The sequence below is a fragment of the Pandoraea commovens genome, from assembly GCF_902459615.1.
GTDB classification, from domain to species: Bacteria; Pseudomonadota; Gammaproteobacteria; order Burkholderiales; family Burkholderiaceae; genus Pandoraea; species Pandoraea commovens.
In genome coordinates this window covers 57,672-173,014 of record NZ_CABPSA010000010.1, presented here as the reverse complement: position 1 = coordinate 173,014, position 115,343 = coordinate 57,672, and the positions used below count along the sequence as shown (strand labels likewise).

Sequence of the window (115,343 nt, the reverse complement as noted above, 5' to 3'; positions counted from 1 at the left end):
GATCACCTGCTTCGGGTAGAAAGCTGCCGCAATCGTGGCGATGCCTTCAGCCAGCTTGTCGACGTAGAACGCGCGCGGCGACGCATGACCGCGAGCCACCGATTCCACCGCCTTCTTCAGGTCGGCGTCGATATTCGGGTACTCGAGAATCGCACGCGGGTGCACGCCGATGTTGTTGTTGATGATGAATTCCAGACGCGCCAGACCCACACCGCTGTTCGGAAGTTGTGCGAAGTCGAAGGCCAACTGAGGATTGCCCACGTTCATGGTGATCTTCACCGGGATCTTCGGCATTTCGCCACGCTGGATCTCGGTCACTTCGGTCTCGAGCAGACCGTCGTAGATCTTGCCTTCGTCGCCTTCTGCACACGACACGGTCACGAGCGCGCCGTCCTTCAGCAGGTCGGTAGCGTCACCGCAGCCGACCACGGCAGGCACACCCAGCTCACGCGCGATGATGGCCGCGTGGCACGTACGGCCGCCGCGGTTCGTCACGATGGCCGAAGCGCGCTTCATCACCGGCTCCCAGTTCGGGTCGGTCATGTCGGCAACCAGCACGTCGCCCGGCTGCACGCGTTCCATCTCGCTCGGATCCATGATCACGCGCACCGGACCCGCGCCGATCTTCTGACCGATTGCGCGGCCCGTGGTCAGCACCGGGGCGTCGCCCTTGAGCTTGAAGCGTTGCTCAGCCTTGCCGACGGACTGGCTCTTCACCGTCTCCGGACGCGCCTGAAGAATGTAGATCTTGCCGTCCTTGCCGTCTTTGCCCCACTCGATGTCCATCGGACGACCGTAGTGCTTTTCGATGATCAGCGCGAACTTGGCCAGCTCGACGCAATCGTCGTCGGTGATCGAGTAGCGGTTACGCAATTCCATCGGCACGTCGATGGTCTTCACACGGCCCGGTTCGCCCGGTTGCGTGAATTCCATCTTGAGCAGCTTCGAGCCGAGCGTGCGACGGATGATCGGGTACTTGCCAGCGTTGAGCGTCGGCTTGAAGACGTAGAACTCGTCCGGATTCACCGCGCCCTGCACGACCGTCTCACCCAGGCCATAGCTGGACGTGATGAACACCACGTCCTGGAAGCCCGACTCGGTGTCGATCGTGAACATCACGCCCGACGCGCCGCAGTCCGAGCGCACCATGCGCTGCACACCCGCCGACAATGCCACTTCGGCGTGCGTGAAACCCTTGTGCACGCGGTACGAGATGGCACGGTCGTTATACAGCGACGCGAACACGTGCTTCATGCGATCCAGCACGTCTTCGATACCGACGACGTTCAGATAGCTTTCCTGCTGACCGGCGAACGAGGCGTCCGGCAGATCTTCGGCGGTTGCCGACGAACGCACGGCAAACGACGCGTCCGGCTGGTCGGCCGTGATACGTGCGAATTGTTCGCGGATGTCCTTCTCGAGCTGCGGTTGCAGAGGCGCGTCGACGATCCATTGACGGATTTCGGCACCGGCTTCTGCGAGCGCCTTGACGTTATCCACGTCGAGACCCTCGAGACGCTTGGCAACGCGCTCGGTCAGGTTGTTGTGCTGGAGGAACTCGCGGAATGCGAAAGACGTCGTGGCGAAGCCACCCGGCACGCGAACCCCTGCGTTGGCCAGCTGGCTGATCATTTCGCCAAGCGATGCATTCTTGCCGCCGACCGACTCAACGTCGGTCATGCGCAGATGCTCAAACGGCACCACGTAGGCGCCGTCGTGTGCTGCGTTAGTCATAAAAGCCCCTAAGGTAAGAAAAAAAATTCTCGGCGGACCGGCTGGGACTGACGTGGGCCGGTCGACCTGTTGGATAAGAAATCGCGCCTTGGCAGCGTCGGAGACCAGGGGCTAGCGCCCGACGTCCTGCATCGAACCACCGTCATTTCCCGGAGCGCCCCGTCAGACGGGGCTGACATGGAACCGAGCGCGATGGCCGCGCAATTGCTTATCCAACAAGTTGCCGCTATTCTACCGTGCAATGCACCATTTTGCGATTCTGCGCATGAGCGACGCCATCACTCCCGGAAATTCCCCTGCACCCGCCCCTGAGGCCCCCGCCGCGCCGGTCAAACCGGTTGCCGCACGGCCCGTCTTCATCGTCTCCGATGGCACAGGGATTACGGCCGAAACGTTTGCGCATTCGATCCTCGCGCAATTCGAGATGCGTTTCCGTCAGATTCGCGTTCCGTTCGTGGATTCCGTCGATAAAGCCTATGAAACCGCCCAACGCATCAATGAAATGTATCGGACCGAAAACGTTCGTCCGATCATTTTCAGCACGTTGGTGGACGCCAGGGCCAACGAGATCCTGCGCAATTGCCAGGGCGTGATTCTCGACATGTTCCAGACGTTTATCGAGCCGCTGGAGCAGGAACTCAATCTCAAGTCGATGCATGCCATCGGCCGCGTGCACCAGAACGCCGACAGCGAAGCGTACAAGAACCGGATCGAGGCGGTGAACTTCTCGCTCGCCCACGACGACGGTCAGTCCAACAAGAATCTGCAAAGCGCCGACGTGATTCTCGTGGGCGTGTCGCGCAGCGGCAAGACGCCGACGACGCTCTATCTCGCCATGCAGTACGGCGTGAAGGCGGCCAACTATCCGCTGATCCCGGACGATTTCGAGCGAGAGAAACTGCCCTCCACGCTCGACCAGTACAAAGAAAAGATTTTCGGACTTTCCATCGATCCGCAACGGCTTTCGGAAATCCGCAACGAGCGTCGTCCGGGCAGCAAGTATGCGTCGCTCGAAAACTGCCGCTACGAGGTCAACGAAGCCGAGGCGATGATGCGTCGCGAAGGGATCAAGTGGCTCTCGTCGACGCACAAGTCGATTGAAGAAATCGCGACGACGATCCTTCAGGAAATCAAGCTGGAGCGCGACGTTTATTAAACTCGACCGACGCCCGCCTGAGATCCATTCACGACGATGGCAACGCAAAAGGGACGCATAAGCGTCCCTTTTTTTTGCACCGGGTGACTACGACAACCGCTGTCGCACCGCTTCAAATAAGCAAATGGCGGCGCACGCTGCGACGTTCAACGACTCCATCCCGCCCGGCTGAGGAATGCGGATCGGCGTCTGCACACGTTCGAGCCAATGGGGCGACACGCCCGCCCCTTCGTTGCCGAACACCCACGCCACCGGACTACGCAAATCCTGTTCGTAAAGCGACGTACTTGCTTGCAGGCTTGTCGCCAGCAACGGCACCGACAGGCGCGGTGCCAGCGAATCCGGCGTGCAATGCTCGACGATGTTCAACGAAAAATGCGCCCCCATGCCCGAGCGCAACACCTTGCTGGACCACGTAAGCGCCGTGCCCGACATGCAGTAGACGTCGCGCACGCCTGCGGCCGCCGCGCTGCGCAGGATCGAACCTACGTTACCGGCGTCCTGCACGGCATCGAGAATCACGCAATCCGTCGTCTGCGACGCCGGCAGACGCCCCGAAGGCATCTCCACCACGAAGAGCAGCGACACCCCGTTGACCAGCGTCGACAACGGCTCGAACAACGCCTCGGGCAAACACACGCGCCGATCCGCCTCGACCCGCGCCCAAATCTGCGCGACTTCGTCGTTATCCAACGCCGATTCTGCCGCCACGCAAACGAGCGGTTGTCCCAGCGCACCGAGATAAGCATCGGCAAGATGCACGCCTTCGAGCAGCGTCTGCCCCAGCTTGCGGCGCTGCTGGTTCGACTGCGCGAGTAGCTTCAGGCGCTTATAGAAGGGATTGTCTTTGGAACTGATGAGCTTCATGACGTACGGACCACGCGTGACACTGTCAACGTGCCGAAAATTTCAAACGATTCGCGCACAGGCGCAAACGACTGGCGATGATGCGGACTCGGCCCATGCGTGCGTAGCGCTTCGAGGTGCTTAGGCGTACCGTATCCGACGTGCTCGTCGAAACCGTACTGCGGAAACTCTTCGTGAAGTGCCGCCAACTGACGGTCACGTGTGACTTTCGCCAGAATCGACGCCGCCGAAATCGCGGGCACCTTGTCGTCCCCCTTGATCACGGCTTCGGCACGCATCGGCAACACGGGGCACCGATTGCCATCGATAAGCGCCAATGCCGGCACACGCGAAAGACCATTCACCGCGCGCTGCATGGCAAGCATCGTCGCGTGAAGGATATTCAGGGAATCGATTTCCGCGACGCTCGCCTCGGCAATGCAAAATGCCAGCGAGCGCTCGACGATTTCCTCGTAAAGCGCCTCGCGACGAAGTGCCGTGAGCTTCTTCGAATCGGCCAGCCCTTTGATCGGACGCGACGGGTCGAGAATCACCGCCGCTGTCACGACCGGACCGGCCAGCGGTCCGCGACCGACCTCGTCCACACCGCAGGTCAGATCGGCGGCGATATCCGCGAACAGATCGAACGCCATCTGCGGAGGCGGAGCTTTCGCCGTACGCGTTCGCGGCTTCACGGCGGGTGACGTTACGCTATCGCTCACGGCAGTTTTGCGCGTCGTCCGACGCACTTTCACGTCGCCCGTCATAACCGCCCCTTTTCGCGTAGTACCCGCTCGATGACTTCCGCCGAACGCGCCGCCGTGTTCTGACGCAATTCCTCGTGAATCTTCGTAAAACGCGCTTGCAGCGATGCGCGCAGCGCCGGATCGGTCAATTGCTGCCAGACGGCATCGGCCAGCGCTTCGGGCGTTGCGAAATGCTGCAACAGCTCCGGCACGACGAACTCGCCGCAAAGAATGTTCGGCAAGCCGACGTAAGGCAAATAGCCCTGACGCTTCATGATCTGCGCCGTCAGCCAGGGCACCTTGTATGAGATCACCATCGGCTTTTTGTACAGCGCAGCCTCCAGCGTTGCTGTCCCGCTTGCAAGAAGCACGCTGTCTGCGGCTTCCAATGCCAGCGGCGCACGTCCGTCGATCACCGTCAGATTGAGGTCGCTGTGGGCATCGAAAATCGGCTGCATCAGCACGCGCAGACGGGGCGTTGCAACCGGCAGGACGAATCGAATCGACGGCTCTCGTTTGGCCAGCAGACGCATCGCCGCGAAAAACACCGGCGTGAGACGCTGCACTTCAGACGTACGGCTGCCCGGCAGAATCGCAACGACAGGCCCGTCGCCCTGAAGCCCCAATGTGGCGCGCGCCCCTGCGACGTCGGGCACCATCGGAATCTTGTCCGCCATCGGATGACCGACGAACGTGGCGTCGATTCCGGCGCGGTGATAGATCTCGGGCTCGAACGGAAACAGACACAGCATGTGGTCGACGGCGCGCTTGATCTTCTTGATACGTCCGCCACGCCACGCCCAGATCGACGGGCTCACGAAGTGAATCGTCGGAATGCCCGCTTCACGCAGCTTGATTTCGAGATCGAAGTTGAAGTCCGGTGCATCGAAGCCGACGAACGCGACCGGCTTTTCCGCCAGCCAGCGCTGGCGCAGTTGCTTTCGAATCGAGAGGATTTCGCGCAGATGCTTGATGACTTCGACATAGCCCATGACGGAGAGCTTGTCGATCGGCCAATAGGCGTCGAAGCCCTCTTCCGCCATATGCGGACCGCCGACACCCGCGTATGCGATGTCGGCCGGAAGACTCTGCTTGAGACCGGCAAGCACGTTGCCGGCAATGAGATCGCCTGACAGCTCCCCGGCCACCATCGCCAGGGTTCGCTGGCCGGCGCCGGGAAGGGTCGGCGACATAGGTCAGCGCACGATACCGCGCGTGCTTGCGTTGAGGAAATCGAGCAGTGCGCGCACCGCCTCGAAGACGTCCGGAGCGCCGGCATTGCCGAAGGCTTCGATCTGCACCTTGGCTTCGTCCAACGTCAACCCACTCTTGTAGAGCAGCTTGTACGCGTGGCGCAGTGCCGTGATTGCATCGGCGGAAAAACCGCGACGACGCAACCCTTCGACGTTGATGCCGTACGGCACCGCTCGGTCACCCGAAGCGATCACGAACGACGGCACGTCCTGCACCAGCACCGACGCACCGCCCACCATCGAGTGAGCACCGATACGCACGAACTGATGCACACCGGTCATACCGCCGATGATGGCCCAGTCGTCGACATGGACATGGCCCGCCAACTGCGCATTGCTCGAAAACACCGTGTGATTACCGACATGGCAATCGTGCGCGATATGCACGTAAGCCATGATCCAGTTGTCGTTGCCGACACTCGTCAGGCCACCATCTTGCACCGTACCGGTGTGGATGGTCGTGAATTCGCGAATCGTATTGCGGTCGCCGATGATGAGCTTGGTCGGCTCGCCCGCGTACTTCATATCCTGCGGACTGCCGCCGACCGATGCGAACGGGCCAATCTTGTTGCCCTCGCCCAGCGTCGTATGACCGTCGATCACCGTATGCGCAAGAATCTGCGTACCCGCGCCGACCGTCACGTTCGGGCCGACAATCGCGTACGGACCGACAACAACGTCGGCCGCCAGTTGCGCCTTCGGATCGACGACGGCAGTGGAATGAATGTTCGTCATGAGCGTCTCAGTTCCGGTTATTCGCCGTTCTTCTTGACCATGCACATGAACTCGGCTTCGGCAGCCAGCTTGCCGTCCACCGTTGCCTCACCCTTGAACTTATAAAAGCCGCGCTTGTGGCTGATGAAATCGACCGAGAGAATGAGCTGATCACCCGGTTCGACCGGACGCTTGAAGCGTACGTTCTCGATACCCACGAAATAATAGAGCGTGTTTTCGTCGTGCACCGCCTCTTCCGAGAAGGTGAGCAACGCTGCGGCCTGCGCCAACGCTTCAACGATCAGCACACCCGGCATCACCGGACGCTGCGGGTAATGACCGGTGAAGTACGGCTCATTGATCGTGACGTTCTTGATGACCTTGATGTTCTTGTGCGGCTCCAGTCCGATCACGCGATCCACCATCAGCATCGGATACCGATGTGGCAGCAGCTTCATGATCTTGTGGATGTCGATAGTAATAGTGGTCTCGCTCATTTGTCTTGCAGGTCCTTGACCTTCGCTTCAAGTTGACGCACGCGGTCGCGCATCTTGTCCAGATTGCGCATGATCGCCGCGTTTTTATTCCATTCGGCGTTCGGGATGGCCGGAAACGCGCTGGTGTAAGTGCCCGGCCCGGGAATCGATTTCGATACCCCCGACTTTGCGGTCACGATGACCTTGTCGCCAAGCGTCACATGGCCCGCGATGCCGACATTGCCGCCCAACATGCAGAATTTACCGATCGTGCTGCTTCCGGCAATACCGGTGCATGCCGCAATGACCGTAAAGGCGCCGACACGCACGTTGTGTGCGATCTGCACCTGATTGTCGATCTTGCAGCCGCGCTCAATGACGGTATCCGCCATGGCACCACGGTCGATGGTGGTCGACGCGCCGATCTCGACGTCATCTTCGATCACCGCACGCCCCACCTGCGGAATCTTCACCCATTCGCCGCCCGTCGCGGAGAAATCGGGCGCAAAACCGAAACCGTCCGACCCGATGACGGTGCCCGCGTGAATCACGCAACGCGCACCGATCACACTCGTGTGATACAGCGTGGCGTTCGGATAGACGAGCACATCGTCACCCAGCGTCGTGCCTCGGCCGACGAACACATTCGCCATCAGACGGACACGCTCGCCTAAACGCACGCCCGCTTCGATCACGACGTTCGGTCCGATCACGCATGAGGCCGGCACGACGGCAGTCGCATCGACGACGGCACTCGGATGGACGCCAGCAGGCGGTACCGGTGTCGCCGCGTCGGCGAACATCTGCGCCACGCGGGCGAAGTACGCATACGGATTCGGCGCGACGATCCACGCACGGCCTTCGTGCGAAGGCAGCTTGTCGAAGTCGGCTTTGGAGAGAATGACAGCAGCCGCACCCGAGTTGGGCACTTCTGCGAGATAAAGCGGATTGGACAGGAAGGCCAGTTGCTTTACACCCGCGCGATCAAGCGGCGCCAGGCCTTCCACGGCAACGTTGCCATCGCCCACCAGCTCGCCGCCAAAGCGTGCGACCAGTTGGGCTAGCGTGACGGATGGGGTGGACGACGATCCCGACATGGAATGCCCGCCCGTCACTTGCCGCTAGTGCCGCCACCCGAACTTGCGTTCAGCGTCTTGAGCACCTTGTCCGTAATGTCGATACGCGGGCTGACGTAGACCGCTTCTTGCACGATCAGATCGTACTTTTCCGTCTCGGCAATCTGCTTGATGACGCGGTTCGCGCGATCGAGCACAGCCGCAAGTTCTTCGTTACGACGCTGGTTAAGGTCTTCACGGAACTCGCGTTGCTTGCGCTGAAATTCGGTGTCGGCGGCGGCCAGATCACGCTGACGCTTGGCGCGCTCGGCGTCGCTCAACGTCGGATTGTCCTTGTCGAGCTTGTCCGACATCGCCTTGAGACGTTGGGCCATGTCTTGCAGCGCCTTGTCTCGCGTGGAGAACTCGGCCTCAAGTTTGGCTTGTGCGGCCTTGGCCGGCGTGGAATCGCGCAAAATGCGATCCGAATTCACAGCGGCGATGCGCGCATCCTGAGCCGTGGCAGCGAAAGCCGCACCGGCCAGCAACGCCGCGGCGACGCCGCGAAGGCAATGCTTACGGATACCGTTCAATGTATTACCCCTTACAACGATGAAACGATCGGAACCGGTCGATCTGCCGTTATTAGAACGACGTACCGACCTGGAACTGGAATTTCTGATACTGGTCGCCCGTCTTCTTGACGAGCGGGAAGCCCATCGAGAGCTTGAGCGGGCCAATCGGCGAAATCCACGACAGACCGAAACCGTAAGAATAGCGCAGGTTATTGAAGGTAATCGCCTGGCCGTTATCGAACACGTTACCGCCGTCGAAGAACGTAAAGATACGCAGCGTACGATCGTAACCCGTGCCCGGCAGCGGGAACGTCAGTTCGACGTTACCGATCAGCTTCGATGCACCCCCCAACGGTTCGCCGTTGGTATCCTTCGGACCCAGCGAGCTCGGCTCATAACCACGCACCGAACCGATACCGCCCGCGAAGTAGTTCTTGAAAATCGGGAACGGCTGACCGCCCATACCGTGGCCATAACCGACTTCGCCGTTCAGCGCCAGCGTGAAGCCGCGGCTCACCGGGTAGTAGTACTGGTGCTGGTAGTACGCGCGGAAGTACTTGGTCGTTCCGATCGGCGTACCGATTTCGATGTTCGCCTGTTGGTAGTGACCGCGGTTCGGGATCAGCGCGCTGTCACGCGAGTCGCGCGACCAGCCCACCGTCAGCGGATAGTTGTTGCTGACGTAACCGAACTGGTTCGCATAGTCGATGTAGCGTTGCGGCGTCGTGCCGTCGCTCGTCAGGTGCAGACGCGTCTGCTCGAAGCCCAGACCGAAGAAGACCGTGTCCACTTCCGAGAACGGCACGCCGAACTTCAGGTTGCCACCGAGCGTATTGATACGGAAATCCGAATCGCTCGTCAGCAGCAGCGGCTGATACGTACGGTAGTAGATGTCGGTAATCCGGCTCACACCGTCAACCGTGAAATACGGGTCGACTTGCGTGACGGCCAACGTACGGTACGTCTTACCGGTGTTCACGTTCACGGACAGCGACGTACCCGAGCCGAACACGTTGTCCTGACTGACACCCGCCTGCAACACCACCTTGTCGGTCGAGGAGAAACCGGCACCGACGTTGATCGTACCCGTCGGCTTTTCTTCCACCTTCACCTGGAGGTCGACCTGGTCGTTCGAACCGGCCACCGGCTCGGTCGTCACGTTCACGTCGGTGAAGTAACCCAGACGGTTGATACGGTCCTGCGACAGCTTCAGGCGGTCGGCGTCGTACCACGAGCTTTCGAGCTGACGCAGTTCGCGGCGAATCACTTCGTCACGCGTACGCGAGTTGCCCACGATGTTGATCTTGCGCACGTACACACGACGGCCCGGATCAATCGTCAGATTCAGCGCGACGGTGTGGTTGTTACGGTCGATGTTCGGCTGGGCGTTCACGTTCGCAAATGCGAAACCGTAGTTGCCCAACAGATCGGAGATAGCTTTCGTGCTGGCTTGCAGCTTGGCCGCCGAGAAGGTATCGCCAGCCTTGAGTTGAATGAGCTTCTGGATGTCGTCCTGCTTGCCGAGCATTTCGCCCGTCAGCTTGACGTCCGACACCTTGTAGGGCTCGCCCTCGTGGATGTTGATCGTGAGGAACATCTCGTCCTTGTCCGGCGTGATCGAGACGTCGGTGGAGTCGATGTTGAATTCCAGATAACCGCGATTCAGATAGAACGAACGCAGCTTTTCCAGATCGCCCGTGAGCTTGTCCTTCGAGTACAGGTCGTTCTTCGAGTACCACGACAGCCAGTTCGGCGTGCCCAGTTCCATCTCGGCCGTCAGGTCCGACGACGAGAAGGCCTTGTTGCCCACGAAGTTGATCTGCTGAATCGTCGCCTTGGGGCCTTCCGTCACGGCGAACTGGATGCCCACGCGATTGCGCTCGAGCGGCGTGATCGTCGTCTTGACCTCAGCAGCGTAGTAACCGCGCGTAAGGTATTGACGCTTGAGTTCTTGCTCAGACTTGTCGAGCAGGTTGCGGTCGAAGGTGCGACCTTCGGTCAGGCCGACCGAGCGCAATGCCTTCTTCAGACCGTCTTTGTCGAATTCCTTGATGCCGAGGAAGTCGATGGAAGCAATTGCGGGACGCTCGTTGACGTGCACCACCAGCACGCTGCCTTGCGCTTCGACGCTCACGTCCGAGAACAGGCCCGTGGCATAAAGGGCACGAATTGCTTCGGTGCCCTTATCATCGTTGAACTTGTCACCGGGTTTGACCGGGAGGTACGAGAAGACGGTACCGGGTTCAATACGCTGCAAGCCCTCCACTCGGATATCCTTGACCACAAACGGCTCGACGGCCCGTGCCAGGAAACTGTGTGCCGCCAGAACCGCAATCACCAGGGTCTTCGGAACAAGGTGGTATTTATTCGACAACTTGCTTCCCCAAGAAACAATTGAATCGTAAAAACTCGGATTTGCCTGCGACCGGCAGGCACGTGACGCTGTCCTAGTGCAACAACTTCGACAGGTCGTTGAAAAGTGCTACGGCAGAGAGCGCAAGGATGCAAACGATGCCCACTCGTTGCAGCGCGCCCTGCCACCGTTCGGAAACTGCCCGACCGGTAATCGCTTCGACCGCATAATATAACAGATAGCCACCGTCCAAAACCGGAATCGGCAATAGATTCAATACGCCGAGGCTAATGCTGACAAGCGCCAGAAAGGCGATGAAATAATCCAGACCGAGCCGAGCCGAACGCCCTGCGTAATCCGCAATCGTCACCGGACCGCTCAGATTCTTGAGCGACGCCTGCCCGGTGATCATCTTCCCAAACATGCGCACGCTGAATGCCGTCACGTCCCATGTGCGCTGCGCCCCGCGGCCAATCGCCTCGAACAGCCCGTAGCGGACAGTCACCGAATCGACCTGACTGGCCAGCGCGGCGCCGATCTTGCCCACGCGCTCACCTCCCGCCGTTGCCGAATCGACTTCCACATTAGGCGTCAGCGTGACGTTTCGAGGGCTGCCGTCCCGACGCACCGTCAGGGTCATCGGCTTGCCAGGGTGGGCGCGAACGGCATCGACAAGTGCCTTTGCCGAGGTCACGGGAGTGCCGTCCACCGCCGTAATCTCGTCGCCCACGCGTAACCCGGCAAGTCCCGCAGCACCGCCCGCGATGATCTGCCCTACCTTGACACGCGCCGAAGGCACCAGGCCCAGACGCTGCATGAAGTCCTGTTCGCCGTCCGCATCGAAATGCTGCCCGGCCGCATCCAGCGTGTATTCCGCACGGCCGTCGCGCGTGCGCGCCACCAGCGTGACTCGCTGTCCGTCTATCATCGGGTCGACCAGACGCCAGCGAAGATCTTCCCAGGAGCGCACAGCCGCTTCCTCGCCAACGGCCTCATCGGGACTTCTGCCGTTTTCCCGCACCCCGGTGATCAGTTCGCCGCCGGACAGCCCTGCACGGGCCGCGAGTGTGCCGGCCGCCGGCGGCGCGATTCGCGCGACAGGCTCCGTCACGCCAGCAAGATTCAGGCTCGCATAGAGGGCAATGGCTAGGAGGAAGTTGGCGACCGGACCGGCCGCCACAATGGCGAAACGCTTGTAGACAGACTTTTGATTGAACGCCCGCGCCCGGTCTTCCGGGGCGACGATCTGCGTTTCGTCGCGCTCGTCGAGCATGCGCACGTAACCGCCGAGCGGCAATGCGCAGACCGTCCATTCGGTGCGGTCACGCCCCATCGTCCATTTGAGGAGCGGCATCCCGAAGCCCACGGAGAAGCGCAGAACCTTCACGCCGCAAAGCCTTGCGACCGTGTAGTGGCCTAACTCATGGAACACCACCAGAACACCAATGGCGACGGCGAACGCTAGCAACGTGGTCAGCAGATTCATGAGCGAACGAGCCCCGGGGAAATTACGACATGGGCAGCGGCGTCAGGAACGCGCTGGTGCAGGCAAACCGGCAACAATCTCCGTCGCCAGTTCGCGGGCACGACGATCGGCTTCAAGCACGACCTCGAGCGAGGTAGCCTCACCGACGGCGACCGTGTCGAGTACGCGCTCGACCACCTGCGCAATCGCGGTGAAACGGATGCGTCCTTCCAGGAACGCCGCCACGGCCACTTCGTTGGATGCATTGAGCAAGGCACCCGCCGTACCGCCGCGATGCAGCGTGTCGAACGCCAGACGCAAACACGGGAAACGGCGCAGATCCGGCGCTTCGAACGTCAGCTTGCCGATGTCAGCCAGATTCAGCCCGGCAACACCAGACGTCACCCGGTCCGGAAATGCCAGCGCGTGAGCGATCGGCGTGCGCATATCGGGGTTGCCGAGCTGCGCCAGTGTCGAACCGTCGGTGTACGTGACCATCGAGTGAATCACGCTTTGCGGATGGATCAGTACCTCGATCTTCTCCGGCGGCATATTGAACAGCCAGTGCGCCTCGATGACTTCAAGACCCTTGTTCATCATGCTCGCCGAATCCACCGAGATCTTGCGCCCCATCACCCAGTTCGGATGTGCGCATGCCTCGTCCGGCGTCACGTTCTCGAGTGACGCCAGTTCGCGCTCGCGGAACGGGCCGCCCGAAGCGGTCAGCACCAGTTTCTCGACACCACGCGTCGAAATACGGCTCTCGCCTGCAACTTGCGGCAAGCATTGGAAAATGGCGTTGTGCTCGCTATCGAGCGGCAGCAACGTGGCGCCGGCGCGTTCGGCTGTCGCCATGAACAGCGCACCGGAAAGCACCAGCGACTCTTTGTTCGCCAACAGAATGCGCTTGCCTGCGCGTGCCGCAGCAAGCGTCGATTGCAGACCTGCAGCACCCACGATGGCCGCCACGACCATTGTGACTTCGCCGGCCTCGGCGATTTCGATCAGCGCTTGCGGACCGTACATCACGTCGATCTTCAGGCCTGCCTCGGCCAGACGCGCCGACAGCGCGCGTGCGCCATCCGCGTCGGCCACGACCGCCACTTGCGGACGATGGGCAACACACTGCTCAAAAAGACGATCGAGATTACGGTGCGCCGACAGCGCGTAGACCGAGAAGCGATCCGGATGACGCCCCACGACATCGAGCGTGCTAACGCCGATGGAGCCAGTGGAGCCGAGAATGGAAAGACGTTGCGACATGATCAGACGAAGAGCATAGCCAGCGGGAGCACCGGGAGCAGCGCATCGATTCGATCGAGCACACCGCCATGACCGGGCAGCAGCGCGCTGGAATCCTTCACGCCGGCTTGCCGCTTGAGTTGAGATTCGAACAGATCGCCCACGACCGAGAAAGCCACCAGCACGGTCAACGCCAATGCGCCGAGTGCGAGGCCCAACGTGCTGGCGAGATGAGAAACGATAGTCGGCGCCTGCAATCCGCTGGCGAGCACTGCCGCGGCAATCACGAGGACCAGCAGCCATCCGCCGATGGCACCCTCCCACGACTTTCCGGGGCTGATGGACGGTGCGAGCTTGCGTTTGCCGAAAGCACGCCCGGCGAAATAAGCGCCGGTGTCGGCGAGCCAGACAATCACAAGCACCGACAACAGGAAGGCGACGCCGCGCTCACGCGCGAGGCAAAGCGCCTGCCAGGCAGCAATCAGCAATACCGGCCCCGCCACCAGCAATAGACCACGCCACGCGCCTTGCGTCGCGGGCTTACGTGCAAGGGTATAGGGTCCAGCGAGAATCCAGAAGACGGCGGCCGGCTTGAGCCAGATCGACGACAGCGTCCAGCCACCCGCCCAGGTCAACCCGACACCCAGCAGAGCCAACGCGCCATAAAAAACGGCGCCCGTGCCGTTCAGGCCGACCAGGCGCCCCCACTCCCACCCGGCAGCCGCAACGATCGCGGCCGCGAGCAACGCGAACTGCGCCGGCGTACCGACGAAGATCACGGGCAAAAGGATGGCGAGAAGTACGACAGCGGTAATAACGCGTGTCTTGAGCATCAGGCGGATTGTCCCGAGGGGTTCTGGACTTGCGCGCTGGTACGGCCGAAACGGCGTTCGCGCTGCTGAAACTCGGCGACTGCCCGCTTAAGCGTATTGGCGTTGAAGTCCGGCCAGAATTCTTCGGTGAAATACAGTTCAGTGTACGCCAGTTGCCAAAGCAGAAAATTACTGACGCGCTGATCGCCACCGGTGCGGATAAAGAGATCCGGCTCCGGCGCATAGGCCATGCTCAGATAGGGCGCGAGATCGTCTTCCGAAAACGATGCATCGAGCGCGGCAGCCCCACCCTGCGCAACACGCACAGCGGCGAGCTTCTGAGCTGCCTGGAGAATATCCCACCGCCCACCGTAATTCGCGGCGATGGTCAACGTGAGACCTTTATTGTCCTGCGTACGCTCTTCCGCACGCCTGACGAGTTCCTGAATGCGCGGCTCGAACGCTTCGAGCGCACCAATGACGCGAAGACGGATGCCGTTGCTATGCAGCTTCCCCACCTCGCGCTCGAGCGCAAGAATGAAAAGCTGCATGAGCGTCGAGACTTCATCCTGCGGACGACGCCAGTTCTCGGAACTGAACGCGAACAGAGTCAGGTACTCGACGCCAAGCTCGGCACATGCCGTCACCGCTTCACGCACGGCGTCAACACCACGCTTGTGCCCCGCAACGCGAGGCAATTTACGACTGGTAGCCCAACGCCCGTTGCCGTCCATGACGATGGCAACGTGGCGCGGGATGCTCGCTGTCTCACGAGCAGAAAGCGTAGAGCTGAGAAAACCCATTGAGTTACGGCGCGGAGTCGGGCGCGGAAGTCTGCGGAGATTGAGCGGTAAGTGCCGTGAGCACTTAAACCGTCATGATCTCGGCGTCCTTCACCTTCACCAACTCGTCGATTTCGGCGACGAACTTGTCGGTGAACTTCTGGACATCGTCGCCACCACGGCGCTCGTCGTCTTCAGAAATCTCCTTGTCCTTCACCATCTTCTTGAGCTGCTCGTTCGCGTCGCGGCGCAGGTTACGCACGGCAACCTTGGCGTTTTCGCCTTCCGACTTGACCAGCTTCGTCATTTCACGACGACGCTCTTCGGTCAGTTGGGGCATCGGCACACGAATGATATCGCCCTGCGTGGCCGGGTTCAGACCCAGATCCGACTCGCGAATGGCCTTTTCGACCTTCTGGACCATGCTCTTTTCCCACGCTTGCACGCCGATCGTACGAGCATCGACGAGCGTCACGTTGGCCACTTGAGAGATGGGTACCATCGAACCGTAATAATCGACCTGGACGTGATCGAGCAGGCCAACGTGCGCGCGGCCGGTACGAATCTTCGCCAGGTTGTTCTTGAACGACTCGATCGAGCTCTTCATCTTCTGCTCGACATTCTTCTTGACGTCAGCAACGCTCATGGCAACCTCCAAACCTAAATTGTTACGCAAACATAAATGATACGGCGTCGACGCGCCAACGCGCGCGGACGCCGCAATTTGAACTCAAACGTGGACGAGCGTTCCCTCGTCTTCGCCGAGGATGACGTGCTTGAGCGCGCCCGGCTTCACGATCGAGAAAACGCGCACCGGCATCTTCTGATCGCGGCACAGCGCGAAAGCCGTCGCGTCCATGACCTGCAGGTTCTTCGAGATCGCCTCGTCGAAGCTGATGGTCGAGTACTTCACTGCGTCCGGAACCTTCTTCGGGTCGGCCGAGTACACGCCGTCGACCTTGGTCGCCTTGAGCACGACTTCGGCACCGACTTCCGAGCCACGCAGCGCAGCGGCCGTGTCGGTCGTGAAGAACGGGTTGCCCGTGCCAGCGGCGAAGATCACGACTTTACCCTCTTCGAGCTGACGAATCGCGCGGGGGCGGATATACGGCTCAACGACCTGGTCCATACGCAGCGCGGATTGCACACGCGCTTCGATGCCAGCGTGACGCATTGCGTCCTGCAGCGCCAGGGCGTTCATCATCGTGGCGAGCATGCCCATGTAGTCGGCCGTCGCGCGGTCCATACCTGCGGCACCGCCTGCCACACCCCGGAAAATATTGCCACCGCCGATCACGACGGCCAATTGCGTGCCCAGGCGAACGACTTCGGCAATGTCGCCAACCATCCGTTCGATGGTTGCGCGGTTGATGCCGAACGAATCGTCACCCATGAGGGCTTCACCAGAGAGCTTGAGAAGTACGCGTTTGTAAGGAGTAGACATGGCGGTCCTTAAGAAGTCTGGTCGGGCACTGTTGGGGTATTCTGGATGAAACAACGGGGACGACACCGCCGCCCCCGGATACTACGGTACTGCGCGAATTACGACTGCTTGGCAGCGGCCACTTGAGCAGCGACTTCAGCAGCGAAGTCGTCTTGCTTCTTCTCGATGCCTTCGCCGACCACGAACATGGTGAACCCCTTGACCGTGGTGTTGTTGGCCTTGAGCATCTGCTCGACGGTTGCCTTGTCGTCCTTCACGTACGTCTGGTTGAACAGCGAGACTTCCTTCAGGAACTTCTGCACGCTGCCTTCCACCATCTTGGCGACGATCTCGGCCGGCTTGCCCGATTCGGCGGCCTTCTCGGCGGCAACCTTGCGTTCCTTCTCGATCAGATCTGCCGCGACCTGATCGCCCGACACGGCGACCGGCTTCATGGCAGCGATGTGCATCGCGACGTTCTTGCCCACTTCTGCGTCAGCACCTTCGTACTCGACGATCACGCCGATACGCGTGCCGTGCAGGTACGATGCCAGCTTGCCCGACGTTTCGTAACGCTGGAAGCGACGAATCGTCATGTTTTCGCCGATCTTGCCGATCAGGTCGGTACGGATGCCATCAACGGTCTTGCCGTCGAGGGGCAGCGCCGACAGAGCAGCGACGTCGGCCGGGTTATTCTCGGCGACCAGCTTGGCGACGTCTTCTGCGAACTTCAGGAAGTCGTCGTTCTTCGAGACGAAGTCGGTTTCGCAGTTGATTTCAACCACGGCACCCTTGCCGCCATCGATGTAAGCCGAGATCACGCCTTCAGCCGTGATACGGCTTGCAGCCTTGCTGGCCTTGCTACCCAGCTTGACACGCAGGATTTCTTCAGCACGGACCATGTCGCCGTCGGCTTCGGTCAGCGCCTTCTTGCATTCCATCATCGGCGCATCGGTCTTGGCGCGCAGTTCGCCCACCATTGCTGCAGTAATTGCCGGCATATCGTTACTCCTGTATATCGAATCAGTCGGGAGAGGGTTTCACAAGAGCGGCCTCACTGCCCGCCCTTGGCGCCCCACTCACCCAACGCGGGGAAATCGGACTAAAAAAAAGGGGCGCCACAAGCAGCCCCTTTTGTTACGCAGCGGTGGCCGCTTACGCCTCTTCGTTCACTTCGACGAACTCGTCGCCTTCGCCGCGAACGGCTTCGACGACTTCCTTGACGGCGTTTGCACGGCCTTCGAGGATTGCGTCAGCAACGCCTTGCACGTACAGCTCGACAGCCTTGCTCGAGTCGTCGTTACCCGGGATCACGTAATCCACACCTTCCGGCGAGTGGTTCGTATCGACCACGGCGATCACCGGAATGCCCAGCTTGTTGGCTTCCGTGATGGCGATCTTGTGGTAGCCGACGTCGACGACGAAGATGGCGTCGGGCATGCCGCCCATTTCCTTCACGCCACCGATCGACTTTTGCAGCTTGGCCATTTCGCGATCGAACAGCAGCGCTTCCTTCTTGCTCATGCGCTCTTGCTCGCCGGCTTCCAGAGCCTGCTCCATGTCCTTGAGCTTCTTGATCGACGACTTCAGCGTCTTGAAGTTCGTCAGCATGCCGCCCAGCCAACGGTTGTTGACGTAAGGCATGCCGGCACGTGCTGCGGCTTCCGCCACGATGTCACGCGCCTGACGCTTCGTGCCCACGAACAGGATCGTGCCGCGGTTTGCTGCCAGTTGACGCACGTACTTCAGCGCGTCCTGGTACATCGGCAACGTCTTTTCGAGGTTGATGATGTGAATCTTGTTGCGATGGCCGAAGATATAGGGGGCCATCTTGGGGTTCCAGAAACGGGTTTGGTGACCAAAGTGGACGCCCGCTTCCAGCATCTGACGCATCGTGACAGACATGTGATTCTCCGTGAGGGTTAGGTCTTAGACCGGCTGCCGTACCCGTTTCGTCAGACTGCCATACAGCTTTGCATGACCCGCCTGCGAAGATCGGGCACCCTGGGTGCGCCGGCCCGCGATTTCAAAATTTCTAAGCCGAGAAGACAGATCGTTGCCCGGCGAATCACCGAATTCGGCGCTTTTAGGCACCAACTTGGGGCTAAACACCCCAAAACTCCGGCGAATCGCACAAAAAACCAAGGGGAAACCCTTGAGCATATTGACAACTCGTCCTCGACTTAGCCCGAGATTATAGCATTGCACCGGGCCATCACTCAAGAGGCTCGTGAACTTGCGATGACAGACCCCAAATGCCCGGTTTGCGCGGCATACCGGGCGGTTCGACATCGCCTCCGACGACGCCATCGGAACCGCGGAAATCCCTCGTCGGAATGCTCCGAAATCCACGCCGGACAAGGGCAAAACCCGGCCAAAACCCTCCATTGGTGCGATAATGCGTCACTGTTTCCGCAATTTGCCCGATTCCGCAATGGCCATCACTCTCAAAAATGCCCACGACATTGAAATGATGCGCGTCGCTTGCCGCCTGGCCAGCGAAGTGCTCGATTTCATTACGCCGCACGTGCGCGCCGGCGTCACCACCGGGGAGCTCGACCGCCTCTGCCACGAATTCATGATTAAGGAACAGGGCACCGTCCCTGCCCCGCTGAACTACCAGCCGCCCGGCTATCCGCCCTACCCCAAAGCCACCTGTATCTCGGTCAATGACGTGATCTGCCATGGCATTCCGGGTGACAAAGTGCTCAAAAACGGTGACGCGCTGAACATCGACATCACTGTCATCAAGGACGGCTACTTCGGCGACACGAGCCGCATGTTCATCGTCGGCGATGGCACGATCCTGGCCAAACGTCTGGCACAAGTCACCTATGAGTGCATGTGGCTTGGCATCAACCAGGTGCGTCCGGGCGCGCATCTTGGCGACATCGGTCAGGCGATCCAGACACACGCCGATGCGCAGGGCTACAGCGTCGTGCGCGAATATTGCGGGCACGGGATCGGTCAGGTGTTCCACGAAGATCCGCAAATCCTGCACTACGGACGCCAGGGCACTGGCCTGGAATTGCAGGTCGGCATGATCTTCACCATTGAACCGATGATCAACGCTGGCAAGCGCGAAATTCGGACGATGCCGGATCAATGGACCGTCAAAACGCGAGATCGTAGCCTGTCAGCCCAGTGGGAACACACCGTGCTTGTGACGGAGACGGGCCACGAGGTGCTGACGCATTCGGCCCAGACGCCCGCACCGCCGCCGGGCTCGTCGTACGTCACGTCGTTCGCAGCAGCAGCCTAACAACATAAGAACCGTCAGACTCCAACGAAGCAGTAACGTCCGGCCGTCGGCAACTCTGGCGGCCGCCCGGCCCGGCCTCGCAGCACTTCGCAACGCGTTGCCGGGCCTGACTCGTTTATCCACTCCCTGGAAGCCGCCATGCACGCACGTGCACACGCCCCTTCTCCGCTACGTCAGGCCCTCAAGGACCGCAAGGCCGAACTCGTCGAACGATTTGTCGCAAACGGCAAGATCGACGGGCTTCTGCATGGTTTATGCCACGCCGTCGATCAGGCCATGCGCGATGCGTGGGCCGAGTACCGGATGCCGGACGACTTCGCGCTCGTGGCGGTCGGCGGTTACGGACGCGGCGAGCTGTATCCGTATTCGGACGTGGACATTCTGTTGCTGCATTCGGGCACCGATGGCGAGGCGCTGACGTCGCACGTCGAGCCGTTCATCGGATTTCTCTGGGATATCGGGGTCGAGATCGGTTCATCGGTGCGCACCGTCGACGAGTGCATCTCGGAAGCACAGGCCGACATCACGGTGCAAACGAGCCTGCTGGAGGCGCGTCTGCTCACCGGCAATCAAGCGCTGTTTGACGAATTCCAAGCACGTTTCGCCGACGACCTCGATCCGCTCGCGTTCTTTCGCAGCAAGCAACTCGAGATCCGTCAGCGCCACGCGAAGTATCAGGACACGCCGTACAGCCTGGAGCCGAACTGCAAGGAAAGCCCGGGCGGCTTGCGCGACCTGCAAGTGATTCTGTGGATGACGAAGGCAGCTGGGCTCGGCAATAGCTGGGCTGAGCTGTCCACGCGCGATCTGCTGACGGATCGCGAACTCAAGGAGCTGCGCCGAAACGAGCAATTCCTGAAGGGTTTGCGAGCGCGACTCCATTTGCTGGCACGCCGTCGGCAGGACGTGCTGGTATTCGACCTTCAGACGGCCCTTGCGCAAAGTCTCGGCTTCGACGCCACAACGACGAAGCGCGCCAGTGAGCAACTCATGCGGCGCTATTACTGGGCTGCAAAGGCGGTCTCGCAGCTCAATACAGTGCTGCTGCTGAACGTTGAAGCCCGGCTGTTCCCGCAGACTAGCGGCGTCACTCGCGTGATCAACGAGCGCTTCGTCGAGAAGCAAGGGATGATCGAGATCGTCGACGACGAACTGTACACACGCCATCCGAATGCGATTCTCGAAACGTTCCTGCTTTACGAGCAGGTCGTCGGGGTAAAAGGATTGTCCGCCCGAACCCTGCGGGCGCTCTACAACGCGCGCGAACTCATGAACGGACAGTGGCGTGCGGACCCTGAGAACCGTCGTACTTTCCTCGATATTTTGCAGCAACCGCAGGGCATCACGCATGCATTGCGGCTGATGAACCAGACCAGTGTGCTGGGCCGGTACCTGATCAACTTCCGTCGCGTGGTCGGGCAGATGCAGCACGACCTGTATCACGTGTACACCGTCGATCAGCACATTCTGATGGTCGTGCGTAATATTCGCCGTTTCGCGGTCGCGGAGCACACGCACGAGTATCCGTTCTGCAGTCAGTTGATCGCGAACTTCGACCGTCCGTGGGTGCTGACGATCGCCGCCCTCTTCCACGATATTGCGAAAGGCCGCGGCGGTGACCACTCGACGCTCGGCATGGTCGACGCGCGCACCTTCTGCACACGTCACGGCATCTCGAAGGAAGACACCGATCTGATCGTCTGGCTGGTCGGCGAACATCTGACGATGAGCACCGTGGCGCAGAAGCAGGACACCACCGATCCCGAAGTCATCCGACGTTTTGCGGAAAAAGTGGAAAACGAGCGTCGCCTGACCGCGCTTTACCTACTCACCGTGGCAGACATTCGCGGCACCAGCCCGAAAGTCTGGAACGCATGGAAAGGCAAGCTGCTCGAAGACCTTTATCGTCTGACGTTGCAGGTGCTGGGCGGCGCCAATCCGGACCCGCACGCACAGCTGAAGACGCGCAAGGAAGAAGCGCTCGGATTGCTGCGCCTGTACACGGTGCCGGAGCGCGCACAGGAAGCGCTCTGGAACACGTTGGACGTCGCGTATTTTCTGCGCAACGATCCGGCGGACGTGGCGTGGCAAACGCGCCATCTGTGGCGACATGTCGACAGTGCATCGCCCATCGTCAAGGCGCGTCCGTCGCCCATCGGCGAAGGGTTGCAGGTGTTGGTCTATGTGCGCGATCAGGTCGATCTGTTCGCGCGTATTTGTGGCTACTTCGAGCGCAAGGGACTGTCGATTCTTGACGCAAAAGTGCACACCACCAGCCAGGGCTTCGCGCTCGACAGCTTCCTGCTGACCGACCCGGGCCTCGACACCAGTTATCGCGACATCATCAATCTGGTGGAAAGCGAGCTGGTGTCGTTGCTCACACGGGAAGAGCCTCTGGCAGAACCGAGCAAGGGGCGTCTGCCGCGCCGCTCGCGCAGCTTTCCGGTCACGCCTCGTGTCGATCTTTGGCCCGACGAACGTGGCCAGTACTACTTGCTATCGGTGTCGGCCAACGACCGCACCGGTTTGCTTTATGCGGTCGCTCGCGTGCTTGCGCGTCACGGCGTCAGCGTGCGAACCGCCCGCATCAATACCCTCGGCGAACGTGTCGAAGACACGTTCCTCCTCGACGGCAGCCGTTTGCAGGATAGTCGCCTGCAAATTGCCGTCGAGACCGAATTACTCGAAGCATTGGAACCATGAGCGATACCCCGCGCGCCAAACTGAGCGCCAAACACCCCCGCACCCTCGACAAGACGCGCTCCCCGGTGCGCTCGGCTGGCGCATTGCGCCGTCCGACCAAGTCAGTGCCCGCGTCGATGCTCGACGCCAGCGGCGCGAAGAAGCCTGCCGGGAAACCGGCTCGTCCGCGTCCGGTGGACGATAACGCGACGCCCGGTGGCGCTCGTCGCCCGGCCGGCAGCGGCACGGCGCCGCGCAAGCCCGCAGGTGGCGGCGCGCCCTACGAAAAGCGTCCGATGGGTGAACGCCCGCCGGCACGCGGTCAGCGCGAGCGCGTCGCCGGTGCACGCCCTGCCCGTTTCGACGACGAATCCCGCGCACGTCGTGACTTCGATGATCGCGCACCCCGTCGCTTCGATGAGGACCGTCCGCGTCGCAACTCCGAAGGTGGCGCACGTGGCGACTTCGCCCGTCCGGTGAAGCGCGACTTCGACAATCGTGCACCGCGTCGCTTTGACGAAGACCGCCCGCGTCGCAACACCGAAGGTGGTGCACGTGGCGGCTTCAATGATCGCGCGCCTCGCCGCCTTGACGAGGACCGTCCGCGTCGCAATACCGAAAGTGGTGCACGTGGTGACTTCGCACGTCCGAAGCGTGACTTCGATGATCGCGCCCCGCGTCGCTTTGACGAAGACCGCCCGCGTCGCAACACCGAAGGTGGCGCACGTGGTGACTTCGCACGTCCGAAGCGTGACTTCGATGACCGCGCCCCGCGTCGCTTTGACGAAGACCGCCCGCGTCGCAACACCGAAGGTGGTGCACGTGGCGATTTCGCTCGTCCGGTGAAGCGTGACTTCGATAATCGTGCGCCGCGTCGCGTTGACGAAGACCGCCCGCGTCGCAATACCGAAGGTGGCGCACGTGGCGATTTCGCCCGTCCGGTGAAGCGCGACTTCGACAATCGTGCACCGCGTCGCGTTGACGAAGACCGCCCGCGTCGCAACACCGAAGGTGGCGCACGTGGCGACTTCGCCCGTCCTGCCAAGCGTGACTTCGATGATCGTGCACCGCGTCGCTTCGATGAGGACCGTCCGCGTCGCACTAACGAAGGGGCACCGCGTGGCCGCTTCTCACGCGACGATCGCGACAATCAGGCGAACCGCGCCGCACGCCCCTCGCGTGCACCGCGAGTTGAGCGCGACGACGATGACGACGATATCAAGATCCACCACGATGCCGCTGGCTCGCTGCGTTTGTCCAAGCGGATGTCGGAACTCGGTCTGTGCTCGCGTCGCGAAGCGGACGAATGGATCGCCAAGGGCTGGGTCCGTGTCGACGGCAAGGTAGTGAAGGAGCTGGGCACGAAGATTCTGCCCACGCAGGAAATCACCGTCGTGCAGGCCGCACAGAAGGAGCAGGCCAATCGTGTCACGATCCTGCTGCACAAGCCGGTGGGTTACGTGTCGGGTCAGGCGGAAGACGGCTACGATCCCGCTGTCGTGCTGGTGACCAGCGAGCATCACTGGGCAGAAGACGACGCGGGTGTGCGCTTCTCGCCGTCGCATTTGCGCAGCCTGGCACCTGCCGGACGCCTCGACATCGACTCGACGGGTCTGCTCGTCCTCACACAGGATGGCCGCATTGCCAAGCAGTTGATCGGCGAGGATTCGGACATCGAGAAAGAGTATCTCGTGCGTGTCTCGTATAACGAGCACTCGCAAAACGTGCAGGCGCATTTCCCGGCCGATCGCCTGGCGCTGCTGCGTCATGGACTTGAGCTTGACGACCAACCGCTCAAGCCCGCACAGGTCGACTGGCAGAACCCGGAGCAACTTCGCTTCGTGCTCAAGGAAGGCAAGAAGCGTCAGATTCGCCGCATGTGCGAACTGGTCGGTTTGCACGTCACGGGCCTCAAGCGAGTCCGCATGGGACAAATCACCCTGGGTAACCTGCCCGTGGGCGAATGGCGTTACCTGCGCGCTGGCGAAGGGTTCTGATTCGGCGACGCTTCACCCATCGCACCCATGAAAAAGCCCGCCATCTCGGCGGGCTTTTTTTGTGTCGTCACCGGCAAGCGCCGGGTGGAGCGTCAATCGTAGATTGGCGACACACCAATTCCGGCGTCGCAATCAATCGTCACTATTCGGATCGAGCCCCGGGAAGAGGATTTCGGTAAAACCGAACTTGCTGAAGTCGGTAATCCGCATCGGATAGAGCTTGCCGATCAGATGGTCGCACTCGTGCTGAACGACACGCGCATGAAATCCTTCCGCCACGCGATCGATGGCGTGACCATGCTGGTCGAATCCTTCATAGCGCAACATCGAATAGCGGTTGACCATACCGCGCAGCCCCGGCACCGACAGGCAGCCTTCCCAGCCCTCTTCCATGTCCTGCGTCAACGGCGTAATGACCGGGTTGATCAGCACGGTTTCAGGCACTTCCGGGGCGTCCGGATAGCGTTCGTTATGCTCGAAGCCGAAGATCACCACCTGCAGATCTACGCCGATCTGCGGTGCGGCGAGCCCTGCGCCGTTCGCATGCTTCATGGTCTCGAACATGTCGGCAATAAGCTCGTCCAACTCGGGCGTGCCGAACTGTTCGACGGGTTTGGCGATACGCAGCAAGCGCGGATCGCCCATCTTCAGAATGTCGCGGATCATCGGTTCGGTCCTCACATCAAAGCGCAGCCAACATCGCGCGCATAGCGTCCTCGTCGAGCACGGGCACACCCAGTGCCTCGGCCTTTGCCAACTTGCTGCCCGCCTCTGCGCCCGCGACCACGTAGTCCGTTTTCGCAGACACCGAGCCAGCAACCTTTGCTCCTTGCGCTTCGAGCATCGCCTTCGCTTCGTCACGCGAGAGCGTCGGCAATGTTCCGGTCAACACAAAAGTCTTGCCTGCCAGCGGTAACGGTGCAACGGCCGCCGGTTCCGACTCCGGCCAGGTGACCCCGGCCGCCCGCAGTTGCTCGATCACTTCGACATTATGATCTTCGCAGAAGAAATTGTTGATCGACTCGGCCACAATCGGTCCGACGTCCGGAACGGCCAGCAGTTCCGTCAGATCGGAATCGCGTTTGCAGACGGCGATCAGGTTGTCGAGCTTGCCGAAGTGCCGCGCGAGATCCTTCGCCGTCGCTTCGCCGACGTGGCGAATGCCCAGTGCAAAGATAAAGCGCGCCAGCGTGGTATGACGCGCCGTCTCCAGCGCCGCGACGAGATTGGAGGCCGATTTGTCGGCCATCCGGTCGAGCGCGGCGAGCTTTGCCACACCCAGTTTGAACAGGTCGGCCGGGGTCCGAATGATCTGCTGATCGACCAGTTGTTCCACCAGCTTGTCGCCGAGCCCCTCGATATCGAGGGCGCGACGCTGCGCGAAGTGCAGCAGCGCCTGCTTGCGCTGTGCCGCGCAAATCAGCCCACCGGTGCATCGTGCGATCGCTTCGTCCGGGAGCTTCTCGATGGCGGAACCGCACACCGGGCACTCAGTGGGCATCACGAACGCGCGCGCGTCTTCCGGACGACGATCCAGCACCGATCCGACGACTTCGGGAATCACATCGCCCGCGCGACGCACAATCACCGTGTCGCCGATCATCACATCCTTGCGACGAATTTCGTCCTCGTTGTGCAGCGTGGCATTCGTCACCGTCGCGCCGCCGACGAACACCGGCGCGAGTCGCGCCACCGGCGTGATCGCCCCCGTACGCCCCACTTGCACTTCGATGTCGAGCAATGTCGTCAGCGCTTCCTGCGCCGGAAATTTGTGCGCCAATGCAAAGCGCGGGGCGCGCGAGACGAAGCCGAGACGATCCTGCTCGTCGCGACGGTTGACCTTGTAGACCACGCCGTCGATGTCGTAAGGCAACGAGGCGCGCGCCTCACCGACTTCCCGGTAGAACTTCAGCAGCCCTTGAGCGCCCTGCACGACTTCCCGCTTGTCGTTGACCGGGATGCCCAGCGTCACATACCAGTCGAGCAAGGCCGAGTGCGTCTCGGGCATCGGCACGCCAACCAGTTCTCCCACGCCATAGGCGAAGAACGACAACGGGCGCTTGGCCGTAATCTTCGAATCGAGCTGACGCAGACTTCCGGCAGCCGCATTGCGCGGGTTGACGAAAACCTTCTCGCCAGCCGCCCCCTGCGCCTCATTAAGTTTGTCGAAGTCGGCACGGAACATCAGCACTTCGCCCCGCACTTCGAGTACTTCAGGCGGATTCTCGCTCTCGAGTTTGAGGGGGATTTTCTTGATGGTGCGGATGTTGGCGGTGACATCCTCGCCCGTCGTGCCGTCGCCGCGTGTCGCGGCTTGCACGAGCACGCCCTGCTCGTAGCGCAACGCGATGGCCAGACCGTCGAACTTCAGCTCGGCGGCATACTCGACCGGCGCGCCAAACAGGTCGCCAGATGACGCATGCCCCGCCCCGACAGCACCCGCTGCATCGGGACGCAGACCGTCACTCACGCGTCGGTCGAACGCCTCCACGTCCTCATCGGCGAACCCGTTATTGAGCGAAAGCATCGGCACACGGTGCACCACCGGTGCGAATCCGTCGACCGGCTTACCTCCGACGCGCTGGGTGGGGGAATCGGCCCGTTGCAACTCGGGATGCGCGCTTTCCAGCGAGACGAGTTCGCCGAAGAGGCGGTCGTACTCGGCATCGGGAATAAGCGGCGCGTCGTCTTCGTAATACGCGCGGTTGTGGCGGGCTAGCTCGTTGCGCAACTCGGCGGCACGTTGTGCGGCGGCCGTAGCATCGACTGGCGTAGGGGCGTTCGCGCCCTGACCCGGAACGGAAGTTTGGGACATGCGTGCAAGACTCGGTATACGAGAAGTCAGAACATTATGCCTTCGACGTACGCCAATGCGCGTCGTCGATAGGTGCAATCAATCGGAACAAAAACGCCGCTCACCCGACGGTGAACGGCGTGCATCGAATGCGACGGCAGGCTGCGTAAAGCTGACCCTGCCCGAACGCAGCAAATCGCCCCGAACTTACTGGCTGAACAGACGGCGCGTAACAGGCGAACCCGCCGGCAGACCGCGCGCTTCAAGGCGTTCGTACAACTTGAGCAACTGCTTGTCGACGTTTTGCAGCGCAGCATCCGAGAGCGGACGGCGCTGATCGTCCACCACGCGGCCACCGATGCGCTGTCCGATCGAGCGGGCGTAATCGCACATCAGACGGAACGGCAGGAGGTCTTCGTCGGCCACCGGTACGTCGAGCAACATGGTGATCAGGTCGCCGCCCTTGTACGTCAGGTCGTCGCGCAGGAAGTTGGTGTCGCCGAATTGCAGCATGAACACCGGGTTCTGACGCGAATCGAGTTTGACGAAACGCATGCCATCACGCGAGAGCAGCAATCCGTCCTGCGTAGCGACAGCCTGCACATAGTTGGCCGACCACGGCGCACCGTCCGACAGCACGTTGACCGACAACTGAGCGTCGCATTGCGCGGCAAAGCTGTCGAGTTCACGGCCACGGGCGACCGTTTCCATCATATCGGGCAATTCAGGCAAGGCATCGACGGCATCCGCCAGCGTCTGCACGAGATTCGAGAACTCGGAGAACTCGACTTCGTTGAGAGCGCCCGCGCGATTGGCCAGTTGCACGGCCATGCGCAGTTGGTGATATCGGCCGCCCGTGCGAATCGGCTCCCATGCGGAAGCCTCATCGACACGGCCTTCCACGTTCACGGGCTTGCTGCCCGCGCGACGCATGCGCACCGTCAGCGGCATCAGTCGTTCGGCAGCCACCATGTTCGCCAGCGGCAACTCGACGATGCAGTCGATGCGTTCGTCGATGATCGGCGGCGGACCGCTCGGTACCGCCGGACGCGCGGCTGCAACCGGTGCTTCAGGCGCGGCCGGTGCAGGCACCGCCACGTCGGTGGATGTCGGGGCCGCATCGGCTTGCAATGCTTGCGCTTCGGCATCGGGCGCCGCTGCGGCGTTAGCGGCAGCGCCCGCCGTGGCAGCGTCTACCGTGTCGTCGGCAGCCAGTTCGGCGTCGACGCGTGCGACTGCACTAGCCGCCGCCGCGTCCTGCGCATCGCGGCGTTGCGCCTCATCGGTGTCATGCGACTGGACCGGCGCCGGGTCGGCAACCACGTCCGACTCGCCACCTTCCGCAGCCCGCGCCGCTGCTTCCTGTGCGGCACGCTTGCGCGCTGCCGGCGGGGCGTCCCAGGCATCTTCGTTAATGGCAAAGGCATCTTGCACCGACGTGCCGGCCGTGGCCGGTCCTAGCGTCGGCTCGCGACGCTCACCCGACTGTGCGGGCACGCGCGGCGGCGACAGCGTCGGTTCGATGAACGGGCGGTCGTCGTCGGCATCGGGCGTGCCGGCGGTCGCGTCGATACCCGCACCGTCGACCGGCATGCGACGCGGTATGCGCGCGCGTGCCTTGCTGCCTTGCCAGGCGTTATAGGCCACCACTCCCAGCAGTACCACTACCCCTGCGGCAATCAAGCTCAGCTGCAGTTCATTCATGCGCGGCGTTCCTCTCTCTTCTCCATCGTAGGCGCGGGGTCAGGCGATCTCGGCCAGATTGATCGCAGACTCCATGTCCACCGCCACGATCCGCGACACCCCTTGTTCCTGCATGGTGACGCCGATGAGCTGATTGGCCATTTCCATCGCGATTTTGTTATGCGAAATAAATACGAATTGGGTACGGTCCGACATGCGCGCCACCATCTTGGCGTAGCGCTCGGTGTTGGCGTCGTCGAGCGGCGCGTCCACCTCGTCAAGCAAACAGAACGGCGCAGGATTGAGCTGGAACATCCCGAACACCAGCGCAATGGCCGTGAGCGCCTTCTCTCCCCCTGACAGCAGATGGATCGTGGAGTTCTTCTTGCCCGGCGGTTGCGCCATGACCTGCACGCCGGCGTCGAGAATTTCGTCACCGGTCATGATGAGTTTCGCCTGGCCGCCGCCGAACAGCATCGGGAACAGTTCGCCGAAATGCTTGTTCACTTCGTCGAACGTGCCTTGCAGCAGCACGCGCGTCTCTTCGTCGATCTTGCGGATGGCACCTTCGAGGGTCTCGATGGCGTCGTTCAGGTCCGCCGATTGCGCATCGAGGAAGACCTTGCGCTCGCGGGCCGTCTCCAATTCTTCGAGCGCGGCCATGTTGACCGGTCCGAGCGCGTTGATCGCGTTGTTGATACGCGTGACTTCGCCTTGCAGATACGACGGCTTCATGTCCGCCGTGAGCTTCGCGGAGAGCGCCTCTTCGTCCACTTCGGCCGTCGTCAGTTGCTCGACGAACTGCTCGCGATTCAGGCGCGCCGCCTGCTCCTTCAACTGCAATTCCGTAATGCGATCGCGCAGGGGCTGCAAACCGCGCTCTGCGGCCAGCCGCTCTTCGTCGCTTTGACGCAGCTTTTGCGTCAGTGCGTCGAGTTCGATGCGGGCGGCGCCCAGAATCTCTTCCTTCTCGGCACGCAGTTCGAGTGCGTCCTGCAAACCGTTTTCGGCCGTCTGCTCGGTGATCAGCGCGAGTTCTGCCTGCGCCTGCTCAATCGAGACAACGAGGCGCTCAGCCTGTTCGAGCGCCGTCTGAATGCTGCGGCGATGCTCGTCGATCTTGCTGGAGATGCCCTTCTGGCCATACGACGCTTCCTGCGCCAGACGTTCCAGTTCACGGGCGCGATTACGCGCATCGGACAACTGACTGTCGAGCGATTCGAATTCGAGCTGACCGTCTTCGAACGTGGCCTGCAACTCGGCCAGACGCGCGTCGCTTTGCTCGAAGTTCGCCTCCGATTCAGCGCGCATCGCCAGTTGCTCTTCGATCTGTGCGGCGATTTCACGCAGTTCTTCATCGATCTGCGTACTGCGGGCGTTGTAGCGCTCGTAAGCCTGCGTGAGCTTGAGCACGTCCATCTGCAAGGCGTGCACGCGTTGCGTGGCGCGCTCGGCGCGTCCGCGCACTTCGCTCAGCGACTGCGCTGCCTGGCTGTAAGCCGCCTCGGCACGCACGGCAGCCGACTTGGCTTCGTCGGAAAGCAATGCCTGCGCACGCAGTTGCTTGCCCAGGTTCTCGATTTCTTGCTGACGGGCGAGCAAACCGGCCTGCTCGGAGTCAGCCGCATAAAGCTGGACGCCGACGCGCGTGACCTGATGGCCTGCCTTGACGACAATCGACGCCCCCTCCGGCAACTGCGCGCGGGCCACCATCGCCTGCGCGAGATCGTCGGCAACGAAGACGTGGCCGAGCCATTCTTGGAGCACGGCGCGCAGGCCCGGATCGTCAATGCGCAGCAACGACAACAGCGGACGCAGCGACGCCGGGGCTTCCACCGGACGCGCGGCCGGCGGCGGCGAATAGAACGCCAGCTTGGCCGGCGGCGCATCGCTCGCAAAGGCCTTCACCCAATCGAGATTGCTGATTTCGAGCGCAGCGAGACGTTCGCGCAGCACCGATTCGAGCGCCGGCTCCCAGCCCGGCTCGATATGCAGCTTCTTCCACAGACGCGGCAATTGCGCCAGCTCGTGCTTGTCGAGCCACGGCTGCACCTTGCCTTCCGTCTGAACACTTTCCTGGAGTTGCTTGAGGGCCGTCAGACGTGCCTCAAGCTGGGCGATCGTCGCCGCTTCCGACTGCACGCGCGCCTGCGCTTCGGCACGCTCGGCTTCGAGTCGCGGCAGACGTTCTTCGGCGTCCGCCAGTTCGGCCTGCGCATCTTCGAGCATCGCCTGATGTTCGGCGAGGTCGCCGCGCTGCAGCTCAAGCTCGGCTTCGTCGGGCTTATCGAGCCCGCGCGCCTCACCCTGCAAACGCTCCTGACGCTGCTGCAACTGCTGCAGCGCCTGATCGGCATTGCGCTGATGCGCCGCTTCCAGTTTCAGATTCTGCTCGACCTGCGCGATCTCGCTGCGTTGCTCGTTGAGCAGGTTCTGCGCATCGCGCCAGCCGGATTCGAGCGCGGGCAGCGCCTCGTTCTGATCGGCGGCCTGGTCCTGTGCAGTCGCCGCGCGTTCCTCGGCGATGATGAGTTCTTCTTCGGCGAGCGCGAGTTCTTCTTCCGACTGCGCCGAACGGGCCTGCCACTGCTCGCGCTGCGAGGTCAGCGCCGCCAACTGCGCCTGCACGCGGTTGCGCGACTCGACCACGTAACGAATTTCGGCTTCCAGACGGCTGACTTCCGAGTTCGCCTCGTACATGGCGCTTTGCGCGGCCTGTACGGCGTCGGTGGCCGTGTAGTGCGCGGCGCGCAGCGTCTCGAGATCGGACTCGGAGCCGCGCAAACGCGACGTCTGCGCTTCCAGATCGACCTGCGCCGACTCGATGGCACGCTGCTGGCGTTCTTGCTCGTTCTGCGCTTCGTTCTTACGAAGCAGCCAGAGCAACTGCTGCTTTTCTTCGCCGTCGCGTTGCAAATCCTTGAATCGATTGGCGACGACCGCCTGCGATTCAAGCTTTTCGAGGTTGGTGCCGAGTTCGCGAAGAATGTCTTCCACGCGCGTCAGGTTTTCGCGCGTGTCCTGCAAACGGTTCTCGGTCTCGCGACGGCGTTCCTTGTACTTGGAGACGCCCGCGGCCTCTTCGAGAAACACGCGCAGCTCTTCCGGCTTCGCCTCGATGATTCGCGAAATCATCCCCTGGCCAATGATGGCGTAGGCGCGCGGCCCAAGGCCCGTGCCGAGGAAGATGTCCTGAATATCGCGGCGGCGTGCCGGCAGGTTATTGATGTAGTAACTGGAGGTGCCGTCGCGCGTGAGCACGCGCTTGACGGCGATTTCGGCGTACTGGCTCCACTGCCCGGCAGCGCGCCCGGCGCTGTTGTCGAACACCAGTTCGACGCTTGCGCGGCTCGCTTGCTTGCGGGCGGTCGATCCGTTGAAAATCACGTCCTGCATCGATTCGCCGCGCAGCTCGGAAGCGCGCGACTCGCCGAGCACCCAGCGCACGGCATCGATGATGTTGGATTTGCCGCACCCGTTCGGGCCGACGATCCCGACCAGCTGGCCGGGCACCGCGAAGTTCGTCGGGTCGACGAAAGATTTGAAGCCAGCGAGTTTGATGGAAGTCAGACGCACGGCAGGTTCGCTTTATCGGTCATTGAATGATAGGAAAGACGCAGACGCGCTAGCTGGTCCTGTCGGGCCTGCGCACGCTGGCGTGCACGGGCCACTTTTCTTGCTGCTGTCTTGCCGCATTTTTGCCGCTTTAGGCGTGCTTACGACGTTACAACGACGGTACGCATCATACCATCGCATCCCCCGCCGTCGCGGATTTACAACGTCGTGAATCGGGCAATATTCCGGACAGCACGCCCGCCGCCACAATGCACAGTCCACCGGCGATTTCCCGCACCCCCAGGCCTTCGCTGGCCAGCCACCAGGACGATATCGCCGCCACCACGATTTCGAAGAGCATGATGAGCGCCGCCTGATTGGCCGGCACCCGCGCCAGACCGAATTGCACGATGACGTTGGTCACGGCGATGGTGCAACCGAGCGCCAGCGCGACCGCAGCCGTCGCCGCACCGGACGTGAGCGCCGAGACCGCCGCCTGCCCTGCCTGTACCCCGCCGTCGAACGGCAAGACCAGCAAACCGCCCACGACGCAGCCCAAATAGAGCGTCCAGCTGCGCATTTCGGCAGGAACGTCGGGCAACGCCTGACTGACACGCCGCAACAGCACGTTATTGAGTGCAAATGCCGCCCCGGCGATAGCACCGGCCCATTCGCCCGGATTGTTCGGAACAGGCCAACCCAGCTCGGGCGACCAGAGCATCAGGCCCGCTCCGCCCAGCGCCAGCGCAATCAGTCCCACACCGCGCAGGCCGACCCGCTCGCCGAGCAACCAGTGGGCAAACAACGCCGTCCAGACCGGGGTGAGATAAAAGAGCAACAACACGCGCATGACGTGGCCGTGCGTGGTGCCCCACACGAAGGCGACGTTGGTCGTGCCTCCGGCGAATGCCACCCCGACAAGCAGCCACGACCAGCGCAGCGTGCCGAGCGAGCGTCGGTAGACGAGCGAGAGCAGCAGGATGGCCACGGTGGCCGTGCAGATCTGGGCGGGCACCGCTGCAACGCCCCACTGAGCCAGAACGCGGTACGGGAACCAGGCCAGCCCCCAGACGGACGATCCGATAAGAATGGCCAGGGCGGGCGCTGCCCGGGTGCCGAAGGAAGTGCTGGAGGCGCCGGATGCGGATTCCGGGCCGCCCGCGCCGTTACCGGCTACGGTCATACTCTTAACTCCTGAAAAACCTGAGATACTCCGCAGACTTGCCCCATTGGCGCCTCGGAATATGCTGAATTACGCGCTGGCCGCGCTTTGTGGGCGCCGTGACGGTATAATTTTCGCTTTGCCGATCTTGCCATTCTTGAACGCGTCCGGGAACCCCTTGGCGTGATGAAGCGGATAAGCGCCAGCCTATGCCCGGCCTGCGATCCGTCGAATCTGAGGTAGGAAAGGCAGGGTGGCGCGCAGCGCCCCGGTGCGTCCGCCGGTGCGCCACCTGTCTCGCCCAGCCGCCCTGTGCGTTCCCGGGTGGCCCGAATCCGCTCGACAACGCCTCGACTGGCGTTGCGAACCCTAGCCCTGAGTCTGTTTGAATCCAAGTGAACCCATTACTCGACAAGCTCCAGCCCTATCCCTTTGAACGCCTGAAGACACTGGTGGCGGATGTCACGCCCGCCAATACTTACAAGGCCATCAGCTTCGGCATCGGTGAGCCCAAGCATCCGACGCCGCAGTTCATCAAGGAAGCCCTGATCGAAGGGCTGGGCGGTCTCTCGAACTATCCGGCCACGGCCGGTGGCGAGCCGCTGCGGGCGGCCATCGCCCAGTGGCTGGAACGCCGTTACGCGCTGCCTAACGTGAACCCGGCCACCGAAGTGCTGCCGGTCACGGGCTCGCGCGAAGCGCTCTTCTCGTTCGCCCAGGCTGTTGTCGATGGCAGCAAGCCCGGCGCGCGCGTGCTGTGCCCGAATCCGTTCTATCAGATCTACGAAGGCGCGACGTTGCTCGCGGGCGCCACGCCCTATTACGCTGACAGCGATCCGGAACGCAACTTCGCCCCCAACTACGATGCCGTGCCGGCCGACGTCTGGCGCGACGTTCAGCTCGTCTACCTTTGCTCGCCGGGCAACCCGACCGGGGCCGTGTTGAGTCTGGCCGACTGGAAGCGTTTGTTCGAGTTGTCGGACGAATACGGCTTCGTGATCGCGTCCGACGAGTGCTACTCCGAGATTTACTTCGACGAAGAACGCGCGCCGCTGGGCGGTCTGGCTGCCGCCCATCAGTTGGGCCGTGGCTTCGAGCGTCTGGTGGTCTTCTCTAGCCTCTCGAAGCGCTCGAACGTACCGGGCATGCGCTCGGGCTTCGTGGCGGGCGACGCCGCCATCCTTAAGAAATTCCTGCTGTACCGCACCTACCACGGCTGCGCCATGAGCCCGGCCGTGCAGGCCGCGAGCATCGCCGCATGGAACGACGAGGCCCACGTGCGCCTGAACCGCAGCAAGTACCTGAAGAAATTCCAGACGGTCACGCCGATGCTCGCCGAAGTGCTCGACGTACGCCTGCCCGACGCCGGTTTCTATCTGTGGGCCAAGGTCGACACGAAAACCGGCCTGTCGGACACGGAATTCACGCGCCAGTTGCTGGCGCAATACAATGTGGCCGTCCTGCCCGGATCCTATCTGGGACGCGCGGCGCACGGCGCCAATCCGGCGGAGAACTATGTCCGTATCGCCCTCGTGGCCGATGTGGACGAATGCACCGAAGGCGCCCAGCGCATCGTGCAGTTCTGCCAATCCCTTTAATTCCAACTGCAACTGATTCTCGCCATGTCGCAACAACTGCAAACCATCATCGACCAAGCCTGGGAAAACCGTGCCGAGATTTCGGCCAAGGCCGCGCCCGCCGACGTGCGTGAAGCCGTCTCCCACGTCATCGCCGAACTGGACAAGGGCGCGCTGCGCGTCGCCCAGAAGCAAGACGGTCAATGGATCGTCAACCAGTGGATCAAGAAGGCCGTGCTGCTGTCGTTCCGCCTGGAGGACAACGCCGTAATGCCCGCCGGCGGCTTCAGCCAGTTCTACGACAAGGTGCCGAGCAAGTTCGCCGACTACACCGCAGAAGATTTCGCACGTGGCGGCTTCCGCGTCGTGCCGCCGGCCGTCGCTCGCCGTGGTTCGTTCATCGGCAAGAACGTCGTGCTGATGCCGTCGTACACCAACATCGGCGCATACGTCGACGAAGGCACGATGGTCGACACGTGGGCCACCGTCGGCTCGTGCGCCCAGATCGGCAAGAACGTCCACCTGTCGGGCGGTGTCGGCATCGGCGGCGTGCTCGAGCCGCTGCAAGCCAACCCGGTCATCATCGAAGACAACTGCTTCATCGGTGCCCGCTCGGAAGTCGTGGAAGGCGTGATCGTCGAAGAGAACTCGGTGATCTCGATGGGCGTGTATCTGGGTCAGTCGACCAAGATCTACGACCGCGAAACGGGTGAAGTCCATTACGGCCGCGTGCCGGCCGGTTCGGTCGTCGTGCCGGGCAACCTGCCCTCGAAGGACGGCAAGTACAGCCTGTATTGCGCCGTGATCGTGAAGAAGGTCGACGCACAAACGCGCGCCAAGACGGCCATCAACGACCTGCTGCGCGGCGAGTAATTCCGCGCAAGCGCCAAGGAGCCAAAGAGCCAGCGTCGCAGCAGGTGCTGCGACGCTGGCTTTGACCTTCGCGCGATGATGTTCGCATCGACGTTGTTGTGCCTATTGTTTTGCAATCGCCATCTCAGGAGTACCGGCAATGACCGCTGTGCTGTACGGCATTCCCAACTGCGATACCGTGAAGAAGGCGCGCACGTGGCTCGACGAGCACGACGTGGCGTATGACTTCCACGACTTCAAGAAGGCGGGCGTGAACGACGCACTGCTGGGCACGTGGCTCGCACAAGTGCCGCTGTCCACGCTACTCAACCGCAAGGGCACGACGTGGCGCAAGCTCACGCCGGAGCAACAGGCGGCCGCCACCGACGAGTCCGTCGCCCGCACCCTGATGATCGAAAATCCCTCGCTCATCAAGCGCCCCGTGCTGGTGGCCGACGGCAAGGTTTCCGTGGGCTTCACGCCCGACAGTTACGCCTCACGATTCTGATTTCATGACTTCCTCCCAAGGCGCCACGCTGGCGCTTACCGAGCAACTGATCGCCCGTCATTCGGTGACGCCCGAAGACCGCGACTGCCAGGCTATTCTGGCGCGCCGCCTCTCGGCTATCGGCTTTGCCTGCGAAACCATCGCCTCGAACGGCGTGACCAACCTGTGGGCGGTCAAACGCGGCACGCGCGGCACCGACGGCAAGCTGCTCGTCTTTGCGGGCCACACCGACGTTGTGCCCACCGGCCCGGTCGAGCAGTGGCATTCCGATCCGTTTGCGCCCACGCATCGTGACGGCATGCTTTACGGTCGCGGCGCGGCCGATATGAAGACGTCGCTGGCCGCGTTCGTCGTCGCCTCGGAGGAATTCGTCGCGCAGCACCCCGATCACGCCGGCGCTATCGGCTTCCTGCTCACGAGCGACGAGGAAGGCCCCGCCACCGACGGCACGGTGAAAGTTGTCGAAGCCCTGACGGCACGTGGCGAGCGTCTGGATTACTGCGTGGTCGGTGAACCGACGTCCAGCCAGCGCCTCGGCGACATGGTGAAGAACGGCCGTCGCGGCTCGATGTCCGGCAAGCTCGTCGTCAAAGGCGTGCAAGGCCACATCGCTTACCCGCATCTCGCCAAGAACCCCACGCATTTGTTTGCCCCGGCGCTCGCCGAGTTGACGCAGACCGTGTGGGACAACGGCAACGAATACTTCCCGCCCACGACGTGGCAGATCTCGAACATTCACGCAGGCACCGGCGCGACCAACGTCATTCCGGGCGAACTGACGGTGATGTTCAACTTCCGCTTCTCGACCGCCAGCACGTCCGATGGCCTTCAGCAGCGCGTGCATGAGTTGCTTGACCGCCACGGCCTGACCTACACGCTCGACTGGTCGATCAGCGGTCAGCCGTTCCTCACACCGCGTGGCGATCTGTCGGACGCGCTGTCGAGTGCCATCCGTGAAGAGACCGGCCTCGAGACGGAACTGTCGACCACGGGCGGCACGTCCGACGGTCGCTTCATTGCACGCATCTGCCCGCAAGTCATCGAATTCGGGCCGTGCAATGCCAGCATCCACAAGATCGACGAGCACATCGCGGTTGCCGACATCGAACCGCTGAAGAACGTCTATCGCGGCGTGTTGAAGCGTCTGGTGGCATAAGACAAGACACACGAGGCGAATCCATCATGACGACTCAGAAGACCCACCCATTCCAGACGTTGCGCGATCTGCTGCGCTACGCGGTCTCGCGCTTCACCGAGGCCGAGCTGGCCTTCGGACACGGCACCGCCACAGCGTACGACGAAGCGGCGTACCTGCTCCTGCACACGCTGCACCTACCCATCGACACGCTCGATCCGTTCCTCGACGCCCGCTTGCTGCCAGAAGAAACCGAGCGAGCGCTGTCGGTCATCAACCGTCGCGCGGGCGAGCGCGTTCCCGCGTCGTACATCACGAACGAAGCGTGGATGCACGGCCATCGGTTCTATGTGGACGAACGGGTCATCGTGCCGCGCTCGTTCATCGGTGAATTGCTGGAAGACGCATTGCAGCCGTGGGTCAATCACCCCGACGACGTCGCCGACGTGCTCGAACTGTGCACCGGCTCCGGATGCCTGGCGATCCTCGCGGCCGAGACGTTCCCGGCCGCGCAGATCGACGCCGTCGATATTTCGCACGATGCGCTGGATGTGGCGAAGATCAACGTGGCCGACTATGGTCTCGACGACCGCGTCGCGCTGCATCTGGGCGACCTGTACGCCCCGCTGCCGGGCGGCAAGCGCTACGAAGTCATCATCACCAACCCGCCTTACGTCAACGAAGGCTCGATGCAGGCGCTGCCAGCGGAGTATCGCCACGAGCCGCGCCTGGCGCTCGCCGGTGGCGACGATGGCATGGACATCGTGCGACGGATCATCGCAGGGGCACGTGAACGCCTGACGGACGATGGTGTGCTGGTCGTGGAAATCGGTAACGAGCGTCACTTTGTCGAAGCGGCGTTCCCTGAATTGCCGATCACGTGGCTGGCCACCAGCGCCGGTGACGACATGGTCTTCCTGGTGCAAGCAGCGGATCTGCCGTAACGTCCATAACACCCTTAACGCTACGGCTACGTTTTGCCTCACGGGCTCGCGTGCCCTGACGTCAATGCCGATATTGTCGTCAGCGCCGCGAGCCCTCGCCTAAGTTGACGCACCCCGGTTACACTCAGGGTCCCGAGTCTGCGCGACTCACGGCATGGAGGTATTTGAACCGTCATGGTGCTCAACTGGCTCGACGTCGGCTTTGCCGTCGCCTGTCTCCATGCACTGGGGATCGCCGCCGCGATCCATGCCGTTCTGACGGTGCGCACTTCGCAAGGCGCCGTCGCCTGGGCCGTCTCGCTCGTGACGATGCCCTATCTCACGCTCATCCCCTATCTCTTTCTCGGACGCTCGAAGTTCATCGGCTACGTAGAAGCACGCCGCGCGCGCAATGAAGTGCTGCAATCCCGAATGGGTGAGACGCAGTGGAGCGGCGAGCCGCCTGTCGCGATGGAAGCGCACCCGGAGTTTGCTGCGCTCACGGCCATGACGGGGATGTCGTTCGTGGCAGGCAATCGCGTCCGGTTGCTCGTCAACGGACGGGCCACGTTCGACGCCATCTTCGCCGCGATCGACCGCGCACGCGATTACGTCATTGTTCAGTTCTTCATCATCAAGGACGACGCGCTCGGGCGCGCCCTGTCCGCTCACCTGCTGGCGCGTGCCGCCACGGGCGTGAAGGTCTACCTCCTCTACGACAGCATCGGCAGCCACGACCTGCCGCGCAGCTATTGCCAAAAGCTGCGCGAGGGGGGCGTGCAGGTGCATGAGTTCGCAGCAAAGAAACGCGGCATCTTCGTCAATCGTTTTCAACTGAATTTCCGCAATCACCGCAAGATCGTGGTGATCGACGGCAACGAAGCTTTCATCGGGGGGCACAATGTCGGGGTGGAATACCTCGGCGAGAAGCCGCCGCTCGCGCCGTGGCGTGACACGCATATTTCCGTGCGCGGACCGGCGGTGGTGGGTATTCAGCGCGCCTTTGCCGAGGACTGGCACTGGTCTACGGGCATGGTGCCGGAGCTCAATCGTCAACCCGTTGCGTCCGGCGAAGACATGCACTGTCAGGTGGTGCCGAGCGGCCCGGCGGATCGTCTGGAAACGTCCTCGCTCTTCTTCGTGACGGCGATCAATGCCGCGCAAAAGCGTATTTGGCTCACCACGCCCTACTTCGTCCCTGACGAGGCCGTATTCGCCGCGCTGCGCCTTGCGGTACTGCGCGGTGTCGATGTGCGCTTACTGATTCCGGACCGGGCGGACCATTATGTGGTGTTCGAGGCGACGACTTCGTATGCCTACGAGGCAGCGCGCAGTGGCATCAACGTCTATCGCTATCACCACGGCTTTATCCATCAGAAGGTCGTGCTGATCGACGACAACGCGGCGGCGGTCGGCAGCGCCAACCTTGACAACCGATCGTTCCGCCTGAACTTCGAGCTCATGCTACTCACAGTGGACCGCGGTTTCGCCGACGACGTCGCCTTCATGCTCACGCATGACTTCGAGCACGCCGAGCTCCTGAACAAAGACGACTTCCGGAAGATTCCGAGATGGCGTCAGATCGTGATGCGCGTTGCAAGGTTGTTTGCGCCGATTCTCTAGGCGGCCGGAGGGCCCGCCCCCTTACCCCGCCGTCGAGGTCGAAGCCCGTTATAGCCGCCCCAGAGCGCAAAACTGCGGAAGGATCCACGCTAGCCATAGCACCCGACGCACGGCACTGTAAAATGTGCGCTTTCGCCGTGCGCGTGCGCTGGCCTCGTTCCATTACGTTTTTCGTCTGCCCCCAATTCCCCTTTCGCTGTGATCCGATTCGAACACCTCAGCCTCGCCCGCGGCACCAAGTCGCTCTTCGAAGACACCTCCGTCACGCTGAACCCCGGCGAGCGTGTCGGCCTCGTCGGCGCGAATGGCGCAGGCAAATCCACGCTCTTCGCGCTGTTGCGCGGCCAGTTGCACGCTGATAGCGGCGACGCCTTCGTGCCCAGCAGCTGGCGCGTCGCGCACGTCATGCAGGAGACGCCTGCCGTCGATCGCACAGCGCTCGATTACGTGCTCGATGGCGACACCCGGTTGAGAGAGATCGAAGCGAAGCTCGCCGCCGCCGAAGCCGCCCACGATGGGCACGCTCAAGGCGAAGCGCACGCAGCTTTTGCCGACGCCGACGGCTACACCGCCCCCGCACGCGGCGAGGCCTTGCTCCTCGGCCTCGGCTTCACGCTCGCGCAAACGCAGTTGCCGGTGGCCAGCTTCTCCGGCGGTTGGCGCATGCGCCTGAATCTGGCGCAGGCGCTGATGTGCCCGTCCGATCTGCTGCTGCTCGACGAACCGACCAACCACCTGGATCTGGACGCTATCGTCTGGCTCGAAGACTGGCTCAAGCGCTACGCAGGCACGCTGATCGTGATTTCCCACGATCGCGAATTTCTGGACGAGGTCTGTAACGTCACCCTGCATCTCGAGAACCAGCAGATCAAGCGCTACGGCGGCAACTACAGCCAATTCGAGATCACGCGCGGCCAGCAACTGGCGCTGCAACAGAACGCCTTCGATAAGCAGCAAAAGACGATTGCTCACCTCGAATCGTTCATCACGCGCTTCAAAGCCAAGGCGACCAAGGCACGTCAGGCGCAGAGTCGCATGAAGGCGCTCGAAAAGATGGAGCGCATCGCGCCCGCACACGTCGCGTCGCCGTTCACGTTCGAATTCCGGCCGGCCGACAGCGCCCCGAACCCGATGCTCGTGCTCGAAGGCGTTCGCTGCGGCTATCACCTCGATGATGGCGGCGAAAAGGTGATCCTGCCGTATGTGACGATGTCTGTGCAGAACGAGCAACGCATCGGCCTGCTCGGCGCGAACGGGCAAGGGAAATCGACACTCATCAAGACGCTTGCCGGTACGCTTGCAGCACTTGCCGGAGACGTGAAGACCGGCAAGGGATTACAGATCGGCTACTTCGCGCAACATCAGGTCGAAACCTTGCGTCACGATGATTCGCCGTTGCAGCACCTGCAGCGTCTCGCGCCTGACACGCGCGAGCAGGAATTGCGCGACTTCCTCGGCGGATTCAACTTCCGGGGCGATATGGCGACGTCATCCATCGCGCCCTTCTCCGGCGGCGAAAAGGCGCGTCTGGCGCTCGCGCTGATCATCTGGCAAAAGCCTAACCTTCTGCTGCTCGACGAACCGACCAACCACCTGGATCTGGAAACGCGCCACGCGCTGACGATGGCGCTCGCACAGTTCGACGGCACGTTGATTCTCGTCTCGCACGACCGGCACTTGCTGCGTGCGACGACCGATCAGTTCCTGCTCGTCGCCGGTGGCGAAGTGAAGCCGTTCGACGGCGATCTCGACGATTACCGCGACTGGCTGCTGCAACACGCGGCCGATCAGCGCGCCGCCGCACGCGAAGCCAGCGGTGGCTCCGGCGATAGCGCGAGTGGCGACGATAGCGTCAATCGCCGCGATCAGAAGCGCGCCGAGGCGCAGGAACGCCAGCGTCTGTCGCAACTGCGCAAGCCGCTCCAGCGCAAGATCGAAAAACTGGAAGCGTCGATGAGCCAACTCTCGGACGAGAAGGCCCGGCTCGATGCCATCCTCGCGGACAGTGCCACGTACGAAGAAGCGAAGAAATCGCTCTTGACGGACAGCCTCAAGCAGCAGGCCGACGTAACCGCCAGGCTCGCCGACGTGGAAGCCGAATGGCTCGAAGCGCAGGAAGCCATGGAGCAGATCGTCTAGTGGACACAATCAACCACCGATGACCAGAACCCTGTTCGACTTCGACTACCACGTGATGCCCGGCGACGTGTTGCTGCTTCGTAGTTCGGGTTTCAAAGCCACGGCAAATCGCGTCGCGCAACGAACGTTAAGACCTCGAAAAGCGGCGAATTTCACGCATGTGGCGTTGGTCATCAGTCAGACCCACATTGCCGATGCCATGCCCGGCGCCGGCGTGCGCGTTCGCCCGTGGACCGACATTGCCGCAGGTTATGCGCACGAGGAATGTGTCGTCGCACGACACAAGGGCCTCGCGACACTGCTGTACGATCCGGCTCCGCTGCTCAAGAGCGTTCAATACTATTACGCCCAACGATACGCGCTGCAATCGCTCTCGAAGACCGAAGCAGCGCATGACGCAGGCATCGTCTGCTCGCAATTTGTCGCGCTCGTTCTCCAAAGAATGGGGGTACCCGCACCAGCAATCTTGGCGATGCGCTCACTCCCTTCCGACATTGACGCGATGACAGCGAATCAGGGCGGCTGGCGACAATTTCCGTACACCTCCTACGGACTGCACACCGGTTCGATCCGCCCTGCCGCTGGCGACGACTACTGGGACATACTGGAAGCACACTTGCACAAGTGCATCGACGTGAATGGCTTCGATCTGAACGAAATGTCGAAATCGCACATGGGAAAGTGCATGGACACTCTTGTCGAATCAATGGTTGCAACAGAGGAAGTCCTTAGAAAACTCGCCCAGACGGACCGCACGATACTCAAGCTCGCCAAAGCGGTGCTGAATGTAACCCGTCCTCTGAGCGATGCAGAACAGGCGGACCTGTCGGAACTCGCGGACGAGATGCGTTTTCTGACCACAGTCTCGATGGAAGACCTACTCGATGAATGGCGCCGTCTGTACGTGGAGCGCCCGACGGCGACACCCAAAGTACTCGCCGACGCCGACGCGCCACTACGGCTTGCCGATCATCAGGCGATTTTCCGAACGACGATCTCGCACCTGAAGGAACTGGCGAGTGTGAGGAATCGGGAAGCCGAAGCGTTCGAGACCCGCTTCGCGTCACTCGCCGACCTGATCGGGCAAAATGCCCCCGTCGGAAAAACGCTGATTTCCCAGATGCATGCCCTCGGTACACAGTTGCTGAACGATGCGATCTGGTTGACCGCTAGCACCGATGCCCGCATACCGGAACGAAGCGTGACCTATCAATCGCTTCAGCGCGGCGGCATGAACTCCAACGAGCAGGCAGCACAGCTCGTGGAGCTGATCGAGCTCGATTTGATGCGCTTGAAGTGGGTGAGCGAGTTCGAACCCGCCCTGAAGGCACAGACGGAGGCGCTTGCCTCCGCCAGCGCGGCACTCGGCGGCAGTTGATACCACGAGGCCGCTCGCTTCGGCACGCGATGTGCCGAGGCGTCGTTCGACACTAAGGCTAACTTGAACTACAGCCCGGCCACGACCGAGATAGCCTGTTCCAGACGGTCAACGGCGTGGACTTCCAGTCCGTCGATCGGCTGCTTCGGCGCATTCGCCTTCGGAATGATCGCAATCGAGAAGCCCAGCTTGGCCGCCTCCTTAAGACGATCCTGACCGCGCGGACTCGGCCGGATTTCCCCGGCAAGCCCCACTTCCCCGAACGCCACGATGCCGCGCGGTAGCGGTTTGTTGCGCAACGACGAATGGATCGCGAGCAACACCGCGAGGTCGGCAGCCGGTTCGGTAATCTTTACGCCGCCGACGGCGTTCAGAAACACATCCTGATCGAAACAGGCGATACCCGCATGACGGTGCATCACCGCCAGCAACATCGCCAGACGGTTCTGCTCCAGCCCTACAGCCAGACGTCGCGGATTCGGCACCTGCGCCGTATCGACCAGCGCCTGCACTTCAACGAGCAGCGGCCGTGTGCCCTCCTGCGTCACCAGTACGCACGAACCGGGCACGCTTTGCTCATGCTGCGAGAGAAATAGCGCCGACGGATTGGCCACGCCACGCAGGCCTTTTTCCGTCATTGCAAACACGCCCAGCTCGTTCACAGCGCCGAAGCGGTTCTTGAACGCACGCACCAGACGATACGAAGAATGCGTATCGCCTTCGAAGTACAGCACCGTGTCCACGATGTGTTCCAGCACGCGTGGCCCGGCAAGACTGCCTTCCTTCGTCACGTGGCCGACCATGATGACCGTCACGCCACTCTGCTTGGCGGTGCGCGTCAGTTGCGCCGCGCACTCCCGCACTTGCGCGACCGATCCCGGGGCCGACGTCAGCGCTTCGGAATAGATCGTCTGAATCGAGTCGATGACGACGACGTCGGGCTTCTCCGATTCGATCGCACCGAGAATCTTCTCAAGCTGGATTTCGGCGAGCAGATCGAGTTCGCCACCGCCCTCGCCCGCCGCGCCAAGACCGAGCCTCTGCGCACGCAACGCAATCTGCGCGCCGGACTCTTCGCCGCTCACATACAGCGCACGACGCTCACGCGCGAGATGCGCGAGCGATTGCAGCAGCAGCGTCGACTTGCCGATCCCCGGGTCGCCGCCGATCAGCACCACACCGCCCGCGACCAGGCCACCGCCCAGCACGCGATCGAATTCGCTCACACCACTGGAAAAACGCGGGACGTCCGAGGCTTCGATTTCCGCCAGCTTGCGAATCGGCGTGCTCTTGGCGAGCGATTGGTAGCGATGACCGGTAGACGCCTCCGCCACAGATTCGACGAGCGTATTCCAGCCGTTGCAATTGGGACACTGGCCAGCCCACTTGGGGGTCTGGCCACCGCATTCGGTACAGATGTAGACGGTCTTGGCTTTAGCCATGCAGGCAATCCTGTCGCGGGGTTCAGACGGCGTGGATCGGCACGCGACGCGCAACCGCACACATCAGTTCATAACCCAGCGTGCCGGCCGAAGCGGCGACCTCGTCGATGCACAGGCCGCGCCCCCACAAGGTGACGGACGCCCCTACGCGCGCCTGCGGCACCGGCGTGAGATCGACAGACAACATGTCCATCGATACGCGGCCGATGGTACGCGTGCGCACACCGTCCACCAGAATCGGCGTGCCCGTAGGCGCGACACGCGGATAGCCGTCGGCATAACCGCATGCCACGGTGCCTACGCGCATCGGCGTCTCTGCGACGAACGAACTGCCGTAGCCGACGGAACCACCGGCAGGCACATCCTGAATGCCGATGAGTTCGGCTTCGAGCGTCTGCGTCGGCTGGAGGTCGAGTTGCGCGGCCGTCACTTCCAGCCCCTTCGGAGACGAACCGTAGAGCATGATGCCGGGACGCACCCACGCACCATGCGCAGCCGGATGGAACAACGTGGCGGCCGAATTGGACAGGCTGCGCTCACCCGGCACATCGCAAGCACCGCGCTCGAAGGTCTCCATCTGATGCGCGATGCCCCGCTCGCCGTCGGCGTCGGAGAAGTGCGTCATCAGCACGATCTGGCTCACACCGGCGATAGCACGCGCGCGTTCCCACGCGGCGCGAAAGCGCTCCGGCGCGAAGCCGAGACGGTTCATGCCGGAGTTCATCTTGAGCTGAATATTGAGCGGCTTCGTCAGACGCGTGGTCTCGAGCATGCGCAACTGTTCGTCGCTATGCACCGTGGTCGTCAGGCCGTACTTGTCGACGATGGCGAGATCTTCGGGCTTGAAGAATCCTTCGAGTAGCAGGATGGGACCGGCCCAGCCCAGCTCGCGCAGGCGCACGGCCTCTTCGAGGTCGAGCAGGCCGAAACCATCGGCGTCACGCAATCCGGGGTATGCGTTTTCGATGCCATGCCCGTAGGCATTGGCCTTGACCACCGCCCAGACTTTGCTGTTGGGGGCGTGACGGCGGGCGACATCGAGATTATGGGCGAGTGCTGCGGTATGAATCGAGGCTTTGATTGGACGAGGCATGGCAGGATCGAATCTTAGGAGAAGCTGCGCCAGCATGGGCCGGCGGCATAACGCATCGGCATATTTTCGTGTTATAAAGCCGTGCGCACAACTTGTTTTGCCGAAATCTTTTTCCCGATAACAATATCGGTCTCAGACCGAGGGCGACCGGGCGCCCGGCACGGGGGCTTCAAGACCGAACATACGGTCCATTAGCGACTTTTGCATGGCCGATGAGCGCAGATACCCCTGTGTTTAAGCCCGGTTTCTTCCCGTATAGGTATCCCTGACGGGATACCGCGGATTCCGACAACCGAGACACGCAAGTTTTACGCCGCACGGGATCGACTCAAGTACCGATGAAGAAAGGCTTTTATACCATCATGGCCGCGCAGTTTTTTTCGTCGCTGGCCGACAATGCATTGCTGATTGCCGCAATCGCACTCCTGAAGGATCTGCATTCCCCGCAGTGGATGACACCGCTGCTCAAACTCTTCTTCGTTCTCTCGTACGTCATTCTCGCCGCCTATGTCGGTGCGTTCGCCGACTCGATGCCCAAGGGCAAGGTCATGTTCATCAGCAACACGATCAAGGTCGCGGGCTGTCTGATGATGCTGTTCGGCTCGCATCCGTTGATTGCGTACGGCGTGGTGGGCTTCGGCGCAGCGGCGTACTCGCCCGCGAAGTACGGCATTCTCACGGAGCTATTGCCCGCCGAGAAACTTGTCGCAGCGAATGGCTGGATCGAAGGATTGACCGTCAGTTCGATCATTCTCGGCACCGTACTCGGCGGTGCGCTCATCAGTCCGCACATATCCGCATGGGTGCTGCACCATACCCCTGAGGTGATCAGCTCGCCGGCGATGGCCGCGATGATCATCATCATGGGCATTTACGTGATTGCCGCACTGTTCAATCTGCGCATTCCCGATACCGGCGCACGCTATGCGCGCCAGGAACGCAATCCGATCAAGCTGATCTCCGACTTCGCCGATTGCTTCGTCACGCTGTGGCGCGACAAACTGGGCCAGATCTCCCTCGCCGTCACCACGCTGTTCTGGGGCGCCGGGGCGACGCTCCAGTTCATCGTGCTGCGCTGGGCCGAAAAGGCCCTCGGCATGACGCTGTCCGAAGGTGCAATCCTGCAAGCCGTGTCGGCGGTGGGCGTGGCCATCGGCGCGATCGTCGCCGCCTCGCGCATTCCGCTCAAGCGCTCGCTGTCGGTGCTGCCGGTCGGCATTGCGATGGGGATTGCCGTCATGGCGATGGCCTTCTTCTCGAAGGACTTGCTGCCCTGGGGCACCGAATGGAAGGTGCCGCTGTATCTGATCGTCTCGTATATCTTCCTGATCATCGTCGGCGCGCTCGCGGGTTTCTTCGTGGTGCCGATGAATGCCCTGCTCCAGCACCGTGGCCACGTGCTGCTCTCGGCCGGGCATTCCATTGCCGTGCAAAACTTCAACGAGAACCTGTCGGTGCTGATCATGCTGTGCCTCTACGCACTGCTGATCTGGTTCAATGTGCCGGTCGGGGTCGTGATCATTCTTTTCGGAGTGTTCGTGTCGGGCACGATGTGGCTCGTCATGAAGCGTCACCAGGCCAATCAGCGCGAATTCGATTCGGTCGCGCTCATTGGCGAAGTCAAGCATTGATATGAATTTGCGTCAGCCTTCCCAAGCACGTCAGTCGTCCATTCCCATCGCCCTCACCATCGCCGGTTCCGACTCCGGCGGTGGCGCAGGCATTCAGGCCGACCTCAAGACCTTCTCTGCCCTCGGCGCCTACGGTGCCAGCGTGATTACGGCGCTCACCGCGCAGAACACGCAGGGCGTGACGGGTATTCACACGCCGCCTGCGAGTTTTGTGACGGCACAGATGGACGCCGTCTTTCAGGATCTGGATGTCGACGCCGTCAAGCTCGGCATGCTCGCCAACGTGGATGTCGTGCGCGCCGTGGCCGCCGGGCTGCGTCAGTACAAGCCGCGCTTCGTCGTGCTCGACACGGTCATGATCTCGAAGAGCGGTCACGCGCTGCTGCAACCGGATGCGGTCGCAGCCTTGCGCGACGAACTGCTGCCGCTGGCCGATCTCATCACGCCGAATCTGCCGGAAGCGGCAGCATTGCTGGGGGTGGAAGCCGCGACGGACGAAGCCGAGATGGAGCGTCAGGCACAGGCACTGCGCGCGCTCGGCGCACGCAACGTGCTGGTCAAGGGCGGGCACCTGGCGGGAGATCTCAGCCCGGACTGGCTCGTGAGTGCGGCTGGCGTCGAGCGATTCAACGCACCGCGCATCGCTGCCCATAATACGCACGGCACAGGCTGCACCCTCTCCGCTGCACTCGCCGCACTCCGCCCGCGTCGCAACGACTGGTCGGACACCGTGCGCGATGCGAAGGCGTATCTCAACGGCGCGCTTGCCGCCAGCGACGAACTTCAGATCGGCAAAGGCATTGGGCCGGTTCACCACTTCCACGCCGTCTGGCCGAAAGACTGAGCGATAAATCAGGAAACGGATGGCGCGTCAGATCGAAGGCGCGTCGTCGGCACTGCGCGCCAGTGCGCGTCGCGCAGCAGCGTCTGCCCGCTCACTCAGCTCTTCGATGCGATGCCGCGCACGCGGCGCCCAGAAGTCGGGGACGATGAAACCCCGCTCGCATTCGAACCAGGCGCCGTCAGCTTCCTCGCCAGCGCCTCTTCTCAACGCAACGATCAGTAGCGGCTCCGCCACCCCACGCTCATGCCAGTGCGTCTCAATGCGGGCGCGCATGGCATCCAGCGAGAGCACCGCCGAAGCCTCGACGCGCGCGGGCGCAAGCCATCGCGCTCGCGGCAGCATGGCCCACGCCTGATGCGGCGACGCCGACTGTTCGTACGACCACCATGCATCGGGCGTCGCCCACCAGCCTCTGCCATGCCCCTCGGACACCAGTTGCGGCAGTTGCCCCTGCTGCCCGAGCGGATGAAATAGCCATCCCTTGAGATACACCTGAGGCAGCCACGGCCCCTCGGCAGGCAGCGCACTGCGCGCCGCCTCGAGCGTGGTCAGGCGTAATTGATGGCCGAGCAACCGCGCCACCTTGTCTGCGAGACTGTCGGCGAGATTAGGGCCGAGCCAACGGAACTGGAGGGCGCGCTCGTCGAGCGCACCCGCTGCCGCCGGTGACTCTGGTGGTACGAACAGATACAGCTTTACCGCCAGTTCCCAGTGCAACAACTGGCGATCGGCGAGACGCGTCAGAAGGAAGTCGCACTCGCCGAGCGTCATGTTGCCGCGACGGGCGTCGCGAACCTGCAAACCGGCAGCGTGTAGATCGAAGTGCGGGCTATGCAGCAACGCGAAATGCAGCAGTTGCTCTGCATAGCGCCCCAGACGGTGGCTTTCGCCGCGCGCAAGCATCTCATGCAACGGCGCGGGATCGGCGTCGCAGGCGAGCAGCCAGTCGTGAAGGATTTGAGAGGGGAAGACGGGTTCGGCGTTGAAGTGCGCCAGTGCCGCCGGGAATCGGGCGGCACTGAGCAGATCGGCGGACAGCAATAACCACGCGAGGTCGCGCACCGGCGCCTCGCGCAGCGTTTCGATCAGTTCGCCGTAGGCGTGTTGTGGTCCGGAGTCGTTTCGCACACGGCCTCATAGGTAGCCCGCGCCAGGCACCAATCCGTCCAGGCCTTGGCCTTGTCGGGCAGACTGCGCAACAGATAGGCCGGATGGTAAGTCACGATCACCGGCACCCCTTCGTACTCATGCACGCGTCCGCGCAAGCTGGCGATGCTCGCCTGCGTGCGCAAAATGCTCTGGGCAGCAAAGCGGCCCATCACCACGATCACGCGTGGTTTGAGCAACGCGACCTGACGCTTCAGATAAGGCTCGCAACTCGCCACTTCAGCCGGCTCCGGATCGCGGTTGTTCGGCGGACGGCACTTGAGCACGTTGGCGATGTACACGTTCTCGCCTCGCCGCAACGCCGACGCCCGCAGCATGTTATCAAGCAGCTTACCCGCCTGACCGACGAACGGCTCGCCCTGCAAGTCCTCCTGCTGCCCGGGCGCTTCGCCCACCAGCAGCCAGTCGGCCTCGCGGTCGCCAACGCCGAAAACCGTCTGCGTGCGCTTCTCGCACAAACCGCACAAACGGCAACCGGCAACGCGTTCCGTGAGCGCTTCCCAGTCCAGCGTCTCCACGCCCGGCAATGCGGGACGCGAAGGAGCATCCTCGCCCGCATCGCGCACGATCGACCACAGCGCGGCATCGGCGGCGGCATCGCCATCGCCATTGCCTTCGCTGTCCAGCCACATCGGGATGTCGTCGGGCGGCATGTCAGAGGAGGCGCGACGCGAAGTCTCCCGTGCCACCGGCGTCGGCGTGAAGTCGCGCGGCGCGGGAGGTGTGGGAGACGAAGGAAGCGCAGGCGCATCGTCTAATGCGGACGGACGGGCAACGGCAGGACGCGCAACACTCACCGGCGCGCCTGATGGCACCGCCGACGGCGCGACATCCCACGGCGGCAAGTCGTCGCTTTGTGCGGCACCCGGCGCATCGAGCGTCGCCACCTCGCCATGCCCGGCAGACGCCGCAGCCGCAACACCGGCGACCTGCGCCGCATGGGCAGCATTCGCCACAGCGTCGTTGGACATCCATACCGGCCACAGCCCGAACTCTTCCAGAATCGCTTTAGGCCACGGCACGATCGGTCTCCCACGACAGGCGCATCACAATGGCGTCTTCACGACGCCCACTCGCTGGATAGTATCCCTTGCGTCGGCCGATCTGCTCGAAACCGAAACGCTCGTATATGCGCAGCGCGCGCACATTGGACGGACGCACCTCCAGCAGCACCCCGCCCATGCCCTGCTCACGCGAGACGCGCACGATCTCCTGCAACAACTGCACGCCGAGCCCGTTGCCCTGCATTTCGGGCACGACACAGACGTTGAGCAGATGCGATTCGTCGACGACCGGCATCAGCAGGAAATAGCCGAGCAACGTACCGTCGACCGCCCGCAGGCAAACGCCCTGATGCCCGGCATCGAGCGAATCCGCGAAGTTCTGACGCGTCCACGGAAACGGGTACGCGCGCACTTCGACCGCGACGACTTCGTCGAGGTCTGCCGGTGTCATCGGCGAATAGTGGTTCGGTCCGGCCTGCCGCATCAGGACGCCCCCTTGCCGCTCGCCTGCGCCCCTGCCTGCTTGATGGCTTCGCGCTCGGCGGTCGTCTGCGCCACTTTGTTGCGGATGTAGACGGGCATGGCCTGATCGGCCGGAATGGCCTCGCCGCGAGCGAATGCACGGGCGGCGAGTTCGGCGACGTGGCGCGCGCGCGGCATGGCGTCGGCCAGCACGGCCTGCGCCTGCACGCTCGCCTGCAGACGTTCGCCGAAGGCTGTCACGGCATTGCCTGCGATGACAAATTCGGCGTCCGGTGCGCGCACCTGTTCGGCAGCATCCAGCGACGGGGCCTGCACTTCGCGCCAGTCGCCCGTTGCGTCGTCCCAGACGTAATCGGCCCAGTAGGCCTCATTCATGCGCGCGTCGAGCGCGACGAGCACGCGCTGCGTGCCCACACGCGATGCGCGCGCCGCTTCGGCGCAGGCGACGAGCGTGCCGACGGGTACGACCGGCAACCCGGCACCGAACGCCAGCCCCTGCGCTACGCCGCAGGCCGTACGCAGCCCGGTAAACGAGCCCGGCCCTGCGCCAAAGGCAATTGCGTCGCAATCGGCCAGCGTCAGGCCAGCCTCGCGCAAGACGTCGCGGGCAGCGGGAAGAATGTGCGTACTGGAAACCGGACCAGTGTCGAGATGGCGTTCAGCCACAAAGGCCGGTGCGCCGCTGGCGGGATCGTGACGATACACGGCGACCGAACAGAACTCGGTCGAGGTATCGAGGGCAAGAAGCGTAATCGATGACATGGCGCTATTGTAATCGGCGGCGCGGCGCGCGATCCAGCGCGATGAAGGGATTGCGCGCAAGGAATACCGGGGCATGCCCGCCAGGGCGCCGGGCGACGTCCCGGGCCGGTTTGCCGCACATTTGCCCTGCCGTTGAGCCCCTTCCACAGAGGCCTCACCACTCGGTGCAAATCCGAACGTGCATTTTTTCCGAAATGGGTATATAATCCGCGCTTCGCTTCGCGGGGCACCAAGTGTTACCCCGTCTGGCGACGAAAAACTGCGTTTTGCCCCAATCCTGTGATAAGCCGCTGTAGTTCTTGCCGGTACTGGCGTTCTTAGGAACGACCCGCCACCGTCCCCCGGCTTACGATACGGATTTCGATCCGCTTTCTGCCCCATCCGCGGTTTGCTTCCTGCTTGCGACGAATTGGGTTTGCCGATTGGCGCCAACGCCCCGACATAACCCTTAATCCGCAAGAGGATTCATGGAACAGCCTTCCAAGCTGTCTGCCATCGCGCAGACGTATTTCCCGTCGTCCGAAGAAAATGAAAACGGCGCTGCCGCATCCGTTGAAGTCGCAACTGCCGACAACAACGACGGTAAGCCTACGTTCGCCGAGCTCGGCCTGAACGAAGCCATTCTCTCGGCCCTGACCACCGCCGGTTACACCCACCCGACGCCTGTCCAGCAGCGTGCGATTCCCGCCGCGCTCGCCGGTCGCGATCTGCTGGTGTCGAGCCCCACGGGTTCGGGCAAGACGGCCGCCTTCATGTTGCCGGCCATCCACCGCTTCGCAGAAATGCAAGCGAGCGGCGAGCTGAGCGCTCGCACCGCACCGGCCGCGCATCCGCGCAACCAGCCGGCCGCCCCGGGCGAGAAGCCCCGCAAGGGCCAGCGCGTGCGTCGCGTCGCCGCGCAACCGCTGCTGCTCGTGCTCACGCCGACGCGTGAACTGGCACAACAGGTGTCGACCGCTGCCGATACGTACGGCAAGCAACTGCGCCGTCTGCGCACGGTGAGCATTCTGGGCGGCATGCCCTACCCGCGTCAGCTCGAAATGCTGGCGAAGCAGCCGGAGATCATCGTGGCGACGCCGGGCCGTCTGCTCGACCACATCTCCAGCGGCAAGATCGATCTGTCGCAACTGATGATGCTGGTGCTCGACGAAGCCGACCGCATGCTCGACATGGGCTTCATCGACGACATCCAGACCATCGTCGACGCCACGCCGGAAGCACGTCAGACGTTGCTGTTCTCGGCAACGATCGACGGCCGTATGGGTGAAATCACGCGTCGTCTGCTGCGCGATCCGGAAACCATCGAGATCACGCGCGGTAGCGACCAGCGCACCAACGAAAACATCGAGCAAACGCTGCACTATGTGGACGACCGCGCCCACAAGGATCGTCTGCTCACGCACCTGCTCGGCAACGACTCGCTCGACCAGGCCATCGTGTTTACGTCGACCAAGCGCGACGCCGACCTGCTGGCCGACCAGCTCGAACAAGCCGGTTTCGACAGCGCCGCACTGCACGGCGACATGCCGCAAGGCGTGCGTAACCGTACGCTGCGCGCCCTGCGCGAGCGTCGTGTTCGCGTGCTGGTAGCCACGGACGTCGCCGCTCGCGGCATCGACGTGCCGGGCATCACGCACGTATTCAATTACGATCTGCCGAAGTTCGCAGAAGACTACGTCCACCGTATCGGCCGTACGGGCCGTGCCGGCCGTCGTGGCGTGGCCGTGAGCCTCGCCGCACACGCCGAAATCGGTGCTGTGAAGCGCATTGAACGCTACACGCGTCAGCCGCTGCCGGTGAACGTTGTGGCCGGCTTCGAGCCGCGCCGCTCGCCACCGAAGGCTGGCGCTGGCGGCAAGCGTCCGGGTGGTCCGGGCCGTGGCGGTCCGCGTCATGGTCAGGGCAACGGTGGCGGCCGCTGGAGCAACAACGGCCCGCGTCAGGGTAATGGCGGCGGCTACGGTGGCGGCAACGGCGGCGGCTATCAGGGCGGTCAACGTTTCGGCGGCAACAAGCCGGCCGGCACGTTCGAGCGTCGTGAGAACAGCGGCTACCAAGGTGGCTATCAGCAAGCCGAAGGTGGCAACACGGGCGGCAACGGTTTCTCGAACGGCAGCGCAACGGATCGCTTCGAGCGTCGCTCGCCGCGCCCGTTCGACGGCAACCGTCAGGAACGCGCCCCGCGCTCGTTCGAAGGGGGTCGTTCGTCTGAAGGCGGCTATCGCCAGGACCGTGGCACCCGCAGCTTCGACGGCCAACGTCAGGATCGCGGCTTCGGCGGCAATCGTGGCAACGGCGGTAACGGCGGCTACGGTGGCAACGGCGGCGGCTACAACAAGCGTCGCGGCGACTAAGCCCATCGACGTCTGGCAGGACCGATAACTTTTCGGTCTCGCAAGCTTCGACACAAAACCCCGGCATTGACGGCTAACGTCTTTGCCGGGGTTTTGCTTTATCTGCCGGTGTGTCTGCCGAAGGCACCGTGACTTGCGCCACCGACATTTCTCCGGCCGCCTGCAGAATGTCCAGCACCAGTACGCCTTCAATGAAGTCATCGGCGCGCAGACCCCGGTACATCGTCGGGTGAAGCTGCCTTCCATGTGATTGAAGCAATTCGACGGCCTCACAACTGACGACGTCGAATATCGCGTCACGCCCTGACTCGCGTTCAGTCCTCACGAAGAGTCCCCATGCCCGGTTCTCGCGCGGATCGAAATCGTTGCACAAGTAACGATCCTGCATATTGTCGAACCGAATCGAGGACCGATGCAGTTTCAGGTCACCGGATTGCAATAGGGTGCACCACGCCCCGATCTCCGCGCGAATCTCATAATTGAGCCTGTCGCCTGCTACTAGCACGTCCGTGGTGACGCCACGCGCCTGACAGATCTCCCTCGCCACAGATCGCATGGCCTCCGCCGTTTCCTGACGATTCCACACATCGAATATCTGGTCGGCGAGTCGGCATCGTATCGCCGCAGCAAACAGCCGCAGCCGCCGGTCTTCGAACATCTTGATGAGCTGCGTCCCCACCGCTTGCGCCGCGTCGATACTGCCGAAGGCCCGCAAGCTGTCCAACGCAGCGTGACAATTGATCGCGGCCGCTCCCCAGGCATCTGCACGCAGCGCGGCCTCGCAACCGTTCCTGAACTCGTCGACGGCATATTCGTGACGACCGGCCGCAGCGTAACGCCCGCCCAACACCCAGGCCCAGTCCGCCATACTGCGAAGGTCCTCCGGTCCCGCACGCCCGGACGCATTCGCGATGCTCTGACGAATCGTCTCGCCGGGCGCCACAAAGGTCTGCTGCAATCGCTCCAGTTCCTCGGCGGTAACGCCCGCCTCGACGCCCCCGATACACGACGGCATCAGTGCGAACCGCCACCGGGTGCCGGGAATGGTGAGCGAGATCAAACCGTAGGCGAAGGCGAAGGTCGACTTTGGTGCCGTACGCGCCGCGTCCTGCGTTTGGATGAGCATCGCCGCTCTCGCCTCCGGCGTCAGACTCTGCAGGAGCCTCAGGCTGCGCTCCCCCGTCACGACAGGGAAATCCGGACCGCCGACCAAGCGATGCATCAAGCCCGGCGAGGACGTCCGCGCACGAAAATGACTGGCGATCGGGAAATTCCGCCCACCGTTGACCAGGTAGGCCTGCCCCACCGGAAACGAGGCAAGAAAACACTCGGCCAGCGCCACCCGGAAGTCGCCCACCTGAAAATTGCCAGCGAGCAGCGGCTTCAGGCCGCCCCAGCCACCGACACGGGTCACATCCGCGACGAATGCCTCGCAGGCATCCTCTGGCAGTGCGCCGCTGAGTAGTTTCTCGTCAAGACGATCGACACACGCGTGGAGCGACGACAGGTTGTCGTCCATGAACTGTTGTAACGCCGCGTTTCTCCATATCGCCGGTTGCACCACCACCTTTGTATCCCGCTTGGCGACGTTCAGGATGTCGAGCATGAGCCTTCCGACATAGAAGTCCCGTTTGCTCAACGTCTCATGGGTAAGCGGATGCAAACGATCCGCCTTCTGCCCGACGGACGCGTAAAACCGATTCACCGTTCGCGCCGTGACAAAATCCAATACGCCTTGCTGATCCGTGCCGCTCGGCAGACTCCGCATCAAACACCACTCGACATTGTGATCTGGATCGAAACGGTCTCGTGTCCAGCGATCTTCCATGTCGTCGAAGCGGATGTCGTATGACGCCAACGTCAGCCCGGATGCCGAGAACGCCGCCTTGTGTCCGGACAACACCTCTCGAATCACGCCTGCCGTTTGCTGCCTGTCGTTTCCTGTCGGGTCAGTCAACCCCGCAGCCTCGAAGCATTGCGTCGCCTGTTGACGATGACATGCGGCGCTTTGCGTGAGTCCCAGGGGATCCAGCACACGCTCCGCCAACGCCCACGCCACCTCGGCCCCCGATAGCGTAAAGCCGCGCGCGTCGAACGCCCGCTTCAGCCGGCTCCCCAACGGCATCGCCAGGCTTGCGTCTGCGCACGCTTTGAGGCCACGCAACGCCTCCTCGCAATACAGCACGGCCCCACCCCACTCATCGCCGCACATCGCTGCCTCGCACGCCGACACAAACTCGCTGGCCGACAGATCGTGTCGGTCAGCGCTCGCGTACTTTTGTCCTTTGAACGCGTGCCAGTGCGCGAGCATTCGCCAGTCGTCCAATGTCAGTTCAGCTCGCGAACTTTCGATCGTTTGCGCGACGGTCAATCCGTTGTCCAGCCGACATTGGAGCAGCCCCTGCATTTCGTGACGGGTCAGTGCACCGGCGGTGTCCGAGACGCATTCCGGCATCAGTGGCAAAAGCCAGCGAGACCCCGGCAACCTCACGATGACCGTGCCGTCGTAGTTCAGGCGGACGATAGCCCCCTTTGTTGCGTCGGAGGCGGGCGTCAGGAGCGCAAGTCGCGACGTCGGGTTTAAGTGCTGCAACACGTGAAGACATTGCTGGCCGATGTCGACGGGGAAGGTGTTTGGCACGGCAGCAAAATAATGCCGACCTTCAACGAACGACGCGACGTGGCAGTTCACCAACGCCCTGCGCAACTCGGCGGTATCTGCACCCTCGGAGAACAGACGGCCCGCTTGTCCCGAGTCGCCCCAATCGTCGATTTCCAGGAGGTCGTTGATGAAGTGCTCGATGGGTTGCGAGAACGAACTCTCGCAAGCGGCGAGTCCCGTTTCAAGCGCGTCGAAGCAGGACTCGAAGCGGGCAACGGCGCAGGCATCGTTTCGCGCATGCGTTTGCCTTTCGGCATCCAGGACGCTACCCGGAGCCGCCTGGGTGGGCACTTCGGTGATTGAATTCATGGCGCAGGCCGCTGCGCACCGATGCTCGTTTGCATGGCAGGCGTGTCGTCGATCAGTGATGACGGCTCCACCATCTCACCGCGTGCACGCCTGCGATTGCAAAAATTGACGATCGGGGCAAATTCGCATCTCGCCGCGCGGGCCATCGTGCGGCCCCATATCGTCACCCTCTCAGTTCGCTACCCTGCGGCGAACTGATCCGTCGCCTCGATCAGCCAATGCTGGATCGTCGGCTCGCTGAAGGCGTGTCCGGCATCCGGCGCCCAGTAGAAGTCAGCTTCAGGCCACGCCTTGTGAAGCTCCCAAGCGGTGCGGGCGGGCGTCGCCATATCGTAGCGTCCCTGCACGATCACACCGGGGACGTCGCGCAACGCATGCGCGCCCCCGATCAGTTGGTTCGGCTTCAGGAAACCGTCATGCACGAAGTAGTGATTTTCGATGCGCGCAAATGCAATCGCGTAGTGCGGATCGCCAAACGCTTCGGCCAACTGATCATCCGGCAGCAGCGTGATCGTGCTGCCCTCCCACATGCTCCATGCGCGCGCCGCTTCGATGCGCACCGACTCGTCGCGATGCGTGAGTCGCTTCTGATACGCGCGCATCAGATCCCCGCGCTCTTCAAGCGGAATCGGTGCGAGAAACTTTTCCCAACGGTCCGGGAACAGCCACGACGCGCCCTTCTGGTAGTACCAGTGCAACTCTTCGCGACGCACCGTGAAAATCCCGCGAATGACCAGTTCGCTCACACGGCTCACATGGGCCTGCGCGTAAGCCAACGCCAGCGTGCTGCCCCACGAACCACCGAAAACGAGCCATTGCGCGTAACCGAACTTCGTTCGCAACGCCTCGATGTCGTCGACCAGATCCCATGTCGTGTTGTGCTCGAGACTCGCGTGCGGCAACGAGCGTCCGCAGCCGCGCTGATCGAACAATGTGATGCAGTACTTCGAAGGATCGAACAAGCGTCGGTGCTCGGGCGAACAGCCGCCACCGGGGCCGCCGTGCAGGAACACCGCCGGCTTGCCCTTGGGATTGCCGCAGCGCTCCCAATAAATGTTGTGCCCGTTGCCGACGTCGAGCATGCCGGACTCGAAAGGCTCGATGTGGGGATACAAACGGCGTGGCGACGCGGGGATTTCCTCGACGATCCTGCCGGTTCCGCGAGGCGCGTGCATCGGCGCTGCAGCATCGGAAGTATCGGAAGCATTGACGGAAGTCTCCGGAACCTCTGGAATATCGGGCGACATCGGCATCCTCTCAAAACGTGGACGAGTAGGACGAGGACCAGCACCTCAAAGTTCAGTGTAGCGCGGCGACTCAAACAAGACAAAGCACGCGCAAAACAAAATGGGACGATGTCACCATCGTCCCATTGCGTTGCCCTGCTTCCGTTCCTGCGTCTGAGCGTCGTACCGCCATGCTGTGCGCGATCGGCTTAGCATGACGGCAGACGCGGCCGTCAGACCTCTTCGTAAAGCGGCAGCGTGAGGAAGTCGACGAAGTCCTCGCTCGTGCTCATTGTCTCGAAGATCACGGCCGCGCGGTCGTACGTCGGTGCGACCTGCCCCACGAGTTCCTTGACGTTGGCGAGTTCCTGCGGAATCAGTTCGCGCACCAGTTCGGCGGTGACCTTGCGGCCGTCGTCGAGCTTGCCCTTCGGCGAGCGAATCCACTGCCACACCTGCGAGCGCGAAATCTCGGCGGTAGCAGCGTCTTCCATCAGGTTGTGGATCGGCACGCAGCCGTTGCCCGCCAGCCAGGCGCCCAGATAGTGGATGCCGACGTTGATGTTGTTACGCAGCCCGGCTTCGGTGATCGGCGCTTCCGGCTTGAACTCCAGCAGGTCGCGGCCCTTCACGCTCACGTCATGACGTTGCTTGTCGATCTGGTTCGGACGATCGCCCAGCACCTTCACGAACTCTTCCATCGCGACCGGCACCAGCCCCGGGTGCGCGACCCAGCCGCCGTCGTAACCGTCGGTCGCATCGCGCGCCTTGTCGCTGCGAATACCCGCCATCGCCTTTTCGTTCGCTTCCGGGTCGCCCTTGATCGGGATCAGCGCGCTCATGCCGCCAATCGCAGGCGCATTGCGACGGTGACACGTCTTGAGCAGCAGCAACGCGTAAGCGCGCATGAACGGCACCGTCATGTTGATGCGGCTGCGGTCGGCGAGGCAGAAGTCGGCGTCGACCTTGAACTTCTTGATGCACGAAAAGATGTAGTCCCAACGGCCCGCGTTCAGGCCCGAGCTATGCTCGCGCAGCTCGTACAGGATTTCGTCCATCTCGAATGCGGCGAGCACGGTCTCGACCAGCACCGTCGCCTTGATGGTCCCTTGCGGCACGCCCAGCTCGTTCTGCGCAAGCACGAACACGTCGTTCCACAGACGTGCTTCGAGATGGCTCTCCAGCTTCGGCAGGTAGTAGTAAGGACCGAAACCACGCTCAAGCGACGTCTTCGCGTTGTGGAAGAAATGCAGGCCGAAGTCGAACAGGCTGCCCGACATACGCACGCCGTCTACGCTCACGTGCTTTTCGTCGAGATGCCAGCCGCGCGGGCGCACGATCAGCGTCGCGACCTTATCGTTGAGCTGGTAGTGCTTGCCGTTCTGCTCGAGGCTGATGGTGCCGCGCACGGCGTCGCGCACGTTGATCTGCCCTTGCAGCTGGTTATGCCAGTTCGGAGTGTTCGAGTCCTCGAAGTCGGTCATGTAGCTGTCCGCGCCCGAGTTCAGCGCGTTGATGATCATCTTGCGCTCGACCGGCCCGGTGATCTCCACGCGGCGGCATTGCAGCGCATCCGGCAGCGGCGCAATACGCCAGTCTGCGTCGCGGATGGCCTGCGTCTCAGGCAGAAAATCGGGCACTTCACCGGCATCCAGACGCGCCACGCGCGCTTCACGGGCGGCGAGCAACGTCTGACGTTGCGACTCGAATGCGCGGTGCAGCTTCGCGACGAACGCCAGCGCTTCGGGGGTCAGAATGGCTTCGTATTCGGGATGGATATCGGCGGCGTCGACATGCAGTTGCATGCCCGGGGGCAGACTCAAAGGCATCAGGGATCTCCAACAGCTTGTTTATGTTCGGAAGCACGCCGCAAGGAAGGGACTTCAGGGGCTTTGCACGAGGCCCTCACACCTCATTGGGCATGTAGGACGCGTACTTCCGTCAATGCCGGGGGATCGCGCGATCCGACAGCATTGCCCGCCGATTCTATTATTGATGCCGATCATCATAAAGATGCATAGAAATCACTTTATCTATGACTTTTTAGTACATAATCGGCGTCATGGATCGCTTCAAACAAATCGAAACGTTCGTTGCCGTGGCCGCCAGGGGCAGTCTGTCCGGGGCTGCGGCGTTGGAAGGCGTGGCCCCGGCCGTGATCGGGCGGCGCATCGACGCGCTCGAATTCCGGCTGGGCGTGAAGCTACTTGTACGCACTACCCGGCGCGTGACGCTGACCTTCGAAGGCTCCGCCTTTCTGGAAGACTGCCAGCGCATTCTCAACGAGATGCACAACGCCGAAGCGGCCGTGTCGGCGGGCGGCGTGAAGGCCAGCGGGCATTTGCGACTGTCGGCCCCCGCCGGGTTCGGGCGACGCCACGTCGCCCCGCTGCTGCCTGTGTTCATCACGTCGCATCCGGACGTCACCGTCACCCTCGATCTGTCGGACCGGCTTGTCGATCTGGTCAACGAGGGCTTCGACTGCGCTATCCGGCTTGGTGAGTTGCCCGACTCCAGCCTCGTCTCGCTGCGTCTCGGTGACAACCGACGCGTGTGCGTGGCGTCCCCCGACTATCTCGCTGCGCACGGCCATCCCGAATCGCTCGACGACCTCGCCCGTCACAATTGCCTGGCGTTCGGCTCGACGGCCAACCAGCAGCGCGGCTGGACCTTTGCGCAGGACGGCAAGGTCGTCACCATCCGCGTGAACGGGACGATGGAATGCACCGACGGCGCGGTGCTGCACGATTGGTGTCTGGAGGGCTACGGACTGGCGTGGCGCTCGTGGTGGGAGGTGGGCGACGACATTCGCGCCGGTCGGCTGACAACCGTGCTCGATGCATTCGCCGCGCCGCCCATCGGTATCCACGCCGTGTTTCCTCAGCGCCGTCACCTGCCGCTGCGCGTGCGCCTGTTCATCGACCATCTCAGGCATCACTACGGCAGTTCGGCATACTGGCAAGACGACGCGTCTCAAAATTTGCACGAAAGCGTGCATCAAAGTGCGTAGCCGTTCGCATTCACACGCGTCGATTTGACGCATGACGCGAGACGCCCGGCCAGCAGGGACGAGGGCCGCAGGCTGGTGCTCGACGAGATACGCGTGAGGAACGTTTGTTGCGGCTAGCCCCTCTCAATATCGGGTTTGCCCCCGTTGTTGCGTCGCGCCGAAGCCATAAAATCGAAGCGAAGGGTCCGCAGGCGATGCCGGACAGGCATCGAAAGCTGCAAGACAGCGGACTGGGTGCAAGACCGTGATACCTGCGCGAGCCTGTGAACGCGTGTTCAGCAACGCCAACTGCGGGAGGTCATATGTTGTTTACCCACATCCTCATTCCGACCGACGGCTCGGAGCTATCCCAAAAGGCTGTGACAGGCGGGCTCGAACTGGCCCGCGCCCTGAACGCCAGAGTCACCGGCTACTGCTGCCTCGCCGAGTATCCCTACTCCCCATTTAGCGAATACGTGCTCGAAGCACCGGCCACGTTCAGTGAACGCATTGCCGAAGAGGCCTGCGCGCATCTCGACGATCTCGCACAGGCGGCCGCCGCAGCGGGCGTGCCCTTCGACCGCGACAGCTCGACCTTCCCCGCCCCGTATCTGGGCATCATCGACGCAGCGGAGCGTCACGGGTGCGATGTCATTCTGATGGCCTCGCACGGGCGGCGTGGCCTCACCAGTCTGCTGCTCGGCAGCGAGACACAACGCGTGCTCGTGCACTCGAAGATTCCAGTCCTCGTCTATCGTTGATTGCGCTGATGAAGTGGATGGCCTCGATGCCATCGACATCGTCGGCACCATGAAAAAAGGCCCGTGAGCGGGATAAGCTCACGAGCCTCTTCTCGTTCAGGCGTGCAGCGCAGTCATGACGGCGACGGGAACGCCGCCCCAACTGCCCCGGCCGGATAAGCCGGACGCGCGGTCCTGACGCGATACTGTTCCGCCAGCGTACGACGTGCCCCCACGCGCATCGCCGCTGACGGGCGCATCGCGCCCTCCCTCAGCCCTGTCAGGCTGCCTTGACCTGCGCCTTCTTTTCGTCGAAGAACTGTTCGTCCTCCGTCGAACCCTTCAGGGCCGTGGTCGATGCGTCGCGCTCGATCGTTTGCGTGACGGCATCGAAGTAGCCCGTACCTACCTCGCGCTGGTGCTTGACCGCCGTGAAGCCCTTGTCGGCGGCGGCGAATTCGGCTTCCTGCAACTCCACGAAGGCGCTCATCTGACGACGGGCGTAGCCGTGCGCCAGGTTGAACATCGAGTAGTTCAGGCTGTGGAAGCCGGCCAGCGTGATGAACTGGAACTTGTAGCCCATCGCACCGAGTTCCTTCTGGAACTTGGCGATGGTCGCGTCGTCGAGATTCTTCTTCCAGTTGAACGACGGCGAGCAGTTATACGAGAGCATCTTGCCCGGGAAGTGCTTGTGGATGCCTTCCGCGAATTGCTTGGCGAATTCGAGATCCGGCTTGCCGGTTTCGCACCACACCAGATCGACGTACGGTGCGTAGGCCAGACCGCGAGCGATGGCCTGATCCAGACCGTTACGCGTGCGGTAGAAGCCTTCGACCGTGCGCTCGCCGGTGCAGAACGGCTGGTCGAGCGGGTCAACGTCGGCCGTGATCAGGTCGGCCGCTTCGGCATCGGTACGGGCGATGAGCACCGTCGGCACGCCGAGCACGTCAGCAGCAAGACGCGCCGCAACGAGCTTCGCGACAGCTTCACGCGTCGGCACGAGCACCTTGCCGCCCATGTGGCCGCACTTCTTGACCGAGGCAAGCTGGTCTTCGAAGTGAACGCCGCCGGCACCGGCTTCGATCATGGCCTTCATCAGTTCGAAGGCGTTGAGCACGCCGCCGAAGCCGGCTTCCGCGTCGGCCACGATCGGTGCGAAGTAATCGATGTAGCCTTCATCGCCCGGATTCTTGCCTTCCGACCATTGAATCTGATCGGCGCGCGTGAAGGTGTTGTTGATACGGCGCACGACTTGCGGCACCGAGTTGGCAGGGTACAGCGACTGGTCCGGGTACATTTCACCGGCGACGTTGGCGTCGCCAGCGACTTGCCAGCCCGACAGGTAGATGGCTTCGAGACCTGCCTTGACCTGCTGCATGGCCTGATTGCCCGTGAGCGCGCCGAGCGCGTTCACGAACGGCTTCTCGTTGATCATGCTCCACAGACGCTCGGCGCCACGGCGGGCCAGCGTTTGTTCCGGCTGGATCGAACCACGCAGGCGCACCACGTCTTCGGCCGAGTAGCCACGCTTGATGCCCTTCCAGCGCGGATTGTTCGCCCAGTCCTGTTCGAGTTGCTTCACTTGCTCTTGGCGCGTCGTCATGATGATCTCTCCTGGTTTCTCGATACAAATAAAAGAAGGTGACTCTTTGCTGCCCTGTGATCGCCGACCCTGCGGTTGACCGCACTCGGCGTCTCCAAATCGGCAGGTCTTGTATAAGAGTTTAGGGATTTCTCATGCAACGCAACAGAACGAATCAGCGTTCAATCACATATTTTTTATCAATAAAAATCAAATACATAACAAAATAATTTCTTGATGTGAAACGTTATTTTCCTTCCTGAAATCACCATGTTGTGCCAAGCAGCGCAAATTTTTACGCACCGCAAAGGCTTTTCACATCATGAAAAAGGCCGATGACGCAGGTCATCGGCCTTCGGGGAGCCTCGCGAGGGGCCCGCGCTATGAAGCCGCGCGGCTCGTCGACGGCACGGTCTTCGGCGGCTTGCACACCAGCCAGACGGCCAATGCAATGAAACATCCACCAAAGAAGTGAGCCATCGTGACGGCCTCGTTCAGGAACAATGCGCCCCAGAGCACGCCGAACGGCGGAATCAGGAAAGTGACGGTCAGCGAGCGCAACGGGCCGAGATCGGCGATCAGACGGAAGAACAACATATAGGCGACGGCGCTGCACAGGAAGCCGAGCGCCGCCATAGCAGCCCACACGCCGCTGGTGGCTGGCCCGGGAATGCCTTCCGTTGCGGAGATGTAGCCGAAGAACGGCAGCAGAACGATCGCCGCACCCAACTGGCTGCCGAACGCCACGAGCTTGGCGTCGAGACCGCCGCGTTCGGTGATCCAGCGCTTGGTCAGATAACCGGCAAGGCCGTAGCACGACGTGGCGACGAGACACGCCAGCGCGCCCATCACGACCGGGCCGGACATCGTAACCGGACCGGTGCGCGTGAGCACGGCCACGCCGATCAAGCCCAGCAGTACGCCCAGACTCTTAGCCCCCGTCAGACGCTCACGGAAAAACAGCGTGCCGATCACAACGCCCATCAGCGGCGTGGTGGCATTGAGAATCGCGGAGTATCCGGCGGGCAGCACGCGCGCGGCGAGGCAATACATGACGAACGGAATGCCCGAATTGATGACGCCGAGCACCATCGCGGCTCCGAGCAACCCTTTGAACTCCCAACGAACGCGCATCGCCAGCAGAATAACCGCGAGCCCGATAGCGCCGAGCGTCACGCGAAAGAACGCGGTCGGCAGCGGCCCAAGCGCAGGCACGATGATGCGCATGAAAAGAAAGCTAGCTCCCCAGATGGCGGAGAGCGTCAACAAACGGGCAATGTCGGATGAACGCATGGCAGGACAGACGGCGCGAGCGGCCGCCGCGAGAGGATCGGAATGCTTGAATCCTCCCACATCGGAACGGGGAGCGCTGGTCATAATCGGACATGGCGACGTCTGCCCGACGAAGGTGCTGCGATGCGCCGACACCATCAAATGGTGAATCGCCCCATCCGCTTTTCGGAATTCGCGTATTGAAAGGCCAAAACGTCGTGCGATATGGTCGTGAGTCGAACCTCCGGAGCTTCACACGATATGACTTATCGAAATTTGCAGGCGCATTCTCATCGAACGCCCCTCCACCCGATTCCCCGACCCCGTTTGCAATATCGCGGCCCCGCAAGCACGTACGTCCCGCGAGGATACGACCTGTGGAATCACTATGAAATCAGTTGGATGGATATGCACGAGCGACCCCAGATCGCCGTCGTGGAACTGGTGATCCCGTGCGACTCGCCTTACACATTGGAGATGGCAGACGCGCAGCGCTATTTCCTCGCACTTCGAGAGTGCCGTTTCGAATCGACGGAAGCACTGGAATCGCATATCGCGTCGGAATTGTCGCGATCGCTTCAGGCCTATGTCCTCGTGCGCAGCACGCCGGTGCGCCAGGCGGTGCGCATGACCGCCGCATATGGGCCGGTACCGCGATCGCTGGATACTGAGCCCGTTGGCGTGGTTCGAGGTGGCGTTGATGCCCATCTGTTGCGCTTCCATCGCGACGCCACTACCTTGCCAGCGCCACCGGCCCGCGAATGTCTAACCTCGGATCTGTTGAGCGTAAGGTGTCCTCTCAGCGGGGGCGTCGACTATGGCACGGTATGGTTTGACTATACAGGCCTGCCAATTTGCTCACGTTCGCTTATGGCGTACGTTCTCTCCTTTCGGGATAGCGAGATGTACATCGAGCAATGCGTGGAGACGCTCTTTGCCGATATCCTCACGCAATGCACGCCGTCACGCCTGTCCGTCGGCGCACGCTTTACCCGCCGTTATGGGCTCGACATCAATCCCGTACGCTCGACGCACGGCGTCGCCATCACCAATCAACGCACCGTTCGTCAATGACCGTATGACCGATCTTGCTCCGACGTTGTCTCCCGAGCGCCTCGTCCCCTTGCGGCAGGCGACACACATCACACCCGCCGTGATTGTGCTGGCCATCGGCTTCGTCAGTTTTCTCCTGATATCGAATGCGCTGGGCGCGCGCGTGTGTGAAGTCACGCTGCCATGGACCGTTGCAGGCGAGCCGTTCCGGCTCACGTTTTCCGCCGCGCTGATCAGCTTCCCGTTCGCCTATCTCTTCTCGTCGGTACTGACCGAGGTCTACGGTTATCGCATCAGCCGGGTTGTGATCTGGAGCGGCCTTGCCGCAAATCTCGTGATGCTTGTCTTTCTCTGGTTGACGGCTATGCTGCCAACCGACCCCACATGGGCCGCCCAAACCGGCTTCACTGACGAGGTGCAACGTCACTGGTTCGAGTCCATCGCACATATGTTCCTGGCGTCGGTGTCGGCGTGTCTCGTCGGAGAGTTCGCCAACGCAGCAACGCTGGCGCGCATGAAGATCGCGATGCACGGCAGGCTGGCGAGCCTTCGATTCATCGTCGGCAGCGCGTTGGCGGCATTGCTCGATTCCGCCGTCTTCGTGGTTGTGGCGTTCGCTTACGTACTCGACATCGACGCCATGACGCGCATGGCCGGGCTCGAATTCGTCTTCAAATGTGCCCTGCAATGGCTCGTTCTGCCGATGACGGTCGGCCTCGCCCGATGGCTCAAACGCACGGACGGTATCGATCATTACGACATCGGCACGTCGCTGAACCCGTTCGGCTTTCGCTTGTCACGTGCGAAAGCCTCGGGCAGTCGTCAATAGCGGCGGCGGGCCTCGCCAACTACGCTGCGTCGGCGTCCCGTGCCTGGCGATAGGCGATCCAGTCACCGTTCGGGATGCGGGGCAACTGGCTGACGGCTGCTGCGTCCACCGGATAGACGATGCACGCGTACGTGGCACCGGCGCACGCTACGTCAAGCATCTCTCGCACGAACAGGCCTGCCTCGCCCGGATAGACGGCTTCGATTTCGTCGAGCACCGGGATCAATGCCGCGTCTATCCGATAGACGTCACCGGTCACGCGCTCGTCCAGGCCTGCGCCCAACACCATACCCGGATAGCTACCAAAGTCGTAAAGCTGGCCGCCCAGCGTCGAAGTGCCAACGTACGTCGGTGCCGCAATACCGTGACGCTCCGCCGCGCGCATCATGTCGTTGATCTCTCCCGCGCGCAACGTGCCATAGACGAAGACGTGCACGGCATCGGTCCGCGCATCGACCGGGATGGATTCGACGGACACCGCTTGGTCAGCGGGTGCAGCGGGTGCAACGGGCGCGAGGCTAGGCATGACATGCATCCGGTTCGAAAGTGACAGGCAACGAGTTTACACTTACAAAATTCCAATTGTCCCCATCACACGTCATGCCGACGCTTATGTCTGCGCCAGCCGGTCCGACGGATGCCGAGCCGCCGGGCCTCGAACCCCTGCCCGCCACTCAGGCCGAGTTCGACAACTACGTCGTACCGGACACCTTCACGCCGACACCGTCGCGCCCGGTGCGCCTGCGCGCCCGGCCGTTGCGCGATGGCATCCGTGTTCCGAATCATCGCCACGCGTGGGCACAAGTCGCCTACACCCCACGAGGCGTCATCCAGATCGCCGTGGCCGACGCCGCGTGGATTGTGCCGCCTTCACGTGCAATCTGGATTCCACCTGACATCGAACACAGCCTGCTCGTCAACGAGCCGTCGTATTTGCGCACGCTGTATGTGCATCCCGACGTGATCCCCTCGGGTCTCGATCAATGTCGCGTGGTGGAGGTCTCCGCGCTGCTGCGGGAATTGATCGCCGCCATCGACGTGCCGGGCCCCGATCTCGACCCGCCGCGCGAGCAACTGCTCGGCGCATTGATTCTCGACGAACTGCGACGCGCCTCCCCGCTGCCACTGGAAGTCCCGCTTCCCCGCGACAAGCGCCTGCTCACGTTATGTACGGCCATGCTCGCCGATCCGGCCCGCGCCTGGACGCTCGATCAATGGGCGCGCTTCGCCGGTGCCAGCCCGCGCACGATCGGACGTCTGTTCCGTCAGGAATTGAATATGAGTTTCGTGCAATGGCGTCAGCAGGCGCTGCTCGCGCAGGCGATTCCGCTCGCGTCCAAGGGCTATCCGCTTTCGCGTATCGCGCGCGAACTCGGCTATCGGAGTCAGAGCGCGTTCTCCGCGATGTTCAAGCGCACCTTCGGACGTACGCCGACCGACTTCTTCGCCACCGCCCCCGACACTACATTTGTCGGAACAGATGAGCGTACTGACGACTGACCGCCACGCGGTCTTTGCGGCGTTTGAGTTTGAGTGTCAGACGTCCGAGCGGCGTATGCTGCGCGCTCACGACTTCCCCCACATTGACGACGGTGCTGCGATGCACCTGCCAGAATCGCGACGGATCGAGCTGCGGCAATAGCTCGCGCAGACTCGTGCGGATGAGCAGGTCGCCTTCGACCGTCGCCACCAGGACATACTTGTCCGCCGCTTCGAAAAAGCAAATCTCCTCGACGGGCACGATCCGAATCTCGTCGCGCACCGACGCACGCACGAACTGGAGATACTCGCGGGGATTCTGTCCGCTTTGACTCGCCTGACCCGCCTGTCCCGCCTGACTCACCTGTCCGGCAGGCGCGCTCCGGGCTGAATCAGACAGCCGCCCCTCTCCCGCGTCCAGATGGGTACGTAAGGTCGTCAACAACTTAGAGAGCGTATCGCCCGTCGGCGCGGCCAGCCGTTCGCGCACACGCGCGACCGTCCGGGCCAGACGCTCCGGCGCCACCGGCTTGAGCAGGTAATCGACGGCCGCCGCGTCGAAGGCGTCCAGCGCGAACCGGTCGAACGCCGTCACAAACACGATCTGAGGCGGACGGCTCAATCGCGCACACGCTTGCGCAACCTCGATGCCGGTCGCACCCGGCATTGAGATGTCGAGAAACACCACGTCCGGTTGCGACCGGGCGATGGCCGCAATCGCCGACGTGCCGTCAGGTGCGACGGGCAACATCTGCAACTCGGGCCATGCCTGCGCGAGCATGGCGCGCAACGCGTCGGCGAGCAACGGTTCGTCTTCGGCAATCAGGGCGACGGGGGATGTCATGCACTCCACTCTCTGCGACTAGAAACTTCTGCCATTTGCGCTGCCCGTTTCGGCTCCCTGCCCGGGCGATGCCACAGGCAAGCGCAATGTGGCAACGACGCCTCGCGGTACGCCCTCGGTGAGCGTGAGTCGTGCGCCGTCGCCGTAGAGCACCCGCAGGCGCTCCCGGATATTCGTCAGGCCGATGCCGAACGTACGTTCCGCCGCATCGCCGCCAGTATTCGTACCTTCAACGGGAAAGCCTGCACCGTCGTCCGTCACGCGCACCACGATCTGGTCCATGCCGGAGGCCGTCCGTTCGCACCACGCGCTCACCGCCACGCGCGCACCACCCGACAGCGGTTCGACGCCGTGCTTCACCGCGTTCTCCACCAGCGGCTGCACGAGCATGGGAGGCACACGCATAGCACGGCATTCGTCAGGCAAATCGAACGTGTAACGCAGACGCTCACCGAAGCGCACCTGCTGGATGGCCAGTAACGGTTCAAGCAACGCAAACTCGTCTGCGAGCGGCGTGGTCTGCGAGCGGGTCGCCGCCAGCGACGCACGCAAGAAGCGATTCAGGTGGCCGAGCAGTACACGCGCCCGGGCCGGGTCGCTCGCGATCAGCGAATCGAGATTTGCCAGCACGTTGAACAGGAAGTGCGGCTCCAATTGCGCCTGAAGTGTCTGCAGTTGCGCGTACACCAGTTGACGGTCGGCTGCGGCTTCGCGCAACGCCTGATGCGCCGTCTCCTCACTCAACTGTGCGATGCGCGCGCGCGACCAGCCGTGATAGCTGCCAATCGCCGTCGCAATCAGCGCGATCAGTAAAACGATGGGCATCGAATGGCCGTTGACTGGACGCCACATCGCGATCGGCAGACCCAGCAATATCGTCCCCATCGCAATGCCGAGCGCCAGACCAGCTGCGCAACCGAACGCGACGAGCAGCAGGAACCCCGCCATCGACGGTCGCGCATCGCGCCAGATCAACCGACGTCCGCCGTCGATAAACACCGTGATGGCAATGCCGATGCACTGCGCAAAGACCAGATTCTGAATGAACGAGCCGCCGAAGCCGATGAACCAGAGCGCCAGCGCGATGGCCGTGTTGAAAAGCAGCACACCCACGAGTTCACGCGCAAATCGAAGCCACAGGCCACGCGTCTCGATGACGCGGCCCGCCTGCGCGGCCTGAGCGGCCTGAGCGGATTGCGATGATTTCATGGTCGACGTCATTGTTGTGCGCCTCCGGCTTCGCTCCAGCCCGATCCTGCGATCATGGCGAGCAGGCCCTGCCCGGACTTCGGCCGCTTGGGTGCTTTATCAGCTGTCTCGTCGTGCGCTCGGGCTGGTGCATCGTTTTGCACCTGGTGAATCCCGTCACTGTGCCCGTCAGCCAGCGTCTCTCTATGCGTCTGTTCTAGTGTCCCTAACGGCCGTGCATCATGTTGCCACATCTGCGCGAACGCGTTGCTGAGCGTGCGCCCGGGCACCGCCACAGCCGCGACGCCCGCGATGACCAGCCCGGTAAACAGCCCCATCATCTGCCGCCGATGCGCCATCACGTCGCCGCGCCGAATCGCCAGTACCGCAAGCGCCAGCCCGACCAGCACGTACGCCGAAAGCGCATGCAGCCACGAAAAGTTGCCGCGACCCAACTCCCGGATGCCGAAGCTCGTCGCGGCCGTCGCCGTCATCGCCGACACCCACAGGCGTCCCGCCCACCGGTGCCGGGGCGTGCCGCGCCGCATGAGCAGAATGCCCGTGCCTAACAAGACGGCGGCCGTCGCTACCGCCACGTGGATCGATACTATCGTCGTCATGACGTCCTCACAGGGTTCGAATCATGACCTGACGATAAGCAAGCACCGCGCGCCTCGCAGCCCGCTTGCGACGAACGGTTTGCCGTCGACGCCAACCGCAGCCTCGCCAGCGCGAATGGTGGCGCGAATGGCGCGCGCATTGTCACGCCCCCCACGACCACCTACGAGACGACGCGGTGGTCGCGCATTTTCGCCGACGATTGTGACAGGACGACGCATCGCCTCACGCACGAAAAAAATCCCCGCGCCTCTTTCGAAACGCGGGGATGATTCGGACCGCCAGCCGGTGAGGCTTACTCGGCGGCGGCCTCGGTCGCCTTGTTCACCTGCGCGGCGGTCTCGCCATCGAAGGTGAAGCGGCCATTGCGCCAGTCGACTGGGATCGTGTCCTTCGGGCCAAACGTGCCTGCGAGAACCAGCTTGGCGACCGGGTTCTCGATCTCTTGCTGGATCGCACGCTTGAGCGGTCGTGCCCCGAACACCGGGTCGAAGCCTTCGCGCGCCACATGCGTGAGCGCCGCCTTGGTGACTTCGAGATTCATATCGAGCTTCGCCAGACGCTGACGCAGGATCTCGATCTGAATCGTCGCAATCGACTCGATATGCTTCTGGTCGAGTCCGTGGAACACGACGACTTCGTCGATCCGGTTCAGGAACTCCGGACGGAAGTGATCCTTGATCTCCGTCCACACAGCGTCCTTGATCCGCTCCTGCGGCTCGCCCACCATCGACTGAATCATCGACGAACCGAGGTTCGACGTCATCACGATCACCGTGTTCTTGAAGTCCACGGTACGTCCCTGACCGTCGGTCATGCGGCCATCGTCCAGCACTTGCAGCAGCACGTTGAAGACGTCCGGGTGCGCCTTCTCGACTTCGTCGAGCAAAATCACGCTGTACGGCTTACGACGCACGGCTTCCGTCAGATAACCGCCTTCCTCGTACCCGACGTAGCCCGGAGGCGCCCCGATCAGACGCGCCACACTGTGCTTCTCCATGAACTCGCTCATGTCGATACGGATGAGGTGATCCTCCGAATCGAACAGGAACATCGCGAGCGCCTTGCACAGCTCGGTCTTGCCCACACCGGTCGGCCCGAGGAACAGGAACGAACCGTACGGACGGTTCGGATCCGCCAACCCCGCACGCGAACGACGGATGGCGTCGGCCACAGCCGTAATGGCCTCGTCCTGTCCGATCACGCGCTCGTGAAGCTTGTCTTCCATCTTGAGCAGCTTCTCGCGCTCGCCCTGCATCATCTTCGACACCGGAATGCCCGTGGCGCGCGAGACGACGTCCGCAATCTCTTCCGTGCCCACTTGCGTGCGCAACAGACGCGGCTGCGACTGCTGACCTGCCGCTTCGGCGGCGTCGGCGTCCTTCAACTGCGCTTCGAGCTGCGGCAGCTTGCCGTATTGCAACTCGGCCACCTTGTCGAGCTTGCCTTCGCGTTGCAGCTTGGCGATATCGGCACGCACGCGGTCGATCTCTTCCTTGACCTGCGCGCTGCCCTGCACCGCCGCCTTCTCGGCCGTCCACACTTCTTCGAGGTCGGCGTACTCACGCTCCAGGCGCGAAATCTCTTCCTCGATCAGTGCCAGGCGCTTTTGCGAGGCTTCGTCCGTTTCCTTCTTGATGGCTTCGCGCTCGATCTTCAACTGGATGAGACGACGGTCGAGCTTGTCCATCACTTCCGGCTTCGAGTCGATTTCCATCTTGATCTTCGACGCAGCTTCGTCGATCAGATCGATGGCCTTGTCCGGCAGGAAGCGATCGGTGATGTAGCGCTGGCTGAGTTCAGCCGCCGCAACAATGGCCGGGTCGGTGATCTCCACACCGTGGTGCAGCTCGTACTTCTCCTGCAAACCGCGCAGGATCGCGATCGTCGCTTCGACGCTCGGCTCTTCGACCAGCACCTTCTGGAAGCGACGCTCCAATGCGGCGTCCTTCTCGATGTACTTGCGATACTCGTCGAGCGTGGTGGCCCCGATGCAATGCAACTCGCCGCGCGCAAGCGCAGGCTTGAGCATGTTGCCCGCATCCATCGCACCTTCGGCCTTGCCTGCGCCGACCATCGTGTGAATTTCGTCGATGAACAGGATCGTGCGGCCTTCGTCCTTGGCAATGTCGTTGAGCACGCTCTTCAGGCGCTCTTCGAACTCGCCGCGGAACTTCGCTCCGGCCAGCAGTCCGGCCATGTCGAGCGCAAGCACGCGCTTGTTCTTGAGCGACTCCGGCACTTCGCCGTTGACGATACGTTGTGCGAGCCCTTCCACAATGGCCGTCTTACCCACCCCCGGCTCACCGATGAGCACAGGGTTGTTCTTGGTACGGCGTTGCAGGATCTGGATCGTGCGACGAATTTCGTCGTCGCGGCCGATCACCGGATCGAGCTTGCCGGACGCGGCGCGCTCGGTCAGATCGAGCGTGTATTTCTTGAGGGCTTCACGCTGGTTTTCAGCATCCTGACTGTCGACGGATGCACCACCGCGCACGCCTTCGATGGCAGCTTCCAGCGATTTACGGGTGAGGCCACGGCCGCGCGCGAGCTTGCCCGTGTCGCCCTTGTCGTCGGCGAGCGCGAGCAGGAACATCTCGCTGGCGATGTAGCTGTCGCCATGCTTCTGCGCTTCTTTGTCGGCCTGGTTGAGCAGGCCCGCAAGTTCGCGGCTGACCTGCACGTTGCCGTCGGTGCCCTGCACCTGCGGCAACTTCGCAATGGCCGTTTCGATGTCGTGCGCCAGCGGCTGAACCTGCACGCCTGCGCGCTGCAACAACGAGCGCGCAGCGCCCTCGGGTTGTGCGATCAGCGCGGCGAGAAGGTGCAGCGGTTCGATGTATTGCTGGTCGCGACCGACTGCCATGCTTTGGGCATCAGCCAGCGCTTCCAGGAACTGCGTGGTGAATTTGTCTTGTCGCATCTAGTGCTCCGGTAAGAAATCTCTCTGGATCGGATGTGCGGACAAGCCCCTGTGGTTTCAAGGGGCATTACAGCGCGACGATTGACATTTCGCGCAACGCCGGACGAGACGCCGGCTTCAGGCTTGCCGGGCGGGGAAGACGACGGAATCGCCGCCCTGCGCCGGACGCGTGGTGCGTTGGGACAACCGCAGGACACGCCCGGGTTTGAAGCTCATAATAGCTACTTTCAGCACGCCGCACCATGCGTCATCCGGGCACCTGAACAGCCCGTATGACACCATTGTCGGCCCCTCCACCCGCCGAAATGTCCGCCGATTCCACGCTTCCGACGACCGTAAGATCTGCCGGCCAGCCCGCCATCGACCCACTGGAATGGCCGACGGCCCCGGCCGCCCGTATTGCCGATATCGACGAGGACGCCGTACGCCTGCTCGTCCACACGTTCTACGGACGCATTCGCGACGACGATCTGCTCGGCCCGGTATTCCGGCAGGCCCTCGAAGGCCGCTGGGACATGCATCTGGAAAAGATGGTCGCGTTCTGGTCGAGCATCGTGCTCGGTGCCAAACGTTACCGCGGCAATGTGACGCAGGCGCATCAGCCTTTCGGGCATCTCAGTGGCGAGCACTTCAGCTGCTGGCTTGCGCTCTTCTTCGATACGCTCGACAAGCTGTTCGAGCCGCAAGCGGCGTTCGCCTTCGCGGAACCGGCCATCCGCATCGCGGAGAGCCTTCAACTGAACCTGTTCGGATGGGAATACACGTTGCCGCCCGCGCAGCGCGCCTTGCTCGACAGCATCAAGCAACGACGGCCGACTCGGCAGCACGATTGATACGATCGACGAAAATCAGAGCATTTCGGCGACGTTATTTGACGTACGCGAGGAAATTGGAGGCTTGACGGCCTCCGAAGGTGAAATCAGGACTTCTCGCCGCTCGTCCAGCGCTCGCGGGCGGCCGTGTCGGTCTCGCGAGCGTCGACCCAGCGCTCGCCTTGCGGCGTGGATTCCTTCTTCCAGAACGGCGCTTCGGTCTTCAGATAGTCCATGATGAACTCGCAGGCGGCAAAGGCGTCGCCCCGGTGCGCCGACGTGACCGCCACCAGCACGATCTGATCGCCGGGCCCAAGGTCGCCGTAGCGGTGAATCACCAGCGCGTCGAACAAGCGCCAGCGCTCGCGCGCCTGCACGACAATCGCCTCCAGCGCCTTCTCCGTCATGCCCGGGTAGTGTTCGAGCGTCATGCGCGAGACGTCCTTCCCATCATTCAGATCGCGCACCGTTCCGACGAAGGTCGCCACCGCACCGACGCGCAGATCGTCGGCACGCAAGCGCCGGACTTCCTCCGACAGGTCGAAATCCTCGGTCTGCACTCGAATCGGCATGGAATGACGTCTCCTTAGCTATGTAGCGCGCGTGGCTCAGCCGCCCGTCACCGGCGGGAAGAACGCGACTTCGCAGCCTTCCGTCAGGCGGGTGGATGCGGGCACCATCGTATGATTCAGCGCCATGCGCAGCGAGCGCTGCGGGCCGAGCGTCTCGGCCCAGACCGGGCCGCGCGCACACAGCCATTCCCGCACGTCTCCCACCGTGGCAATCCCGGCAGGCAGCGCGTCCACGCGCTCCTCGGCGACGTTGAGCGCCTCACGGACACTGGCGAAAAAGCGAAGATCGATCTGCATAGTCTGTCCGATGCATGGCACGGGACGTCGTGCCACGCATCTGTCTCTCAATATAGAAGGTCGGAGAACGGCAGGAACGCCACCGTCTGCCCAGCTTCGATGCGGTGTTCCGGCGGGTTGTCGATGAGGCCGTCGCCCCATACGGTCGAGGTGAGGACTGCCGAGCTTTGGTTCGGGAAGGCGTCGAGACCGCCCTGATCGTTCAGGCGTGCCCGCACGAATTCGTTGCGGCGATCCGCCTTCTTCTGTGTGAAATCGGCGCGCATCGCGATGCGGCGCGGCGTCACGTCCGTCACTCCTTGCAAACGCAGAATGAACGGCCGCACAAATAGCAGGAACGTCACAAAACTCGACACCGGATTCCCCGGCAGGCCGATGAAGTGCGCCGTGCCGCCGCCCATGCGGTTGACCTCGCCGTACGCCAGCGGTTTACCCGGCTTGAGCGCGATCTGCCACAGGTTCAGGCGCCCCTCGGCTTCCACCGCTGGCTTCACGTGATCCTCCTCGCCCACCGACACACCGCCGGACGTGATGATCAGATCGTTGCCGCGAGCGGCGTCGCGCAGAATCGCGCGCGTGGCCGCCAGGTTGTCGGGCACGATGCCGTAATCGGTCATCTCGCAGCCCAGATTCTCCAGCAGGCTGCGCAGCACGAAGCGGTTGGAGTTATAGATGCTGCCCGCACGCAACGGCTCACCGGGCATCGTCAGCTCGTCGCCCGTGAAAAACACAGCGACGCGCAAACGCCTTGCCACCTGAAGCTTCGCGATGCCGACGGACGCCGCCAGTCCCAGCGATTGCGCGCGCAGCCGGGTACCGGCCGCCAGCACCACGCTGTCGCGACGAATGTCCGAACCCTGACGGTTCACGAACTCGCCTGCATCCGGGGTGTGACGAATCACGACTGCCCCGTCCTCACGCGTTTCGCACTGCTCCTGCATCACAACGGCGTCGGCGCCCGGAGGCACCGGCGCCCCCGTGAAGATGCGCGCCGCGGTGCCGCTGGCGAGCGGCTCGGGCGCGTGCCCGGCGGGAATACGCTGGGAGACGGGCAACACCGTGGCGTCGCCCGTCAGATCGGCAGCGCGGACGGCGTATCCGTCCATCGCGCTCGTGTCCATCGGCGGGACGTCGAGCGTGGCGACGACGTCGGCCGCCAGCACCCGGCCGTTGGCCGCAAGCGTGTCGACCGTCTCACGCTCGTTGAGCGGGCGCGCCGCCGCCAGCACGGCGTCGAGGGCTTCTTGTGTACTCAGCATGCGAATGGCCCGGGAGTCAGTCAATAAACGCAAAAGCGCGCAGAAGGCGAAGCACCGTCCTACAGGCCTGTGTGCTCGGCGATGTAGGCCTTCACGCGTTCCACGTCGTTCGGCACGGTCTCGAAGCGCTGCGGCAGCGATTCCAGCTGCTCGAAGGCCGCCGGACGCGGCGGCTCGCGATGCAACGCCTCGCGAATCGTTTCGGCGAACTTCGCCGGTTGCGCGGTTTCCAGCACGACCATCGGCACGCCGGGTTCGAGCGCTTCGCGCGCGACCTTCACGCCGTCGGCGGTGTGCGTATCGATGACCACGTCGTAACGCTTGGCCACGTCCTGAATCGTCGCCAGACGATCCGCGTGCGTGCTGCGACCCGACACGAAACCGAACTTCGCGACGCGCGCGAACGCCTCGCTGCCCGACAGATCGAAGCCGCCTTCGCGCTCGACCTTCTTGAGCAGATCGGCCGTTGCCGTGGCATCTCGGCCCAGCAGATCGAACAGGAAACGCTCGAAGTTCGAAGCCTTCGAGATGTCCATGCTCGGGCTGCTCGTGTGGAACGTCTCGGCCGACTTGCGCACGCGGTAACGGCCGGTGCGGAAGAACTCGTCGAGCACGTCGTTTTCGTTGGTCGCCACGACCAGCTTGCGGATCGGCAGACCCATCATGCGCGCGATGTGACCGGCGCAGACGTTGCCGAAGTTGCCCGACGGCACCGTGAACGACACTTCGTCATCCTGGCCGGACTTGCCGCCCGTGGCCGCGAAATAGCCCTTGAAGTAGTACACGACCTGCGCCACGACGCGCGCCCAGTTGATCGAATTGACCGTGCCGATCTTGTAGCGCGCCTTGTAGGCGTGATCGTTCGAGACGGCTTTGACGATGTCCTGCGCGTCGTCGAACACCCCTTCGACTGCGAGATTGAAGATGTTCGGGTCTTGCAGGCTGTACATCTGCGCCGTCTGGAACGCGCTCATCTTGCCCGCCGGCGAGAGCATGAAGACGCGAATGCCTTCCTTGCCGCGCATGGCGTATTCTGCCGCGCTGCCGGTGTCGCCGGAGGTCGCGCCGAGAATGTTGAGCGCGTCGCCATGCTGCGCCAGCGCGTATTCGAACAGGTTGCCAAGCAGTTGCATGGCCATGTCCTTGAACGCCAGCGTCGGGCCGTTCGAGAGCGCGAGCAGCGACAACTGCGTGTCACCCTCAACGCCTAACGGCAGCAACGGCGTGATGTCCGCGGCGTCTTCGCCTGAACGCACGTTGCGATACACCTCGGCGGTGTACGTACGCTTCGTCAGATCGACCAGGATCTCGGCCGGAATGTCGCCCGCGAACTTGGCCAGCACCTTGGCGGCCAGTTCGGCGTACGACAGCTGGCGCCAGGCGCGCAGCTCGTCGGCCGTCACCTGCGGGTACTCCGTCGGCAGATAAAGACCGCCGTCCGGAGCAAGGCCGCCGAGCAGAATGCTGGAGAACGACTGCGGTTCGCCAGAGGTCAGGCCCGCGCCGCGCGTGGAGATGTATTTCATTGGGATCGTGTCCTGTCGTATCGGTTACCTGTGCCGCTCAGCTCAGCGCTTCCATACGGATGCGCGTGACCTTGGAGAGCACCGTGTCCATCGCCTCGATCTTCGCGATGGCCGAGTTGATGTGCTTCTCCAGCGTCTGGTGCGTCAGGATGATGATGTCGGTCTGGTGCTCGCCTTCGCGCGATTCCTTTTGCAGCAGCGCGTCGATGGAGATGTCCAGGTCCGCCAGAATGCGCGTGAGTTCCGCCATCACACCGGCACGGTCCACCACGCGCAGACGCAGGTAGTAGCTCGTCGTGACTTCGTCGATCGGCAGCACCGGCGTGTCGGACAGCGAGTCGTGCTGGAACGCCAGATGCGGTACGCGATGCTCCGGGTCGGCCGTCTGCAGACGGGTCACGTCGACGATGTCGGCCACCACGGCCGACGCCGTCGGCTCAGCGCCTGCGCCCTTGCCGTAGTAGAGCGTGGCGCCTACGGCGTCGCCCTGCACCAGCACGGCGTTCATCGCGCCTTCCACATTGGCGATGAGGCGCTTGGACGGGATCAGCGTCGGGTGCACGCGCAGTTCGATGCCGTTTTCCGCGCGACGCGTAATGCCCAGTAGCTTGATACGGTAGCCGAGTTCCTCGGCGTACTTGATGTCGAGCGCCGACAGCTTGGTGATGCCTTCGACGTAGGCACGGTCGAACTGCACCGGCACGCCGAACGCAATGGCGCTCATCAGCGTGAGCTTGTGGGCGGCGTCGACGCCTTCGATGTCGAACGTCGGATCGGCTTCTGCGTAGCCCAGACGCTGTGCGTCGGCGAGCGCCACGTCGAAGTCGATGCCCTTGTCGCGCATCTCCGAGAGAATGAAGTTCGTGGTGCCGTTGATGATCCCGGCGATCCACTGAATGCGGTTGGCCGTCAGGCCTTCGCGCAGCGCCTTGATGATCGGAATCCCACCGGCGACAGCCGCTTCGAACGCCACCATCACGTTGGCTTTGCGGGCGGCGGCGAAGATCTCGTTACCGTACACGGCCAGCAACGCCTTGTTGGCGGTGACCACGTGCTTGCCGTTCTCGATCGCCTTGAGGACCAGTTCCTTCGTAAGATCGTAGCCGCCGATGGTTTCGACCACGACGTCGATGGCCGGATCGTTCACGACCTCGAACGGATCGCCCGTGACGACCGCCGCGTGGCCCACAAGCCCCTTGGCCCGTTCGACATTTCGCACCGCGACCTTCGTAATCTCGATACCCCGGCCGGCGCGACGTTGGATTTCTTCCTGGTTGCGAGCCAGTACCTGGAAGGCACCATAGCCTACGGTGCCCAGGCCCAGCAGGCCCAATTTGATCGGTTTCATGCAGTTTTACTCAAAAGTCGGAATCGGTTGGCGCGCATCACTTGCCGTGGCGACGGCGATAACCGTCCAGGAAGCGGGCAATGCGACTGATGGCGTCTTCCAGGTCGCCCTCGTGAGGCAGGAACACTACGCGGAAATGGTCGGGGTGCATCCAGTTGAAGCCGCTGCCCTGCACCAGCAGGACCTTTTCTTCGAGCAGCAACTGGAGAATGAAGTCCTGATCGTTGGCGATGGGGTACACCGCCGGATCCAGACGCGGGAACAAATACAGCGCCGCCTTCGGTTTCACGCAGGTCACACCGGGGATGTCGGTGAGCATGCGGTAGGCGATCTCGCGCTGCTCGTACAGGCGTCCGCCCGGCACGATCAGGTCCTTGATGCTTTGATAGCCGCCCAGTGCCGTCTGAATGGCGTACTGACCGGGCACGTTCGGGCACAGGCGCATCGAAGCGAGAATGTTCAACCCTTCGATATAGTCGCGCGCCGGACGCTTGTCGCCCGACACGACCATCCAGCCTGCGCGGTAGCCGCACGCGCGATAGCTCTTGGACAAGCCGTTGAAGGTGATCGTGAGCACGTCTTCGGAAAGCGAGGCGATAGACGTGTGCTCTTCGCCGTCATAGATGATCTTGTCGTAGATCTCGTCGGCGTAAATGATCAGCTTGTGTTCGCGGGCGAGCGAGACGATCTCCTTGAGGAGTTCGTCCGAATACAGTGCGCCGGTCGGATTGTTCGGGTTGATGATGACAATCGCGCGCGTGTTGGGCGTGATCTTCTTGCGGATGTCCGCGAGATCCGGCTGCCAGTCGGCCTGCTCGTCGCAGATGTAGTGCACCGGGGTGCCGCCCGAGAGGCTGACGGCGGCCGTCCACAGCGGATAGTCAGGCGCGGGCACGAGCACTTCGTCGCCGTCGTTGAGCAGCGCCTGCATGGCCATCACGATCAGTTCGGACGCCCCGTTGCCGAGGTAGATATCGTCGAGCTGAACGTCTTTGATGCGCTTTTGCTGGCAGTAGTGCATGATCGCCTTGCGCGCCGCGAACACCCCCCGCGAGTCCGAATATCCGGCCGAGTTCGGCAGATTGCGGATCATGTCCTGAACGATCTCGTCAGGCGGTTCGAAGCCGAACGGCGCCAGATTGCCGATGTTCAGCTTGATGATGCGATGACCTTCGTCTTCCATGCGCTTGGCATGTTCGAGCACGGGCCCACGAATGTCGTAGCAGACATTCTGCAATTTCTGCGATTTGAGGATCGGTTTCACGGCGGTTGTGGTCTTGACGGGCGGCGCAGGGATCCGGACGGGCCGGCAGCAGGCGGGAACGCACGGCGAACCCGCGGGAAATATCGAGCGCGTACGATCAATCGGTCGATCGGTGCGTCGGCGTGCGATAAATGCGCGCGCAAAACGCACATGACACCGCATTTTTCCCGGATTCGGCGTAACAAATGCCGCACTGCAACGGTTTTGCCGTGCTGCGTACGGCAAAAAGCTATAATTTAGCCAATTATGACAGACTTCGGCAATGCATCATTGACGGTTTGCGGCACGCAGGGCAAGATGCCCGCCCGTTACACGATCTGCCGATCGCTCAGCCACCACTGGGTAGGGAATCTCCGAAAGTGAAACTGCATCAAGATCCGTCACAAGCGGCATTGAACACGGTCACCGGCTACGGCCCCGGCTATGTCGAAGTCAACAAGGTTCGTTACGACCACAGCGTGATCATCGCCCCCGAGGGCGAAGTGACGCCGTGGGCAGTGTCGCGCTTCGATGCGCTCGACGCGTCCCACTTCGACAAGCTGCGCGCGCGCGAACCGGAAGTCGTTATCTTCGGCAGCGGCGAGCGCCTTCGCTTCGCCCACCCGCGTCTGACCACGGCCCTGACGAGCCAGCGGGTCGGCGTCGATTCCATGGACACGCAGGCTGCATGCCGCACGTACAACATTCTGATGACCGAGGGGCGTCGCGTCGTCCTCGCGGTGCTCATCGAAACCGAGGCGACTGAGTGAGCCGCCGCCCGCTCGCTCCCGGCCTGATGGCCGCAGACACGATCACGCCGCCTCCTCCGCCTCCTGTGCCCACGCTTTCCGCCTCCGGCACACCGTCCGCCGCCTACCCGCTGTCCCCGGCCGCCTTCTGGCTGCTGCTCCTGGCGTTTGCGCTTGTCTGGTTCGGCGTGCTCGACTATCGTCACCTGATTGCCAGCGACGAAGGCCGCTACGCCGAGATGGCGCGCGAAATGTGGACGACCGGCGACTGGATTACGCCGCGCTACAACGGCTACAAGTACTTCGAGAAGCCGCCGCTGCAAACCTGGATGAACGCGCTTACCTTCGCCGCCTTCGGGCTGGGCGAGTGGCAGGCCCGTCTCTGGACGGCACTGACCGGTTTTGCGGGCGTGCTGATGGTCGGCTTCACGGGTCGGCGCGTATTCAACGCCCGCGTGGGCCTGTTCGCCGCCGCTGCACTGGCCGCAGCCCCCCTGTGGTCGCTGCTCGGGCACTTCAACGTGCTCGACATGGGCCTGTCGTTCTTCATGGGGTTGTCCTTGTGTGCGCTGCTGCTCGCGCAACGCCCCGGACTCGAACGCTCCGCCGTACGCGGCTGGATGTGGCTGTGCTGGGCCGCCATGGCGCTGGCCGTACTGAGTAAAGGCCTCGTCGGCATTGTGCTGCCGGGGGCCGTTCTCGTCCTGTATACGCTCGTCACGCGCGACTGGGCCTTGTGGCGACGTCTTTATCTGGGCAGCGGCCTGATCGTCTTCTTTGCCGTTGCCGCACCGTGGTTCGTGCTCGTGCAGATGCGCAACCCCGAGTTCTTCGACTTCTTCTTCATCAACGAACACTTCCGCCGCTTCGCAATGGAGGGCCACAACCGCGACGGCGCGCCGTGGTATTTCGTGCCGGTCTTCATCGTCGGCTTCCTGCCGTGGCTGTCGATTCTGCCCGGCACCGTGCGCGCTACGCTACGCATGCCGCGCCAGCCCAACGGATTCGCCCCGACGGCCCTGCTGTGGGTGTGGTCGGTGTTCATCTTCGTGTTCTTCAGTGCGTCGCACTCGAAGCTGATTTCGTATTTGCTGCCGATCGCCCCGGCCATGGCGCTCCTGTTCGGGCTGTATCTGGCGCAATTGCGCCGCGATACGGTGCGCGTTCACATGGCGGGCTATGCCGTCTTTCTGATTGCCGCGCTCGTGATGGTTGCCATCTTTGCCGGACGCGCCGGCAGCGTGCGCAACCCCAACGAGCTGTACAAGGCCTTCCAGGTCTGGTTGTACTTCGCCGTGGGCGCCGGTCTCGTCGGCACGCTGGTTGCGTGGCGTCTCGCGCGCCACAGCGCCCGTCGCGCCTTGCTGGCGTTCTCCGCAGGCATGCTGCTGCTCGTGACCATCGGGGGGATGGGGCATGAAGTCTTCGGACGCCAGAGCACCGGCGTACTGCTCGTGCCCGCCGTCAAAGCCGAGATGCAGCGCCTCGGGCCGAACGTGCCGTTCTATTCGGTGAATGTGCTCGATCACACCATGCCTTACTACCTCGGGCACACGATGATCATGGTGCAACACCCGGACGAACTGGAATTCGGCGTGAAGCAGGAGCCACAGAAATGGGTGCCGACGCTCGACGACTTCTATGCACGCTGGCGCGCCGATCCGAAGGCGCTCGCGCTGGTCGATCCGGACACGTTCGCCAAGCTCGAAGCGGCGCATTTGCCGATGCGTATCGTCGCGCGCGACGCCCGCCGTGTCGTAATCTCGAAACCGCAGCCCGAAGACAACGTAAAATAGCGCGCTTGGGGTTTCCCGAGACTATTTGCGGTATCCATAATTATTCACAAACGTTCACAAACGTTCCATGAATCTCGCGACGTTTTCCCTTATTCTCACCGGCGTGCTGCTCAACGCGTGCGCCCAGCTGTTGCTCAAAGCGGGCGCCAATGCCATCGGCGCCCTGGAATTCACGCGCGCCAACATTGTGCCCATCGGTATCAAACTTGCCACGCAGGTACCGATCATGGGCGGGCTCGTCTGCTATGCCATCAGCGTGGTCGTCTGGATTCTGGCGCTCTCACGCGTCGAAGTCTCGATTGCCTACCCGATGCTCTCGCTGGGCTATGTCGTGAACGCGTTCGCCGCGTGGTATCTGTTCGGCGAAACGCTGTCGATGCAGCGCGTGGTGGCCATCGGCATCATTCTTGTGGGTGTTTATATTCTGGCGCGCAGCTAAGTCTGGCGTCCGAGGAAATCGCCGTACGCGCATCCCACAGGGCCTGCGCGTTTTCCATGCACATTCGAGCTATTTTGAGGCTTAGTCATACATCATGAGCGACTCGGCAACCTCCCAACCGAATCAACCGTTCATCCCGTTCACGCGGCCGAGCATCGACGAAGCAACGATCGCCGGCGTGACCGAAGTGCTGCGCTCGGGGTGGATCACCTCGGGGCCGCAAGTACAGGCCTTTGAAAAGGCGCTTTCCGAATATTTCGGTGGACGTCCGGTGCGCGTCTTCAATTCGGGCACGGCCACACTCGAAATCGGCCTGCGCATCGCCGGCGTGCAAAGCGGCGACGAAGTCATCACCACGCCGCTGTCGTGGGTCGCCACGTCCAACGTCATTCTCGAAGTGGGCGCCACGCCGGTCTTCGTCGACGTCGACCCCGCCACGCGCAATATCGACCTCGACCTGCTTGAGAAGGCGATCACGCCCAAGACCCGCGCGATCATCCCCGTCTACCTCGCTGGCCTGCCGGTCGACATGGACCGCCTGTACGACATCGCACGCCGCCACAAGCTGCGCGTGGTCGAAGACGCCGCTCAGGCCATGGGCGCGAGCTGGAACGGCAAACGCATCGGCTCGATTGGCGATCTCGTCTCGTTCAGCTTCCACCCGAACAAGAACCTCACCTCCATCGAAGGCGGCGCGCTGGTGTTCAACACCGACGACGAAGCGCGTCTTGCCGAGAAGTACCGTCTGCAGGGCGTGACTCGTTTCGGTCTCGACGGCATGGATGTCGACGTGCTGGGTGGCAAGTACAACCTGACGGATGTGGCCGCGCGTGTAGGCCTCGGCCAGATGCCGCATCTGGCAGCATTCAACAATCGCCGCACCGAACTGGCACGCCAGTATTTCGACAAGCTCGCGGGCGGTGCCGCCGTTGCGCTGGGTGTGGGCCTGCCGCGCGCCGATTTCACGAATTCGAACTGGCATATGTTCCAGATCGAACTGCCGCTGGCGCAGCTCACGATTGACCGTGCGGGCTTCATGGAACAGTTGAAGGCGCGCGGCATCGGCAGCGGTGTGCACTACCCCGCCATCCACCTGTTTACAATGTATCGTGCACTGGGTTTCAAGGAAGGCCAGTTCCCGCATACGGAACGTCTGGGCCGCGCCATCCTGACGCTCCCGCTATACCCCGCCATGACGGATGCCGACGTTGCGCGCGTCTGCGAAGCCGTAAACGCTATTTGCGCTGATTACAAAAAATGAATCGACCACAACTCTCCGTCGTCATCCCGGTATACAACGAAGAGGCTGGCCTCGCCGCCCTCTTCGCACGGCTTTACCCGGCGCTCGATAAGCTGGGTGTGACCTACGAAGTGGTGTTCGTCAACGATGGCAGCCGCGACCGTTCGGCGGCCATGCTTGCCGAACAATATCGCGCGCGCCCGGACGTGACGCGCGTGGTGCTGTTCAACGGCAACTACGGTCAGCACATGGCCATTCTGGCGGGCTTCGAGCACACACGCGGCGAATGGGTCGTTACGCTCGACGCCGACCTGCAGAACCCGCCGGAAGAAATCGGCAAGCTCGTGGCGCAACTCGCCGCAGGACACGACTACGTGGGCACGGTGCGTATGAACCGTCAGGACACGTGGTTCCGCCGTAACGCCTCGCGCGCCATGAACCGTCTGCGCGAGCGCATCACGCGCATTCGCATGACCGATCAGGGCTGCATGCTGCGCGGCTACAGCCGCCACATCGTCGATACGGTCAATCAGTGCCGCGAGATCAACACCTTCATTCCGGCGCTGGCTTATACGTTTGCCCAAAACCCGACGGAAGTGGACGTCGCCCACGAAGAGCGCTTTGCCGGAGAGTCGAAGTACTCGCTCTATGCGCTTATTCGCCTGAACTTCGATCTGGTCACCGGCTTCTCGGTCGTACCGCTGCAATGGCTCTCGGGCGTGGGTATCACGCTGTCGGCCGCCTCAGGCGTACTGTTTGTCGTGCTGATGGCACGACGTTTCCTGTTCGGCTCGGAAGTTCAGGGCGTGTTCACCCTGTTCGCCGTGACGTTCTGCCTGTTGGGCGTGATCCTGTTCGGCATGGGCCTGCTCGGCGAGTACATCGGTCGTATTTATCAACAGGTTCGCCAGCGTCCCCGCTATCTGGTGCAAGCAGTGTTGCAGGCCCACGAATCGCATGACGCTCACCCCGTTGCTCATGGCGACAAATCGGGCTCGCAGAGCGCCACCCTGAGCACCGGCGCTACCGAGCTGGGGTCGCACACGTCATGAGCAATACGTCTGTAACGTCGGCAACCAAAGCGGTTGTCTTCGCGTATCACAACGTCGGCGTTCGCTGCCTGCAAGTGCTGCTCGCGCGCGGCGTCGACGTCGCGCTCGTCGTCACGCACCAGGACAACCCGAACGAGAACATCTGGTTCGGCAGTGTCGCAGGCGTCGCCGCCGAGCACGGTATCCCGGTCGTCACCCCTGAGGATCCGACCGATCCCGCGCTCGCCGAGCGTATCCGCGCCATCGCGCCGGACTTTATTTTTTCGTTCTACTACCGCCACATGATCCCGGTGGCCGTGCTGGATATCGCCCCGCGCGGCGCGTTCAACATGCATGGCTCACTGCTGCCAAAGTATCGCGGGCGCGTGCCCGTCAATTGGGCGGTTTTGCGAGGCGAAACGGAAACAGGTGCCACGCTGCATGAAATGGCGCTGAAGCCGGACGCCGGGGCGATCATCGACCAGACGTCGGTGCCGATCCTGCCGGACGACACGGCGGGCGAAGTGTTCGAGAAGGTCACGGTTGCGGCCGAGCAGACGCTCTGGCGCTGCCTGCCGGGCCTGATCGCCGGGACCGCCCCTCGCCTGACCAACGATCTCGCCGCTGGCAGCTACTTCGGGGGGCGCAAGCCCGAAGACGGCCGAATCGACTGGACGCAGTCGGCGCAGAGCGTCTACAACCTGATCCGAGCCGTCGCACCTCCGTATCCGGGGGCCTTTACCGACGTTGGCGAGCGCCGTTTCGTGGTCAACCAGGCTCGTCTGTCCCGCTCGCCCGCCCCGGCCGGTTTGCCCTGCGGACTGCAAGTAGTGGATAATGCGCTCCTCGGCATTTGCGGCGACGGAAATGCCATCGTCATTCATGAACTAACGCTGGACGGCAAGCCTCTCGCGCCGGCACAGTTTTCCCAGCTCAATCACTGACCGTAATATGAAAAAAGTCCTGATTCTCGGTGTCAACGGGTTCATCGGCCACCATCTGTCGAAGCGCATCCTGGAGACGACCGACTGGGAAGTTTATGGCATGGACATGCTCACCGATCGCCTCGGCGATCTGGTCAACCACGAGCGCATGCACTTCTTCGAAGGCGACATCACGATCAACAAGGAATGGGTCGAGTACCACATTCGCAAGTGTGACGTGATCCTCCCGCTGGTCGCCATCGCAACGCCGGCCACCTATGTGAAGGCCCCGCTGCGCGTGTTCGAACTCGACTTCGAAGCGAACCTGCCGATCGTCCGCTCGGCCGTGAAGTACGGCAAGCATCTGGTGTTCCCGTCGACCTCCGAGGTCTACGGCATGTGCACCGACGGCGAATTCGATCCGGAAAACTCGCCGCTGATCTACGGCCCGATCAACAAGCCGCGCTGGATCTACGCTTGCTCGAAGCAGCTCATGGATCGTGTGATCTGGGGCTACGGCATGCAGGAAGGCCTGAACTTCTCGCTGTTCCGTCCGTTCAACTGGATCGGTGCCGGCCTCGACTCGATCTATACGCCGAAGGAAGGTTCGTCGCGCGTGGTCACGCAGTTCCTCGGCCACATCGCCCGTGGTGAGAACATCAGCCTGGTCGACGGCGGCAACCAGAAGCGCGCCTTTACCGACATCGACGACGGTATCGACGCACTGGTGCGCATCATCGACAACAAGGACAAGGTTGCGAGCGGCAAGATCTACAACATCGGCAATCCGACGAACAACTTCTCGGTGCGCGAACTCGCCAACATGATGCTCAAGCTGGCAAGCGAGTATCCGGAATACGCCGAGACGGCCAAGAAGGTTCAGCTCATCGAAACGACGTCGGGTGCTTACTACGGCAACGGCTATCAGGACGTGCAGAACCGCGTGCCGAAGATCGAGAACACGATGCAGGAACTCGACTGGAAGCCGACGACGTCGATGGAAGATGCCCTGCGCAAGATTTTCGAAGCGTATCGCGGTCACGTCGCCGAAGCTCGTCGTCTGGTCGAGGGCGAATAACGCCAGTGCCCTGCGCCAGTCTGCCGCCGCGACGCGCTCGCGACCTGGCGGCATGACCGGAACACCGCACGACACGCCCGGTGCGCCCTCGGCGCATCGGGCGTTTTTGACTCAGCAGTTTGACTGTGTAATTTGATTCGACATTCGAGACATCGCGCCCCTCGGCGGCGATGGCTTGGATGTACTACTCAAGGGCGGCTATGGCCAAGATTGTCCTGAAGATCGATGTCGACACGCTGCGCGGCACCCGCGAAGGCGTGCCCAATCTGCTCGCCGCGCTGGCCGAACACGAGGCGATGGCGACGTTCCTGTTCAGCCTCGGCCCCGATCACACGGGCTGGGCGCTCAAGCGTGTCTTCCGCCCCGGCTTTCTGAAGAAAGTCTCGCGCACGTCGGTGGTCGAGCATTACGGCTTCAAGACGCTCATGTACGGCACGCTGCTGCCCGGCCCGGATATCGGCAAGCGTGCGGCGGACGTCATGCGTACCGTGCAAAGCGCTGGCCACGAGACGGGCATCCACACCTGGGATCACACGTACTGGCAGGACAACGTGCGCACGCGCGACGCGGCATGGACGCAGCACCAGATGGCGCAAGCGCACGCACGATTCGCGCAGATCTTCGGTGCACCCCCGCTCACGCACGGCGCAGCCGGCTGGCAAATGAACAACCACGCGTTCCGTCAGATCGATGCCTGGGGCATGAAGTATTCGTCGGACGGGCGCGGTGACGCCCCGCACTACCCGATCGTCGACGGCGTGCGTCTGAACCACGTCCAGATGCCCACCACCCTGCCGACCGTAGACGAGTTGCTGGGCGTCGACGGCCGCGACATCAACGGTGTGGCCGAGCATCTGCTTGCCCTGACCCGCGATCCGGCGCAAGATCACGTGTTCACGCTTCACGCGGAACTCGAAGGTCAGAAGCTGGCACCGCTGTTCCGTCAGTTGCTTGCCGGTTGGCGTCGACAGGGCCACGATCTGGTCACGATGGGCGACTATTACGCAACGCTGGATCTGGCCGCACTGCCCGCACATCCGGTCGTGTGGGGCGAGATTCCGGGCCGCTCCGGCGATCTGATTCTGGAAGGCCAGGCCGCCTGAGCCATCCCCCATATTCGAAAGACTTTCCGAACCGGCCCTGCGAGGCCACCCAAGGAGACCATAGTGACGGTAGCCATCGACACTCCCGTGCCCGATTTCACCGCACCGGCCACCGGCGGCGATTTTTCGCTCAAGGCCCATCGAGGCCAGAAGGTGGTGATCTACTTTTACCCGAAGGACAACACGCCCGGCTGCACGACGGAAGGCATGAACTTCCGCGACAACTACGACCAGTTTCAGGCCGCCGGGGCACAGATCGTCGGCGTGTCTCGCGACAGCCTGCGTTCGCACGAGAACTTCAAGAACAAGCTGGAACTGCCGTTCCCGCTGATCTCCGATGGCGATGAAGCGGTCTGCAAACTGTTCGGTGTCATCAAGCTGAAAAAACTGTATGGCAAAGAACATCTTGGGATCGAACGCAGCACGTTTCTGATCGACGAGAAAGGGGTTCTGCGCAAGGAATGGCGTGGTGTGCGTGTGCCCGATCACGTGGCGGACGTGCTGGCCGCCGTGCAGGCGATCTGAACCGGCAAGCGTGCATGACACTCGCATGAAGCGGGTCGTCGGGCACGCTTGCGAGCGCTATTCGGGCCGGTGTTGCGCAGGGGCCGATAGCGACCGCCAGTGAGGGCATTCGACGCTATACAAGCACGGCAAGAGACGTTATAGTCGGCCGTAATGATCAAGCGCATTGAACGAGACTATTGCAGGCGTCGCCACGGCGGCGCCTTCAGCCAAGCCGCCTCTCCGGTGCGTCCGGGCAGGCGGCTTTTTTGTTGCCGGGACGTGATGTATTGCCGTTTGTCCCGGCCGAGTAGTGTTGTGTTTTCTTGAACGGGAAATCTATGCCATTGCCATCGGCGCCGACCAAACCGGGCTCGCTGCTTGCCCCGGAACAATTCCCCACTCGCCTCAAACCTTCGCGCACGGAGGCCAAGAAACCGATCCCCTCGTCTGAACAACAAGCACTGGGCGAAACGTCTGGTGCTGCGGGAGCCGCCAGCGCGACTGAGTTGAAGGTCGTCCCCAAAACCGCTCCGGCGACGCAGACTGCACCACAGCCGTCGCCCGCTGCACGTTCGCCCCAGTCGCCGCCTTCGGCAGACTCCAGCGGCGCCAGCCCGTCCCTCAAGGCCGTGAAGTCGACGGCGACGGGCCAGGGTTCGAAACGTACACGCGGTAAAGATCAGGAACCGGCGAAACTTTTCGTGCTCGACACCAACGTGCTCATGCACGATCCGAGCAGCCTGTTCCGCTTCGAAGAGCACGACGTCTATCTCCCGATGATGACGTTGGAAGAGCTCGACAATCACAAGAAGGGCATGTCGGAAGTGGCGCGCAATGCGCGTCAGGTGAGCCGCACGCTCGACGGGCTGGTCGCGGAAAGCGGCACGAAGTCGATGGCCGAAGGCATTCCACTCTCGCGACTCGGCAACAAGGATGCCACCGGGCGCCTGTACTTCCAGACCGATCTGCCCGACGTTCCGCCGCTCGAAGGTCTGCCGCAAGGCAAGGCCGACAACCAGATTCTCGGTGTCGTGCGCGCGCTGCAGGACAAGTTCCGCGATCGTCAGGTCGTGCTGGTGTCGAAGGACATCAACATGCGTGTCAAAGCGCATGCACTCGGCCTGCCCGCAGAAGATTACTTCAACGACAAGGTGCTCGAGGACAGCGATCTGCTCTACTCGGGTGTGATGGCTTTGCCGCCGGACTTCTGGACGAAGCACGGCAAGGGCATGGAAAGCTGGCAGGACAATCGGACAGGCACCACGTTCTATCGCATCACCGGGCCGCTTTGCGCGAATTTCCTCATCAACCAGTTCGTCTATCTGGAGACGAACAACGGTGAGGCACCCTTCTACGCGCAAGTGCGGGAGATCAACGGCAAGACAGCGTTGCTGCAAACGCTGCGTGACTATGGCCATCACAAGAACAATGTGTGGGGCATCACGGCACGCAACCGCGAGCAGAACTTCGCCCTGAACCTGCTGATGAATCCGGAAGTGGACTTCATCACCTTGCTGGGTCAGGCAGGCACCGGCAAGACGCTGCTGGCACTCGCCGCCGGTCTGGCGCAGACGCTCGACGAGAAGCGTTACAACGAGATCATCATCACGCGCGCGACCGTGCCCGTCGGTGAAGATATCGGCTTCCTGCCGGGCACTGAGGAAGAGAAGATGCAGCCTTGGATGGGTGCATTCGACGACAACCTCGAAGTGCTGCAAAAGACCGACGACTCCGCTGGCGAATGGGGCCGTGCGGCCACGCAGGAACTGATTCGCTCGCGACTCAAGGTCAAGAGCATGAACTTCATGCGCGGTCGTACGTTCGTGAACAAGTTCGTCATCATCGACGAGGCGCAGAACCTGACGCCGAAGCAGATGAAGACGCTCGTCACGCGCGCAGGTCCCGGCACCAAGCTGATCTGTCTGGGCAACATCGCACAGATCGACACGCCGTACCTGACCGAAGGCAGCTCGGGCCTCACGTATGTGGTGGATCGCTTCAAGGGCTGGGGTCACAGCGGACACGTCACGCTCGCGCGCGGCGAACGTTCGCGGCTGGCGGACTACGCGGCGGAAATTCTCTGACGTCGGTCCATGCCATCGAGCGCTTCTACGCTCAACACGACGGCGCCTTAGGGCGCCGTTTTTTATGGTCGGGACACCGCGTGCGACACCTCATAAGGCATCGGCCCACGATGGCAAAATCGTCCGGCAAGCGGCGAATTTGTGACGTCGATGCCACAGAACGCCCGGATTTGGGCACTTTTGCGATGCATTCGTGCGCTAAGCGTCGTAAACTCGGCGCATGCGAATCCAGCGCCCTCTGAGCATGTCTCGATCTCCGACTCGTCCGATGGCCCGATGCACGACGCAGCGCACAACGTCCCCCCAGATTTCATGGGTGCCGTGGCGCTCGGCTGGGGTACTGGCGCTCACGCTGCTCGTCGCCGCGTGCTCCTCGGGTCCGACGGTCCGGCAAGGCGGCAACGCGAACTTCGGGAATCGCACGGTCGGCCCCGAGCGCAGCGCAGGTCAGGAGGAGATCACGCTCGAAGCGATGAGCCTCGTTGGCATTCCTTACCGCTACGGCGGCAACACCCCCGACTCCGGATTCGATTGCAGCGGCCTCGTGCGCTATGTGGTGGCGCGCGCAGCTGGCGTCAATCTGCCGCGCACGACCGCCGACATGAGCGGCATCGGCACCGTGCTCGAACGCGACGACCTCGCCTCGGGTGATCTCATCTTCTTCAACACGACGGGACGCGCCCACTCGCATGTGGGCATCTACGTGGGACAGGGGAAATTCGTGCACGCGCCGAACTCGGGCGGCACGGTGCGGCTGGAGAGCATCTTCATTCCGTACTGGGCGAAGCGTATCGATGGTGTGCGACGCGTCGCGGCCAACAAGGCACCTGCGGGCAATACGACCTACGTCAATCGCTCGGCGCCCGATACGGTTGCGGCGGCGCCAGTGGCCGCCCCGGCAGCCACGGTTACGGCTGTACCCGTCAGCCCGGCACCGAACCGTCCGTTGACGGCGGCGACGCCCTCACCGCTCGGCACGCCGCAAACTGCATCGCCGAGCAGCACGGCCAATCTCACGGCATCGCCTTCGCAGGACGACGACCCGATCGCCCGCTTCGCCAACAGCGCGATGTAATCACTTTCGCCCGACGAGATACTGCACGCCTGCCGGACCATAACGTTCGGCATGCGGCTCTCCGGCGGCCAGATGGAAGACGTCTCCCTCGCCATATCGGCGCTCGACGTCGCCCACCCGAATCACGATTTCACCGGTCAGAATCAGCGCCTTCGCTTCGAACGGATGCGTATGCGTGTCGAGCCCGCCCGCTTCTCTCGTCACCGTGACGAACGCCGTGAAGCCTTCATTGGCGAGTTCTCGCTCGAACGCATCGCGTTGCATACACGCTCCGTTCTGGTGGCTGCGATGCGCCAGGGATCAGCGCAGATGGGCGAGCAGCGTTGCTGCACCACCGATATTGATGGCCGCGCCCATCAGCATGCTCAACGGACGGTGGCGCAGAGATTGAATCAATTTCGTCATAGTAGCCTCCGGTGTGATTGAATAAAACGCTATGACAAAATAGTAATCAATCACAATAATCTATTGAAATTGATTCTCCCGATGGCGTCGATTGGCGCCTTCAATCCCCCGGCCCAGCACTTAGCGCAGACGCAAAAAAAGCGGCCGAAGCCGCTTTTTCTATTCGGCAGCCCAATCCGTCAGAGGATCTGCTTGCCGACCCACCAGGCGATAGCGGCGATAAATGCCGATGCCGGGATCGTCAGCACCCAGGCCCAGACGATGTTGCCTGCCACGCCCCAGCGCACTGCCGACAGCTTGCGGGTCGCGCCCACGCCGACGATAGCACCCGTGATGGTGTGCGTCGTCGAGACCGGCACGCCGAGCCACGATGCGAAGAAGAGCGTGAACGCCCCGCCCGTCTCGGCACAGAAACCACCGACCGGCTTGAGTTTCGTGATCTTCTGACCCATCGTGCGCACGATCCGCCAGCCACCGAACATGGTGCCCAGACCGATCGCCAGATAGCAGCCGATGATCACCCACAGCGGCGGCTCGGCAGCTTCCTGCGGCCACATGCCCGCAGCGATCAGCAGCATCCAGATGATGCCGATGGTCTTCTGTGCATCGTTACCGCCGTGCCCGAGGCTGTACATACCGGCAGACACCAGTTGCAGACGACGGAACCAGCGGTCCACGCGTGCAGGTGGCGTGCGGAAGAACAGCCACGACACGAGCAGCATGAAGAACGAACCGAGCACGAAACCGAGCAGCGGCGAGACGAAAATGAATGCCACGGTTTGCAGCAGGCCGCTCGCTACGAGCGAGCCCGTGCCGGCCTTGGCCACCGCCGCGCCGACCAGACCACCGATCAGGGCGTGCGACGAACTCGACGGAATACCGTAGTACCAGGTGATGATGTTCCAGGCGATAGCGCCCACGAGCGCGCCAAAGATCACATAGTGATCGACGATCTCGGGGTGTACCGTGCCCTTGCCCACCGTCGCTGCGACTTTCAGGTGAAAGACGAACAGCGCGATGACGTTGAACATGGCGGCGAAAGCCACCGCCTGATGCGGTTTGAGCACGCCCGTCGAGACCACCGTAGCGATCGAGTTCGCGGCGTCGTGAAAACCGTTCATGAAGTCGAACAGGAGCGCCAGTGCGATCAATAGTCCGACCAGCCAAAGGCTGATGTGCAGCGTTGCCATCGAAAGTCTCCGCTCAGGCGTTTTCCAGCACAATGCCTTCGATGATGTTGGCAACGTCCTCGCATTTGTCGGTCACCGACTCGAGCAATTCGGACACAGCCTTCTGCTTGATCAGCTCTTTCACGTCAGCCTCTTCACGGAAGAGCTTCGACAGCGATGCGCGCAGCAGGCGGTCGGCTTCCGATTCGAGACCGTCGATCTCCTCGCAGAACTTCAAAATTTCGCGGGCGCGATCCATGTCGTTGAGCAGTGCAACGGTGCTTTGCACACGCTCGCAGCACTTCACGCAGATTTCGCCCAGCATGCGGGCCTCGGACGGCACGCTCTTGATGTCGTACATCCACACGGCCGTCGCCACGTCTTCCATCAGATCCAGGATGTCGTCCATCGTGCTGATCAGCTTATGGATCTCGTCGCGGTCGAAAGGCGTGATGAACGTCTTGTGCATCAAGTCGATGGTCTCGTGCGTGATGCGATCCGCTTTCTTCTCGTTGTTCTGCACGGCAACGGTACGTGCCTCGGCGTTTGGCAGGTCGTTGAGCATGGCGGACAGCTCACGGCTGCCTGCGACCATGCACGCCGCGTGCTGGTTGAACAGGTCAAAGAACTTGCCCTCGGTGGGCATGAAGCGACCGAACATTATGAGGAAACTCCGGGTATTAATAGGGGACGGGTCGACACAAAAACGTCACATTCTACCTCGTCGGAGGCATGCGATGCCGCATGCGCATCCGAACAGATGGAAATCGGTGCGTCAGTATTGCGGACCGGCCAGATTGTCGAACTTCGTGTAGGCACCGATGAACGCCAGACGGACGTGGCCGATAGGACCGTTACGCTGCTTCGCGATGATGATTTCGGCCGTGCCTTTGTCCGGGGTGTCGGGGTTGTAGACTTCGTCGCGGTAGATGAACAGGATGATGTCGGCGTCCTGTTCGATTGCACCCGATTCGCGCAAATCCGACATGACCGGACGCTTGTTCGGGCGTTGTTCGAGACTTCGGTTGAGCTGCGAGAGCGCAATCACCGGCACGTTCAACTCTTTGGCAAGGCCTTTGAGCGAACGCGAAATTTCGGAAATTTCGGTCGCACGGTTTTCGCCGCCGCCCGAGCCGCTCATCAGCTGCAAGTAATCGATGATGATCAGACCGAGCTTGCCGCACTGACGTGCCAGACGTCGCGCACGCGCACGCAGTTCCATCGGGTTGAGCGCAGGCGTTTCGTCGACGAACAGTTGCGTCTCGTTCATCTTCTGCATCGCGTGCGTGAGCTTCGGCCAGTCCTCGTCGACCAGCTTGCCGGTACGCAGACGATGCTGATCGAGGCGCCCCACCGAACCCAGCATACGCATGGCCAGCTGCGTCCCCGGCATTTCCATCGAGAACACGGCAACGGGCAAGCCCTCTTCCACCGCGATGTGTTCGCCGATGTTCATCGAGAACGTCGTCTTACCCATCGACGGACGACCGGCTACGATGATCAGATCGCCGCCGTTGAAACCGGACGTCATGCGATCCAGATCGACGAAGCCCGTCGGAATACCGGTAATGTCGCTGCCGCCTTCACGGTGGTACAGCTCATCGATACGCTCGACCACTTGCGTGAGCAGCGGTTGCAGTTCGAGGAAGCCGTTGGTGCTGCGCGAGCCCTCTTCCGCAATCGCGAAGACTTTCGCCTCCGCCTCGTCGAGCATCTGACGCACTTCCTTGCCCTGCGGATTGAAAGCATCCGAAGCAATTTCGTCGGCCACCGTCACGAGCTTACGCAGCACCGCACGGTCGCGCACGATTTCCGCGTAACGGCGAATGTTCGCCGCACTCGGGGTGTTCTGCGCGAGGGCGTTCAGGTAGGCCAGTCCACCCACGTCCTCGGCTTTGCCAGCGGAGGTGAGCGATTCAAAGACGGTGATCACGTCGGCAGGTCGGTCGCTGGAGATCAGACGGCCGATGTGCTGATAGATCTGACGATGGTCGTAGCGGTAGAAGTCCGACTCGGACAAGAAGTCGCCGATGCGATCCCAGGCGCTGTTATCGAGCAGCAGACCGCCGAGCACGGATTGTTCCGCCTCGATGGAGTGCGGTGGCACCTTGAGCGAATCGAGCTGGGGATCGGGCGCGTTCATGCCGGGCATTATACCGTCCCCGCGATCCCGGTCGGCCCCGCCAAAATCGCGCTTGCGCGACGACTTTTCAGGACGTTGTTTGTTCAGCAGTTTCCCTGGAGGCAGCATAAGGTGGCGCTATCGAACGATGACTTGGATGGAAGGGAGCGAGCAACCGGGAGGCGGTCGGCGTAAGGCAATGCGAGACCGGCGACCGGATATTCCGGCAGCCAACACAACGGAACGGACGGACATAAAAAAACGGAAGCCGGTACTCCGACTTCCGTCTTTTAATCGCGTCGGGAAGCTGACGCGGGTACGACTTAGGCGTGCTCGCCCAGCACCGACACGGTGACGTCGATCACGACGTCGGTGTGCAGCGCCACTTGAACCGGGAAATCACCCACGGTCTTGAGCGGGCCGTTCGGCAGACGCACTTGCATCTTCTCAACCTTGAAACCTTGGGTGCCCAGGGCTTCGGCGATGTCGAAGTTGGTGACCGAACCGAACAGACGGCCGTCAACACCAGCCTTCTGCGAGATTTGCACGGTCAGACCCGACAGCTTTTCGCCTTCGGTTTGAGCAGCAGCCAGCTTGTCGGCGGCAGCCTTTTCCAGTTCGGCGCGGCGAACTTCGAATTCGGCGATCGCGTCCTTGGTGGCGCGGCGAGCCTTCTTCGTCGGGATCAGGAAGTTACGTGCGAAACCATCCTTGACCTTCACGATGTCGCCCAGGTTACCCAGGTTGACGACCTTTTCCAGCAGAATCACTTGCATTATCTATTCTCCTTCGTCGACTGGCGATTAAGCACCGTGCAGATCGGTGTACGGCAGCAGCGCGAGGAAACGCGCACGCTTGATGGCCGTATCGAGCTGGCGCTGGTAGTGCGCCTTGGTGCCCGTCAGGCGAGCCGGGGTGATCTTGCCGTTGTCGCCGATGAAGTCCTTCAGCGTTTCGACATCCTTGTAATCGATCTGCTCGACACCAGCGACGGTGAAGCGGCAGAACTTCTTGCGCTTGAACAGCGGGTTTTGCTGTTGGCGGCGGCGATCAAACTTCTTGTTTTTACCGTTAGGACGCGGCATGTTCAACAATCCTTTTCAAATGCTTGCAATGCTGTGATGTGAAACACCAGGGTGCGGCTATTGCGATGCTTCTTAGCCAGAAACCCTGCCCACTGGGCCGGTTTCTCGAGTCCCAATGCCATGACTTTGGCACTGATGGGACCGATCGCAACTGCCGGTATCGAGAACTCGACCTGACGGGCCACGCCCGCCTCTTCGGCAGTTCCCTCGTGCGCCAGCGTGACATCGATCACGGGAAGCCCGGCCGGGGTATAGCGCAGCGTGCCGATTTCGACGATGCTGGCCTCGAGCCGTAAGCGATTCACGCGTTCAATGTTTCCGTTGGCACCCTGATGCGTTCCGGTGCGCTAATTACGAAGCAGCAGCTTCGGTCGCGGGCGTCGCGGCAGCCTTCTTGGCTTCTTCGCGGGCCACTTCCTTCATCATCGGCGACGGTGCGGTCTCAGCCTTCTTCATCTTGACGACGAGGTGGCGCAGAACGGCGTCGTTGAACTTGAATGCGTGTTCCAGCTCGTCCAGGGTTTCCTGGTCGCATTCGATGTTCATGCAAACGTAGTGAGCCTTAGCCAGCTTTTCGATCATGTAAGCCAGTTGACGACGGCCCCAGTCTTCGACGCGGTGGATCTTGCCCTGACGGGTTTCGACCGTGCCACGATAGCGCTCGATCATTGCAGGCACTTGCTCGCTCTGATCGGGGTGAACGATAAATACGATTTCATAATGACGCATAGGGTGCTCCTTATGGACAAAGCTGCCTGGGCGTCAGAACCAGTGCAGCAAGGTTGCAGAACCCGCGATTCTAGCGGATTTCATGTCGAGCATCAACTCCCACTCGATCAGCCGTTCTCCAGCCAGTAATTCGGACGCGCATAAATCTGCCGCAACTGTTCGATGAACAGCCGCACCCGCGCGGGCTGGAAGCGCTGCTGTGGGTATACGGCGAGGATGTCGTAATCGGGCAGCGCATATTCGTCCAGCACGGTCTCCAGCTCCCCGGACTGCAACTCGCGCTGGATTTCCCACGTCGAGCGCCAGCCGAGTCCCAGCCCTTCGAGGGCCCAGCGGTGCAGCAACTCGCCGTCGTTGCAGTCGAGACTACCGGCTACGCGAATCGTCACGAGCTTGCCCTGCCGCTTGAAGTACCAGCCGCGCTGTTGCCCGCCCTGAAGGTTGAACGCCAGACAATTGTGCTTCGCCAGATCCTCCAGCGTCTTGGGACGGCCGTGGCGCGCGAAGTACGCGGGTGTGCCGCACACCACGCGCCGGTTCTGCGCGAGTTTGACTGCAACGAAGTTCGGGTCGACGGAGCCGCCGATACGAATCCCCATGTCGTAGCCCTCGCGCACGATATCCACCACGCGATCCGTCAGATTGAAAGAGATCTGCACTTCGGGATGCAGGCGCAGGAACGCCGGCGCGTGCGGGGCGACGTGCTTGCGGCCGAACGCCGCTGGGGCCGAAACGATCAGGTGACCGGAGACGGCGTGCCGACCGGCACTGATTTCGTTCTCCGCCATCTCCCAGTCGCCGAGCAACTGCTTGCAGCGCTCCAGAAAAGCGCCGCCCTCTTCCGAGAGCGCCAGTCGGCGCGTCGAACGGTACATGAGCTTGATGCCGAGACGCTTTTCGAGCGCGTCGATGCGCCGCCCGAGGATCACCGGCGAGACCCCCTCCTTGAGCGCCGCCGCGGCCAGACTGCCGGCTTCGGCCACCTGCACGAAGGTTTCGATCTGTTTGTAGCGGTCCATCACGTCTCCATTCGATACTTTTTGTTCTTAAAAAAACGATCTTTTGTGATCTTATCAAACAAATCGTACCGGCTTAAAGTGACCTCCAACAAGATTCATCCCTATAAGTCCCGTATTCGTCATTACCCATTGGAGGAGTCACATGGCCAAGATGACCGCCGTAGAGGCCGCCGTCCGCGTGCTGGAGAAGGAAGGCATCACTACCGCATTCGGCGTGCCCGGCGCCGCCATTAACCCGTTCTACTCGGCCTTGCGCAAGGCTGGCAGCGTCGAGCACGTGCTCGCCCGCCACGTCGAAGGCGCATCGCACATGGCCGAAGGCTACACGCGTGCAGAAGCTGGCAACATCGGCGTTTGTATCGGAACGTCGGGCCCCGCAGGCACGGACATGATCACCGGCCTGTACTCGGCACAAGCCGACTCCATCCCGATTCTGTGCATTACGGGTCAGGCGCCGCGCGCCCGCCTGTACAAGGAAGATTTCCAGGCCGTCGACATCGAGTCGATCGCCAAGCCGGTCACGAAGTGGGCCGTGACGGTTCGTGAGCCGGCCCTTGTGCCGCGCGTGTTCCAGCAAGCGTTCCACCTGATGCGCTCGGGCCGTCCGGGTCCGGTGCTCATCGACCTGCCGTTCGACGTGCAGGTCGCCGAGATCGAATTCGATCCCGACACGTACGAACCGCTGCCGGTGTACAAGCCTGCTGCGACGCGTGCACAGGCCGAGAAGGCCATTCAGATGCTGGTCGCGTCGGAGCGTCCGCTCATCGTGTCGGGTGGCGGTGTGATCAACGCCGACGCCGCCGATCTGCTCGTCGAATTTGCCGAGACGGTGAACGTGCCGGTCGTGCCCACGCTCATGGGCTGGGGCACCATCGCCGACGACCATCCGCTCATGGCCGGCATGGTCGGCCTGCAAACGTCGCATCGCTTTGGCAATGCCACGATGCTCGCGTCCGACTTCGTGATGGGCATCGGCAACCGCTGGGCAAACCGTCACACCGGTAGCGTGGATGTCTTCACGCAGGGTCGCAAGTTCGTGCACGTCGATATCGAGCCGACGCAAATCGGCCGCGTGTTCGGCCCGGACTACGGCATCGTCTCCGACGCCAAGGCCGCCCTTACGCTGTTCGTCGAAGTCGCCAAGGAACTGAAGGCCGCCGGTCGTCTGCCGGACCGCTCGCAATGGGTTGCCGACTGCCAGAAGCGCAAGCGCACCATGCTGCGCCGCTCGGACTTCGATCAGGTGCCTATCAAGCCGCAACGCGTGTATCAGGAAATGAACGCCTTCTTCGGCCGCGACGTGCGCTACGTCTCGACGATCGGTCTGTCGCAGATCGCCGCCGCACAGTTCCTGCACGTGAACAAGCCGCGCCACTGGATCAACTGCGGTCAGGCAGGCCCGCTGGGCTGGACCGTGCCGGCCGCCATCGGTGCGAAGGTCGCATCGCCGTCGTCGGACGTCGTGGCCATCTCGGGCGACTACGACTTCCAGTTCATGATCGAAGAACTGGCCGTGGCCGCGCAGTTCAAGGTGCCGTACATCCACGTCGTGGTGAACAACTCGTACCTGGGTCTGATCCGTCAGGCACAGCGCAACTTCGACATGGACTACTGCGTGCAGCTCGCGTTCGAAAACGTGAACTCGCCGGAAGTGAACGGTTACGGCGTCGACCACGTGAAGGTGGCTGAAGGCCTCGGCGTGAAGGCGATCCGTGTGTTCCAGCCGAACGACATTCAGCCCGCGTTCGCTCAGGCACGCAAGCTGATGGCCGAGTTCTCCGTGCCGGTGATCGTGGAAGTGATTCTCGAGCGTGTGACCAACATCGCGATGGGCACCGAAATCAACAACATCAACGAGTTCGAAGAAATCGTCGACGTTGTGGAAGAAGACGACGCAGTGTCGGCATAAGCCCGCCAGCACTGCCAACGGTTTGCGGGGCGCATGCGTCCCCTCCGCTTTCGGCTAGACCCCGTGAAACGGCCAAAGCATGCGCTCCGCAACCTTGCAGTACTCCGCATTACCTTAGCTTCACCCAGCATTCACCCTTGCATCGAATCGTCGAAACCACCCCCTAAAAAAGAGAGAGAGGAGTCAGCGCAATGCCGAAATTTGCCGCCAACCTGACCATGCTGTTCAACGAGGTGCCGTTCCTCGACCGCTTCAAGGCGGCCGCCGCAGCGGGCTTTCGCGGCGTGGAGTTCCTGTTCCCGTACGCGTTTCATCGCGACCAGATCGCCGACAAGCTGAACCAGTATCAGCTCGACCTCGTGCTGCACAACCTGCCCGCCGGTAACTGGGATGCAGGCGAGCGCGGCATCGCCATCTTCCCCGATCGCGTGGCCGAATTCCGCGACGGCGTGGGCGAAGCCATCACCTATGCCAAGGCGCTGGGTGTGAAGCAACTGAACTGCCTCGTGGGCAAGCAAGGCGCCGATCTGTCGACGCAGGCCGCCACCGAAACGCTCGTGGGCAACCTGCGCTTCGCCGCCGACGCCCTCAAGGCCGAGGGCATCCGCCTGCTGGTCGAGCCGATCAACACGTACGACATTCCGGGCTTCTTCCTGAACCGTACGAAGCAGACGCTGGAAGTCTTCGACGCCGTCGGCTCGGACAACCTGTTCCTGCAGTACGACATCTATCACATGCAACGCATGGAAGGCGAGCTCGCCAAGACCATCGAGACGAATCTGGCGCGCATCGCTCACGTGCAGCTCGCCGACAACCCGGGCCGCAACGAGCCTGGCACGGGCGAGATCAACTACGCCTACCTGTTCGCGTTCCTCGACCGCATTGGCTACACGGGCTGGATCGGCTGCGAGTACAAGCCCGCAACGACCACCACCGACGGCCTCGGCTGGTTCAAGGCCGCAGGCCTGCGCGAAGCCGCATAAGCCGACGTCAGCGAACTTAAGTCAGCGTAACCCTCGCAATAACCGACCGGGTTTCGACGAGGAAGGGCCCCGCCGGCCGCATGCAGGGGGCATGCGGCCGGAGCACGGGGGATGTGTGAACGCTCATTGCCTGTAGCACTCACGCACCCAAGCCCCACCCGTCCAACGGTCGGCAACAACAACTTCAAACTTTGGCAACAAGGAGTCTCGAAATGGCACAACTCGGTTTTATTGGTCTGGGCATCATGGGCGCGCCGATGGCGAAGCATCTGCAAAACGCCGGTCACAAGCTGTTCCTGTACGAGCGTCGCACGCCCCCGCAAGACCTGATCGACGGTCAGGCCACCGTTTGCACGTCGGCCAAGGAAGTGGCCAAGCGCGCCGATATCGTGTTCGTGATGGTGCCGGACACCCCTGACGTCGGCGCAGTGCTGTTCGGCCAGGACGGTCTGGCAGAAGGTCTGACGGCTGGCAAGATCGTCGTCGACATGAGCTCGATCTCGCCGATCGAAACGAAGGAATACGCCAAGAAGATCAAGGCACTCGGCTGTGAATACCTCGACGCCCCGGTCTCGGGTGGCGAAGTCGGCGCGAAGGCCGCGTCGCTGTCGATCATGGTCGGTGGCTCGCAAGCCGCGTTCGACGACGTGAAGCCGTTCTTCGAACTGATGGGCAAGAACATCACGCTCGTGGGCGACAGCGGTGCCGGTCAGACCTGCAAGGTCGCCAACCAGATCGTGGTCGCACTGACGATCGAAGCCGTGGGCGAAGCCCTGCTGTTCGCGTCGAAGGCCGGTGCAGATCCCGCGAAGGTGCGTGCAGCCCTGATGGGTGGCTTCGCTTCGTCGCGCATTCTGGAAGTGCACGGCGAGCGCATGGTCAAGCGCAACTTCGAACCGGGCTTCCGCATCGCACTGCACCAGAAGGATCTGAACCTGGCGCTGCAAACGGCGAAGACCCTCGGTGTGTCGCTGCCGAACACGGCCACGGCGCAAGAACTGTTCAATGCCTGCGCAGCCAACGGCGGCGCAGCATGGGATCACTCGGGCATGGTGCGCGCGCTGGAAATGCTCGCGAACCACACCGTCGCCTGAGACTGAAAGACAGGCCCCGCCGCGATGTCGTGTCGCGGCGCGAAGCCGCACCGCGTATTTCGCGAGAAGACGAAGAAAGCGGCCTCAAGAAAAGCCGCAAGCAATAGCAGGGAGAGGTGGGAAATGGGGCGAGCGCGTCGACAGACGCCACGCCGAGCGTCACGGCGCCAGTCGAGCGAAAGCGCGACTCGCGCCGTATTTTTTTGCTTCGACTAAATACGCGTCAATACTCGTCGAACAGACTCTGCATACGCTCGCGCGGCACGCCCGCTTGCAGCGCCAGCATCAGCAGCACGCGCGCCTTGTACGGATGCAGGTTGCCGGTACTCACGAAGCCGTACTGATCGTCCGGCGCAGCGCCGTTATGCATGACGTGACCGCTCCCCACGCGCGACGCACGCACCACCGTCACACCGCGTTGCACCGCTTCGGCCAGCGCCTGTTGCAACAGCGAGTGCAGCGAGCCGTTGCCGGTCCCGGCGACCACAATGCCCTGCACGCCCGCTTCCACCAGCGCGTCGACCGCAATGCGCGACACGCCCGCATAACTCGATACCACTTCCACCGCAGGCAACTCGCCGGATAGCCCGACGAATTCGCTCTCGACGGTGTGATATTGGAGCGGTTCGCGCTGAAACGCCACGCGCTCGTCCTGCACCCAGCCGATCACGCCGATTTCCGGCGAATGGAAGGCGTCGACCTTGTAGGTGCTCGTCTTGACGACGTCGCGTGCGCAGTGGATCTGGTTGTTGATGGCGACCATCACACCGCGTCCGGCCGAAATCGGGTCGGTCGCCACGCGCACGGCGTTGAGCAGATTGAGCGGGCCGTCTGCCGAGAGTGCCGTCGCGGGCCGCATGGCTGCGGTCATGACGACCGGCTTGCGGCTGTTGATCGTAAGGTGCAGGTAATACGCCGTCTCTTCGAGCGTATCGGTGCCATGCGTAATCACGGCACCGGCCACATCGGGCTGCGCCAGCAAGGCGTTCACGCGAGCGGCCAGCTTCTGCCAGAGCGACACACTCATGTCCTTGCTGTCAATCTGCGCGACCTGTTCGGCGTGAATGTGGGCCACGTTACCCAGCGCGGGCACGGCGGCGAGGAGATCCTGAACACCGAGCGCTCCGGCCTGATAACCGGCGGTACGCGTGGCGTCGGCCGCGCTGCCCGCAATCGTCCCGCCCGCGGCGAGCAGCGCAATGCGCGGCAATTCGCCCGAGGACACGGTGTAATGAGGAATCGGGTTGAATGAGGTCAATGTCATGCCAGCGATTGTATCCAATACTGCCCCGCTTCCCAATCCTTGCAATCGCTGAAAACATCGATCCCGCCACCAGGGCGGGATCGGGCTCAGCAGCACGCCAACATCCGGCGGGAAACGTCAGGCCGCAAACTCCAGCGCCTCGCGCAACTGCGTCGAGATTTCCTGCTCCTTGAGCGCAGGGGCGAGCATTTCGATGAAACGATACGCGTACGAGCGCAGGAACGCGCCGCGTCGCAGACCGATGCGCGTCGTGCTCGGCTCGAACGCATTCTCGAGTTCCAGCACGGCCAGATCCTGATCCTTGCGCGGATCGACCGCCATCGCCGCCACAATGCCGATGCCCAGCCCCAGTTCGACGTACGTCTTGATGACGTCCGTATCGAGCGCGGTGAGCACGATATCCGGCACCAGCCCCTGATCGGTGAACGCTTTGTCCACGTGTGAGCGGCCCGTGAAATCGCCGTCATACGTGATGATCGGGTATTCGGCGATGTCGGCGAGCGTCAGGTTCTCGCGGCCGACCAGCGGGTGCTCCTTCGGCACGACAGCCACGTGATGCCATGAATAGCACGGGAACGTGACGATGTCGGGAAAGCGATCAAGCGCCTCGGTCGTAATGCCGATATCCGCTTCGCCGTCGATGACCATCTGCGCGATCTGGCGCGGGCTGCCCTGGCGCAACGCCAGATGTACCTTCGGGAAGACGCTCGTGAACTGCTTGATCACCTGCGGAAGCGCATAGCGCGCCTGCGTGTGTGTGGTGGCGACCACAAGGTGCCCGCTGTCCTGATCGGCGAACTGACGCGCCACACGGCGCAGGTTCTCAGCGTCGAGCAGCATGCGCTCGATCAGTTGCAGCACCGCCTTGCCCGGCTCAGTCAGGCCCGTGAGGCGTTTGCCGCGACGCACAAAGACGTCCACGCCGAGCTCATCCTCCAGATCCTTGATCTGCTTGCTCACGCCCGATTGCGACGTGTACAGCGCACTGGCCGCTTCCGTCAGATTGAGGTTCTGCCGAACCGCTTCGCGCACGTAGCGCAATTGCTGGAAATTCATGATCTAACTCCGCCCTGTTGCTTGTCTGTCCGTGACGTCTATGGATGAAGTACCGCTTGTAGTTTTGACGTGTACCGCTCGTACAGCTCCCACCGCTGCTACCGCTCGTTATGCCTGCGCCGAAAACACGCGCAACTGACGCGGCACCGCGCGCAGCGTCGTCCCCGTGTCCGCGCCGAGGGACTTCCAGCCCGAGCGCGTGAGTTCGGCTTCCCACACGGCGTCGCCGGGTGCAGCAAGCTCCACACGCACCGTACCGCCCAGCGGAATCGCGCGGCGCACCGCCACGTCGATACCGGGGCCGCAGTCGCCCGCAGGCACCAATGCCAGATCATGCGGACGCACATACGCAATCGCGCGCCCGTCCTGCGGCACGGCAGGCAGATCGTCCTTGTGCACGGTGACGCGATACTTGCCCGCGTCCGCAATAAAGTCGTGCGTCTGCAACTCGCCCGACAGACGGTTCGCCGCGCCGAGAAACTCGTACACGAACGCACTCTCCGGGGTGTCGTAGACGTCCTGCGGTGCGCCGATCTGTTCAACCTTGCCCCGATTCATCAGCACGATGCGATCGGCCACTTCGAGCGCTTCTTCCTGATCGTGCGTGACGAAAATCGTCGTGATGTGAAGCTCGTCGTGCAAACGGCGCAGCCAGCTGCGCAATTCCTTGCGCACCTTGGCATCGAGCGCGCCGAACGGCTCATCGAGCAACAGCACCTTCGGCTCGACAGCCAGTGCACGTGCGAGCGCGATTCGTTGGCGCTGCCCGCCCGACAGCTCTGCCGGATAGTGATCGGCCAGCCAGTCCAGTTGCACGAGGCCCAGCAGCTCATGCACCTTGTTGCGAATCTGTGCGTCCGAGAGGCGATCGCGGCGCGACTTCACGCGCAGGCCGAACGCCACGTTCTCGAACACCGTCATGTGACGGAACAAGGCGTAGTGCTGAAACACGAAGCCGACCTGACGCTCGCGCGTGCCCACCGAAGCGACGTCCTCGCCGTTGAGGACCACGCGCCCCGCGTCGGCAAACTCCAGCCCGGCGACGATTCGCAGCAGCGTCGTCTTGCCGCAGCCCGACGGCCCGAGCAGCGCGACCAGTTCCCCCGTGGGGAATTCGAGACTGACGTCGTCGAGCGCGGCGAAGTCGCCGAAGTGTTTGGAAACCTGTTGTACCTGGATGCTCATTTGTCTTGCTCCTCGATGCTGTTCGACGCGACTTGTCTGCTATGCGTGAATATCCGCTCAGGCCTGCACGGCGTCTTCGCGACGCGCGGCCTTGTCCTGCGCCAGCTTGCGTTCCGCCCAGAGCTTCAGCCCCAGCGTGGCCAGTGCGAGCAGCGCGAGAATCGACGCCGCCGCAAATGCGCCAACCGTGTGGTAGTCGTTGTATTCAATTTCCACGTGCAGCGGCAGCGTGTTCGTCTCACCGCGAATGTGCCCCGAGACGACCGACACCGCCCCGAACTCGCCCATAGCGCGTGCGTTACAGAGAATCACGCCGTACAGCAGGCCCCACTTGATCTTCGGCAGCGTCACGCGCGTGAACACCTGCCAGCCGCTTGCGCCCAGCACGCGCGCCGCTTCTTCTTCCTCGCTGCCCTGCGCCTGCATCAGCGGAATCAGTTCGCGCGCAACGAACGGGAACGTGACGAACACCGTTGCAAGCACCAGTCCCGGCAATGCGAACACGATCTTCAGGTTGTGCGCGTCGAGAAAGTCCCACAGCGGACCCTGACGGCCAAAGATCAGCAGGAATGTGAGACCTGCTACAACCGGCGAGACGGAAAACGGCAAGTCGATGAGCGTTGTCAACACGCTCTTGCCCTTGAAATCGAAGCGCGCAATCGCCCACGACGCCGCCACCCCGAACACCAGGTTAAGCGGCACGGCGATGACCGCGATGAGCAACGTTAGACGTATCGCGGAGAGTGCGTCATCGTTTGTCAGCCCCTCCCAATACGGCGCGAGCCCTTTGCCCAGCGCAGTCACGAAGACCGACGCGAGCGGCAGCACCAGAAACAACGCGAAAAACAGCAGCGCCACCGCAATCAGGACGGCTTTGACGTACGCGGGCTCGTCGGTCGGATCGGCTTTGCGAGCCTTCACCGTTTGCGACACAGCGTGCGAGAGTGCGAGTGAATCGGACATGATCGAAACGTTCTCTTCGAGGTTCTTACATCACACGCCACTGGCGCGACGACCCGAATGGCGGCGTTGCAGCCACCATTGCAGCGTATTGATAAGTAACAGCAGCACGAACGAGATCAGCAGCATGACCACGGCGAGCGCCGCCGCGCCAGCGAAATCGTATTGTTCGAGCTTGGTCACGATCAGCAGCGACGTGATTTCCGAAACCATCGGAATGTTGCCCGCGATGAAAATGACCGAGCCGTACTCACCGACCGCACGGGCGAACGCCAGCGCAAACCCTGTGAGCAAGGCGGGCAGCACCGCCGGGAGAATCACGTGACGCAGCGTCTGCCAGCGAGTCGCGCCGAGGCATGCTGCGGCCTCCTCCTGCTCGCGCTCGAACTCTTCGAGCACCGGTTGCAGGGTGCGCACCACGAACGGCAGGCCGATGAACGTGAGCGCCACGAAAATACCCAGCGGCGTGAAGGCGATCTTGATGCCGAGCGGCTCGAACCAGCGCCCGATCCAGCCGTTCGGCGCGTAGATGGCGGCCAGCACGATGCCCGCGACCGACGTCGGCAAGGCGAACGGCAGGTCGATCAGCGCATCAACGAAGCGCTTGCCCGGGAACGTGTAGCGCACCAGCACCCACGCCAGGATGAAACCGAAAAATGCGTTCAGCGTTGCCGCCGCAAGCGAGATCCCGAACGTGAGGCGGTACGACGCCAGCACGCGCGGCGAACTCACTGCGGCGACGAAGCTCGCCCAGTCGAGCGAACTTGCCTTGATGAAGACCATCAGCAACGGCACCAGCACCACAAGGCTCAGGTACGCGACGGTGTAGCCCATCGTCAGGCCAAAGCCCGGCAAGGCACTTGGCTTGCGCCACATTGGAAAGAGTGCGGTACTCATGCGATGGTCCTTGCCCTTACTTCTTGGTGTAGATCTGGTCGAAGATGCCGCCGTCGGCGAAGTGCTTCGCCTGCGTCTTCGTCCAGCCGCCCAGATCGGCGTCCACCGTATAGAGCTTGAGCTTCGGATACTGCGACTCGTACTTCTTGGCGATTTCCGGCGAGCGCGGACGATAGAAGTGCTTCGCGGCGATCTCCTGTCCCTGCGGCGAATACAGCCATTGCAGGTAGGCTTCGGCAGCCTTGCGCGTGCCGTGCTTGTCGACATTCTTGTCGACGATCGCCACCGGCGGCTCCGTCAGGATCGACGACGACGGCACCACGATGTCGAACTTGTCCGGACCGAGGTCCTTCACCGACAGCAGCGCTTCGTTTTCCCAGGCGATCAGCACGTCGCCGATGCCGCGTTCCACGAACGTCGTGGTCGCGCCGCGCGCGCCCGAATCCAGCACGCCGACGTTCTTGTAAATGGCCTTCACGAAATCCTGCGCCTTCTGCTCGTTACCGCCCGGTTGCTTGAGCGCATAGAGCCATGCGGCGAGGTAGTTCCAGCGAGCGCCAGCCGACGTCTTCGGGTTCGGCGTCACCACGCTGATGCCCGGCTTGGCGAGGTCGTTCCAGTCCTTGATGCCCTTGGGGTTGCCCTTGCGCACGAGCAACACAATGGTCGACGTGTACGGCGTGGCGTTATCCGGCAGACGCTTCTGCCAATCCTTGTTCACGAGACCGGCGGCGGCCAGTTCGTCGATGTCGGCCGAGATGCCGAGCGTGACGACGTCAGCCGGTGCGCCGTCGAGCACCGTACGGGCTTGCTTGCCCGAACCGCCGTGCGAGGCCTTCACCGTCACCGTGTCGCCAGCGACTTGCTTGTAGTGGGCCTCGAAGGCCTTGTTGTAGTCGGCGTAAAGCTCACGCGTCGGGTCGTACGACACGTTGAGCAGCGACAGGCTCGCAGCCTGCGCCTGAATCGTCATGCCGGCGGCCAGCGCCAGACCACCCAGCGCGACTGCCAGCTTCTTAGCTTTCCATCCCCGTGCTGCTTTGTTCATGACTTGCACTCCTTGTTTGCTTCTCGTGTGTAGGAGGCCAGTCTATGAGGGCGTCTAAATAATTAAAAATAATATTTTCGCTTTTGTTTATGCCGGAATAAGGATTAGAGAAATTGTGCTGACGGGGCCGTCATCAGACGTAAGGGGTGCCGTGCAGTGCGGCGGCAACGCCTGCACACCCCCTGTCTACAAGGCTCAGGAAGGATTTCTGAGCCTCAGCGGTGTCCCGCGACAGACCGAATGTGCGATGGGCGTTGAGGAAGGCGACCGTCCAGGCGGCGAGCATTAGCCCTGCGGCCAGTTGGGCTTCGACGTCCGGCGTCGGCCGGTCGACCGCTTCGGCGAGCGCCTGCGCCACAACGTCGGCCAGTTCGTCCCGGATCGCCCGGGCGCGCGCCTTGAGCGTCTCACTGCCTTCGATCGTTCGGATGAAGCCCTGGCTCTGGGCCGAAAAGTTCACGAAGGGGCTGTTTTGCGCCACCAGACGATGCGCCAGACACCGCAGCGCCTCGACGGGCGAGACACCCGCCTCCCGCTCATGGATGGCTTGCCGAAGTGCGTCGCGCCCCTCCTCGTCCCGGTCGAAGAACATGTCTTCCTTACGCGGGAAGTGGTTGAAGACGGTCATGCGCCCGACATCGGCGGCCGCCGCGATCTGGTCGACCGTCACATGATCGAAGCCGTGTTCGTGGAAAAGCCGTGTCGCGGCATTGGAAATGCCCTGCCGGGTGGCAAGGCGTTTTCTCGATCTCAAATCGGTTGGCGTTGACATGGGGTTCCTGATGGCCTAGTTTACATGTACTCAGTACATATTTATACGAAGTATATGACAAACTCCATTGATGTTGTAGTGGTCGGTGCCGGTCCCGTCGGGCTGCTCGCCGCCATCGAACTGACGCTCGGCGGGGCACGCGCGCTCGTGCTCGAACGGCTGGCGTCGCCTAGTCAGGCGATGAAGGCGTTGTCGTTCGGGCCGCTCGCGGGCGAAGCGCTGTTGCGTCGTGGCATGCGCACGGCCATCGACGACGCGCAGCAACGCAGCGCACAGGCCATGCAGGCCTTCACCCAACAGACGGGCGCGGATCTTAGTGCCCGTGCTTCGAAGTTTAATGGCCATTTCGCCGGGCTTTCCCTCATTCGGCGCGACGCGCAGGTCGACCCCGACCGGCGGCCCCGTCACGTCGATCAGCCTGCACTGGAAGCCATGCTGGGTGCACGAGCGCAGGCGCTTGGGATTGAGGTGCGTCGCGAGCATGAAGTGACGGGAATCGAGACCTCAGATGACGGTGTCGAGATCTCCTGGGTCTCGCCCGGCGGGCCGGGTCGCGTGCGTGCGGCTTTCCTCATCGGGTGCGACGGCGGGCGCAGCACCGTGCGCAAGTTGTGCGACTTCGCGTTCCCCGGCACCACGCCGACGCTCACCTTTTATCAGGCGACGGCCGACGTCGATCACCCCGAGCGCTTGTTGCCTATCGGATGGAATCGCACCGAGCGGGGGGTGTTTTGCTATGGCCCTGTGCCCGGACGCCTGTTCATGCTCGACTTTTCCGGGCCGCCTGAGGATCGGCAAGCGCCTGTCACGCGCGAAGAGATCGAAGCGGTCCTGCGTCGCACCAGTGGCCAGGAGGTGCGCGTGAATGTGCTGCATGCCGCCAGTCGCTGGGCAGACAACACGCGTCTCGTCGACAGCTACCAGCAGGGACGCGTTTTCCTCGCAGGCGACGCCGCACACGTTCACTCGCCCTTTGGCGGTCAGGGCTTGAGCCTTGGCCTGCTTGACGCTGCCAACCTTGGCTGGAAACTCGCTGCCGTCATTCGCAGCGATATGCCTGAAAGCTTGCTCGCGACGTACACCGCAGAGCGGCGTCCGGTGGCCAAAGCGGTACTGGCGAACACGCGCGCGCAAGTCGCGATCTTGCGTCCGGACCCGCAATCGGGCGCAATGCGCGACCTCATCGCCAAACTGATGGACTTCGACGACGTCAACCGCTTCATCGGAGAGATGATGACCTGTGTGTCGACGCGATACGACCTGGTGGCTTCTGAGGTCTCCCATCCTGATATCGGCCGCCTGGCAGGCGACTGGACGCTCTCGGATGGCTCACATCTCTACGATGCGATGCTCGACGGACGCGGGGTGTTGCTCGATGCGACGCAAGGGCAGCAGGCATCGCAGCGGGTAGCCTCTATGACGCCCGGCGTGCGCTGTGTGAAGGTCGGCGACGGCCCCTCGTTCCTGCTGCGCCCCGATGCGTGCATCGCGTGGCGCGGCGATGGAAACAACATCGACGGGCTGGATAGCGCGTTGCGTCGCTGGTTTGTGTCGTAGCGGGGGCATGGGGTGACATCGGATGATGCCGGGCCGATACGAACGCATGAAACCCGAGGAAGTGGCATCGAGACGGGCACGGTGGACGGAAACTTCACGCAGTACATGAAGTTTTCCCTTGCGTTTTTGCAAACACTGTACAAAAATACAGCCACCTGTGCTTCCATACAGTGATGCCATGATCAAACTTACCGCCCGTCAACAGCAGGTCTACGAACTGGTTCAGCAAGCGATCGAGCGCACCGGCTTTCCGCCGACGCGCGCGGAGATTGCCGCAGAACTGGGCTTCTCCTCCGCCAACGCCGCCGAGGAGCACCTGCGGGCACTGGCGCGCAAAGGTGTCATCGAGCTTGCCGCCGGTCAATCGCGTGGCATTCGTCTCAAGCGTCTGGACGACGCGGGCGGCACGCATCAGTTCACGCTGCCGCACATGGGCCTCATGCAGTTGTCGCTGCCGCTCGTCGGCCGCGTCGCTGCGGGTAGCCCGATCCTGGCGCAGGAACATATCGAACGCAACTTCCAGTGCGATCCGAACATGTTTGCGCGTCAGCCCGATTACCTGCTGAAGGTGCGCGGCATGTCGATGCGCGACGCGGGCATTCTCGACGGCGACCTGCTTGCCGTGCAGAAGGCTGCCGACGCACGCGAAGGTCAGATCGTCGTAGCACGCATCGGCGACGACGTGACCGTCAAACGTTTTCACCGCGTGAAGGGTGGCGTCGAACTGATCGCCGAGAACCCCGACTTCGAGAACATCAATGTCGACGAAGGCAGCGGTGATTTCGCGTTGGAAGGGATTGCGGTCGGTCTGATTCGCAACAACGATCTATGAACGATCAATGAGCGGCCGCTGACGGTCTCTCATCGCGAACCGGGGCAGCGCGACACAGCGACTTGCCCCGCTCCCTGAAGATTTGTATTTGATTGCGCCGGGCTGGGTCCGGCGCCCGTGCCCTGCTGCGCCTGCGATTTGTGAGATGAACGCCATTCGCAGCAAGACACGTCCCTCTGACCCGCTTTGAAAGAAGGATCGCATCATGGCTCGACTCTTTGGTTTGCTGCGTACGTCTCTCGGTCAATCGCCGGTTCGCGTGTCATCGCAGACGCGACTTTCTGCGGTGTACGGTCTCTCGGCACTGTCCGGACCGTTCGCTTCGGCACCCGCCATCGCCCGCTCCTACACCGTGCCCAACCGCACTCGCACGACCACGCTGCCGCGCACGATTGCAGCCGCCGTCGCGTCGGCGACCCGCCGGGGCTGCCCCGCCGGAAAAGCCGTGAAAGCGTCGCGCAACGTTCGGGAACAGCAGGCTCGCCGTGAAGCGCATGACACGCAGGAAGGTCACGATGTGCGCGTCTATCGAGACAGGTCGCACATCGTGATGGTCGGCACGTTTGCCGACATCTGCCGCAAACTCGATCAAGCCGTTGGCGAACAGTTCTGCCAGGCGGCGGTTTGATGTTTTGCGCTGGCCTCTCAGCGCGTTAGCGCGTTGCGCGAAGACGGGCTGAAGCCAGCGTAGCGCGCTGGTTCTTGCGGCTTATTCGCTCCGACCGGAGGACGGACTCACTTGCCGTGAGTCACTGCCCCAGCGCAAGCAACGGATTGTCGGCACCGTGACGCTCGCCGTCGAAGAATCGCGCAACGTCTTCCGGCTTTACGGCTTCGATGTTCGCGTGTTGCCAGCGCGGCTTGTGGTCCTTGTCGATCACCATCGCGCGAATGCCCTCGACGCCTTCGGCACCGGTGCGGCCGTCCAGATTGAAGACGCTGCGCATCATCAACCACTCTTCACGCAGTTCGTCCGCGAGAGACAACTTGCGGGCACGACGCACCTGCTCAAGCGCCACACATGTCATCAACGGCGACCGCTTGGTGCGCAGCAGATCTTCCGTTTCCTCCGCCCAGCCCGAGTATTCGCAACGCGCTTCGAGTTTGAGGCCCTTCAGAATCGCGGGCATGTCTGCGAGACCGAAGTGCTCATCGATCACGCTGCGCAGAGGTGCGAGCTTGCCGGGTGCAAGACCGGCAGGCGGCAGACTTTCGCGCGCGAACGTACGTGCCGCGTCGAGCACGGCATCGCTATCCTGCCAGTCTCCATTAACCAGCCGGTCGCACAACTCAGGCAACGACGCGCGCGGCACCACCACGTCCGCCAAACCGATTTCACACGCATCGACTGCGCCGAACACGATCCCCGTGGTGCCAAGGTACTCACCGAGATGCCCCGCAAGATTCGAAAGGAAGAACCCGCCGCCGACATCCGGGAACAGGCCGATAGCCGTCTCGGGCATCGCCATGCGCGTCGCCTCGGTAACGATACGCAACGTCGCCCCTTGCGAGATGCCCATGCCACCGCCCATGACTACACCGTCCATCAGGGCGATGTACGGCTTCGGGTACGACGCGATCGTGTAGTTGAGCCGATACTCGTCGGCGAAGAAGTCCATGATGTCGGTGCGGCCCGCACTGATGGCCTCATGGAAGTAGCGAATGTCACCACCCGCGCACAACCCCTTCTCACCCTCGCCTTGCAGCACGACACCCAGCACCTTGGGATCGTCGCGCCACTGATCGAGCGCGGCAGCCATCGCGCGAATCATGTCGTGC

Annotated in this window: 99 protein-coding genes (2 of these 99 cut by a window edge); 38 read left to right on the top strand and 61 right to left on the bottom strand. The window is 62.4% G+C overall.

From position 1 onward, the window contains the following. On the bottom strand, positions 1-1,734 hold the 5' portion of the coding sequence (ppsA, locus tag PCO31010_RS23705; RefSeq protein ID WP_150666412.1) for a phosphoenolpyruvate synthase. 657 nt of this gene lie to the left of the window's left edge; only the first 1,734 of its 2,391 coding nucleotides appear in the window; its start codon is at positions 1,732-1,734; its stop codon lies off the left edge, out of view. 265 nt (positions 1,735-1,999) lie between these two features. Between ppsA and ppsR the strand changes: the two genes are divergently transcribed. Beyond that, positions 2,000-2,890: a posphoenolpyruvate synthetase regulatory kinase/phosphorylase PpsR gene (gene ppsR, locus PCO31010_RS23700; protein WP_150666411.1), complete on the top strand. Its 891-nt coding sequence runs from the start codon at positions 2,000-2,002 to the stop codon at positions 2,888-2,890. A gap of 87 nt (positions 2,891-2,977) precedes the next feature. Here the strand turns inward: ppsR and PCO31010_RS23695 are convergent, their stop codons facing one another. The 16 genes from PCO31010_RS23695 to rpsB form a co-directional block, all read right to left on the bottom strand. Beyond that, the gene (locus PCO31010_RS23695) at positions 2,978-3,757 is read right to left on the bottom strand and encodes a TrmH family RNA methyltransferase (protein ID WP_150666410.1); all 780 of its coding nucleotides are present in this window, start codon (positions 3,755-3,757) and stop codon (positions 2,978-2,980) included. Next, the gene (rnhB, locus tag PCO31010_RS23690; RefSeq protein WP_246184754.1) at positions 3,754-4,389 is read right to left on the bottom strand and encodes a ribonuclease HII; all 636 of its coding nucleotides are present in this window, start codon (positions 4,387-4,389) and stop codon (positions 3,754-3,756) included. Before rnhB ends, PCO31010_RS23695 begins: the two co-directional genes overlap by 4 nt. 110 nt (positions 4,390-4,499) lie before the next feature. Continuing rightward, positions 4,500-5,675 (bottom strand): lipid-A-disaccharide synthase, encoded by a 1,176-nt coding sequence (gene lpxB / locus PCO31010_RS23685; protein WP_174985100.1) that lies wholly within the window; start codon positions 5,673-5,675, stop codon positions 4,500-4,502. Positions 5,676-5,678: 3 nt separating this feature from the next. Next, entirely contained in the window at positions 5,679-6,470 is a 792-nt protein-coding gene (gene lpxA, locus PCO31010_RS23680; RefSeq protein WP_150666408.1) for an acyl-ACP--UDP-N-acetylglucosamine O-acyltransferase, read from the bottom strand. A gap of 17 nt (positions 6,471-6,487) precedes the next feature. Next, the gene (gene fabZ, locus PCO31010_RS23675) at positions 6,488-6,946 is read right to left on the bottom strand and encodes a 3-hydroxyacyl-ACP dehydratase FabZ (protein WP_039398720.1); all 459 of its coding nucleotides are present in this window, start codon (positions 6,944-6,946) and stop codon (positions 6,488-6,490) included. Then, a complete protein-coding gene (gene lpxD / locus PCO31010_RS23670; protein WP_150666407.1) occupies positions 6,943-8,022 on the bottom strand; it encodes a UDP-3-O-(3-hydroxymyristoyl)glucosamine N-acyltransferase in 1,080 nt (359 codons plus the stop codon). Before lpxD ends, fabZ begins: the two co-directional genes overlap by 4 nt. A gap of 14 nt (positions 8,023-8,036) precedes the next feature. Then, positions 8,037-8,573 (bottom strand): OmpH/Skp family outer membrane protein, encoded by a 537-nt coding sequence (locus tag PCO31010_RS23665; RefSeq protein WP_373275379.1) that lies wholly within the window; start codon positions 8,571-8,573, stop codon positions 8,037-8,039. A gap of 52 nt (positions 8,574-8,625) precedes the next feature. Beyond that, complete coding sequence (gene bamA, locus PCO31010_RS23660) at positions 8,626-10,929, bottom strand: outer membrane protein assembly factor BamA (protein ID WP_174985097.1); 2,304 nt, start codon at positions 10,927-10,929, stop codon at positions 8,626-8,628. A 73-nt stretch (positions 10,930-11,002) separates the two neighbouring features. Beyond that, entirely contained in the window at positions 11,003-12,394 is a 1,392-nt protein-coding gene (gene rseP, locus PCO31010_RS23655; protein WP_150666405.1) for an RIP metalloprotease RseP, read from the bottom strand. Positions 12,395-12,436: 42 nt separating this feature from the next. Next, complete coding sequence (ispC, locus tag PCO31010_RS23650) at positions 12,437-13,636, bottom strand: 1-deoxy-D-xylulose-5-phosphate reductoisomerase (protein ID WP_150666404.1); 1,200 nt, start codon at positions 13,634-13,636, stop codon at positions 12,437-12,439. A gap of 2 nt (positions 13,637-13,638) precedes the next feature. Beyond that, positions 13,639-14,448 (bottom strand): phosphatidate cytidylyltransferase, encoded by an 810-nt coding sequence (locus tag PCO31010_RS23645; protein WP_150666403.1) that lies wholly within the window; start codon positions 14,446-14,448, stop codon positions 13,639-13,641. Further along, positions 14,448-15,230, bottom strand: a complete 783-nt coding sequence (gene uppS, locus PCO31010_RS23640; RefSeq protein ID WP_150666402.1) for a polyprenyl diphosphate synthase — start codon at positions 15,228-15,230, stop codon at positions 14,448-14,450. Before uppS ends, PCO31010_RS23645 begins: the two co-directional genes overlap by 1 nt. Before the next feature lie 64 nt (positions 15,231-15,294). Beyond that, complete coding sequence (gene frr / locus PCO31010_RS23635; protein WP_150666401.1) at positions 15,295-15,855, bottom strand: ribosome recycling factor; 561 nt, start codon at positions 15,853-15,855, stop codon at positions 15,295-15,297. 84 nt (positions 15,856-15,939) lie between these two features. Beyond that, the gene (pyrH, locus tag PCO31010_RS23630; RefSeq protein WP_039398734.1) at positions 15,940-16,653 is read right to left on the bottom strand and encodes a UMP kinase; all 714 of its coding nucleotides are present in this window, start codon (positions 16,651-16,653) and stop codon (positions 15,940-15,942) included. A gap of 98 nt (positions 16,654-16,751) precedes the next feature. Next, positions 16,752-17,633, bottom strand: coding sequence for a translation elongation factor Ts (gene tsf / locus PCO31010_RS23625; RefSeq protein WP_150666400.1), 882 nt, complete (start codon positions 17,631-17,633; stop codon positions 16,752-16,754). Positions 17,634-17,787: 154 nt separating this feature from the next. Beyond that, positions 17,788-18,537, bottom strand: a complete 750-nt coding sequence (gene rpsB, locus PCO31010_RS23620) for a 30S ribosomal protein S2 (protein ID WP_039398738.1) — start codon at positions 18,535-18,537, stop codon at positions 17,788-17,790. A gap of 529 nt (positions 18,538-19,066) precedes the next feature. Here rpsB and map point away from each other — a divergent pair. From map to PCO31010_RS23605, 3 genes are all read left to right on the top strand, one after another. Beyond that, positions 19,067-19,894, top strand: a complete 828-nt coding sequence (map, locus tag PCO31010_RS23615) for a type I methionyl aminopeptidase (protein ID WP_150666399.1) — start codon at positions 19,067-19,069, stop codon at positions 19,892-19,894. Positions 19,895-20,032: 138 nt separating this feature from the next. Beyond that, the gene (locus PCO31010_RS23610; RefSeq protein ID WP_150666398.1) at positions 20,033-22,597 is read left to right on the top strand and encodes a [protein-PII] uridylyltransferase; all 2,565 of its coding nucleotides are present in this window, start codon (positions 20,033-20,035) and stop codon (positions 22,595-22,597) included. Continuing rightward, positions 22,594-24,573: a pseudouridine synthase gene (locus PCO31010_RS23605; protein WP_150666397.1), complete on the top strand. Its 1,980-nt coding sequence runs from the start codon at positions 22,594-22,596 to the stop codon at positions 24,571-24,573. Before PCO31010_RS23610 ends, PCO31010_RS23605 begins: the two co-directional genes overlap by 4 nt. A 132-nt stretch (positions 24,574-24,705) precedes the next feature. Here PCO31010_RS23605 and def read toward each other — a convergent pair whose 3' ends face one another. The 5 genes from def to PCO31010_RS23580 all read right to left on the bottom strand — a co-directional run bounded on the left by def (position 24,706) and on the right by PCO31010_RS23580 (position 33,788). Then, a complete protein-coding gene (gene def, locus PCO31010_RS23600; RefSeq protein ID WP_039398748.1) occupies positions 24,706-25,239 on the bottom strand; it encodes a peptide deformylase in 534 nt (177 codons plus the stop codon). 16 nt (positions 25,240-25,255) lie between these two features. Continuing rightward, a complete protein-coding gene (gene ligA / locus PCO31010_RS23595) occupies positions 25,256-27,388 on the bottom strand; it encodes an NAD-dependent DNA ligase LigA (RefSeq protein WP_150666396.1) in 2,133 nt (710 codons plus the stop codon). 186 nt (positions 27,389-27,574) lie between these two features. Continuing rightward, positions 27,575-29,071, bottom strand: a complete 1,497-nt coding sequence (locus PCO31010_RS23590; protein ID WP_150666395.1) for a cell division protein ZipA C-terminal FtsZ-binding domain-containing protein — start codon at positions 29,069-29,071, stop codon at positions 27,575-27,577. 39 nt (positions 29,072-29,110) lie between these two features. Continuing rightward, positions 29,111-32,626, bottom strand: a complete 3,516-nt coding sequence (gene smc / locus PCO31010_RS23585) for a chromosome segregation protein SMC (RefSeq protein ID WP_150666394.1) — start codon at positions 32,624-32,626, stop codon at positions 29,111-29,113. Between the two features lie 166 nt (positions 32,627-32,792). Next, positions 32,793-33,788 carry a DMT family transporter gene (locus PCO31010_RS23580; protein WP_150666393.1) on the bottom strand — a complete coding sequence of 332 codons (996 nt, stop codon included), beginning with the start codon at positions 33,786-33,788 and terminating at the stop codon, positions 32,793-32,795. 374 nt (positions 33,789-34,162) lie between these two features. Between PCO31010_RS23580 and dapC the strand changes: the two genes are divergently transcribed. From dapC to PCO31010_RS23540, 8 genes are all read left to right on the top strand, one after another. Next, entirely contained in the window at positions 34,163-35,365 is a 1,203-nt protein-coding gene (gene dapC / locus PCO31010_RS23575; protein ID WP_150666392.1) for a succinyldiaminopimelate transaminase, read from the top strand. A 24-nt stretch (positions 35,366-35,389) separates the two neighbouring features. Continuing rightward, the gene (gene dapD, locus PCO31010_RS23570) at positions 35,390-36,217 is read left to right on the top strand and encodes a 2,3,4,5-tetrahydropyridine-2,6-dicarboxylate N-succinyltransferase (RefSeq protein ID WP_150577870.1); all 828 of its coding nucleotides are present in this window, start codon (positions 35,390-35,392) and stop codon (positions 36,215-36,217) included. A gap of 139 nt (positions 36,218-36,356) precedes the next feature. Then, a complete protein-coding gene (locus PCO31010_RS23565; protein WP_150666391.1) occupies positions 36,357-36,704 on the top strand; it encodes an ArsC family reductase in 348 nt (115 codons plus the stop codon). Positions 36,705-36,708: 4 nt separating this feature from the next. Further along, complete coding sequence (gene dapE, locus PCO31010_RS23560) at positions 36,709-37,860, top strand: succinyl-diaminopimelate desuccinylase (RefSeq protein ID WP_150577868.1); 1,152 nt, start codon at positions 36,709-36,711, stop codon at positions 37,858-37,860. Positions 37,861-37,886: 26 nt separating this feature from the next. Next, on the top strand, positions 37,887-38,783 hold the full coding sequence (gene prmB / locus PCO31010_RS23555) for a 50S ribosomal protein L3 N(5)-glutamine methyltransferase (RefSeq protein ID WP_150666390.1): 897 nt from the start codon (positions 37,887-37,889) through the stop codon (positions 38,781-38,783). A gap of 174 nt (positions 38,784-38,957) precedes the next feature. After that, entirely contained in the window at positions 38,958-40,385 is a 1,428-nt protein-coding gene (gene cls / locus PCO31010_RS23550) for a cardiolipin synthase (RefSeq protein ID WP_150666389.1), read from the top strand. 198 nt (positions 40,386-40,583) lie between these two features. Further along, entirely contained in the window at positions 40,584-42,524 is a 1,941-nt protein-coding gene (locus tag PCO31010_RS23545) for an ATP-binding cassette domain-containing protein (RefSeq protein ID WP_150666388.1), read from the top strand. Between the two features lie 19 nt (positions 42,525-42,543). Continuing rightward, positions 42,544-43,902: a hypothetical protein gene (locus PCO31010_RS23540; protein WP_150666387.1), complete on the top strand. Its 1,359-nt coding sequence runs from the start codon at positions 42,544-42,546 to the stop codon at positions 43,900-43,902. 68 nt (positions 43,903-43,970) lie between these two features. On the opposite strand, the gene radA is transcribed toward PCO31010_RS23540, so the two are convergent. Beyond that, positions 43,971-45,344: a DNA repair protein RadA gene (radA, locus tag PCO31010_RS23535; RefSeq protein ID WP_039398772.1), complete on the bottom strand. Its 1,374-nt coding sequence runs from the start codon at positions 45,342-45,344 to the stop codon at positions 43,971-43,973. A 22-nt stretch (positions 45,345-45,366) separates the two neighbouring features. Then, a complete protein-coding gene (alr, locus tag PCO31010_RS23530) occupies positions 45,367-46,437 on the bottom strand; it encodes an alanine racemase (RefSeq protein ID WP_150666386.1) in 1,071 nt (356 codons plus the stop codon). A gap of 338 nt (positions 46,438-46,775) precedes the next feature. On the opposite strand from alr, the gene lplT reads away from it, so the two are divergent. Next, positions 46,776-48,068 carry a lysophospholipid transporter LplT gene (gene lplT / locus PCO31010_RS23525; RefSeq protein ID WP_150666385.1) on the top strand — a complete coding sequence of 431 codons (1,293 nt, stop codon included), beginning with the start codon at positions 46,776-46,778 and terminating at the stop codon, positions 48,066-48,068. A 1-nt stretch (position 48,069) separates the two neighbouring features. Beyond that, positions 48,070-48,912 (top strand): bifunctional hydroxymethylpyrimidine kinase/phosphomethylpyrimidine kinase, encoded by an 843-nt coding sequence (gene thiD, locus PCO31010_RS23520; RefSeq protein ID WP_150666384.1) that lies wholly within the window; start codon positions 48,070-48,072, stop codon positions 48,910-48,912. 27 nt (positions 48,913-48,939) lie between these two features. Here thiD and PCO31010_RS23515 read toward each other — a convergent pair whose 3' ends face one another. Genes PCO31010_RS23515 through tsaB form a run of 4 tightly spaced genes read right to left on the bottom strand, consistent with a single transcriptional unit; the run spans position 48,940 to position 52,328 of the window. Beyond that, a complete protein-coding gene (locus PCO31010_RS23515) occupies positions 48,940-50,040 on the bottom strand; it encodes a DUF1853 family protein (RefSeq protein WP_150666383.1) in 1,101 nt (366 codons plus the stop codon). After that, entirely contained in the window at positions 49,998-51,050 is a 1,053-nt protein-coding gene (locus tag PCO31010_RS23510) for a uracil-DNA glycosylase (protein WP_425495031.1), read from the bottom strand. Before PCO31010_RS23510 ends, PCO31010_RS23515 begins: the two co-directional genes overlap by 43 nt. Before the next feature lie 37 nt (positions 51,051-51,087). Next, entirely contained in the window at positions 51,088-51,567 is a 480-nt protein-coding gene (rimI, locus tag PCO31010_RS23505) for a ribosomal protein S18-alanine N-acetyltransferase (RefSeq protein ID WP_150577857.1), read from the bottom strand. Beyond that, a complete protein-coding gene (tsaB, locus tag PCO31010_RS23500; protein WP_150666381.1) occupies positions 51,567-52,328 on the bottom strand; it encodes a tRNA (adenosine(37)-N6)-threonylcarbamoyltransferase complex dimerization subunit type 1 TsaB in 762 nt (253 codons plus the stop codon). The genes rimI and tsaB overlap by 1 nt, the downstream gene beginning before the upstream one ends. A 467-nt stretch (positions 52,329-52,795) precedes the next feature. Between tsaB and PCO31010_RS23495 the strand changes: the two genes are divergently transcribed. Then, positions 52,796-54,682 carry a DEAD/DEAH box helicase gene (locus PCO31010_RS23495; protein ID WP_150666380.1) on the top strand — a complete coding sequence of 629 codons (1,887 nt, stop codon included), beginning with the start codon at positions 52,796-52,798 and terminating at the stop codon, positions 54,680-54,682. Positions 54,683-54,755: 73 nt separating this feature from the next. Here the strand turns inward: PCO31010_RS23495 and PCO31010_RS23490 are convergent, their stop codons facing one another. The 3 genes from PCO31010_RS23490 to aceB all read right to left on the bottom strand — a co-directional run bounded on the left by PCO31010_RS23490 (position 54,756) and on the right by aceB (position 60,708). Then, positions 54,756-57,653: a hypothetical protein gene (locus PCO31010_RS23490; RefSeq protein ID WP_150666379.1), complete on the bottom strand. Its 2,898-nt coding sequence runs from the start codon at positions 57,651-57,653 to the stop codon at positions 54,756-54,758. Positions 57,654-57,832: 179 nt separating this feature from the next. Next, positions 57,833-58,768 (bottom strand): prolyl aminopeptidase, encoded by a 936-nt coding sequence (gene pip / locus PCO31010_RS23485; protein ID WP_150666437.1) that lies wholly within the window; start codon positions 58,766-58,768, stop codon positions 57,833-57,835. Positions 58,769-59,112: 344 nt separating this feature from the next. Beyond that, positions 59,113-60,708, bottom strand: coding sequence for a malate synthase A (gene aceB / locus PCO31010_RS23480; protein ID WP_150666378.1), 1,596 nt, complete (start codon positions 60,706-60,708; stop codon positions 59,113-59,115). A gap of 233 nt (positions 60,709-60,941) precedes the next feature. Between aceB and PCO31010_RS23475 the strand changes: the two genes are divergently transcribed. Continuing rightward, positions 60,942-61,889: a LysR family transcriptional regulator gene (locus PCO31010_RS23475; RefSeq protein WP_150666377.1), complete on the top strand. Its 948-nt coding sequence runs from the start codon at positions 60,942-60,944 to the stop codon at positions 61,887-61,889. Between the two features lie 305 nt (positions 61,890-62,194). Continuing rightward, positions 62,195-62,629: a universal stress protein gene (locus PCO31010_RS23470; RefSeq protein ID WP_174985109.1), complete on the top strand. Its 435-nt coding sequence runs from the start codon at positions 62,195-62,197 to the stop codon at positions 62,627-62,629. Positions 62,630-62,888: 259 nt separating this feature from the next. On the opposite strand, the gene aceA is transcribed toward PCO31010_RS23470, so the two are convergent. Both aceA and PCO31010_RS23460 read right to left on the bottom strand, forming a co-directional pair. Continuing rightward, positions 62,889-64,211: an isocitrate lyase gene (gene aceA, locus PCO31010_RS23465; protein WP_150577848.1), complete on the bottom strand. Its 1,323-nt coding sequence runs from the start codon at positions 64,209-64,211 to the stop codon at positions 62,889-62,891. A 360-nt stretch (positions 64,212-64,571) separates the two neighbouring features. Beyond that, the gene (locus PCO31010_RS23460; RefSeq protein ID WP_150666376.1) at positions 64,572-65,483 is read right to left on the bottom strand and encodes a DMT family transporter; all 912 of its coding nucleotides are present in this window, start codon (positions 65,481-65,483) and stop codon (positions 64,572-64,574) included. Between the two features lie 204 nt (positions 65,484-65,687). On the opposite strand from PCO31010_RS23460, the gene PCO31010_RS23455 reads away from it, so the two are divergent. Then, positions 65,688-66,536 (top strand): NADPH-dependent 7-cyano-7-deazaguanine reductase QueF, encoded by an 849-nt coding sequence (locus PCO31010_RS23455; RefSeq protein WP_150666375.1) that lies wholly within the window; start codon positions 65,688-65,690, stop codon positions 66,534-66,536. Between the two features lie 4 nt (positions 66,537-66,540). Continuing rightward, entirely contained in the window at positions 66,541-67,344 is an 804-nt protein-coding gene (locus PCO31010_RS23450; protein ID WP_174985092.1) for a VUT family protein, read from the top strand. A gap of 19 nt (positions 67,345-67,363) precedes the next feature. On the opposite strand, the gene PCO31010_RS23445 is transcribed toward PCO31010_RS23450, so the two are convergent. Further along, positions 67,364-67,870, bottom strand: a complete 507-nt coding sequence (locus PCO31010_RS23445; RefSeq protein ID WP_150666373.1) for a gamma-glutamylcyclotransferase family protein — start codon at positions 67,868-67,870, stop codon at positions 67,364-67,366. Between the two features lie 74 nt (positions 67,871-67,944). Between PCO31010_RS23445 and PCO31010_RS23440 the strand changes: the two genes are divergently transcribed. Continuing rightward, positions 67,945-68,844, top strand: coding sequence for an AraC family transcriptional regulator (locus PCO31010_RS23440; protein ID WP_246184748.1), 900 nt, complete (start codon positions 67,945-67,947; stop codon positions 68,842-68,844). On the opposite strand, the gene PCO31010_RS23435 is transcribed toward PCO31010_RS23440, so the two are convergent. The 4 genes from PCO31010_RS23435 to clpB form a co-directional block, all read right to left on the bottom strand. Then, a complete protein-coding gene (locus PCO31010_RS23435) occupies positions 68,807-69,667 on the bottom strand; it encodes a LytR/AlgR family response regulator transcription factor (protein ID WP_150666372.1) in 861 nt (286 codons plus the stop codon). The two genes, PCO31010_RS23440 and PCO31010_RS23435, sit on opposite strands and share 38 nt — an antisense overlap. An 18-nt stretch (positions 69,668-69,685) precedes the next feature. Beyond that, the gene (locus tag PCO31010_RS23430; RefSeq protein ID WP_174985089.1) at positions 69,686-70,876 is read right to left on the bottom strand and encodes a sensor histidine kinase; all 1,191 of its coding nucleotides are present in this window, start codon (positions 70,874-70,876) and stop codon (positions 69,686-69,688) included. 8 nt (positions 70,877-70,884) lie between these two features. Next, positions 70,885-71,475: a DUF2306 domain-containing protein gene (locus PCO31010_RS23425; RefSeq protein WP_150666370.1), complete on the bottom strand. Its 591-nt coding sequence runs from the start codon at positions 71,473-71,475 to the stop codon at positions 70,885-70,887. A 293-nt stretch (positions 71,476-71,768) separates the two neighbouring features. Further along, complete coding sequence (gene clpB, locus PCO31010_RS23420; RefSeq protein WP_150666369.1) at positions 71,769-74,396, bottom strand: ATP-dependent chaperone ClpB; 2,628 nt, start codon at positions 74,394-74,396, stop codon at positions 71,769-71,771. Between the two features lie 305 nt (positions 74,397-74,701). Here clpB and PCO31010_RS23415 point away from each other — a divergent pair, with 305 nt between their 5' ends. Further along, entirely contained in the window at positions 74,702-75,229 is a 528-nt protein-coding gene (locus PCO31010_RS23415; RefSeq protein ID WP_246184747.1) for a group III truncated hemoglobin, read from the top strand. Between the two features lie 86 nt (positions 75,230-75,315). Here PCO31010_RS23415 and moaE read toward each other — a convergent pair whose 3' ends face one another. From moaE to PCO31010_RS23385, 6 genes are read right to left on the bottom strand one after another with little or no spacing between them, the layout of a single operon-like run. Beyond that, positions 75,316-75,780, bottom strand: coding sequence for a molybdopterin synthase catalytic subunit MoaE (gene moaE / locus PCO31010_RS23410; protein ID WP_150666368.1), 465 nt, complete (start codon positions 75,778-75,780; stop codon positions 75,316-75,318). A gap of 36 nt (positions 75,781-75,816) precedes the next feature. Further along, entirely contained in the window at positions 75,817-76,077 is a 261-nt protein-coding gene (gene moaD, locus PCO31010_RS23405) for a molybdopterin converting factor subunit 1 (protein ID WP_039398793.1), read from the bottom strand. Positions 76,078-76,124: 47 nt separating this feature from the next. Next, entirely contained in the window at positions 76,125-77,336 is a 1,212-nt protein-coding gene (locus PCO31010_RS23400) for a molybdopterin molybdotransferase MoeA (RefSeq protein WP_150666367.1), read from the bottom strand. A gap of 59 nt (positions 77,337-77,395) precedes the next feature. Next, entirely contained in the window at positions 77,396-78,862 is a 1,467-nt protein-coding gene (gene thrC / locus PCO31010_RS23395; protein ID WP_150666366.1) for a threonine synthase, read from the bottom strand. Between the two features lie 37 nt (positions 78,863-78,899). After that, positions 78,900-80,210, bottom strand: a complete 1,311-nt coding sequence (locus PCO31010_RS23390) for a homoserine dehydrogenase (protein WP_150666365.1) — start codon at positions 80,208-80,210, stop codon at positions 78,900-78,902. Positions 80,211-80,247: 37 nt separating this feature from the next. Beyond that, complete coding sequence (locus PCO31010_RS23385; protein WP_174985086.1) at positions 80,248-81,474, bottom strand: pyridoxal phosphate-dependent aminotransferase; 1,227 nt, start codon at positions 81,472-81,474, stop codon at positions 80,248-80,250. 359 nt (positions 81,475-81,833) lie between these two features. Here PCO31010_RS23385 and PCO31010_RS23380 point away from each other — a divergent pair, with 359 nt between their 5' ends. The 11 genes from PCO31010_RS23380 to PCO31010_RS23330 all read left to right on the top strand — a co-directional run bounded on the left by PCO31010_RS23380 (position 81,834) and on the right by PCO31010_RS23330 (position 93,478). Beyond that, a complete protein-coding gene (locus PCO31010_RS23380; protein ID WP_150666433.1) occupies positions 81,834-82,223 on the top strand; it encodes an Mth938-like domain-containing protein in 390 nt (129 codons plus the stop codon). Next, positions 82,220-83,998 (top strand): glycosyltransferase family 39 protein, encoded by a 1,779-nt coding sequence (locus PCO31010_RS23375; protein ID WP_373275378.1) that lies wholly within the window; start codon positions 82,220-82,222, stop codon positions 83,996-83,998. Before PCO31010_RS23380 ends, PCO31010_RS23375 begins: the two co-directional genes overlap by 4 nt. A gap of 67 nt (positions 83,999-84,065) precedes the next feature. Continuing rightward, positions 84,066-84,437: an SMR family transporter gene (locus PCO31010_RS23370; protein ID WP_039398805.1), complete on the top strand. Its 372-nt coding sequence runs from the start codon at positions 84,066-84,068 to the stop codon at positions 84,435-84,437. A gap of 94 nt (positions 84,438-84,531) precedes the next feature. Then, the gene (locus tag PCO31010_RS23365) at positions 84,532-85,698 is read left to right on the top strand and encodes a DegT/DnrJ/EryC1/StrS family aminotransferase (RefSeq protein ID WP_150666364.1); all 1,167 of its coding nucleotides are present in this window, start codon (positions 84,532-84,534) and stop codon (positions 85,696-85,698) included. Further along, positions 85,695-86,729: a glycosyltransferase gene (locus PCO31010_RS23360; RefSeq protein ID WP_150659211.1), complete on the top strand. Its 1,035-nt coding sequence runs from the start codon at positions 85,695-85,697 to the stop codon at positions 86,727-86,729. The genes PCO31010_RS23365 and PCO31010_RS23360 overlap by 4 nt, the downstream gene beginning before the upstream one ends. After that, positions 86,726-87,652: a formyltransferase gene (locus tag PCO31010_RS23355; RefSeq protein WP_150666363.1), complete on the top strand. Its 927-nt coding sequence runs from the start codon at positions 86,726-86,728 to the stop codon at positions 87,650-87,652. The genes PCO31010_RS23360 and PCO31010_RS23355 overlap by 4 nt, the downstream gene beginning before the upstream one ends. 7 nt (positions 87,653-87,659) lie before the next feature. Then, entirely contained in the window at positions 87,660-88,709 is a 1,050-nt protein-coding gene (locus tag PCO31010_RS23350) for a bifunctional UDP-4-keto-pentose/UDP-xylose synthase (protein ID WP_150666362.1), read from the top strand. Positions 88,710-88,909: 200 nt separating this feature from the next. After that, complete coding sequence (locus PCO31010_RS23345; RefSeq protein ID WP_039398812.1) at positions 88,910-89,812, top strand: polysaccharide deacetylase family protein; 903 nt, start codon at positions 88,910-88,912, stop codon at positions 89,810-89,812. 63 nt (positions 89,813-89,875) lie between these two features. Continuing rightward, positions 89,876-90,337: a peroxiredoxin gene (locus tag PCO31010_RS23340; RefSeq protein ID WP_150666361.1), complete on the top strand. Its 462-nt coding sequence runs from the start codon at positions 89,876-89,878 to the stop codon at positions 90,335-90,337. 320 nt (positions 90,338-90,657) lie between these two features. Next, positions 90,658-92,403, top strand: a complete 1,746-nt coding sequence (locus PCO31010_RS23335) for a PhoH family protein (RefSeq protein ID WP_150666360.1) — start codon at positions 90,658-90,660, stop codon at positions 92,401-92,403. Between the two features lie 268 nt (positions 92,404-92,671). Continuing rightward, the gene (locus tag PCO31010_RS23330) at positions 92,672-93,478 is read left to right on the top strand and encodes a C40 family peptidase (RefSeq protein WP_150666359.1); all 807 of its coding nucleotides are present in this window, start codon (positions 92,672-92,674) and stop codon (positions 93,476-93,478) included. Here PCO31010_RS23330 and PCO31010_RS23325 read toward each other — a convergent pair whose 3' ends face one another. From PCO31010_RS23325 to PCO31010_RS23285, 9 genes are all read right to left on the bottom strand, one after another. Then, positions 93,479-93,742: a cupin domain-containing protein gene (locus PCO31010_RS23325; protein WP_150666358.1), complete on the bottom strand. Its 264-nt coding sequence runs from the start codon at positions 93,740-93,742 to the stop codon at positions 93,479-93,481. 320 nt (positions 93,743-94,062) lie between these two features. Beyond that, entirely contained in the window at positions 94,063-95,073 is a 1,011-nt protein-coding gene (locus PCO31010_RS23320; protein WP_039398821.1) for an inorganic phosphate transporter, read from the bottom strand. Positions 95,074-95,086: 13 nt separating this feature from the next. Further along, a complete protein-coding gene (locus PCO31010_RS23315; RefSeq protein WP_150666357.1) occupies positions 95,087-95,713 on the bottom strand; it encodes a DUF47 domain-containing protein in 627 nt (208 codons plus the stop codon). 114 nt (positions 95,714-95,827) lie between these two features. Then, complete coding sequence (locus tag PCO31010_RS23310) at positions 95,828-97,195, bottom strand: replicative DNA helicase (RefSeq protein ID WP_046293642.1); 1,368 nt, start codon at positions 97,193-97,195, stop codon at positions 95,828-95,830. Positions 97,196-97,497: 302 nt separating this feature from the next. Next, complete coding sequence (rplI, locus tag PCO31010_RS23305; protein WP_150666356.1) at positions 97,498-97,950, bottom strand: 50S ribosomal protein L9; 453 nt, start codon at positions 97,948-97,950, stop codon at positions 97,498-97,500. Between the two features lie 27 nt (positions 97,951-97,977). Then, positions 97,978-98,259, bottom strand: coding sequence for a 30S ribosomal protein S18 (gene rpsR / locus PCO31010_RS23300; protein ID WP_010803800.1), 282 nt, complete (start codon positions 98,257-98,259; stop codon positions 97,978-97,980). A gap of 2 nt (positions 98,260-98,261) precedes the next feature. After that, positions 98,262-98,564, bottom strand: a complete 303-nt coding sequence (priB, locus tag PCO31010_RS23295) for a primosomal replication protein N (RefSeq protein WP_044455532.1) — start codon at positions 98,562-98,564, stop codon at positions 98,262-98,264. 46 nt (positions 98,565-98,610) lie between these two features. Further along, on the bottom strand, positions 98,611-98,988 hold the full coding sequence (gene rpsF, locus PCO31010_RS23290) for a 30S ribosomal protein S6 (protein ID WP_150666355.1): 378 nt from the start codon (positions 98,986-98,988) through the stop codon (positions 98,611-98,613). Between the two features lie 107 nt (positions 98,989-99,095). Continuing rightward, the gene (locus PCO31010_RS23285) at positions 99,096-100,007 is read right to left on the bottom strand and encodes a LysR family transcriptional regulator (RefSeq protein ID WP_039398832.1); all 912 of its coding nucleotides are present in this window, start codon (positions 100,005-100,007) and stop codon (positions 99,096-99,098) included. Between the two features lie 142 nt (positions 100,008-100,149). On the opposite strand from PCO31010_RS23285, the gene gcl reads away from it, so the two are divergent. The 3 genes from gcl (at position 100,150) to glxR (ending at position 103,993) form a co-directional block, all read left to right on the top strand. Next, positions 100,150-101,916: a glyoxylate carboligase gene (gene gcl, locus PCO31010_RS23280; protein WP_150666354.1), complete on the top strand. Its 1,767-nt coding sequence runs from the start codon at positions 100,150-100,152 to the stop codon at positions 101,914-101,916. A gap of 191 nt (positions 101,917-102,107) precedes the next feature. After that, positions 102,108-102,899 (top strand): hydroxypyruvate isomerase, encoded by a 792-nt coding sequence (gene hyi, locus PCO31010_RS23275; protein WP_150666353.1) that lies wholly within the window; start codon positions 102,108-102,110, stop codon positions 102,897-102,899. A 125-nt stretch (positions 102,900-103,024) separates the two neighbouring features. Beyond that, on the top strand, positions 103,025-103,993 hold the full coding sequence (glxR, locus tag PCO31010_RS23270) for a 2-hydroxy-3-oxopropionate reductase (RefSeq protein ID WP_281357771.1): 969 nt from the start codon (positions 103,025-103,027) through the stop codon (positions 103,991-103,993). A 223-nt stretch (positions 103,994-104,216) separates the two neighbouring features. Here glxR and PCO31010_RS23265 read toward each other — a convergent pair whose 3' ends face one another. The 7 genes from PCO31010_RS23265 to PCO31010_RS23235 form a co-directional block, all read right to left on the bottom strand. Then, positions 104,217-105,257 (bottom strand): asparaginase, encoded by a 1,041-nt coding sequence (locus PCO31010_RS23265; RefSeq protein WP_150666352.1) that lies wholly within the window; start codon positions 105,255-105,257, stop codon positions 104,217-104,219. 117 nt (positions 105,258-105,374) lie between these two features. Then, positions 105,375-106,313, bottom strand: coding sequence for a CysB family HTH-type transcriptional regulator (locus tag PCO31010_RS23260; protein ID WP_039398842.1), 939 nt, complete (start codon positions 106,311-106,313; stop codon positions 105,375-105,377). A gap of 108 nt (positions 106,314-106,421) precedes the next feature. Continuing rightward, the gene (locus PCO31010_RS23255; protein ID WP_150666351.1) at positions 106,422-107,498 is read right to left on the bottom strand and encodes a sulfate/molybdate ABC transporter ATP-binding protein; all 1,077 of its coding nucleotides are present in this window, start codon (positions 107,496-107,498) and stop codon (positions 106,422-106,424) included. Between the two features lie 57 nt (positions 107,499-107,555). Next, positions 107,556-108,461, bottom strand: a complete 906-nt coding sequence (gene cysW, locus PCO31010_RS23250) for a sulfate ABC transporter permease subunit CysW (RefSeq protein WP_150666350.1) — start codon at positions 108,459-108,461, stop codon at positions 107,556-107,558. A gap of 30 nt (positions 108,462-108,491) precedes the next feature. Further along, positions 108,492-109,355, bottom strand: a complete 864-nt coding sequence (cysT, locus tag PCO31010_RS23245; RefSeq protein WP_150666349.1) for a sulfate ABC transporter permease subunit CysT — start codon at positions 109,353-109,355, stop codon at positions 108,492-108,494. Between the two features lie 16 nt (positions 109,356-109,371). Beyond that, positions 109,372-110,403, bottom strand: a complete 1,032-nt coding sequence (locus tag PCO31010_RS23240) for a sulfate ABC transporter substrate-binding protein (protein WP_039398846.1) — start codon at positions 110,401-110,403, stop codon at positions 109,372-109,374. Positions 110,404-110,536: 133 nt separating this feature from the next. After that, entirely contained in the window at positions 110,537-111,175 is a 639-nt protein-coding gene (locus tag PCO31010_RS23235; RefSeq protein ID WP_150666348.1) for a TetR/AcrR family transcriptional regulator, read from the bottom strand. A 54-nt stretch (positions 111,176-111,229) separates the two neighbouring features. Between PCO31010_RS23235 and PCO31010_RS23230 the strand changes: the two genes are divergently transcribed. The 3 genes from PCO31010_RS23230 (at position 111,230) to PCO31010_RS23220 (ending at position 114,192) form a co-directional block, all read left to right on the top strand. After that, positions 111,230-112,732 carry an FAD-dependent oxidoreductase gene (locus PCO31010_RS23230; RefSeq protein ID WP_150666347.1) on the top strand — a complete coding sequence of 501 codons (1,503 nt, stop codon included), beginning with the start codon at positions 111,230-111,232 and terminating at the stop codon, positions 112,730-112,732. A 178-nt stretch (positions 112,733-112,910) separates the two neighbouring features. Beyond that, entirely contained in the window at positions 112,911-113,564 is a 654-nt protein-coding gene (lexA, locus tag PCO31010_RS23225) for a transcriptional repressor LexA (RefSeq protein ID WP_039398858.1), read from the top strand. Positions 113,565-113,769: 205 nt separating this feature from the next. Continuing rightward, entirely contained in the window at positions 113,770-114,192 is a 423-nt protein-coding gene (locus PCO31010_RS23220) for a hypothetical protein (protein ID WP_150666346.1), read from the top strand. A gap of 121 nt (positions 114,193-114,313) precedes the next feature. On the opposite strand, the gene PCO31010_RS23215 is transcribed toward PCO31010_RS23220, so the two are convergent. Further along, on the bottom strand, positions 114,314-115,343 hold the 3' portion of the coding sequence (locus PCO31010_RS23215; RefSeq protein WP_150666345.1) for an enoyl-CoA hydratase/isomerase family protein. It continues 83 nt past the right edge of the window; 1,030 of the gene's 1,113 nt are visible here — the last part of the coding sequence; its start codon lies off the right edge, out of view — the gene reads right to left on this strand; its stop codon occupies positions 114,314-114,316.

Bases quoted from the DNA above. Each gene is read 5' to 3' on its own strand.
- clpB (WP_150666369.1), bottom strand. From the start codon at position 74,396: ATGCGACAAGACAAATTCACCACGCAGTTCCTGGAAGCGCTGGCTGAT.
- PCO31010_RS23315 (WP_150666357.1), bottom strand. From the start codon at position 95,713: ATGTTCGGTCGCTTCATGCCCACCGAGGGCAAGTTCTTTGACCTGTTC.
- dapE (WP_150577868.1), top strand. From the start codon at position 36,709: ATGACTTCCTCCCAAGGCGCCACGCTGGCGCTTACCGAGCAACTGATC.
- moaD (WP_039398793.1), bottom strand. From the start codon at position 76,077: ATGCAGATCGATCTTCGCTTTTTCGCCAGTGTCCGTGAGGCGCTCAAC.
- PCO31010_RS23255 (WP_150666351.1), bottom strand. From the start codon at position 107,498: ATGAGCATCCAGGTACAACAGGTTTCCAAACACTTCGGCGACTTCGCC.
- lpxA (WP_150666408.1), bottom strand. From the start codon at position 6,470: ATGACGAACATTCATTCCACTGCCGTCGTCGATCCGAAGGCGCAACTG.
- PCO31010_RS23325 (WP_150666358.1), bottom strand. From the start codon at position 93,742: ATGCAACGCGATGCGTTCGAGCGAGAACTCGCCAATGAAGGCTTCACG.
- PCO31010_RS23335 (WP_150666360.1), top strand. From the start codon at position 90,658: ATGCCATTGCCATCGGCGCCGACCAAACCGGGCTCGCTGCTTGCCCCG.
- PCO31010_RS23440 (WP_246184748.1), top strand. From the start codon at position 67,945: ATGCCGACGCTTATGTCTGCGCCAGCCGGTCCGACGGATGCCGAGCCG.
- PCO31010_RS23355 (WP_150666363.1), top strand. From the start codon at position 86,726: ATGAGCAATACGTCTGTAACGTCGGCAACCAAAGCGGTTGTCTTCGCG.
- PCO31010_RS23495 (WP_150666380.1), top strand. From the start codon at position 52,796: ATGGAACAGCCTTCCAAGCTGTCTGCCATCGCGCAGACGTATTTCCCG.
- uppS (WP_150666402.1), bottom strand. From the start codon at position 15,230: ATGGGTTTTCTCAGCTCTACGCTTTCTGCTCGTGAGACAGCGAGCATC.
- rimI (WP_150577857.1), bottom strand. From the start codon at position 51,567: ATGCGGCAGGCCGGACCGAACCACTATTCGCCGATGACACCGGCAGAC.
- rplI (WP_150666356.1), bottom strand. From the start codon at position 97,950: ATGCAAGTGATTCTGCTGGAAAAGGTCGTCAACCTGGGTAACCTGGGC.
- PCO31010_RS23610 (WP_150666398.1), top strand. From the start codon at position 20,033: ATGCACGCACGTGCACACGCCCCTTCTCCGCTACGTCAGGCCCTCAAG.
- PCO31010_RS23365 (WP_150666364.1), top strand. From the start codon at position 84,532: ATGAGCGACTCGGCAACCTCCCAACCGAATCAACCGTTCATCCCGTTC.
- PCO31010_RS23320 (WP_039398821.1), bottom strand. From the start codon at position 95,073: ATGGCAACGCTGCACATCAGCCTTTGGCTGGTCGGACTATTGATCGCA.
- PCO31010_RS23475 (WP_150666377.1), top strand. From the start codon at position 60,942: ATGGATCGCTTCAAACAAATCGAAACGTTCGTTGCCGTGGCCGCCAGG.
- thiD (WP_150666384.1), top strand. From the start codon at position 48,070: ATGAATTTGCGTCAGCCTTCCCAAGCACGTCAGTCGTCCATTCCCATC.
- ppsR (WP_150666411.1), top strand. From the start codon at position 2,000: ATGAGCGACGCCATCACTCCCGGAAATTCCCCTGCACCCGCCCCTGAG.
- PCO31010_RS23390 (WP_150666365.1), bottom strand. From the start codon at position 80,210: ATGAAACCGATCAAATTGGGCCTGCTGGGCCTGGGCACCGTAGGCTAT.
- PCO31010_RS23285 (WP_039398832.1), bottom strand. From the start codon at position 100,007: ATGGACCGCTACAAACAGATCGAAACCTTCGTGCAGGTGGCCGAAGCC.
- PCO31010_RS23580 (WP_150666393.1), bottom strand. From the start codon at position 33,788: ATGACCGTAGCCGGTAACGGCGCGGGCGGCCCGGAATCCGCATCCGGC.
- PCO31010_RS23445 (WP_150666373.1), bottom strand. From the start codon at position 67,870: ATGCCTAGCCTCGCGCCCGTTGCACCCGCTGCACCCGCTGACCAAGCG.
- dapD (WP_150577870.1), top strand. From the start codon at position 35,390: ATGTCGCAACAACTGCAAACCATCATCGACCAAGCCTGGGAAAACCGT.
- thrC (WP_150666366.1), bottom strand. From the start codon at position 78,862: ATGAAATACATCTCCACGCGCGGCGCGGGCCTGACCTCTGGCGAACCG.
- PCO31010_RS23265 (WP_150666352.1), bottom strand. From the start codon at position 105,257: ATGACATTGACCTCATTCAACCCGATTCCTCATTACACCGTGTCCTCG.
- ispC (WP_150666404.1), bottom strand. From the start codon at position 13,636: ATGTCGCAACGTCTTTCCATTCTCGGCTCCACTGGCTCCATCGGCGTT.
- cls (WP_150666389.1), top strand. From the start codon at position 38,958: ATGGTGCTCAACTGGCTCGACGTCGGCTTTGCCGTCGCCTGTCTCCAT.
- PCO31010_RS23235 (WP_150666348.1), bottom strand. From the start codon at position 111,175: ATGTCAACGCCAACCGATTTGAGATCGAGAAAACGCCTTGCCACCCGG.
- PCO31010_RS23220 (WP_150666346.1), top strand. From the start codon at position 113,770: ATGGCTCGACTCTTTGGTTTGCTGCGTACGTCTCTCGGTCAATCGCCG.
- PCO31010_RS23350 (WP_150666362.1), top strand. From the start codon at position 87,660: ATGAAAAAAGTCCTGATTCTCGGTGTCAACGGGTTCATCGGCCACCAT.
- rnhB (WP_246184754.1), bottom strand. From the start codon at position 4,389: ATGGCGTTCGATCTGTTCGCGGATATCGCCGCCGATCTGACCTGCGGT.
- moaE (WP_150666368.1), bottom strand. From the start codon at position 75,780: ATGCCGATTCGAGTGCAGACCGAGGATTTCGACCTGTCGGAGGAAGTC.
- gcl (WP_150666354.1), top strand. From the start codon at position 100,150: ATGGCCAAGATGACCGCCGTAGAGGCCGCCGTCCGCGTGCTGGAGAAG.
- tsf (WP_150666400.1), bottom strand. From the start codon at position 17,633: ATGCCGGCAATTACTGCAGCAATGGTGGGCGAACTGCGCGCCAAGACC.
- ligA (WP_150666396.1), bottom strand. From the start codon at position 27,388: ATGTCCCAAACTTCCGTTCCGGGTCAGGGCGCGAACGCCCCTACGCCA.
- PCO31010_RS23695 (WP_150666410.1), bottom strand. From the start codon at position 3,757: ATGAAGCTCATCAGTTCCAAAGACAATCCCTTCTATAAGCGCCTGAAG.
- pyrH (WP_039398734.1), bottom strand. From the start codon at position 16,653: ATGTCTACTCCTTACAAACGCGTACTTCTCAAGCTCTCTGGTGAAGCC.
- lpxD (WP_150666407.1), bottom strand. From the start codon at position 8,022: ATGTCGGGATCGTCGTCCACCCCATCCGTCACGCTAGCCCAACTGGTC.
- PCO31010_RS23330 (WP_150666359.1), top strand. From the start codon at position 92,672: ATGGCCCGATGCACGACGCAGCGCACAACGTCCCCCCAGATTTCATGG.
- frr (WP_150666401.1), bottom strand. From the start codon at position 15,855: ATGAGCGTTGCTGACGTCAAGAAGAATGTCGAGCAGAAGATGAAGAGC.
- lpxB (WP_174985100.1), bottom strand. From the start codon at position 5,675: ATGTCGCCGACCCTTCCCGGCGCCGGCCAGCGAACCCTGGCGATGGTG.
- PCO31010_RS23450 (WP_174985092.1), top strand. From the start codon at position 66,541: ATGACCGATCTTGCTCCGACGTTGTCTCCCGAGCGCCTCGTCCCCTTG.
- radA (WP_039398772.1), bottom strand. From the start codon at position 45,344: ATGGCTAAAGCCAAGACCGTCTACATCTGTACCGAATGCGGTGGCCAG.
- PCO31010_RS23565 (WP_150666391.1), top strand. From the start codon at position 36,357: ATGACCGCTGTGCTGTACGGCATTCCCAACTGCGATACCGTGAAGAAG.
- PCO31010_RS23460 (WP_150666376.1), bottom strand. From the start codon at position 65,483: ATGCGTTCATCCGACATTGCCCGTTTGTTGACGCTCTCCGCCATCTGG.
- map (WP_150666399.1), top strand. From the start codon at position 19,067: ATGGCCATCACTCTCAAAAATGCCCACGACATTGAAATGATGCGCGTC.
- rpsF (WP_150666355.1), bottom strand. From the start codon at position 98,988: ATGCGTCATTATGAAATCGTATTTATCGTTCACCCCGATCAGAGCGAG.
- PCO31010_RS23310 (WP_046293642.1), bottom strand. From the start codon at position 97,195: ATGAACGCGCCCGATCCCCAGCTCGATTCGCTCAAGGTGCCACCGCAC.
- PCO31010_RS23230 (WP_150666347.1), top strand. From the start codon at position 111,230: ATGACAAACTCCATTGATGTTGTAGTGGTCGGTGCCGGTCCCGTCGGG.
- aceB (WP_150666378.1), bottom strand. From the start codon at position 60,708: ATGCCTTTGAGTCTGCCCCCGGGCATGCAACTGCATGTCGACGCCGCC.
- alr (WP_150666386.1), bottom strand. From the start codon at position 46,437: ATGCCTCGTCCAATCAAAGCCTCGATTCATACCGCAGCACTCGCCCAT.
- rpsB (WP_039398738.1), bottom strand. From the start codon at position 18,537: ATGTCTGTCACGATGCGTCAGATGCTGGAAGCGGGCGTCCACTTTGGT.
- PCO31010_RS23645 (WP_150666403.1), bottom strand. From the start codon at position 14,448: ATGCTCAAGACACGCGTTATTACCGCTGTCGTACTTCTCGCCATCCTT.
- cysW (WP_150666350.1), bottom strand. From the start codon at position 108,461: ATGTCCGATTCACTCGCACTCTCGCACGCTGTGTCGCAAACGGTGAAG.
- PCO31010_RS23415 (WP_246184747.1), top strand. From the start codon at position 74,702: ATGTCCGCCGATTCCACGCTTCCGACGACCGTAAGATCTGCCGGCCAG.
- PCO31010_RS23490 (WP_150666379.1), bottom strand. From the start codon at position 57,653: ATGAATTCAATCACCGAAGTGCCCACCCAGGCGGCTCCGGGTAGCGTC.
- cysT (WP_150666349.1), bottom strand. From the start codon at position 109,355: ATGAGTACCGCACTCTTTCCAATGTGGCGCAAGCCAAGTGCCTTGCCG.
- PCO31010_RS23370 (WP_039398805.1), top strand. From the start codon at position 84,066: ATGAATCTCGCGACGTTTTCCCTTATTCTCACCGGCGTGCTGCTCAAC.
- aceA (WP_150577848.1), bottom strand. From the start codon at position 64,211: ATGACGACGCGCCAAGAGCAAGTGAAGCAACTCGAACAGGACTGGGCG.
- PCO31010_RS23430 (WP_174985089.1), bottom strand. From the start codon at position 70,876: ATGAAATCATCGCAATCCGCTCAGGCCGCTCAGGCCGCGCAGGCGGGC.
- tsaB (WP_150666381.1), bottom strand. From the start codon at position 52,328: ATGTCATCGATTACGCTTCTTGCCCTCGATACCTCGACCGAGTTCTGT.
- PCO31010_RS23360 (WP_150659211.1), top strand. From the start codon at position 85,695: ATGAATCGACCACAACTCTCCGTCGTCATCCCGGTATACAACGAAGAG.
- PCO31010_RS23345 (WP_039398812.1), top strand. From the start codon at position 88,910: ATGGCCAAGATTGTCCTGAAGATCGATGTCGACACGCTGCGCGGCACC.
- PCO31010_RS23400 (WP_150666367.1), bottom strand. From the start codon at position 77,336: ATGCTGAGTACACAAGAAGCCCTCGACGCCGTGCTGGCGGCGGCGCGC.
- rpsR (WP_010803800.1), bottom strand. From the start codon at position 98,259: ATGCCGCGTCCTAACGGTAAAAACAAGAAGTTTGATCGCCGCCGCCAA.
- PCO31010_RS23260 (WP_039398842.1), bottom strand. From the start codon at position 106,313: ATGAATTTCCAGCAATTGCGCTACGTGCGCGAAGCGGTTCGGCAGAAC.
- PCO31010_RS23590 (WP_150666395.1), bottom strand. From the start codon at position 29,071: ATGAATGAACTGCAGCTGAGCTTGATTGCCGCAGGGGTAGTGGTACTG.
- PCO31010_RS23425 (WP_150666370.1), bottom strand. From the start codon at position 71,475: ATGACGACGATAGTATCGATCCACGTGGCGGTAGCGACGGCCGCCGTC.
- def (WP_039398748.1), bottom strand. From the start codon at position 25,239: ATGATCCGCGACATTCTGAAGATGGGCGATCCGCGCTTGCTGCGTATC.
- lplT (WP_150666385.1), top strand. From the start codon at position 46,776: ATGAAGAAAGGCTTTTATACCATCATGGCCGCGCAGTTTTTTTCGTCG.
- PCO31010_RS23510 (WP_425495031.1), bottom strand. From the start codon at position 51,050: ATGTCCAACGACGCTGTGGCGAATGCTGCCCATGCGGCGCAGGTCGCC.
- PCO31010_RS23455 (WP_150666375.1), top strand. From the start codon at position 65,688: ATGGTCGTGAGTCGAACCTCCGGAGCTTCACACGATATGACTTATCGA.
- lexA (WP_039398858.1), top strand. From the start codon at position 112,911: ATGATCAAACTTACCGCCCGTCAACAGCAGGTCTACGAACTGGTTCAG.
- PCO31010_RS23540 (WP_150666387.1), top strand. From the start codon at position 42,544: ATGACCAGAACCCTGTTCGACTTCGACTACCACGTGATGCCCGGCGAC.
- PCO31010_RS23605 (WP_150666397.1), top strand. From the start codon at position 22,594: ATGAGCGATACCCCGCGCGCCAAACTGAGCGCCAAACACCCCCGCACC.
- PCO31010_RS23240 (WP_039398846.1), bottom strand. From the start codon at position 110,403: ATGAACAAAGCAGCACGGGGATGGAAAGCTAAGAAGCTGGCAGTCGCG.
- PCO31010_RS23435 (WP_150666372.1), bottom strand. From the start codon at position 69,667: ATGACATCCCCCGTCGCCCTGATTGCCGAAGACGAACCGTTGCTCGCC.
- rseP (WP_150666405.1), bottom strand. From the start codon at position 12,394: ATGAATCTGCTGACCACGTTGCTAGCGTTCGCCGTCGCCATTGGTGTT.
- hyi (WP_150666353.1), top strand. From the start codon at position 102,108: ATGCCGAAATTTGCCGCCAACCTGACCATGCTGTTCAACGAGGTGCCG.
- fabZ (WP_039398720.1), bottom strand. From the start codon at position 6,946: ATGAGCGAGACCACTATTACTATCGACATCCACAAGATCATGAAGCTG.
- prmB (WP_150666390.1), top strand. From the start codon at position 37,887: ATGACGACTCAGAAGACCCACCCATTCCAGACGTTGCGCGATCTGCTG.